Here is a 114,720-nt window from a genome sequence, read left to right on the forward strand (position 1 = left end):
GCCGGTCTCGACCGTCGCGCGGGTGCCCGCCTGACGCACGCCGAGCTTGTCGAGGCGCCTCGACAAGCTCGGCGTGCGGACACCCGGAACCGATCGGCGGGGGCCGCACGTCAGAGGCCCATGACTCCCCGAACCTCAGCGGCCGCCATCGCCGTCTTCCTCTCCACCGCGCTCCTGACCTCGTGCTCCGACGACCCCGATCCCGACAGCAGGCGGGGGATCGACGCCCGGGCCTACTACGAGGACTACGAGTCCGTCATCGAGGACGACGGCGCGGTGAACTACTCGGCCCAGCCGACGACGGAAGCCGAGGACGCCAGCGGTGAACCGCCGCTTCCGCCGGCTCCGAACGAGGACAACTTCTTCCGCGACCACGGCACCAGCGGGTTCGTGGAGACGGCGACCGACGCGCGCTCGACGTTCGCTCTCGACGTGGACACCGGCTCCTACGGCGTCGCGCGCAACCTGCTCGGCCAGGGCTTCCGGGTGCCGCCGGCCGGGATCCGCGTGGAGGAGTGGGTCAACGCCTTCGAGTACGACGACCCCGCCCCCACCGACGCCGACCTCGGGCTGACGACCGAGACCGGCCGGGCCCCGACCCTCGAGGACGGCACCCAGCTGGTGCGGGTCGGCATCTCCGCCCGCGAGGTCAGCACCGCAGACCGTCCCCGGGTCAACATCACGCTGGTCGTCGACCGCTCCGGCAGCATGGACATCCGCGAGCGGCTGGGCCTGGTGCAGTCGTCGCTGGCGCTCCTGGCCGACCGGCTCGACCCCGACGACACGGTCTCGGTCGTCTCGTTCGAGGACCAGGCCCGGCCGCTGCTCCCGCCGACGCCGGTCAAGGACACCGAGGCCATCCTCGCCGCGATCGAGGAGCTGGAGCCGGGTGGCAGCACCAACCTCGAAGCAGGCCTCCGGCTCGGGTATGACATCGCCCGGGAGACGGCGTCATCGGGCGACCCCGAGGCGGTCAACCTGGTCGTGCTCGCCTCCGACGGCGTCGCCAACGTCGGCCACACCGGACCGGGCTCGATCGTCGAGACCATCCAGGAGGAGGGCGCCGACGGCATCCACCTGGTCACCGTCGGCTACGGGCTGGGCAACTACAACGACCACCTGATGGAGCAGCTCGCCGACCTCGGTGATGGCTTCTACGCCTACGTCGACACCTACGCCGAGGCCGAGCAGCTCTTCGGCGAGGACCTGGTCACGACGCTGACGCCCGTCGCCGGGGAGGCTCGCACCCAGGTGGCGTTCGACCCCGAGCTGGTGACGTCGTACCGGCTGGTCGGCTACGACAACCGCGCGATCGCCGACGAGGACTTCACCGACCCCGGCACCGACGCGGGCGAGCTGGGCGCCGGCCACCACGCCACCGCTCTCTACGAGGTGCGGCTCGCCCCCGGTGTCGAGCCGGGCGCGGTCATCGGCACCGCGGCGGTCCGGTGGAACCAGGTCGGCACCGGCAGCACTGAGCGGCAGCAGGAGGCGGTGATCGACCTGGTCGCCGCGGACGAGGAGTCCGCGCCGTCGTACCGGCTCGAGCTCGCGGCGACCGTGGCCGACCTGGCCCAGGTGCTCAAGCACGCGGCACCGTACGCCGACCGGACGGTCACGCTCGACGGCATCCTCGACCGGGCCCGGGCGCTCGCGGAGGTCGACGTGGCGGGCGCCGACGATCTGGTCACCGTCGTGGAACAGGCGATCGCGGTGGAGTGAGCCTCGCCACCAACTTTACAACTCGGCAGGTCTTGTCAAGGACGTTTACAAACACTACCGTCTTGTCAAACGCGACGAGTTTGGAGAGAGATCGATGGAGACCTCTGGGATGAATCCCGAGCAGCTCGGCAAGACCGTTCCTGACGGCACCACCGAGGTGTGGAAGGACAAGAAGCGGTACCTCTGGCTGCTGGGCCTGATGGTGCCCGGCTTCGGGCTCATCGCCGTGGCCACCTACTTCTACCTCGACTGGTGGTGGCTGCTGCTCGCCGGCCCGCTCCTCATCAACGTGATCATCCCGGTGCTGGACCTCGCGCTCGGGCTCGACCCGTCCAACCCGCCCGACGACGTCATCGAGCAGCTCGAGAGCGACAAGTACTACCGGTGGGTCGTCTACATGTACCTGCCCATGCAGTTCGCCATCCTGATCGGGGGCGCGGCCATGCTCGGCGACATCAATCCCGTGCGCTGGCTGGCCGACCTGTTCGGCACGACCGGTGGCATCGCCGACGTGCTGGGCTCGGGCCTCGTGCGCGACCTGGCCGACGACCCGCTGACCTGGTGGGAGAAGGTCCTGCTCGTCATCTCGCTCGCCGGCGTGCAGGGCATCGGCATCAACACGGCGCACGAGCTCGGCCACAAGAAGGAGTCGGTCGAGCGCTGGCTCTCCAAGATCGCGCTCGCGCCGACGTTCTACGGCCACTTCTACATCGAGCACAACCGCGGCCACCACGTCCGGGTGGCCACCCCGGAGGACCCCGCGTCGTCGCGGCTCGGCGAGTCGTTCTGGATGTTCTGGCCGCGCACCGTCTCCGGCTCGCTCAAGAGCGCCTGGGAGCTCGAGGCCAAGCGCTACCGGCGCAAGGGCACCCACCCGTTCCACATCGGCAACGACGTCCTCAACGCCTGGCTGATGTCGCTCGCCCTGTACGGAGCGATCACCCTGATGTTCGGCTGGCAGGTCCTGCCGTACCTCGCGATCACCGTCGTGTTCGGGTTCTCGCTGCTCGAGATCGTCAACTACCTCGAGCACTACGGCATGAAGCGCCAGAAGGTCGGCGAGAAGCAGCGCTACGAGCGGGTGCTGCCGATGCACAGCTGGAACAGCAACAACATCGTCACCAACATCTTCCTCTACCACCTGCAGCGGCACAGCGACCACCACGCCAACCCGACCCGGCGCTACCAGACCTTGCGCGACTTCAAGGAGTCGCCCGCGCTGCCCACCGGCTACGCCGGGATGCTGACCCTGGCGCTGTTCCCGCCGCTGTGGCGCAAGGTGATGGACCCGCGCGTCGTCGACCACCTCGACGGCGACGTCACCCTCGCCAACATCCACCCGCGCAAGGTCGACAAGTACCTGAGGAAGTTCCCGCCGCCGGCCGAGCACGACGTGCACGCCGAGGACCACTTCGCCCAGCAGTTCGAGGGCGAGGTCTTGGCGGCCCGGTGCCCCGGCTGCGGCTACGTGTACGAGGTCGCCGCGGGCGACGAGCACGAGGGCTTCCCTGCCGGCACGGCGTGGGCCGACATCCCCGAGGAGTGGTGCTGCCCCGACTGCGGCGTCCGCGACAAGATCGACTTCGCGCCGTTCGACCCGGAAAGGGTGGACGCGTCATGAGGATCCACGCCGACCTCGAGAAGTGCGAGGGCCTCGGCATGTGCGAGGCGATGGCCAACGACTACTTCGAGGTCGACGAGGACCCTGTCCGCGGAGACCAGGTCAACGTCCTCGACGACTCGCCGCCGGAGTCCGACCGGGCGCACGTGTACGCCGCGGTCCAGGCCTGCCCGGTCCTCGCGCTGACGCTCGCCGACTGATCGAGGGGACTGAGGGCCGGATGTCTATCCTCGCTCGTGTGAGCACTACGCCGTCGGCACCCACGCAACCGGTCGCCGTCGGAAGGCTGCGCGACCGGCTCTGCGACGCCGCCGTCGTGGTGATCACGAGCGAGGGCTGGGCGCGCGTCACGATGGCGCGGCTCGCCGACGAGGTGGGCGTCAGCCGGCAGACGGTCTACAACGAGATCGGCACCAAGGCCGACCTCGCCGAGGCGGTGGTGCTCCGCGAGCTCGACCGGTTCCTGGCCGGCGTCATCCGCTCGTTCGACGAGAACCCCACCGACCTGATCCAGGCGATCCGCGACTCGGCCCGCCGGGTCCTCAAGTACGCCCAGAACAACGCCCTGCTGCACGCCGTCGTCTCGGCCACCCACGGCGCCGACACCGAGCTGCTGCCCCTGCTGACCACCCACGCCGAGTCGCTGCTCGTGGGAGCCAAGATGGTGGTCGGCGAGCGGGTCGCCGGCTACCGGATCGACCTCGAGCCGGACCGGCTCGACGCCGTCATCGACATGGTGGTCCGGCTGGTGCTCAGTCACGTCATGCAGCCCTCGGCCGACCCGGCCACCACGGCGGACGACATCGCGTGGGTCGCCGAGCGCGTCCTGGGCTGATCGCCCCTCGTCCCGGCTCGGGATGCGAGAGACTCGACGCCGAGATTTCGGTTTCCCAACTACCCTCGGTGGGGGAGGGAAGTTCCATGGGGGTTGCGCAGCACCGTGCGCGACGCGCGCTCGTCTGCGCCGTCGCGTTGGTCGGTGCTGCCTGCGCGGCGCCCGCCGACGAGCCCGAGGACGAGACCAGCAACGCCGCTTCCTCGACGAGCACGGAGCCGAGCAGCACCACGTCGGGACCGGTGCAGATCATGTACGAGCGTCCGACCGTCGACCCGCCTGGTGAGCTGGACGCGAGCATCGTCGGCGACGACCTGCTCGTCATCGGGTCGGAGACACTGCCCGAGGAGCTGGTCGAGCAGATCGGCCGGATCCAGGTCCGGGGCGAGCCCGGAGTCGTCGCGATGCACCAGTTCTCACTGACCCAGATCCCGGTCGAGAACAAGGTCCTCGACGTCGCTGCGGTGGACCCGGCGGAGTATCGACGCTTCACGGTGTCCGACAGCGCGCAGCTCCAGGACCAGTGGGACCGGGTGGCCGGAGGTGAGGTGGCGGTAGCGCTCGAGCTCAAGGGCCGAGTCCCGCTCGACGAGGAGGAGTACCTCGCGTTCGCCACCGGCGGGACGACCCACAAGCTGCACGTCGGCGCCTACGGTCAACAGGTCGGCACCATCGATGCCGTCGTCAACGAGGGCTGGGCAGAAGAGCTGGGCATGGTTCGCGGCAACGCCCTCGTCATCAGCACGGGCGGCGTTTCTCCGCAGGCGGTCAACGAGCGGCTGACGAAGCTGATCGACGAGCGGACCACGGTCTACGGACTGGACGCGGTCGCCGAGTACGGCCTCGACACCGACGCTGTCCAGGTCGCCAACACGGTCGGAACTTTCGCCGAAGCAGTCGGCGTCTTCAGGTACACCGTGATCGGCGGCGGGCGCATCGCCCCGGAGCCGGCCTGGGTCCGCGAGCACATCGTCACGGAGACGCTGCCGCTGCTCGGCAAGATCACCTGCAACAAGTACATGATGCCGCAGCTCCGCCATGCAATGGAGGAGATCGCGTTCTCGGGCCTGGGGCCCGAGATCAAGTACCACGTCGGTTGCTTCTACCCGCGCTTCATCGCAGGCTCCACCACGCTCTCCAACCACTCGTTCGGGCTCGCCATCGACATCAACTCCCTCGAGAACCAGCGCGGCACCGTCGGCGAGATGCACCCGCAGGTGGTCGACATCATGAAGAGGTGGGGCTTCGCCTGGGGCGGCGACTGGAATTACACCGACCCCATGCACTTCGAGCTCGAGCGGATCGTCGAAGCCCGCTGACGGACGCCCGCCAACCGTGACAGTCGTTGTGTCATGATCGGCCGCATGACGGGCGAGAGCTTCGAATTGGGTCAGGGCACCGGCCCGCTGCGCGGGATCAAGGTCGTCGAGATCGCGGGCATCGGGCCCGGCCCGCACGCCTGCACCATCCTGGCCGACCTCGGCGCCGACGTGATCCGGGTTGAGCGGCCGGGTGGCCAGATGCTCAGCGGCGGCAGCCACGACCTGCTCACCCGGGGCCGGCCGAGCGTCGCGCTCAACCTCAAGGACCCCGCCGCAGCTGGAGTGGTCCTCGACCTGGTCGCCGACGCCGACGTGCTCGTCGAGGGCATGCGCCCCGGGGTCGCCGAGCGGCTCGGCATCGGACCCGACGCCTGCCTCGAGCGCAACCCGCGGCTGGTCTACGGCCGGATGACGGGGTGGGGCCAGCACGGCCCGTGGAGCCAGGCGGCCGGCCACGACATGAACTACATCGCGATCACCGGCACCCTGCACGGCCTCGGTCAGGTCAAGGAGAAGCCGCAGTTCCCGGCCAACCTGGTGGGGGACTTCGGCGGCGGCTCGACATACCTCGTCATCGGCGTCCTGGCCGCGCTGCTCGAGGCGAAGGTCTCCGGCGAGGGACAGGTCGTCGACGCCGCGATCGTCGACGGCACCGCGCACCTCAACACGATGCTCGCCGCGTTCCTCGCCGCGGGGACGTTCAAGGAGGAGCGGGTAAGCAACCTGCTCGACGGCGGGGCGCCGTACTACAGCATCTACGAGACCGCGGACGGCGAGCACATGTCGGTCGGCTCGCTGGAGCCGCAGTTCTACGCCCTGTTCGTCGAGCTGCTCGGCATCAAGGACCAGGCGCCCGGCCAGTTCGAGTTCGACCGGTTCGACGAGATGCGGGACCTCATCGCGGCCCGGTTCAAGGAGAAGACCCGCGACGAGTGGTGCGCGATCTTCGACGGCACGGACGCCTGCGTCGCGCCGATCCTCAAGTTCAGCGAGGCCGTCGACCACCCGCACATCAAGGCCCGCGAGATCCTCGTCGAGAAGGACGGGATCGTGCAGCCGCAGCCGGCGCCGCGGTTCTCGCGCACCGAGGCGAAGCTCGGGATGCCGCCGGCACCCAGGACCGGCGCCCACACCCGCGCCGCGCTCACCGCATGGGGCATCGACGACGTCGACGGCCTGATCGACCGCGGGATCGCCGTCCAGGCGGACGACTAGCCAGTTCCGACCCTGGTCGGAGGACGGCATCGCCGAACCCGTGGAAACTAGGCGCATGGAGCACGAGCACGTCGACGTCCTCATCATCGGCGCCGGTCTGTCCGGCGTCGGCGCCGCCGCCCAGGTCCGCGAGCGGCTGCCGAAGAAGACGGTCGCGGTGCTCGAGTCCCGCGCCGCCAAGGGAGGCACCTGGGACCTCTTCCGCTACCCCGGCATCCGCTCGGACAGCGACATGTTCACCTTCGGCTACACCTGGCGTCCCTGGCAGAGCGACGTCGCGCTCGCCGACGGACCGCTGATCCGCGAGTACATCGACACCGTCGCCGAGGAGTACGACGTCGACCGGCTGATCCGCTACCAGCACCGGATCACCCGCGCGGAGTGGGACACCGACCGGGCGCGCTGGACGGTGACGGCCGTCGTCGGTGACCCTGCGGCCGGCGAGACGGTCACGTTGACCGCGAGCTTCCTGTGGTCGTGCGCGGGCTACTACCAGTACGAGAAGGGCTTCCAGCCGACCTGGCCGGGGATGGCCGACTTCCAGGGCGAGATCGTGCACCCGCAGCACTGGCCCGACGACCTCGACTACGCCGGCAAGCGGGTGGTCGTGATCGGCAGCGGGGCGACCGCGGTGACGCTGGTGCCGGCGATGGCCACTGGTCCGGGGGCGGCCGAGCACGTGACGATGCTGCAGCGGACTCCGACGTACGTCCTCACCCGGGCCCGGCACGACCCCGTCGCCCGGCTGCTCAATCGGCTGCGGATGCCCGACCGGGTGATCTACCGCGCCGCGCGCTGGGCCAACATCCTCCAGGCCGTGGGGTTCTACAAGTTCAGCATGCGCTGGCCGCACCGGGCCAAGGCGCTGATCCGTAAGGGTGTCGCCCGCCAGCTCCCCGAAGGCGTGGATGTCGACGAGCACTTCTCGCCGCCGTACAACCCGTGGCAGCAGCGGCTGTGCTTCGTCCCCAACAACGACCTGTTCAAGGTGCTGCGGAGCGGCGACGCGTCGATCGTGACCGACACCATCAACACGTTCACGCCCGACGGCGTGCGGCTGGTGTCCGGCAAGGAGCTGCCGGCGGACCTCGTGGTGACCGCGACCGGCTTCCAGATGCAGCTGCCGTTCGGCGGCATCGAGTTCGTCATCGACGGCGAGCCGCTGGACCTGCCGTCGAAGATGGCCTACAAGGCGCTGATGCTGAGCGACGTCCCGAACTTCTTCTTCACGCTCGGCTACACCAACGCGTCGTGGACCCTCAAGGCCGACCTGGTGATCGACTACGTGTGCCGGTTGCTCGCCCACCTCGACCAGCACGGCTTCCGCACGGCGGTGCCGGTGCCCGACGCCGCTGTCGAGCGGCGGCCGCTGATGCTGTTGAGCTCGGGCTACATCCAGCGCTCGGCGCACCTGCTGCCCAGTGAGGGCGACCGTGCACCGTGGCGGCTCGACCAGAACTACCTGGTCGACCGGCGCGTCATCAACCGCGCCAGGATCGACGACGGAGTGCTGCGCTTCGGCTAGGAGCGGGCTCTTAGCCGGTCGGCGGCGACGTCGTATCGGCCCCGGTTGGCCACGATCCGAGCGGCGTGCTGCTCCGCCCAGATGCGGATCGCGTCGATCGGCGCGAGGAGGTCGCGGCCGAGCTCGGTGAGCTCGTACTCCACCCGCGGCGGGACCTCGGCGAAGACCGTGCGGGTCACCACGCCGTCGCGTTCGAGAGCCCGCAGCGTCTGCGTGAGGACCTTCGGCGTGATGCCTTCGATCCGCGAGCGCAGCTGGGAGAACCGAATCGCTCCGTCGGCCAGGGCGACCACGATCAGGACCGTCCAGCGGTCACCGATCCGGTCGAGAACGACGCGCGACGCGCACTCTCGTGCGAACGCGTCGGGCGGGAGATCCATGGTTTCCACCAGGTATCTATAGCACGTTGAAGTACTCAGTATCCAATGGATACCGTCACGCCGATCACACCAATCGAAGGAGAAGCACATGAAGATCGCCGTGTACGGCGCCACCGGCGCGATCGGCAGCGCCGTCGTTGACGAGGCCAGGTCGAGGGGACATGAGGTCACCGGCATCAGCCGCCGGGGCAGCGGAGAGCCATCGCACCTGGCTGGAGACGCCCTCGACACCGAGCTCGCCACGGCGGTCGCCGAGAAGCACGACGTCATCGTGTCCGCGATCGGTCCGAGCCGCGTGAGCGACGACGGCACCCGCTTCGTCGACAGCATCGACAACCTGGTGGCGACGCTGGGCGACCGTCGGCTCGTGGTGGTCGGCGGAGCAGGCAGCCTTGAGGTGGACGGCGTTCGACTGGTCGACTCCCCCCACTTCCCGGAGGCCTACAAGGGCGAGGCGCTCAAGGGTGCGGCGAGCCTCGCGCTCCTGCGGGACGCGTCGGAGGACGTCGACTGGACCTATCTCTCCCCGGCGCCCGTGATCCTCCCCGGCGAGCGCACCGGCAGCTACCAGGTCGCGATCGACACCCCCGCCGGGGAGCAGATCAGCGTTCCCGACTACGCGGTGGCCCTCCTCGACGAGATCGAGCACCCCCAGCACGTGAGGCGGCGGTTCACCGTCGCGAACTGACGTCGACGAGCGGTGGGCCCGGGACAGGACACGCGAGGATTCCTGTTCGGAGACGGATGACCACTAGGCTGGACCCATCGGTCCGGCAGGTCTTGCCCCGGGCCCCGCGCAGGCTCACGCAGCCCGCGCTCCTCGAAACCGAGGCCGCTTCCCTTCCCGCCGCCGGCGGGACAGCACGGCGAGACGCCCGAACAGGGAGTCCGCCGCAGACTGGCGCGTGCTCCGGAGAGACCTCTCGTGACTTTGACCTTCGCCGACCTCGGCGTGCCCGCCGCCCTCGACGCGGTGCTGGCTGCCGACGGCATCACCACTCCCACCCCGATCCAGGCCGCGACGCTGCCCGACTCGCTCGCCGGCAAGGACCTGCTCGGCCGCGGCCGCACCGGTTCCGGCAAGACCTACGCGTTCGCGCTGCCGGTCGTCGCCCGGCTCTCCGCCAAGGGCGGCCGCGCGAACCCCCGCCGGCCCCGCGCGCTGATCCTCGCGCCGACCCGCGAGCTGGTCAGCCAGATCGAGGCCGCCCTCCGCCCGCTCGCCGACGTGGCCGGACTGCGTACCGCCACCGTCTTCGGCGGCGTCGGCCAGGGCCCGCAGGTCTCGGCGCTCAAGCGCGGCGTCGACGTCCTCATCGCCTGCCCCGGCCGGCTCGAGGACCTGATCGGCCAGGGCCACTGCGACCTCGGCAACGTCGACATCACCGTGCTCGACGAGGCCGACCACATGGCCGACCTGGGCTTCCTCCCCGCCGTCCGCCGCCTGCTCGGCCAGACCCCGCGCGGTGGCCAGCGGATGCTCTTCTCCGCGACCCTCGACAACGCGATCGACGTGCTGGTCAAGCGGTTCCTCGAGCAGCCGGTCGTGCACCAGGCCGACTCCGTCCAGTCGCCGATCTCGGCGATGGACCACCACGTCCTGCACGTGTCGCGCGACCTGCGGATCGCGGTGCTCGTCGACCTGGCGAGCGCGCCGGGCCGCACCGTCGTCTTCACCCGCACCAAGCACGGCGCGAAGGCGCTGGCCCGCCAGCTCAACAAGAGCGGCGTCCCCTCCGTCGACCTGCACGGCAACCTCAGCCAGGGTGCGCGGACCCGCAACCTCGACGCGTTCCACAGCGGTACGGCGACCACGCTGGTCGCGACCGACATCGCGGCCCGGGGCATCCACGTCGACGACGTGGCGCTGGTCGTCCACGCCGACCCGCCGGCCGAGCACAAGGCCTACCTGCACCGGTCCGGCCGCACGGCGCGTGCCGGTGCCGCGGGCACCGTCGTCACGCTGATGACCGACGACCAGGTCCGCGACGTCCGTGCGCTGACCCGCGCCGCCGGCGTGAAGCCGACCACGACCAAGCTCGCCAACGTCACGCACCCCGTCCTGCAGACCCTCGCGCCGGGCGATCGCAGCCTCCCGGGCGGCATCGTCCCCGCAGCCGGCACGGCGCCCTCACGCCCCCGCGGGAGCGGCGGCGGTGGCACCGGCAACCGTTCGCGCAAGCCTTCCGGCCAGCGCGGCGGCAACCGCGGCGGCGCGCCCAAGACGGGCGGATCCGGCGGCCGGTCGAGGGGCAACGGCTCCTCACGTCGTACCGGCTCCGGCGGCGGGCACAGCGCCTCGTCGTTCTCCGGGCGCCGCTGAGCCGGTAGCGCGTCAGGCCCGCGGGTTGCGGGCGGTGCGCGCGACGGCCGCCTCGTAGGCGGTCACCAGACCGCCGACGGAGAGCGGCTTGAGCCGCTCCATGACCTCGCGGAAGCGGTCGGACTGCGCGTCGTCGTAGAGCGGCGCGAGCTTGTCGCGGATCACCTCGTAGAGCTCCTTGGCCATCTGCTCGCCGTGCTCCTGGTAGACCGCGGCGGCAGCGACGGCCACCTCGCGCGGGAAGCCGAGCTCGAGCAGCCGCAGGCCGATGGCGAGCTGGTTGCCGGCGACGAGGTACGTCGTGCCGCGGCGACGCAGCACACCCAGCGCCTGGAGCGTCGCGACGTCATCGTCGCTCAGGGTGCGGCCGGCCTTGGTCTCGAGCCGGCGGTGGTCCATCTCCACCGGGAGGTCGGACTGCCACGGCGCGAGCATGGTGCGCGCCAGCGCGATGTCCTCGGGGCTCGCGTCGGCGGGGATCCCGGCGACGTACCGCTCGATCGCCGCCAACGTGAAGCCGTGGCTCTGGAGCTCCTGCACCAGCTCGAGCCGCGCGACGTGCTCGGGCGTGTAGTAGCCGGACCGACCGCGCCGGACCGGCGGCGGCAGCAGCCCCTTGGTCGTGTAGAACCGAAGCGTCCGGACGCTGATCCCGACCCGCGCCGTCAGCTCGTCGAGCGTCAGCAGCTCGGGTGTGACCCGTGTCGCACTACCGTTCGGCTTGACCATGACAGTAATAGTGTCACAATCGGGAGCAGCCACACTTGATCGCGCCCTTCGCGCGTCTCCCGAATCCCAAGGACGGTCATGGCAGAAGCATTCGTGTACGACCACCTGCGCACCCCGCGCGGCAAGGGCAAGGCCACCGGCACCCTCCACGAGGTGAAGCCGGTCGACCTCGCCGTCGGTCTCCTCAACGAGCTCGAGGTCCGCAACCCCGGCCTCGACACCAACCGGGTCGACGACGTCATCCTCGGCGTGGTCTCGCCGATCGGGGACCAGGGCGGCGACATCGCCAAGACCGCCGCGCTGACCGCCGGCTACCCCGAGACCGTCGCCGGCGTGCAGCTCAACCGCTTCTGCGCCTCCGGCCTCGAGGCCGTCAACCAGGCGGCCGGCCGCGTGCGTGGGGGCTTCGAGGACCTGATCGTCGCCGGTGGCGTCGAGTCGATGAGCCGGGTGCCCATGGGCTCCGACGGCGGCGCCTGGGCGATGGACCCGGCCACCGCGCTCAAGACGAGCTTCGTGCCGCAGGGCATCGGCGCCGACCTGATCGCCACGATCGAGGGCTGGGACCGCGACGACGTCGACGCCTACGCCGCCGAGTCCCACCACCGCGCCGCCAAGGCCTGGGCCAACGGCTACTTCGAGGGCGCCGTCGTACCCGTCAAGGACCGCAACGGCATCACCGTCCTCGACCGCGACGAGACGGTCCGCCCGGACACCTCGGTCGAAGGCCTCGCCGGCCTCAAGCCGAGCTTCGCCCAGATCGGCGCCGACGCCGGCTTCGACAACGTCGCCCTCGAGAAGTACCACTGGATCGAGAAGATCAACCACGTCCACCACGCCGGCAACAGCTCCGGCATCGTCGACGGCGCGGCCCTGACGCTGGTCGGCAATGAGCAGGTCGGCCAGGACCTCGGCCTCACCCCGCGCGCGCGGATCCTCGCGACCGCGGTCTCGGGTGCCGACCCGGTGATCATGCTGACCGGCCCCGCACCGGCCGCCCGCAAGGCGCTGGCCAAGGCAGGCCTCGAGGTCGGCGACATCGACCTGTTCGAGATCAACGAGGCGTTCGCTGCCGTGGCGATGCGGTTCATGCGCGACATGGGCATCAGCCACGACATCACCAACGTCAACGGCGGCGCGATCGCGATGGGTCACCCGCTGGGTGCGACCGGCGCGATGATCCTCGGCACGCTCATCGACGAGCTCCAGCGGCGCGACCAGCGCCGCGGCCTCGCCACGCTCTGCGTCGGCGGCGGCATGGGCATCGCCACGATCATCGAACTCGTCTGAGACGGCTCTGAAGGAGAACTGGACCAATCATGAGCACTGACACCCAGACCGCCGTGCGCTACGAGCGCGATGCCGACGGCATCGTCACGCTGACGCTCGACGACCCCAACCAGAGCGCCAACACGATGAACGAGCTCTACCGCTCCTCGATGGAGGCCGCGGTCGAGCGCCTGTACAACGAACACGGCGACGACGACAGCGCTATCAGGGGCGTCGTCATCGCCAGCGCGAAGAAGACCTTCTTCGCCGGCGGCGACCTCAAGCTGATGACCCAGACGACCAAGGAGAACGCCCCCGAGGTGTTCGCGCTGGCCGAGAACATCAAGGCCGCGCTGCGCCGCCTCGAGCTGTTCCCCAAGCCGGTCGTCGCCGCGATCAACGGCGCCGCCCTCGGCGGCGGCCTCGAGATCTGCCTGGCCGCGAACCACCGGATCGCCGTCGACGACCGCAGCGTCAAGGTCGGCCTTCCGGAGGCCAGCCTCGGCCTGCTCCCGGGTGGCGGCGGCGTCACCCGCACCGTCCGGATGTTCGGCATCCAGTCGGCACTGATGGACTTCCTCCTCCAGGGCACGCAGTTCGACCCGCAGAAGGCCAAGGACAAGGGCCTCGTCAACGAGCTGGTCGCGAGCCGCGAGGAGCTGGTCCCTGCCGCCAAGGCGTGGATCAAGGCCAACCCCGAGGCGTCGGCGCAGCCGTGGGACGCCCCCGGCTACAAGATGCCCGGCGGCAACCCGAAGTCCCCGGCTCTCGCCGCCTTCCTGCCCGCGTTCCCGGCGCTCCTCCGCCAGCAGCTCAAGGGCGCGGACTACCCCGCGCAGAAGGCGATCCTGTCGGCTGCCATCGAGGGCGCGAACGTCGACTTCGACACCGCTTCGCGGATCGAGTCGCGCTACCTCACCAACCTGGTGGTCAACCAGAACTCGAAGAACATGATCCAGGCGTTCTTCTTCGACCTCCAGGCGATCAACTCCGGCTCGCTCCGTCCGCAGGGCATCGAGCCCTGGAAGGCCACCAAGGTCGGGGTGCTCGGCGCCGGGATGATGGGTGCCGGCATCGCATACGTCTGCGCCAAGGCCGGCATGGAGGTCGTCCTCAAGGACGTCGCCGTCGAGAACGCCGAGAAGGGCAAGGCCTACTCCGAGGGCATCCTCGACAAGGCCATCTCGCGCGGCAGGTCGACCGAGGAGAAGAAGGCCGAGCTGCTCGGGCGGATCAAGCCGACCGCCGACCCCGCCGACCTCACCGGCTGCGACCTCGTGATCGAGGCCGTCTTCGAGGACCCGGCGCTGAAGGCCAAGGTGTTCGCCGAGGTCGCGCCGTTCGTCAACAAGGACGCCCTGCTCTGCTCCAACACCTCCACGCTGCCGATCACGCAGCTCGCCGAGGGTGTCGACCGGCCGACCGACTTCATCGGGCTGCACTTCTTCTCTCCCGTGGACAAGATGCCGCTGGTCGAGATCATCACCGGCAAGGAGACCAACGAGGTAGCGCTGGCCAAGGCGTACGACGTCGTCCAGCAGATCCGCAAGACGCCGATCGTCGTCAACGACAGCCGCGGCTTCTACACCTCGCGGGTCATCGGCTACATGGTCAACGAGGGCATGGCGATGCTCGCCGAGGGCGTGGCGCCGTACAGCATCGAGCGCGCCACCCTGATGGCCGGCTACCCTGCCGCCGTGCTCCAGCTGTCTGACGAGCTCAACCTCGAGCTGATGGCGAAGATCGCCAAGGCCACGAAGGAGGGCGAGCTCGCCGCGGGCAACGACTACGTCGAGCACCCCGGCATCGCCGTCGTCCACAAGATGCTCGAGGCCGACCGTCCCGGTCGCCTCCGCGGCGCAGGCTTCTACGACTACGAGGACGGCAAGCGCGGCTCGATCTGGGCCGGTCTCGCAGAGCTGTTCCCCGTCGCCGAGCAGCAGCCGCCTCTCGAGGACATCAAGGACCGGATGCTGTTCGCCGAGGCACTCGAGACGGCGAAGTGCTTCGAGGAGGGCGTCATCACCTCGGCGGCCGCCGCGAACATCGGCTCGATCATGGGCATCGGCTTCCCGCCGATGACCGGTGGCGCCGCGCAGTTCATGACCGGCTATGAGGACAAGCAGACCGGCGAGATCGGTCTCGACGCGTTCCTCACGCGGGCCGACGACCTGGCCGCCAAGTACGGCGACCGGTTCCAGGCCACCCCGTGGCTGCGTGACCTCGCCGCCTCGGGCGGGTCCTTCCCCGCCTGATCCTGCTTCACCACGTCGACCCGGCTCGTTTGAACGAGCCGGGTCGACGCGATTTCGCTGACGCTCGGCGGTGATCAGGCGTCGGCAGGCGTGGCCAGGTCCGGTGAGCCGTCGCGGCGGCGGAGGCGACGAACCAGCAGCAGTATCGGCGCCCCGATGATCAGGAGGACAGCCGCCCAGGGGAGCAACGCACCGGCCACGGTGGCGGTGCCGGTGCCGAAGGACTTCAATGCGTCCCAGCCGTTCTCGAGGCCGGCGAGGAACCCTGCTTCCTCCGGCTCCTCCTTCGTGTCCTTCTTCTCCTTCGGCGGGAGCGAGATGTTGACGGAGATCGTGGACATCGACGTCTGGTCGTTGAGGTAGGTCAGCCGCCGCTCGAGCGACTCGAGGTCGGCCTGGCGGTGCGACAGCTGCGCCTCGATCCGGATGATGTCACTGATCGACTGCGCCCTGTCGAGCAGCTCCTCGACCCTGGCCAGGCTCCGGCGCTGGGCGCGGATCCGGACCTGGGTGTCGATCACCTTGGTGGTGACGTCCTCCTTGCCGGTGTTGGAGGACTGCAGGTCGCCGGCCTCCTCGAGATCGGTGAAGGCCTCGTCGAAGTCCGCGACGGGGATCCGCAGCAGCAGCCGCGCCGTGCTGATCTCGCCGTCGTCGTTGGTCGTCGTCTCTCGCTCGGTGACCTCGCCGCCGTGCTCGTCGGCGATCCGGGTGACGTCGAAGGCGGCGACGCCGACATCGTCGGCCTCGAGCGACACGTTGCCCTTCGCGATGATCTTCTGCGCGGGATCGTCGGGATCGGGCGGGCCCTGCTCGCTCATGGCCGACGCGTCGTCGACCTCCATGCTGTCGGCGGCATCCCGCCTTGCGACTCCCTGATCGAGAGGTGCCTCGGCAGGCGCGTCGGCGTCCTTGAACTCCCTCGCGCCGGCCGAGTCCGAATCGCCGCCGTCTTCACCCCCCGACGAGGAGCACGCTGCGATCGCGAGGAGGACGGCGACAAGTGCGAGCAGCAGCGGGATACGACGCGTGACAGGCCTCATGAAGGTACGACGGCGCGAGCTGCCGGTCGGTTCCGTCGCCACCGCCAGCCATTCCCTTCTGCCGGCAAGAGGCCTATGGTCGGCCAGTCGGGCGCCTTCGGGTGGCGCCCCGGGCTCGGGAGTGACTTGTGAGATCGACTCGGCGGATCTCCGCCATGCTGGCAGCCTTCGCAATCGTCCTGGTCGGCCTGGTCGCCGCCACCGGACCGGTCGAGGCCAAGGACAAGGACAAGGACAACAGGTGCAACCGGACCAACGACTCGGTCCGCAAGCTGCTCGAGTGCGTGACGCTCGAAGGCGTCCTCGAGCACCAGGAGGCGTTCGCGGCGATCGCCGACGCCCACGGCGGCAACCGCTCGGCGGGCACGCCCGGCTACGACGCGTCCGCCGACTACGTCGAGGACCGGCTCACCGCGGCCGGTTACGACGTCACCCGGCAGACCTTCGACGTCTACAGCTTCGAGGACCACGGCGGCTCCGAGCTGGAGCAGACCAACCCCGACGACGTCAGCTACGTCGAGGGCACCGACTTCGGAGCGACGCCGCACTCCGAGCCAGGTGACGTGACCGCCGCCGTGACCCCGGTCGACATCCAGCTCGGTCTCGGCAACACGTCGTCCAGCGGGTGCGAGGACGCCGACTTCGCCGGGTTCCCGGTCGGCAACATCGCCCTCATCCAGCGCGGCACCTGCACGTTCGAGATCAAGGGTGAGAACGCCGCCGAGGCGGGCGCCTCCGGCATCCTGTTCTTCAACCAGGGCAACACCGCGGGCGCCGACCGTCAGGGCATCCCCGCGGTCACGCTCGGCAACGACTACACCGCGGATCTCCCGGCACTGAACCTGACCTACACGCTGGGTGCACAGCTGGCTGGCATCCCGGACCTGGAGATGCGGCTGTTCGCCGACGTCACCCGGACGCCCACGACCACGCAGAACGTCATCGCGGAGTCGCGGCGCGGCGACCCCGACAACGTGATCATGGCGGGCGCCCACCTCGACTCGGTGCCCGAGGGCCCCGGCATCAACGACAACGGCTCCGGCTCCAGCGCGCTGATCGAGGTCGCGGAGCAGATCGCCAAGGTGAAGCTGCCCAACAAGGTCCGCTTCGCCTGGTGGGGTGCCGAGGAGGCAGGACTCGTCGGTTCGAACTACTACGTCAACACCCTGCCGGACCCGGACCTCGCCGACATCGAGATGTACCTCAACTTCGACATGGTCGGCTCACCCAACTACGGCCTCTTCATCTACGACGGGGACGGCTCGGGCTTCGACCTGGTCGGCCCCGACGGGTCCGACGAGATCGAGGCGTTGTTCGAGCGCTACTACGCCGAGCGCGGCATCCCGTCCGAGCCGACCGCGTTCTCCGGCCGGTCCGACTACCAGGCCTTCATCAACAACGGCGTGCCGTCCGGAGGCCTGTTCACCGGGGCCGAGGGCGTCAAGACGCCTGCTCAGGCCGAGAAGTGGGGCGGCACCGCCGGTCTCGCCTACGACCCGTGCTACCACTCGCCGTGCGACACGATCGACAACCTCAGCCACGAGGCGCTCGCCATCAACGCAGACGCGATCGCCTACGTGCTCTACCTCTACGCGTCCGACCGGGAGGCCATCAACGCCGGGTGACCTAGCGGTCACTCGGCAACACTGGCGGCGGCGAGCGCGGCCGCGACCTCGGCCGCGTCGTCGGGCGACACCAGCCCGGACGTCACCCGGAGGTACGGCGCGCCGTCGGCCGCCACGAACACCGACCCGCCGGCGACCCGGATCCCCGACGCCGACAGGTGCACCACGGCCGCGCGCTCGTCGTGGACGGGGAGCCACATGTTGATCCCGTCCGGCACCGCGACGACGATGCCGAGTGCCTCCAGCTCGGCGACGATCGTGCGCTGCCGCGCCATGTACTGCCGCCGCGCCTCGCTCACCTCGTCGAGCGACTGCGACGAGGTGAGCAGGTCGAGCAGGATCGTCTGCACCATCCGCGAGGTCCACGCCGGGCCCAGCATCCTGCGTGACACGATCCGGTCGACGATGGAGGACGGTCCGCCGAGGGCAGCGATCCGCAGGTCGGGGCCGTGGGACTTCGAGAACGACCGCACGTGCACCACCTGGTCCGGCAGCCAGACCCCGAGGCTGACGTCGGGCGCGACCGAGATGCCGGAGGAGTGGTCGTCCTCGATGATCCACGGCATCTCGCCCCGTCGTTGGCGCAGCACGCGCACCAGCTGCTCCGCCCGTGCGGCCGTCGTCGACACACCGGTGGGGTTGTGCGCCCGCGGCTGCAGCACCACGGCCACCGGACGCGCGTCGAGCGCCCGCCGCAGCGAGTCGGCGGTGACGCCCGATCCGTCGAGCGCGATCGGCACCACCTCGGCGCCGAGCGCCTCGATCAGGTCGAAGAACGGCGGGAAGCCGGGCGACTCGAGCACCACGCGGTCGCCGTACGAGACGACCTGCTCGAGCATCCGGGCGACGCCGTCGGTCGCGCCGTCGACGACGGTGATCGCCTCGGTCGGGTAGGGCCAGGTCGCGGCCAGCACCTCGCCCAGCTCCGGCAGCACCGGCTCCTCCTGGTAGGCGAGGACGGCGGCGCGCTGGGAGACCCGGTGCAGCGCCGGCCCGAGGTCGGGCAGCAGGGTCGGGTCGGGCGTGCCGCGGGAGAGGTCGAGCCGCAACCCGTCGGGACCGGCGCCGACCAGGCCGCGCTGCCGCGGCGACAGCCAGGGCGTCGGGGTGTCGCGGACGAAGGTGCCGGCCCGCCCGCGCGAGACGACCAGCCCGGTACGACGCAGCGCCTGCCACGCGGCCGACACCGTCGCCGGTGACACCCCGAGGTCAGAGGCGACGTCGCGGACCGTCGGCAACCGGTCGCCGGGGGCTAGCTCGCCCGCCCGGATGGCGCGACTGAACGCACCCGCGATCCCCTGCGGCGTGCTGTCGCTGATGGCCGCCAGATCCATGCCCAACCCTTGACAAGAGGGAAATCGAAGCGAAATGTTCAACCCAGAAGATAACAGAACTTCGGGGTAGCGAGGCCGGGTCACGGGCGGCCTCGCACCTCAACCACCGACTGCCCCCATTCGGAGGACCCGATGACGATCGTGCGCGCCGCCATCAGCCAGACCACCTGGACCGGCGACAAGGAGTCCATGCTCGACAAGCACGAGCAGTTCGCTCGCGACGCCGCGGCCCAGGACGCCCAGATCATTTGCTTCCAGGAGCTGTTCTACGGCCCCTACTTCGGCATCACCCAGGACCAGAAGTACTACCGCTACGCCGAGCCCGCCGACGGCCCGATCGTCCAGCGCTTCGCCGCGGTGGCGAAGGAGCTCGGCATGGTGATGGTGCTCCCGATCTACGAGGAGGAGCAGGCCGGCGTCTACTACAACACCGCTGTCGTGGTCGACGCCGACGGCACCATCCTCGGCAAGTACCGCAAGCACCACATCCCGCAGCTGGAGAAGTTCTTCGAGAAGTTCTACTTCCGCCCCGGCAACCTCGGCTACCCGGTGTTCGACACCGCAGTCGGCAAGGTCGGCACCTACATCTGCTACGACCGCCACTTCCCCGAGGGCTGGCGGGAGCTCGGCCTCAACGGCGCGCACATGGTCTTCAACCCCAACGCCACCAAGCCCGGCCTGAGCAACCGGCTGTGGGAGGTCGAGGGCCCGTGCGCCGCCGTCGCCAACGGCTACTTCGTGCTCCAGCCCAACCGGGTCGGTCTCGAGGACAACGAGTACGGCGCCGAGGCGGTCGACTTCTACGGCACCAGCCAGGTCATCGACCCGCGCGGCAACTTCGTCGGCGAGCGGGGCTCCTCGGAGAAGGAGGAGCTCCTCGTCCGTGACCTCGACATGGGCATGGTCCAGCAGATGCGCGACGACTGGCAGTTCTACCGCGACCGCCGGCCCGACTCCTACACCGCCATCGCGCGACCCTGAATCTCGACAAGCTCGATCACCGGAGAATGAGATGACCATCCTGATCAAGGGCGGCACGGTCGTGAACGCGACCGGCACCGTCGAGGCGGACGTGCTGGTCGACGGCGAGCAGATCGTGGCGGTGCTGGCGCCCGGCAGCCAGACGCTGGGAAGCATCGAGGCCGACGAAGTCGTCGACGCCACCGGGAAGTACGTCATCCCGGGCGGCATCGACGCCCACACCCACATGCAGCTGCCGTTCGGCGGCACCCAGGCCAGCGACACGTTCGAGACCGGGACGACAGCCGCAGCGTGGGGCGGCACGACGTCGATCATCGACTTCGCAGTGCAGAAGTACGGCGAGCGCGTCGAGGACGGGCTCGCGCACTGGCACGAGCTGGCCGACGGCAACTGTGCGATCGACTACGGGTTCCACCAGATCATCGGTGGCGTCGACGACGAGTCGCTGAAGGCGATGGAGGGGCTGATCGACGAGGGTGTCACGTCGTACAAGCTGTTCATGGCCTACCCGGGCGTGTTCTACAGCGACGACGCCCAGATCCTGCGAGCGATGCAGAAGGCCCGCGAGATGGGCCTCCTGACGATGATGCACGCGGAGAACGGTCCCGCGATCGACGTGCTCGCGGCGCAGCTCGCCGAGTCCGGCAAGACGACCCCCTACTACCACGGCATCGCGCGGGCGTGGCAGATGGAGGAGGAGGCCACCCACCGCGCGATCATGCTCGCCGACGTCACCGACGCGCCGCTCTACGTCGTCCACATGAGCGCGAAGCAGGCGGTCGCCCAGGTGGCGTGGGCGCGGGACAACGGCAAGAACGTCTTCGGCGAGACCTGCCCGCAGTACCTCTACCTGTCCCTCGAGAAGCAGCTCGGCGCCCGCAGCGACGAGTGGGGCGACTTCGAGGGCGCCAAGTGGGTCTGCTCCACGCCGCTGCGGTCCGAGGAGGAGGGCCACCTCGAGGCGATGTGGCAGGGGCTGCGCACCAACGACCTGCAGATGGTGTCGACCGACCACTGCCCGTTCTGCATGAAGGACCAGAAGGAGCTCGGCAAGGACGACTTCCGGGCGATCCCCAACGGCATCGGCTCGATCGAGCACCGCGTCGACCTGCTCTACCAGGGTGTCGTCGACGGCCGGATCTCGCTGCCGCGCTGGGTCGAGCTGATCTCGACCACGCCGGCCCGGATGTTCGGGCTCTACGGCAAGAAGGGCGTGATCCAGCCCGGCGCCGACGCCGACATCGTCGTCTACGACCCCAACGGTCACACGTCGATCGGCTACGGCGAGGGCAAGAAGCACCACATGAACATGGACCACTCCGCGTGGGAGGGCTTCGAGATCGACGGCCACGTCGACGTGACCATCTCCCGCGGCACCGTCCTGGTCGCTGACGGTGAGTTCAAGGGGACCAAGGGTCACGGTCAGTACCTCAAGCGCGACCTGACGCAGTACCTGACCTGAGGCGTCTCGATACGCCCTCGCCCAGGGGCTCGGGCTACTCGACGACCGAGAGGAAGCAGACAAGATGGACTTCGGTGTGGTGATCCAGACCAACCCGCCTGCCTGGCGCACGGTCGGGCTCGCGAAGCAGGCGGAGGAGCACGGGTTCGACTACGTGTGGACCTTCGACTCCCACCTGCTGTGGCAGGAGCCCTACGTCATCTACAGCCAGATCCTCGCGGAGACGCGGCGGATCGTCGTCGGGCCGATGGTCACCAACCCGGCGACCCGGGACTGGACGGTCACGGCATCGGTGTTCGCGACCCTCAACGAGATGTACGGCAACCGCACCGTGGTCGGCATCGGCCGCGGCGACTCCGCGGTACGCGTCCTCAACGGCAAGCCGACCACCCTCAAGGAGGTGCGCGACGCGACCCACGTGATCCGGGAGCTCGGCAACTGCCGGCCGGTGGAGCACAACGGCTCGACGCTGCAGTTCCCGTGGGCGCGCACCTCGGAGCTCGAGGTGTGGATCGCCGCCTACGGTCCGCTGGCGCTGAAGACCGCAGGCGAGGCCGGCGACGGCTTCATCCTCCAGCTCGCCGACGTCGACGTCGCGAAGTGGATGATCACCCGGGTCCGGGAGGCCGCCGAGAACGCCGGCCGCGATCCCGACGCGCTGACGTTCTGCGTCGCCGCTCCGGCGTACGTCGGCAGCGAGGACCAGATCGACCACATGCGCTCGCAGACCCGGTGGTTCGGTGGGATGGTCGGCAACCACATCGCCGACATCGTCTCCAAGTACGGCGAGGCGACGGCGGACAACGAGGGGTTCCCCCAGGTCCTCGTCGACTACATCAAGGGCCGCACCGGCTACGACTACAACACCCACGGCAAGGCCGACAACGACCACGTCGACTTCGTGCCGGACGAGATCGTCGACCGGTTCTGCATCCTGGGCACCCCGGAGCAGCACGTCGCGAAGCTCGAGGAGCTGAGGGCGATCGGCGTCGACCAGTTCGCGGTCTACCTCCAGCACGACAACAAGGAGGAGACGATGCGGGTCTACGGCGAGTCGATCATGCCCCATCTCCGCGACCACATCACCGCCAAGGCTTGACCCCGTTGACTCAGATCTGGAACCGCTTCCGCGCGGTCTTCTTCGGCGTCCTCGGCGTGGCCGCCGTGGTCGCGACCTGGGACCTCTACAAGGCGTTCGGCCCGGAGCAGGGCGTCCTGGTCGGCGACACCCGCGTGCTGCCGCGCACGACCGAGCTCGCGATGCCGCACTCCTGGGAGATGGTGCAGCGCTTCGGTGAGCCGGTCACCGGTCTGGCCGGGGCGCCCGACGCGTTCGAGGCGGTCTTCGAGGCCAGCATGTTCTCGCTCGGCCTGGCCGCCCGCGGCTGGGTGATCGGTGTCGTCGTCGGGATGCTGCTGGCGCTGCTGATGAGCCGGCTGCGGATCGTCGAGTCCGCGCTGCTGCCGTGGGTCATCCTCAGCCAGACCGTCCCCCTGATCGCGATCGCCCCGCTGGTCCGCCGCTGGGGCTCCGAGATCGAGATCGGCGGCTACCTGTGGAGCAGCGAGGACTCGGTCGCGGTGATCGCGGCGTACCTCGCGTTCTTCCCCGTCGCCGTCGGAGCCCTGCGCGGCCTCAAGTCGCCGGACAAGACGCACCTCGACCTGATGCGGTCCTACGGCGTCGGCTGGTGGCGCACGCTGCTGACCCTCCGGCTGCCGTCGTCGATCCCCTACCTGCTGCCGGCGCTCCGGCTCGCCGCCGCCAGCGCGGTCATCGGCGCCGTCGTCGCCGAGGTCTCGATCGGCCTCAAGGGCGGCCTCGGCCGGATGGTCATCGACTACGCCGTCGCCGCCTCCGGCGACCCGGCCAAGCCCTGGGCGCCGATCTTCGGCGCGGTCGCGGTCGGCCTGGTCGCCGCCGGCGCGATCGGCCTGCTCGGCCTCGCTCTCCGCCCGTTCCGACTCACAGGAGTGCCCTCCCGATGACCGAAGCCGCCATCACCGTCACCGGCGTCGACCGGATCTTCGGCAAGGGCCGCAAGGAGGTCGTCGCGCTGAGGGACGTCGACCTCACCGTGGCCGACGGCGAGTTCGTGTCGCTGATCGGGCCGAGCGGCTGTGGCAAGAGCACGCTGCTTCGACTGGTCGCCGACCTCGACACCGCAACGTCGGGGGACATCAGGGTCTTCGGCAAGGTCGCCCGCCAGGCCCGGCTCGACCAGGACTACGGCATCGCCTTCCAGCAGGCGGGCCTGCTCCCGTGGCGCACGGTCACCGGCAACATCGAGCTCCCGCTCAAGCTCCACGGCGCCGACGCGTCGTTGCGCAAGGCGCGGGTCGCCGAGCTGATCGAGCTGGTGGGCCTCACCGAGTTCGCCAAGAGCCACCCCGACCAGCTCTCGGGCGGCATGCAGCAGCGGGTCGCCATCGCCCGCGCGCTGGCGGAGAGCCCGCGGCTGCTGCTCATGGACGAGCCGTTCGGCGCGCTCGACGAGATCACCCGTGAGCGGATGCAGAACGAGCTGGTGCGGATCTGTGCCGAGACCGGCGCCGCCGTGCTGTTCGTCACCCACTCCATCCCCGAGGCGGTCTTCCTCTCCGACCGGGTGGTCGTGATGTCGCCACGACCGGGGCGGATCACCGGGGTGGTCGATGTCCGCGCCGACGGGCTGACCGGCGCGCACGACCGCACCGAGCGGGCGCGGGACGAGGAAGGGTTCTTCCGCGCGGTGGCCGACGTCCGAGCCCTTCTGCACGGCGGGGAAGGCGCACTGGCAGAGACCGGGCCGGCTGGTGTGGACTCGGTGGACGTGCGATGACGACCGCTGTCGACCCCGTCGCCGCGGGCCGCGTCACCCGCCCCCGACTCCCGATCACCGAGGTCCGGTGGAGCACGATCGTCGCGCCCCTGGTGCTGGGCGCACTCGTGATCCTCGCGTGGGAGGTGCTGGTGGAGCAGGCCGACATCGAGCCGTTCATCCTCCCGGCGCCGAGCGCGATCTGGGAGCAGGTCACCGCGAACACCGAGAACATCGTCGACGGCTCCATCGTCACCGGTCGCAACGCGTTGATCGGGATGCTCGCCGGCGCCGTGATCGGGGTCATCGGCGCCGCAGTGGCAGGGTCGTTCCGGTTCGTCGACCAGATGGCGGCCCCCGTCGTCGCCGCCCTCGCGGTGATCCCGATCGTCGCTCTCGCGCCGGTCCTCTACTCGATGTTCGGCGCCGCGGTGAACACCGGCCGGATCATCGTGGCCGGCGTCTCCGTCGCGGTCCCGGTCTACCTCAACACCCTGCGCGGCATCCGGCAGGTCAGTGCCGTCCACCGTGACCTGATGACGGCGTACGCCGCCCGTCCGTTCCAGGTCATCCGCACGGTGACGCTGCCCACCGCGACGCCCTACGTGTTCACCGGCCTGCGGGTCGCGTCGTCCCTCGCCGTGATCGCCGCCCTGATCGCGGAGTACTTCGGCGGCCCCATCGGCGGGCTCGGCAAGTCGATCACGTCCTCGGCCGCGAGCAGCAACTACCCGCTCGCGTGGGCCTACGTGTTCGGGTCGATCGTCCTCGGCCTGCTGTTCTACGTCGTCACCCTGCTGGTCGAGCTGTGGTTCTCACGCCACCACAGGCCCGCATGAACCCCCACGATTCTCGAGATCTGCACAGAAACAGGAGAAGCAAATGAGGAGAAGCCTGAAGCTGGGCGCGGCCACCGTCGCGCTCGCCCTGGTCATGACCGGCTGTGGTGACGACGACGACGGCGGCTCGTCGTCCGAGGTCGAGGTCCAGCAGAGCGAGGACTGCGCGACGCGCACCAAGGAGGCCCGGGACGCCGGTGAGCTCCAGGAGGTCTCCCTCCAGCTCCAGTGGGTGTCGCAGGCGCAGTTCGCCGGCTACTACGCCGCCGTCGCCGAGTGCTACTACGTCGACGAGGGTCTCGACGTCAACATCATCGAGGGCGGCGTCGACATCGTGCCGCAGGACGTGCTCGCGTCCGGCGACGTCGACTACGCGATCTCGTGGGTGCCGAAGGTGCTCGGCTCGATCGAGCAGGGCGCCGGCATCACCAACGTCGCGCAGATCTTCGAGCGCAGCGCCACGACCCAGATCTCCTTCAAGAACAAGGACATCGCCGAACCGGCCGACCTCAAGGGCAAGAACGTCGGCAGCTGGGGCTTCGGCAACGAGTGGGAGCTGTTCGCCGGGATGCAGTCCGCCGGCGTCACCGTCGAGGACATCAACCTGGTCCAGCAGGCGTTCGACATGAACGCCTTCCTGGCCGGCGACATCGACGCCGCACAGGCGATGACCTACAACGAGTACGCGCAGGTCCTCGAGACGAAGAACCCCGACACCGGCGAGCTCTACACGCCCGAGGACCTCAACGTCATCAACTGGAACGACGTCGGCACCGCGATGCTCCAGGACGCGATCTGGGCAACGACGGAGAAGCTCTCCGACCCCGACTACGAGGAGCAGACGGTCTCCTTCATCAAGGCCTCGATCAAGGGCTGGGCGTTCGTGCGGGACAACCCGGAGGACGCCGCCGACATCGTCGCCGCGTCCGGCTCCGAGCTCGGCCAGAGTCACCAGCTCTGGATGGCCAACGAGATCAACAAGCTGATCTGGCCCTCGACGAACGGCGTCGGGATCATCGACGAAGCTGCCTGGGCGCAGACCGTCGACATCGCCCTCAACACGGAGAACGAGACCGGCGCGACCATCATCACCGAGCAGCCGCCGGAGTCGGCCTACACCAACGAGTACGTCGAACAGGCGCTCGCCGAGCTCGAGGAGGAGGACGTCGACACCATCGGCGCCGACTATGAGCCGATCGAAGTGACGCTGAAAGAGGGTGGCCGGTGACTGTGACGGCCGATCTCAACGCCCGCACCACGGAGCTCGACCAGGGGCACGTGTTCCACTCGTGGTCGGCGCAGGGCGGTCTCGCCCTGCTGCCGATCGCGGGTGGGCAGGGCAGCCGGGTCTGGGACCACTCCGGGCGCAGCTACCTGGACTTCTCCAGCCAGCTGGTCAACGTCAACATCGGGCACCAGCACCCGGCCGTGGTGGCGGCCATCCAGGAGCAGGCCGCGACCCTCGCCACCATCGGGCCGGCCACCGCCAACCTCACCCGCGGGGTCGCCGCGCAGCGGATCGCCGCCCGGGCACCCGAGGGCTTCAACAAGGTGTTCTTCACCAACGGCGGCGCCGACGCGATCGAGAACGCCATCCGGATGGCACGTCTGCACACCGGCCGCGACAAGGTCGTGTCGACGTACCGCTCCTACCACGGCAACACCGGCGGCGCGATCGTCGCGACCGGAGACTGGAGGCGGATCCCCAACGAGTACGCGCGGGCGCACGTCCACGTGTTCGGGCCCTACCTCTACCGCTCCGAGTTCTGGGCGACCACGCCGGAGCAGGAGAGCGAGCGGGCTCTGCAGCACCTGCGGCGGGTGATCGAGAGCGAGGGTCCGGCCAGTGTCGCCGCGATCCTGCTCGAGACCATCCCCGGCACCGCCGGGGTCCTGATGCCCCCGCCGGGCTACCTGGCGGGAGCGCGGGCGCTGGCGGACGAGTTCGGGATCATGTTGATCCTCGACGAGGTGATGGCCGGGTTCGGGCGCACGGGCGAGTGGCTGGCGCTCGATGCGTTCGGCGTCGTGCCCGACCTGATCGCCTTCGCCAAGGGGGTCAACTCCGGCTACGTCCCGGTGGGCGGCGTGATCATCAGCGACCCGATCGCGCGCACCTTCGACGACCGGGTGTTCCCGGGCGGCCTCACCTACAGCGGCCACCCGCTGGCGGCCGCCTCCATCGTGGCGTCGATGGACGCGATGGAGAGCGAGGGCATCGTCACTCACGCGAAGCAGGTCGGCGCCGATGTCATCGGTCCGGGCCTCGCGACGCTGGCCGACAAGCACCCGGTTGTCGGAGAGGTCCGCGGCACCGGCGTGTTCTGGGCGATCGAGCTGGTCGCCGACCCCACGACCCGCGAGCCGTTGTCCGCGGCGCTGATGGGCCGGGCGAAGGGCGAGCTCGTCAGCCGTGGCGTGCTGCCGTTCATCGCCGACAACCGCATCCATGTCGTACCCCCGTGCGTGGTCACCGAAGACGAGGTGGCCGAGGCGATGGTGGCGTACGACGAAGTCCTGACCCTGCTCGACGAGGAGCTATGAGATGACCGAAGTACTCGACCACTGGATCGCCGGTAGCACCGACCCCGGCGAGGGGACCCGCACCGGCCCCGTCTACGACCCCGCCCTCGGCGTGGTGTCCAAGGAGGTGCGCTACGGCTCCGCCGCCGACATCGACCGCGCGGTCGGCGTCGCCAAGGAGGCCTTCGCCAGCTGGGGGCAGGTGTCGATCACCAAGCGGCAGAACGTCATGTTCGGCTTCCGCGAGCTGCTCAACCAGCGCAAGGACGAGCTCGCCGCGATCCTCACGTCCGAGCACGGCAAGGTGCTCTCCGACGCCGCCGGCGAGGTGGCGCGCGGGCTGGAGGTCGTCGAGTTCGCGTGCTCGATGCCGCACCTGACCAAGGGTGCGTTCTCGCAGAACGTCTCCACCGACGTCGACGTCTACTCGGTGAAGGAGCCGCTGGGAGTTGTCGGCATCATCAGCCCGTTCAACTTCCCCGCGATGGTGCCGATGTGGTTCTTCCCGATCGCGATCGCGACCGGCAACACGGTCGTCCTGAAGCCGAGCGAGAAGGACCCCAGCGTCGCCAACTGGATCGGCGCGCTGCTCAAGGAGGCCGGCCTGCCCGACGGCGTGTTCAACGTCGTGCACGGCGACAAGGAGGCGGTCGACGCGCTGCTCACCCACCCCGACGTCGCGTCCATCTCGTTCGTCGGGTCGACCCCGATCGCGAAGTACGTCTACGAGACCGCGACCTCCCACGGCAAGCGGGTGCAGGCGCTCGGCGGCGCCAAGAACCACATGCTGGTGCTGCCCGACGCCGACCTCGACCTGGTGGCCGACGCGGCGGTCAACGCAGGGTTCGGTTCCGCCGGCGAGCGGTGCATGGCGGTCTCGGTCGTGCTCGCGGTCGAGCCGATCGCCGACGAGATGATCGAGAAGATCCGCGACCGGATGGGCAAGCTGGTCGTCGGCGACGGCCGCAAGGGCTGCGACATGGGGCCGCTCATCACCCGGGAGCACCGCGACAAGGTCGCCGGCTACCTCGACGTCGCGACGACCGACGGGGCGACCGTCGTCGTCGATGGCCGGGAAGCGGAGTACGACGGGCCTGCCGAGGGCTTCTGGCTAGGTCCCACCCTGATCGACAAGGTGCCGACCAGCTCGACGGTCTACCGGGACGAGATCTTCGGTCCGGTGCTGTCCGTCGTCCGGGTCTCGTCGTACGCCGACGGTGTCGACCTCATCAACTCGAGCCCCTACGGCAACGGCACCGCGATCTTCACCAACGACGGCGGCGCCGCACGTCGGTTCGAGCGCGAGGTCGAGGTCGGCATGGTCGGCATCAACGTGCCGATCCCGGTGCCGGTCGCCTACCACTCGTTCGGTGGCTTCAAGGCGTCGATCTTCGGCGACGCGAAGGCCTACGGCCCCCAGGGGATCGAGTTCTTCACGCGTGAGAAGGCGATCACCAGCCGCTGGCTCGACCCGTCACACGGCGGGATCAACCTCGGCTTCCCCCAGCACGATTGACGTAGGCGCAGGCGCGAACCGCCCCGCCATCAGCAGCAGCACCGGGGTCAGCAGCAGCGGAAGGAGGAACATGGCGCGGTGGCCGACCTGCTCGGCGACGACCGCGATGGTGACTGCCGCGACCAGGTAGCCGACGTAGTTGGAGACGTTGACCCGCGCGAGTGCCTGGCCGCCGCCCTCGGGGTCGAGATGACCCGCCGCCACCATCGACAGCGGCGGGATCATCGCGAGGCCGGCGCCGAGCAGGGCGAAGCCCGCGATCGTGACCGGCACCGACGGTGCGGCGGCGACGAGGGCGACCGCGAGGAACGCGACCGCACCGCTCGCGCGCACGGTTGCCACCGCGCCGATCCGGCGGACCACCGCGTCGCCGACCAGCCGGGTCAGCAGGAGGACGGCCTGCTAGGCGGTGAACGCGAGGGCCGCGGCACTCTCCGACGCCGAGAGCCCGTCGGTCAGGTAGATGCCGCCCCACGCCGAGGTCGCGGAGTCCAGGAACCACATCACGAACGTCGGGATCGCGAGCAGGAGCACCGGCCACCACGGGACGCGCGGCCGGCCCTCGCCGCCGGCGGCCGTCGTACCGTCGATCGGGTCGTGGGCCAGCAGGTCGCGGCACAGCAGACCGTTGAGCAGCAACCCGACGGCGCTGACGGCGAGGAGGGTCGGCAGCAGTGACCAGTCGAGCTCCAGGCTGATCGTCGCGTAGACGCCGCCGACGACGGCTCCGAGGCTCCACATGCCGTGGAAGCCGACCATGATGCTCCGGCCGTACTGGTCCTGGATGCCCACGCCCTGCATGTTCATGGTCGCGTCGACGGCGCCGACACAGAGACCGTACGAGCACGTCGTCACCAGCAGGCCACCGAGGCTGTGGGGCACCGCGATCAGGGCGATGCACACCGAGGCGGCGGCCAGCGCGAGGCGGAGCACGACGGCGCTGCCCCATCGCGCGGCGGCGTATCCCGCGAGCACGCTGCCGATGCCGGACAGCACGGCGACGGTGCCGAGCACCGCCAGCACCTCGTAGTCGCTGAGGTCGAACCGGTCCTTGATCGTCGGGAGCCGGGTGATCAGCGAGGCGAACCCGAACCCCTGGATCCCGAAGGCCGCGAAGCACGAGCGCCGGGCTCGACTCACAGGCTGGTCCATCACAAGAAGGCCTTGCCCTCACCACGGTAGGTGGGCGCGGTGCCGACCACCTCACCATCGGCGACCAGGTGCAGTGCGTCGACGTGCTCGCACACCTCGCCGGCCTTGGTGTGCCGGAACCAGACCCGGTCGCCGATCCGCAGCTGCGCTGCTGCCGCGCCCGTCAGCGGGGTCTGCACCTCGCCGGCTCCCTCGGCCGGCACCAGCTCCAGGCCTCGCGGCCACACCGGCGTGGGCAGCCGGTCGGGGCCGATCGCGCCGGACGCGACCCAGCCCCCGCCGAGCACGGTCGCGTGCCGTGGCGAGGGACGGCGTACGACGGACAGCGCGAAGTGGACGGCCGGCTGCGGCCGGAACCGCCGGTAGTGGTCGAACAGGTGGGGCCCGAACAGCCCGGACCCTGCGGCGATCTCGGTGACCGCGGCCTCGGCCGCGGTGCTCTCGATGCTGCCGGTGCCGCCGCCGTTGACGAACTCGAGCGGTGCCACCTCCCGCACCGCGGCGACGGCGGCCGCCCGCCGCCCGGCCAGCTCGCGCGCGGACAGCCGCTGCATCGCCCGCACGGCGTGCTTCCTCAGGCCGGGCTGGTTGTCGCCCACTCCAGCGATCTGGCCCTCGTAGGCCATCAACCCGACCAGCGTGAACCGGGGGTGGTCGACGACCGACTGTGCGAGCGCCGCCGCCTCCGCGGGTGTGTGCGTGGGCGAGCGCCGGGCGCCGAGGTGCACCCTGCCGCCGACCAGCCGCAGCGACGCGTCGAGCTCGACGCAGACGCGGATCGGCGGCCCGCCGGGACCGATCGCCGCCGCCGTGAGCTCGAGCTGCTCGATGCTGTCGATCATCAGGGTGACCCGTGACGCGAGCAGCTCGTCGCCCGCCAGCAGGGCCAGCGCGGCGCGGTCGACGCTCGGATAGCCGACCACCACGTCGTCGATGTCGCGGGCCAGCCACAGCGCCTCCGGCAGCGTGAAGGCGAGGACGCCGGCATAGCCCGGCAGCGCAAGGGTGCGGCTGATCACCTCACGGCACCGCACCGACTTGCTGGCGACCCGGATCGGCGTGCCGGCTGCGCGGCGGACCAGGTCCTCGGCGTTGGCGTGGAACGCACCGAGGTCGAGGACGGCGTACGGCGTCTCCAGGTCGGCCGTGGCGCGGGCGAGGTCGTCGTACGACGTGGGTCCGGTCGCTGTGGTCTGCAGGGTCACGCTCCCAGCACCCGCTCCAGGTAGGGGTTGGCGAAGACCCGGGTTGGGTCCAGCTCGTCGCGCAGGGCGACGAAGTCGTCGAACCTCGGGAGCCGCTCGCGCAGACCCTCGGCGTCGAGCCGGTGCAGCTTGGCCCAGTGCGGTCGCCCGCCGACGGCGCCGAGGACGTCCTCACAGATGCCGAACCACCGCTCGTGCGGCATCCGGTGGTACTGGTGGAACGCGACCACGGCCGAGTCGCGGTCATAGGCCGGCGACAGCCAGATGTCGTCGTGGCGGACGAACCGCACCTCGAACGGGAACGACACCGGCTCGTCGTGCGTGTCGACCCAGTGCTTGAGCTCTCGGAGCGCCGGCACCAGCGCCGCCCGCGGGATGAAGTACTCACCCTCCCGGAACCGGACGTTGCGCTGCGAGGCGAAGACATTGGGGGCGAGGTCGGTGAAGTCGCGCGCGGTCACGGCCCTGGTCACGAGCCGGGTGATGCCGGGGACCAGCCGGGGGAATCGGGTGCCGGCCCGCAGCATCGCCTCGAAGCCGACGTTGGTGACGATCCGGTCGTCCACCGTCCGGGCGAACGCGCTCATCGGGCGCAGCTCGGTGTCGCCGGGCAGCCGCTCGAACCGGCGGGTCAGCGCGGTCGTGGTGTGCGGGAACCAGAAGAACTCGAAGTGGTCGTTCTCGTCGACGAGGTCGTCGACCCGCTCGAGCACGTCGTCGAGCGGCACCGGCGCGTCCACGGCGCGGAGGGCGTAGAGCGGGACGCACTGGAGCGTCACCTTGGTGATGACGCCGAGCGCGCCGATCGACACCCGCGCCGCCTCGAAGAGGTCGGGGCGCTCGGCCGCCGAGCACTGCACGACGGAGCCGTCGGCCAGCACCAGCTCCAGTCCTCGCACCTGCGTGGAGATGCTGCCGAACCCAGCGCCGCTGCCGTGCGTGGCGGTCGACACCGCGCCGGCGATCGTCTGCCGGTCTATATCGCCGAGGATCTCCATCGCCAGGCCGTGCTGCGCGAGCAGTGGGTTGAGCCGGTGCAGAGGGATGCCTGCGTCGACCGTGACCAGCCCGGTCACGTTGTCGACCGACTGCAGGCCGGCGAGCCGGTCCGGGAGCAGCTGGACCCCGGGCGCCACGGCCACGCCGGTGAAGGAGTGGCCCGACCCGACCGCCTTGACCGGGAGGCCGTCGCGGGCCGCCAGCTTCACCTCGGCCGCCACCTCCTCGGCCGAGCCGGGCGCAACGGTGCGCGCAGGGTTCACCTGCTCCGTGCGCGCCCAGTTCTGCCAGGTCATGGATCCAGCATGACCGCCGCCCCCAGATCAGGTCAACTGACCTACTCTTGTCGACCCTCGAACCCCCAGCGGAGGCCGAACACGCCCGGCCCGAAGCTGCGGCGGAACACGTGGGCCGTGCTGCCGGGCCCGACCGTACGGCGGGGGACCGGTGCGACGTCGGCGTCGGTGAACTCCCCCCACCACGTGGGTAGGCGATCGGGGTGGAACCGCACCCACATCAGGAGGTCGCCGCCCGGCCGCGACCGCCCGTGCATGCACTCGGGGGTCGGTACGTCGTCGTACGGGTAGTCGGTGACCCACTCCAGCACCGCGGTGTCCGGCGCGGTCACCGGTCGCTCGAGCTCGAGCACCACGCCGTACGCCGTGCCGCTCGGGTGGTCGTAGGTGCGGGTCAGCCGAGCCCCGGCCGCATCGGAGAACACCGGCGGGCCGTCGTACCCCTCGACGATCTCGACCCAGGGGTACTCGCCGACAGTCCCGGACGTGACCTGGAGGACCATGCGGATCCACCGACGTCGCAGCACGCCGCTCTCGTCCACGTCGGCGACGACCTGGGTGGTGAGCTCGCGGAAGACACCCGTAGGTGCGCGCAACGCTGCGGTGGTCTCCTCGGCCGCTTCGCTCACCGGTCTCGCTTCGAACGGGGGCACGGGTGCGGCCAGTGGGCCGACTCGTCGGGTCGGACCGATCAGGGAGGCGAGCGCATCCTCCGGCAGGCCGAGGAGCTCCTCGATCTCGCGGATCGCGGCGTGCGAGCCGGCGCCCTCGGGGTGGCGATGTCCCGACCGCCAGTAGCTGAGGGTGGTCAGGGACACCGGGTTGCCGCGGTCGGTGAGCCGGTCCCGGAGCCAGACCAGACTGACCTGCCGCGCGGCGATCGCCGCACGGAGCGCGACGGCGAAGTCGTCGGACTCCCCGGGTTCCGGGGTTTTCACATCTGACTCCCTGTATGTGAAGGGAAGGCTTCTACCGTAGGTCTGAGTGGCCGACTACTGCGGGATTCGTGAGCAGTCGCGAGTCCGGGGGACCGGTGGGCTGCTAGGGGGGTAGGTCGCGTACCGCTGGAGGGTCGCGATCCTGCGCGAGGCTCGCGAGCGCACGTGGTGGGGAGGGCTCCAATCCCATCGGCTCGCGGGCCTCGCCTATGCGTTGAGGAAAGTAACAGTCAGGCTTGACTGTTTGTTTGGTCGGGCGCCATGCTGAGCGGGTGACCGTTCGAGCCGCCTCCCGCGTCCCGCAGGAGGAGCGCACCCGGGCGATGCGGGCGCGACTGATGGACGCCACGGTCGAGCTGCTGGTCGAGAGAGGCTTCAGCGGTACGACGACGACGCTCGTCTCGGAGCGCGCCGGCGTCAGCCGCGGCGCCCAGCTGCATCACTTCCCGACCAAGAACGACCTCGTGGTCGCCGCAGTGGCCCACCTGACCGAGCGCCGCGGCGAGGAGCTCGCGGCTGCCGCCACGCGGCTGCCCGACGGCAACCAGCGCACGCGGGCGGTGATCCAGATGCTCGGCGACCACTTCGCCGGTCCGGTGTTCACCGCCGCGCTGGAGCTCTGGGTGGCCGCGCGCACCGACGACACCCTCCTGGAGGCGGTCGCGCCGCTCGAGCAGCTGGTCGGCCGCGAGACCCACAAGATGACCGTCCAGCTGCTGGGTGCCGACGAGTCGCAGCCCGGCGTACGCGAGCTGATCCAAGCCACCCTCGACCTGGTCCGAGGCCTCGGCCTCGCCAACACCCTCGGCGACGACACCCCACGTCGGCGCCGGATCCTCGACCATTGGGCGGCGACGCTCGACACCGCACTGCACACCGACGGAGGCAAGAAGTGAGCCTGTTCGACGACGTCCTCGCCGACCTCACCGCCGAGGGTGACCAGCTCCGTGCTGCTGTCGCCGGACTGGATGCGAGTGGCTGGACCATCCCGGTGCCCGCCGAGGGCTGGACCATCGCGACCACGGTGGCGCACCTGCTGTGGACCGACGAGGTCGCCGTCCTCGCGACCGACGCGCACACGCCGGAAGGGAAGGAGGCCTGGGACGAGGTCGTCCTCCAGGCCATCGCCGACCCGACCGGGTTCGTCGACGCGGGCGCCCACGAGCTCGCCGGGCTCGATCCCGCGGACCTGCTGGTCCGCTGGGACGCCGGACGCGCGGCGCTCGCCAAGGCACTCCGCGAGGTGCCCGACGGCCAGAAGATGCCGTGGTTCGGCCCGCCGATGTCGGCCACCTCGATGGCGACCGCCCGCTTCATGGAGACCTGGGCGCACGCGCTCGACGTCCACGACGCCTTGATCTCGACAGGATCGATCAGCAACAGGCCCGCGCCGACGGACCGGATCAAGCACGTTGCCCACCTCGGCGTCCGCACCCGCAACTACTCGTTCGTCCAGCAGGGCCTCGAGGCGCCGGCCGACGAGTTCCGGATCGAGCTGACTTCCCCCAGTGGGGACCTTTGGTCGTGGGGCCCCCCTGAAGCGAAGCAGACAGTGCGTGGCACGTCGTACGACTTCTGCCAGCTGGTCACCCAGCGCATCCACCGCGACGACACCGACCTGGTCGCCGTCGGTGCCGACGCCGAGAAGTGGCTGACCATCGCGCAGGCGTTCGCCGGTCCCGCCGGCGGCGGTCGGCAGGCGACGGCATGACCATCAGGATCGGCAACTGCTCCGGCTTCTACGGGGACCGCCTCTCGGCGTTCCGCGAGATGCTCGAGGGCGGCCCGCTCGACTACCTCACCGGCGACTACCTCGCCGAGCTGACCATGCTGATCCTCGGCAAGGACACGGTCAAGGACCCCGGCCTCGGCTACGCCCGCACCTTCGTGAAGCAGGCGGAGGACGCCCTCGGCCTCGCCCTCGAGCGGGACGTCAAGGTGGTCGTCAACGCCGGCGGCCTCAACCCGCGGGGCCTCGCCGACAAGCTGCGCGAGGTCGCGACCGGGCTCGGGCTGGACCCGAAGATCGCCCACGTCGAGGGCGACGACCTCCGCGACCAGGTCGCCGACCTCGGTCTGCTGCACGAGACCTACGGCAACCCGATGACGGCCAACGCCTACCTCGGCGCGTTCGGCATCGCCTCCGCGCTCGAGCGCGGCGCCGACCTGGTGGTCACCGGCCGCGTCACCGACGCCTCGGTCGTCGTGGGACCGGCCATCGCCCACTTCGGCTGGACGCCCGAGTCGTACGACGCCCTCGCCGGCGCCGTGGTCGCCGGCCACATCATCGAGTGCGGCACCCAGGCCACCGGTGGCAACTTCAGCGGCTTCGTCGACCTGATGTCGACCGGCGCGATCAGCGGAGGACAGCCGCTCGGCTTCCCCATCGCCGAGCTGTCCGAGGACGGCTCGATGGTGATCACCAAGCATGACGGTACCGGTGGTGCGGTCACGGTGGACACCGTCACCGCCCAGCTGGTCTACGAGATCCAGTCGACGAGGTACCTCAACCCCGACGTCACCGTCGACCTCACCTCGCTGCGACTCGAGCAGGCCGGACCCGACCGGGTGGCGGTCACCGGCGTCACCGGATCCCCGCCGCCGGAGCAGCTCAAGGTGTGCCTCAACTACTTCGCCGGCTTCCGCAACTCCGCCGAGTTCGTCGTCACCGGGCTCGACTGCGAAGCCAAGGTCGAGTGGGTCAAGGCCCAGGTCGAGTCCGCGCTCGGGTCCGACCGGCCGGCCAAGGTGGTGTGGTCCGGCATCGGACCGGTCCAGGAGGACGCCGATACCGAGGAAGGCGCGTCGCTCCTGCTCCGGGTCACCGCGTTCGACCCGAGCGCCGACAAGGTCGGCAAGGCCCTCACCGCTCCGATCATCGAGCTCGCGCTCGGGTCCTACCCGGGCTTCAGCGTCACCCGGATGCCCGGCCCCGGCACGGCGTACGGCGTCTACCGCCCCGCGTACGTCCCGCGTGGTGCGGTCCGGCACACCGTCGTCCACCACGACGGCACGACCGAGGTGATCGACGATCCGGTGTCGGCCAGTGCTCCCGTCGACCCGGCAGCCGGCCAGCGGCCGTCGCCGTACCCCGCGCCCACGGACACGCTCACCCGCCGGCTGCCGCTCGGCACGTTCGTGCACGGACGGTCCGGCGACAAGGGCGGCGATGCCAACATCGGGCTCTGGGTCAAGAACGACGGCCACCCAAGGTACGCCGAGCGGGTGACCTGGCTGACCAAGTTCATGTCGCAGCGTCGGGTGCGGGAGCTGATCCCCGAGGCGGCCGACCTCGACATCGAGGTCTACGTCCTGCCCAACCTCGGAGGCGTCAACGTGCTGATCCATGGCCTGCTCGACGAGGGCGTGGCCGCCACCGCTCGTTTCGACCCGCAGGCGAAGGGCCTTGCCGAGTGGATCCGCTCCCGTCTCGTCAACATCGAAGGGAACGTCCTGTGAGCACCACGTTCAACCACGGCTTCACCGAGGAGCAGATCGCCCTCAAGGAGTCGGCGCTCGAGTTCACGAGGCGCGAGGTGACGCCCTACCTCGACCAGTGGGAGAGGGACGGCGAGGTCCCGCGGGAGTTCCAGAAGAAGCTCGCGCACGCCGGCTTCCTCGGCGTCGGCGTCCCGGAAGAGGTCGGCGGTGACGGCGGCACCCTGATCGACGCCTGCGCGATGCAGCAGGGCTTCATGGAGGGCGGCTGGTCCGGCGGTCTGATGGCGTCGGCGTTCACCCACGGCATCGCGATCCCGCACATCATCCAGAACGGCTCACCGGAGCTGATCGACACCTACGTCCGACCGGTGCTGACCGGCGACCTGATCGGGTCGCTGGCCGTGACCGAGCCTGGTGCCGGGTCCGACGTCGCCAACATCGCCACCCGGGCCGTGCGCGACGGCGACGACTACGTCATCAACGGCGCCAAGACGTTCATCACGTCCTCGGTGCGCGGCGACTTCGTCACCACGGCGGTGCGCACCGGCGAGCCCGGGGCGCACGGCATCTCGATGATCGTCGTACCCAAGGGCACGCCCGGGTTCACCGTCTCCCGCAAGCTCGACAAGATGGGCTGGCTCGCGTCCGACACCGGCGAGCTGTCCTACGAGGACGTGCGGGTCCCGGCCACCCACCTGATCGGCCAGGAGAACCACGGCTTCTACTACATCGCACAGAACTTCGTCTCCGAGCGGATCTGGCTGGCGCTGATGGGCTACGGCCACGCCCTGCGCTGCCTCAACCTCGCCGCGCAGCACTGCAAGGACCGCGACGCCTTCGGCAAGCCGCTGGTCGCCAACCAGGTGGTCCGCGCCAAGCTGACCGAGATGCACCGCCAGGTGGCGGTCGCCCGCAGCTACACGCTCGAGGTGGCGCGGCGGTACGACGCCGGCGAGGACTGCATCGCCGAGGCCTGCCTGGCGAAGCAGACCGCTGTCGACACCGCGGTCTGGGTCGCCGACCAGGCCGTGCAGCTGCACGGAGGGATGGGTTACATGCGCGAGTCCGAGGTCGAGCGACACTACCGCGACGTCCGCCTGCTGCCGATCGGCGGTGGCTCGACCGAAGTGCTCACCGACCTGGCCGCCCGACTGCTGGGCTACGCGGGATGACCGGCCTGGGCGGAGAGGTCGACCTCTTCATGCGCGCTGCGCCGGAGAAGGTCTGGGACCTGGTCAGCGACGTCACCCGGATCGGGGAGTTCTCACCCGAGACGTTCGAGGCCGAGTGGACGCACGGTGCGACCGGGCCGGCCGTCGGCGCCCGGTTCAAGGGCCACGTGAAGCGCAACGGCGTCGGACCGACGTACTGGGCGCCGTGCACGGTCACCACCTGCGTCGAGAACGAGGTGTTCGAGTTCGCCGTGGGGCTCGACGGCAACCCGCTCAACACCTGGGGCTACCGACTGACGCCGGAGGGTGACGGCACCCGGGTCACCGAGTACTTCCGGCTCACGCCGAAGTGGTACCTCCGCGGCTACTGGCTGGTGCTCGGTAGCCTGCGCGGCCGCACCAACGAGCGCGGCATGCGCACGACGCTGGCGAGGATGAAGGAGGTCGTGGAGTCATGACCGCCACGACGGAAGAGACCCGACGAGCGGCCATGCTCGAGAAGATCGAGTCGCTCCACGCGGAGCAGGCCAAGGCCGTCGAGGCCGGCGGCAAGTACATCGCCCGCCATCTGGAGCGCGGGAAGCTCACCGCACGGATGAGGATCGAGCTGCTCGTCGACGAGGGCTCGGCGTTCCTCGAGCTGATGCCGCTGGCCGGCTGGGGCAGCGACTTCGCGGTCGGTGCCAGCGTCGTCACCGGGATCGGCGTGGTCGAGGGCGTGGAGTGCATGATCATCGCGAACGACCCGACGGTGAAGGGCGGTGCCCTCAACCCGTGGTCGCTGAGGAAGACGTTCCGGGCGGCGGAGATCGCCGAGCGCAACTACCTGCCGAGCATCAACCTCACCGAGTCCGGTGGTGCCGACCTCCCGACCCAGAAGGAGATCTTCATCCCCGGCGGCCGCGGCTTCCGCGACCTCACCCGGTCCTCGGCCCGCAAGCAGCCGACGATCTCGGTCGTCTTCGGCAACTCCACGGCCGGCGGCGCCTACGTCCCGGGCATGAGCGACTACGTGATCATGGTCAAGGAGCGGGCCAAGGTCTTCCTCGCCGGGCCGCCGCTGGTGAAGATGGCGACGGGTGAGGAGACCGACGACGAGTCGCTCGGTGGGGCCGAGATGCACTCCCGGGTCTCCGGCTCTTCGGACTACCTCGCGGTCGACGAGCACGACGCCGTCCGGCAGGCGCGCCGCGTCGTCGCCCGGCTCAACTGGCGCAAGAGGGGCACCACCCCGGACCCGTCGTCGTACGCCGAGCCCGACCTCGACCCCGAGGACCTGCTCGACCTGATCCCCACCGACCTCAAGGAGCCGTTCGACCCCCGGGAGGCGATCCTGCGGATCGTCGACGGCTCCGGGCCGGGCAACGCGGTGCCGTTCGACGAGTTCAAGCCGTTGTACGGCGCCTCGCTGTGCGTCGGCTGGGCCAGGCTGCACGGCCACGAGATCGGCATCCTCGCCAACGCGCGCGGCGTGCTGTTCTCCGAGGAGGCACAGAAGGCCGCGCAGTTCATCCAGCTGGCCAACCAGAAGGACACGCCGCTGCTGTTCCTGCACAACACCACCGGCTACATGGTCGGCACGGAGTACGAGCAGGGCGGCATCATCAAGCACGGCGCGATGATGATCAACGCCGTCTCCAACTCGAAGGTGCCGCACCTGACGGTGATCATGGGCGCGTCGTACGGCGCCGGCAACTACGGCATGAACGGCCGCGCCTACGACCCGCGCTTCCTCTTCACCTGGCCGTCGGCGAAGTCCGCCGTCATGGGACCGCAGCAGCTCGCCGGCGTGCTCGAGATCGTGGCGCGCGAGTCGGCGGAGAAGAAGGGCGAGCCTTTCGACGCCGAGGGCTTCAAGGGCATCAAGGACATGGTCGAGGGGATGGTCGAGGAGCAGTCGCTGCCCTACTTCCTCTCCGGCCTGGTCTACGACGACGGCGTCATCGACCCGCGCGACACCCGCACCGTTCTCGGCATCTGCCTGTCCGTCATCGACAACCAGCCGATCGAGGGCGCCATGAATTTCGGCGTCTTTCGCATGTAAGGGACTGCCTGCAGATGACCATTCAAAGACTTCTGGTCGCCAACCGTGGCGAGATCGCCCGGCGGGTCTTCCGCACCTGTCGTGACCTCGGCATCGAGACCGTCGCCGTCCACTCCGACGCCGACGCGGGTATGCCGTTCGTGGCCGACGCCGATGCCGCCGTACGGCTGCCGGGGAACGCTCCGGCCGAGACCTACCTCCGCGGGGACCTGGTGATCGAGGCCGCGCGGAAGGCCGGTGCCGACGCGATCCACCCGGGCTACGGGTTCCTGTCCGAGAACGCCGCGTTCGCACAACAGGTGCTCGACGCCGGACTGACGTGGGTCGGCCCCACGCCCGACTCCATCGAGCGGATGGGCTCCAAGATCGAGTCCAAGAAGCTGATGGAGGCCGCCGGGGTACCGGTGCTCGGCGAGCTCACCCCTGAGACGGCCACCGCCGAGGACCTCCCGGTCCTGGTGAAGGCGTCGGCGGGGGGCGGCGGCCGCGGCATGCGGATCGTCCGCGAGCTCGACCAGCTGCGCGGCGAGATCGAGGCCGCGCAGTCGGAGGCGGCGTCCTCGTTCGGCGACGGCACCGTCTTCGTCGAGCCCTACATCCAGTCCGGTCGGCACATCGAGGTCCAGGTGCTCGGCACGGCCGACGGCGCCGTCGTCCTCGGTGAGCGGGACTGCTCGGTGCAGCGGCGTCACCAGAAGGTGATCGAGGAGGCGCCGGCCCCCGCGCTGCCGGACGCGACCCGCAAGGCGCTGCACGAGGCGGCGAAGGCCGCCGCGGAGGCGATCGACTACCGCGGCGCCGGGACCGTCGAGTTCCTCTACGACGTCTCCAAGGACCGCTTCTACTTCCTGGAGATGAACACGCGCCTCCAGGTCGAGCACCCGGTCACCGAGGCGGTCTACGGCGTCGACCTGGTCGCCCTCCAGATCGCCGTGGCGGAGGGAGCACCGCTGCTCGAGGACGTGCCGTCGGTTCCGCAGGGTCACGCGATCGAGGTCCGGCTCTACGCCGAGGACCCGGTCGCCGGCTACCAGCCGCAGTCGGGCACCATCACCCGGTTCGAGGTGCCGGGTGTGGTCAGCGAGTTCCGGACCACGGGCTACGGCATCCGGCTCGACTCGGGCGTCGGGTCCGGCGACGAGATCGGCACCTTCTACGACGCGATGATCGCCAAGGTCATCGTCTGGGCGCCGTCGCGGGACCGGGCGCTCCGGCAGCTCGCCGGCGCGCTGGCGCGCGCCGAGATCCACGGGCTGCGCACCAACCGCGACCTCCTCGTCAACCTGCTGCGTGACCCCGTGGTCGTCGACGCGACCATGGACACGACGTGGCTCGACGGCGCGGACCTGGCCCTGCTCGGCGCCGCCCCCGGCGGCGAGCAGACGGTGCCGCTGTCGGGCTTCGCCGCCGCGATCGCCCTGGCCGAGCGGGCCCGGCGGGGCGCCCGGGTGCAGAGCCGGATCCCGGCCGGCTTCCGCAACGTCGTCGCGCAGCCGCAGGAGACCGTGTTCCTGCTGGGTGACGGCGGTGGCGAGCTCCCCGTGCGTTGGTACGGCGGCCGCACCTTCTCGTCCGCCGACCTCGACGACGTGGTCGTCGTCTCGGCCGGTCCGGACCAGGTCGTCCTCGAGACGGGCGGCGTCCGCCGTACCTTCGCGGTGCGGGTCGCCGGGGACCAGGTCGACGTCGAGTCGCCGCTCGGCCACGTCCCACTCCGGCGCAAGCCGCGGTTCGTCGACCCCGCGACCGCGGTGGCCGCCGGCTCGCTGCTCGCGCCCATGCCCGGCAGCGTGATCGCGGTCCACGCCCAGGTCGGCGACGCGGTCGCCGAGGGCGCACCCATCCTCGTGATGGAGGCCATGAAGATGCAGCACACCATCGCCGCGCCGTACTCCGGCACGGTCACCGAGCTCGCCGCCACCACCGGCCAGCAGGTCGAGGCGGGCACCGTGCTCGCCGTCGTCACCCCTGATCCCGACAACGCGGAGAACCCCGACGCAGAGGAAGACAACTGATGACGATCAACTTCACCGAGCCCGAGGAGCGGGTGGCGCTGCGCGAGGCGGTCAAGAAGCTCGCCAGCAAGTACGGCCGCGAGTACATCGAGCGGCAGGCGCGCGAGGGCGGCAAGACCACCGACCTCTGGCTGGAGATGGGCGCCAACGGCTTCCTGGGCGTCAACATCCCCGAGGAGTACGGCGGCGGGGGCGGCGGCATGGCCGACCTGGCCGCGGTCCTCGAGGAAGCCGCCGCCGCCGGTGCGCCGCTGCTGATGATGGTCGTGTCGCCGGCCATCTGCGGGTCGATCATCAGCCGGTGCGGCACCGACGAGCAGAAGCAGAGGTGGCTGCCCGGCATCGCCGACGGCACCCTGCTGATGGCCTTCGGGATCACCGAGGCCGACGCCGGCTCCAACGCGCACAACATCACCACCACCGCGACCCGTGACGGCGACCAGTGGGTGCTCAACGGCCAGAAGACGTTCATCTCGGGTGTCGACGAGGCCCAGTCGGTGCTGATCGTGGCGCGCACCGAGGACGCCAAGACCGGCAAGCTCAAGCCGGCGCTGTTCGTCGTACCGACCGATGCCGAAGGCTTCACCAAGCAGCCGATCGAGATGGCGTGGTCGGCGCCGGAGAAGCAGTTCACCCTGTTCCTCGACGACGTCCGGCTGCCCGCCGACGCGCTGGTGGGCGACGAGGACGGCGGCCTCTGGCAGCTGTTCGCCGGCCTCAACCCCGAGCGGATCATGGGCGGGGCCCTGTCGTGCGGCATGGCGCGCTACGTGCTCGACGTCACCGTCGACTACGCCAAGACCCGCAGCGTCTGGAAGGACACCCCCATCGGCGCCCACCAGGGCATCCAGCACCCGCTCGCCAAGGTCAAGATCGAGCTCGAGCAGGCCCGGATGCTGTGGCAGAAGGCCGCCGCGCTCTACGACGCGGGCGACGACTTCACCGCGGGCGAGTACGCCAACATGGCGAAGTACGCCGGCGGCGAGGTCTCCTGCAACGCCGCCGACGTCGCGGTCCACACCCACGGCGGCAACGGCCTCACCGTCGAGTACGGCCTCGCCAACATGCTGGTCGCCTCCCGGCTCGGCCGGATCGCCCCTGTCAGCCGGGAGATGATCCTCAACTTCGTCGCCATGCACACGCTGGGGTTGCCCAAGAGCTACTGATGTCGGCGTCCTCGATGGTCGAGGAGGGCCGTCACGGGATCCACGCCGGCTGGGAGTCGACGGCGGAAATCTTGTCGACGCCGTCGGGATTCGTTGTCGCACCGACGGCGGTGGTGCGACGATAGGTCGTGTTGCCGCAGCCGCCGACGAGCTTCGTCGGCCGGGAGCGTGAACTGGCCGAGGCGCAGAGCCTGCTGGCCGGTTCCCGGCTGCTCACGCTGACTGGCCCTGGCGGGGCAGGCAAGACCCGGCTCGCGATTGAGTTGGCGCGCAGGTCGGCAGCCGATTTCTCGGGCGGCACGAGTTTCGTGCGGCTCGCTGCCGTCCGAGACCCTGCACTGGTGCCAGTCGAGGTCGCAGGTTCGCTCGGCCTGCAGGACTCCCGCGGCACGGCGCTGCTGGATCACCTGTCGGCGAACCTGTCCGGGCGCGAGTTGCTGCTCGTCCTCGACAACATGGAGCAGGTCTTGGAGGCAGGCGGTTTCGTGGCCGACCTGCTCGCCGCCACGGACGCGGTACGCATTGTCGTGACGAGCCGCGCGCCGCTACACGTTGCGTGGGAGCAGGAGCTGCCCGTCCCGCCGTTGTCGGAGGCCGTGCAGCTCTTCGCGGCACGGGCGGCTGCCTCGGTTCCCGGCTTCTCCCTCACTGCCGGGCACGCGGCCACGGTCGGGAAGATCGCCGAGCGGCTTGACGGTCTGCCGCTCGCGATCGAGCTTGCAGCCGCGCGCGTCAGGGTGCTGCCTCCGGAGGCGATTCTCGAACGGCTTCATGACTCACTGGCGTTCTTGGTGAGCAACAGCCGTGACGTCCGCGGCCGGCAGCGAACGCTGCGCGCCACCATCGCGTGGAGTCATGAGCTGTTGAGTGAGCCGGCACGGCGGCTGTTCTTGGTCTGTTCGGTGTTTCGGGGCGGTATCGATCTCACCGCCCTCGAGGAGGTGTGCTCCGCGTCCGGAGCCGGCAGCTCGCTCCTCGACCCGGTGACGGAGCTCGTCGACCACAGTCTGCTTCGCCGCGCCGACCGTGGGAAGGCGCCGAGGTTCGCGATGCTTGAGACAGTCCGGGAGTTCGCGGCCGAGTTGCTCGCAGACGGTCAAGAGGAACTGGTCACCCGCGGTGCGCACGCCCAGGTGTTCTGGCGATTGGTCGAGCACCTGCCGCGGCCGCCAGCCGCTCCGAACCGTGCTGGGCTCGACCTGCTTGAGCTCGAGCACGACAACATCCGGGCGGCCCTCGACCACCTTTCCGCGACGGACCCCGGCACCGCACTGCGGATGGCGAACCGGCTCTCGGGCTTCTGGTCGATCCGGGGCTACTTCTCCGAGGGACGCCGGCGTCTGGCTGCACTGCGTGACCTCGTGCCAGACCTCGACCACGAGTGGCTCGACGCGCTCACGTGCGAAGCCTGGCTGGCCACCGACCAGGGTGACAGGACGGCCGCGCTTCCGTTGCTCGAGCGCGCCGTCGAGCGCGCCAGAGCGGCCGGCGACCAGGCGCGCGAGGCTGAGGCCCTGCTGTGCCGCGGCCGCATCCGGGGGATCACCGGCGACCCGGCGGGCTTCGGCGATGACATCGAGCGGTCGCTCGCGCTCCGCGAGGCGTCCGGTGACCCCGCAGGTTTGGCTGGCGCGCTCTGGTTGGCCGGAGCCGCTGCGCACTATCAAGGCGACGGGTTGCTGGCCATGCAGCGACTGGAACGCAGCGTGGCTCTGAGTGCAGAAGTCGGCCTGTCGGTGATCCGGGCACGTGCCCTGCAGTTGCTTGGCGTCGTACGGCTCGACAATGACGACATCAGCGGCGCCAAGGTGGCGCTCGCGGAGGCCCTCCCGGAGGTCCTCGATCTAGGCGATCGCTTCGCCGTGCCGATCGGTCTGAGCGGGCTCGCCGGGCTCGCGGCTCGGCACGGGCGGCCTCGGTCGGCGCTTCGGCTGTCCGGTGCCGCCGCGGCCTACGAGCAGGTGAACCAGACCAACAGACCGCAGTTCATGCGATCCACGTTGGACCGCTGGCTCGCCCCCGTGGTCGCCCAGGTCGGCCCAGCGGCGGGGCGGCTGCAGGACGAGGGACGCGAGATGCCGCTCGACGAGGCCATCGCCGCCGGCCTCGATCCGCGGCCCGAGGACCCGTGGCATGTGGGCACGTCACCGGGGCTCACGGATCGGGAGCGCGAGATCGCCGTGCTGGTGGCCCGGGGCATGGCGAACCGCGAGATCGCCGAGCAGTTGGTCTTGTCGGTCCGCACCGTGGAAACACACGTAGGCCGGGTGCTCACCAAGCTCGGCCTCAGAACCAGGGGTCAGCTCACCGCCTGGGCCCACCAGGAGGGGCTGATGGCCGACGTACGTGGCGACGTTACGTAGTTCCACTGACTCCAGGGACGTCGCGCCAGCCGCACCCTAGGCACATGAGCACCCCAGACTGCGACGTACTCGTCGTCGGCGCCGGGCCGACCGGCCTGACCCTCGCCATCCAGCTCCTCTCACGCGGTGTGCGCACACGCCTCATCGATCAGGACCCCGGGCTGCCGAAGCTCAGCCGTGCGATCGGCATCCAGCCGCGCACCATGGAGACCTTCGACATGATGGGCTTGGCCGACCGACTGCTGGAGATCGGCCATCGGGGCCTGCGGACCAGCGTGTACGTGGGCGGCCGACGCCGGGCTGGCATCGACCTGACCTACGCCGACTCCGAGTACGCGTTCATCCTGCACCTCCCCCAGAACCGGACCGAGGAGGTGCTGCGGTCGCGGCTCGACGAGCTTGGTGGGAAGGTCGAGTCGGGGATCGAGCTCCTCGGCTTCATCCAGGACGCGGACGCGGTCACCGCAACGCTGAGTGATGCAGAGGGTCGCGAGGTGCAGGTCACCGCATCGTTCCTCGTCGGCTGCGACGGATCACACAGCAAGGTGCGCCGCGTGCTGGACGTGCCGTTCGAGGGACAGCCCTATCCCTTCGACTGGCTGCTCGCAGACACCGAGCTCGACGGCGTCGGGAGAAACGACGAAGTGCACGTCTACTGGGGTCCGGGCGGGCAGCCGCTCGGACTGATCCCGATCGACGGCCGCCTCTGGCGAGTGTCGGCCCCGATGCCGGCCGACCGCGGTGGTGCAGCGCCCACGCTGGAGGAGATCCAAGGACTCGTTGACGCGCGCGGGCCGGGCGGGATCGCCGTCCATGACCCCGAAACGCTCACCTGCTTCCGCTGCCAGATCCGGTCCACCGACACGTACCGACGCGACCGGGTCTTCCTGGCCGGAGACGCCGTCCACATCCACGCCCCCACTGGCGCGCAGGGCATGAACCTCGGGATCAACGACACCGCCAATTTGGGCTGGAAGCTGGCGTACGTGGTCGCAGGCCGGGCGCCGGACACGCTCCTCGACACCTACGCCGCCGAGCGCCGACCCGCGGCACAGCAGGTGATGGCCTTCACCGACACCATGGTGCGCTTCGTCCTCGAGACCTCTCCTCTCAAGCGGACCCTGAGGAGGGCGATGATGCCCTTGCTGCGGACGCCGCGAATGAAGCGGCGCCTCGCGAACCGCATGGCGCAGCTGGCGATCGCCTACCCGGACAGCCCGATCTCGCAGCCCGGGCGGGTGCGCGGCCTGCCGACGCCGGGCGCGAGGATGCCCAACATCCGCCTGCACGACGGCCGCACGATGAACGAGGCGCTCCGGGACGGCGAGCACGTGCTCGCTGGCCCGGAGGACGGCCTGCCAGGTCGGGTGGTGGTCCGACCTGACGGTTATGTCGCGGCCATCGGGCGCGACGGTCACCGCTCGGCGATCGACGATTACCTGCAGACTGCGCGGGCCCTCGCGCACAGCGGCAGATAGTGGCCACCCTTTCCACAGGAATCATTTCGGCTACCAGTGTCAGTGGTCCTCGCCCCAGTTGGCGATGACCACGGCGATCGGTGGGAGCACAGCAGCGACGACCGACATCACCACGGCTGCCGTCGTGGACCACAACCGGACCACGTTCCAGGCCAGCAGAATCAGCACCAGGCACACGCCCATCAGCGCGAAGTACCACCGCTGACGCCGGCGCAGCCGCTCGCTCTGCGGCCAGCGCACCCCGCTGGCTGTGACGCGATGGTGGCGTCGTCTCACTGCTCCACCATTCCACGTGGCTGCCGTGACCAGGGAGTCCGCGTGCGTACCCTTGCTGTTACGTAACACATAGGGTACATTCAGTGCCGATGGACACCGTGTTGCAAGCGCTGGCGGACCCGAGTCGACGGGCCCTGCTCGAGATCCTTCGCGACCATCCGGCCTCGGCCGGCGAGTTGGCGGAGGCGTTGCCGATCGCTCGTCCCGGGGTCTCCCGGCACCTACGGGTGATGCGCGACGCGGGTCTGGTCGAGGTGCGGCGGGACGCCCAGCGGCGGATCTACAGCTTGCGACCGGAGGGGTTCGTGGAGGTTGACGAGTGGCTCGCCTCCTACCGGGCGCTGTGGAGCAACCGGCTTGATGCCCTGCACACCGAGATCGCACGAGGAAAGAGGACCAAACGATGACGACGACCGAGACCATCGGCACGATGCGGGCACTAGACGCCGAGCGCGGTGCCATCCGGGTGGAAGAACTCTATGACACCGACATCGACGACCTCTGGGAGGCGTGCACGGATCCGGAACGGCTGGCCCGGTGGATCGCAGAGGTGTCTGGCGACCTCCGTGTCGGCGGTTTGATCCATGCCACCTTCACCAGCTCGTGGACGGGGCCCGCGCGCATCGAGGTGTGCGAGGCTCCGCGTCACCTGCTGCTCACCACGGAGCCCGGGACGCAGGACGAGGCGCAGATCGAGGCGTGGCTCAGCGACGCTGGCGCACGGACCCGCCTCGTGGTCGAGGAGCGCGGTCTGCCCCTGTACCACCTTCCCTTCCACGCAGCCGGCTGGCAGGCCCACCTGGAGGACCTGGCTCGATCGATCAAGGACGAGCCGTCGGCTTGGCGCGAACGCTGGACCGAGCTCACACCGGTCTACCAGGCTCAGCGGGTCGGCTGATGTCGGACGAGATCAGCCTCGCTGCGACTACTGTCAACGCCCCCGACGCTCTGGCGTTGGCGGGGTTCTACGCCGAGATCACCCGCGGAGTCGCGAAAGGCAGCGCTCACTGGGCGGTCGTCCACGGCCCGAACGGCTCATTGGGGTTTCAGCAGGTCGACGACTTCCGCCCCCCGGTGTGGCCCCAAGGCGACCCACCCATGCAGATGCACCTCGAGTTCTTCGTTGACGACCTCGACGCCACGCAGGCACGCGTCCTCGCGGCAGGCGCCAGGCCCTTCGACTTCCAGCCGAACTCCGATCACTGCCTCGTCTACGCCGACCCGGTCGGACACCCCTTCTGCCTATCCACCTGGAAAGCCCCGGTCCTCGCCGACGACATCTCCACGACGGACGGATGAGACAGCCACAGCCGACACGCGGAAGGACGCAGGGGGCGGACCGATCTCGCCCACCGCAACGCTCCGCTGACGCAGAGCCATATCAGTCGGACGTGCACCGGCCATTCGCGTGACCCTTGGCGCTCATGCGCCGGTCTCGTCGAATCCGCGCTTGATCACCTCGATCACTCGCGGCCTGAGCCGGGCAACCGAGATCACCTCGTCCACAGAGCCCACCCGCACCGCCCGGTGTATGTCGTGGATGCTGTCGAACTCGGCTGCTACCTCGCCGATCTTCTCCGGTCGCACCGCCGCCCTCAGGTCGGCGAGCTCGACGACCAAGCGGCTCCGGTCCGGTCCTGCGGCGTCGGTGATCCTGCCCTCGACCTCTCGGACGCGAGGGTCGGCCGACGTACGCTTCTCGACCTCGCCGGCGAACACGACTGCCGCCGCCGGGGCACCGCCGATGACCGAGGCGTACGACCCCTCGAGGGCGAGCACTGTCATGTTCGGGTTCAGGGCCTTGGAGAAGACCACGAACGCACCGCCGTGGTAGCGCGAGATGACGCAGAAGACGATCGGGCCCTCGAAGTTGACGATCGCACGGCCGATCTCCGCGCCGTACTCCAATTGGAGGTTGCGCATCGAGTCCGGCGACCCGTCGAAGCCCGACAAATTGGCCAGTACGACGAGAGGCCGGTTCCCGCTGGCGGCGTTGATCGCCCGAGCGGCCTTCTTCGACGAGCGCGGGAAGAGCGTGCCAGCGGTGTAGATGTCCGGTCCGTCGGTTGGCGGGAAACCTCGTCGGCGAACCGGTCGCGACTCGATCCCCAGCAGGCACACGGGATAGCCGCCCAGGTGAGCGTCCTGGACCACCGCCGTGTCCGCGTCGGCCATTCCGGCCCAGCGCTCCAGGATCTCGTGGTCCTGGTCGGCCAGAGCCCGCATCACGGTGCGGATGTCGAAGGCCTTCTTGCGGTCCGGGTTGCGGGTCGCGGAGAAGATCTCGCCGACCGTCGTGAAGTCGCTCTCGACGGACACGTGCGGGAACGACGAGATGTCGCGGTCTTCCGGGTCCATGGTGGCGGCCTTGCGCGGCCGCGACTCACCGGGCACCACGTAGGTGTGGTCGTAGTGGGCCATCAGTACGGCGAACGCGCCGGCCAGGTCGGGAGCCCAATACTGCGCCTGCCCGTTGGGGCCCATCACCCGGTCGTAGCCGCCGATGCCGAAGTTGTCCTCCGCGGACACGCCGCCGGAGAAGTCGAGCGACTGCTTACCGGTCAGGACCATCGCGCTGTCCGGGGTCATCACCAAGATGCCCTTGGTGTGCATGAGCATCGTCGCCTCGGCGTTCCAGTAGGGCTGCGCACCGACGTTGATGCCCGCGACGACCACGTTGATCTCGCCACCGGCCTGCGTGAACTCGATGATCCGCTTCAGCGCGGCGGCCACCCAGTCCATGTTCTCGGTGCCCGAGTCCATCGAGATCCGGGCGCCCGCGGACAGCGCGAACCACTCCACCGGCACCTGCATCCGCTCGGCAAGATCGATCGCGGCGATCACTCGTGAGCACTCCGGCTCCGAGACGGCACCGAGCGCTCTGGTCGGGTCGCCGCACAGAACGACGCGGGTGACACCTTCCGGGTGCAAGTCGGTCGGTGTGGTGACAACGGCGACGAGGATGCCAGCCTTGTTGAGGCCGGGCGGACGGCTGACGGGGGCGAGGGCACCTGAGTCGTCGAAGTCGTACTCAATGAAGCCCCCGCCGGGACCGGTGAGGACGCCCGCGAGCTCGTAGGGATAGACCAGGCCGCGACGGCGTGCCCGGGCGACGTTGCCGTGGTACTCGTCGAGCGGCTGGAGCGGCTCGGTCGGCGGCGCCTCGATAGAGGCAGTTACCCCGGCACCCGGTCGCGCATGGAACCTGATCGCGATGGGGACGGCCACACCGTCGGATCCGACCACCCGGCCCTGCGCGACGACCTCCGAGATCCCCGCACCGTCCGTCAGCGGGGTGATCTTGTCCTGCAACGCGGTCAGCTGGTCGGGGTCGGCCTCGACGTCCGGCCAGACCTGGACCCACACGTGGTTCGAGTCGAGCTTGCTCCCGGCTGCGCCCCGCGCCGTGCGCACCCGCCTGATCGCCTCGAGACAGTTCTCCACTGCGCGCTCGGCGTGGGGCACTGCGATGACCGTGCCCTCGTCGTCGCGTACGACGGCGAGCTGGCGCACCTGCGCGAGGGCGACGAGCCGGCGGTCCGCGGGGTTCTCCCTGGCGACGCACTCGAAGAGGAGCACGTCCTCGGGCGCTTCGACGCGGTTGACGTGGAACTCGCGCAGCCGCCACAGGTCGAGCCGGCGGCCGACCATCGGGTGCACTCCGCGAACCAGGTCGTCTTCCCTGACGCCACCGTCCACGACGGGCCGGTAGGTGAAGTAGTTGACCGGCTGGTCACCGCCGGGGCACACCGCGACTGCGACTCGGCGTACGTCGTGGGCGAAGGGCAGCGCTCCGACGATCCGGGCGAGCTCCTCGGTGGCGAGCTCCGGTGACTCAGGGGCGTCGGGCCAGTGGATGTAGAGGTCGACGACCGCGCCGTCACCGGGATTGCGCGCGGCGACCTCCTCACCCAAGGCAGCCGTCAGCTCGCTGGCGGGGTCGGACAGCTCGGCGATGGTGCCCTCGGTGGAGACCAGCCGGGTCGGACGCCCGTCGACGGTGTACTCGGCCACCGCGAAGGTCCGCCCCGTTCGCACCAGCGAGCGAAGGTCACGGAGGTCGTACTCGCGGTAGTGACGTCGCACCAGGACCTCGAGCATCGGCTCCTGCACAGGTACGCCGTTCTCGAGCCGCTCGGCGAGGAACCGCACGATCTGCTCGGGGATCGCCGCCAGCGCATCAATACGCTGGGCGCGGTCCGCTGCGTCGGGATCGGCGGCGAGGGCCTCGACCTCGTTGCGAACGCCGGCCAGGACGCTGGACCGCTCCGCATCGACCAGGGGCTGGTCGAACCAGCGGAAGCGAGTGCTCCGGGCCAGGTCGCCCACCACGGGGAAGCGCAGCTGGGTGGCCCTGACGAGACGCTCGAGGAGGTCACGCGCCGGACCGGCCAGCGCCTCGGTGGGAGGAGGCTCGGCGATCCAACGCTGGAGAAGCCCCGTGGCCAGTCGTACGTCGGGAGCGGAGCGCTGCTGAGCGAGGAAGATCCGGAACACCGCCTCCTCCAGCTGCGGAGTCCGATCCCAGTCAGTCACGCCGTAGTGGGCGAGCACCCGGGCCAGGCGGTCCCGGAACTGGTCGGGCAGCCCACCGCGCTCGGCGTCGAGGCTCTGCAGGAAGGCGTGGAAGTGCTCCCTCGAGCTGTGCACCCGGAGCTCGGTGTGGAGGTCCTCGCCGGCCGGCCGGTTTCGGCTCAGCTCGGCGAAGTCGGCGATCAGGTCGAGCAGGGCGATCTCGTCGGGCACGACCTCTTCCCCCGCCGCGATCAGCTCGTCGCGAACAGCGAGGTAGTCGGCGATGACGCCGCCCTCCTCGCGCGGGTCGGCGTCGTACCCCATCAGCAGCGCGGCGACGTCCGCCCGGCACCGAGCAGCGCGTCGCTGCGCGGTCGCACCGTTCGAGCCCGGCGGCAGGTCGAGGGCCGGACCCGTGGCCTCCGGCGCTGCCTGCTCGCCTGCGTCGTCCTCGACGGGCTCGAGACGGACCAGCGGAGCCCCGGTCTCGACCTGGCTCCCGGTCATCACCAGGAGCTCCCTGACCTTGGCTGCGAACGGCGATCGCAGCACGGTCTCCATCTTCATGCTTTCCAGAACCAGAACCGGGCCTCCGGCAGCCACCAGGTCACCGACTGCCACGGGGGACGCCACCACCAGGGCCGGCGCGGGCGAGCGAAGCACGCCGCCCTCGTCGCGCGTGACGCGGTGGGCCACGCCGTTGACTTCAATCATGTGGACCGGACCGTGGGTGGCGGTGACCAGGCGGTAGAGCCGATCGCCGACGGTCATCCGGGTGTGGAACTCGTCGAGACGTTCGACGTCGGCGACCACCACGTGCTCGACGCCCGCGGAGTCGAAGCCCACGCGGAACCGCTGCGGGCCGATCTGGATGACGGTGACCTTGTACGCCGTGCCCCGCAGCTTGAAGTCGACGGCGCGGCCGACGTTGTGCTGGACCTGCGGACGGCCGCCGTGGGCGCTCTCCAGGAGCCGGGTGATCTCGACCTGGGCCTCGTCCTCGTAGGCCTCGACGCCGGCCGCCACGACGGCGATGCCGGAATGCTCGTGGACGACGAGCCGGCCTTCCGCGCGGACCCGGTCGATCCAGCTGGTGTCTGCCCAGCCCGCCTTGCCGTCGATCACCTCGGACTGGTCGAGGAGATCGAGGATGAAGCTCTTGTTGGTGGCCCCACCCTCGATCACGACGGTGGTCTCCGCCATCGCCCGGCGCAGCCTGGCCAGCGCCTCGTCGCGGGTGCGGCCGTAGGCGATGATCTTGGCAATCATCGAGTCGAAGTCGGCGGGGATGGTGTCGCCCTCACCGACACCGGTGTCCACGCGGATCCCGGGACCCGACGGCAGGTCGAGCAGCGCGATCCGACCGGGCGCCGGGGCGAAGTCCCGGTCGGGATCCTCGGCGTTGAGCCGGGCCTCGACCGCGTGGCCCTTCTCGGGCGGCTTCGCCCCTTCGAGACGACCTCCGGCAGCGACGTGCAGCTGCGCCTTGACCAGGTCGACGTCCGTCGTCATCTCGGTGATCGGGTGCTCGACCTGGAGCCTGGTGTTGACCTCGAGGAACGCGAACGTCCGCTCCTCGGGGTGGTAGAGGAACTCGACCGTGCCGGCGCCGACGTACCCCACAGCGATCGCCAGCCGCTCGGCCGACGCCTTGACCTCATCGGTCTGGTCCTTGTCCAACAAGGGTGAGGCGGACTCCTCGATTACCTTCTGGTTGCGCCGTTGAATGGTGCAGTCGCGAACGCCGAGCGCCCAGGCAGTGCCGTGGCCGTCAGCGATGAGCTGGACCTCGACATGCCGTGCCCCGGTCACCAGACGCTCCAGGAAAACCACGCCGCTTCCGAACGCGCGCTCGGCCTCGTCGCGGGTGCGCTGGTAGGCGTCCTCGAGCTCTGCTGCCGTGTCGACCCTGCGAATACCGCGGCCGCCTCCGCCGGCGGTCGCCTTGAGCATCAACGGGTAGCCGATCTTTGCCGCCGCGGCGAGCGCTGCCTCGAGCGTGTCGACGCCGCCTCTGCTCCACGGCGCGACGGCGACGCCGACCTCCTCGGCGATCAGCTTGGACCCGATCTTGTCGCCGAGCTTGCGCATGGCGTCGGCGCTCGGGCCGATGAAGGTCACACCGAGGCGCTTGCACAGGTCCGCGAACGCGGGATCCTCCGCGACGAATCCCCACCCGACCCAGACCGCGTCTGCCGCGCACTCGACCAGCACCCGCTCGAGGACGGCCAGGTCGATGTAAGGGCGTGCCGAGGCGGCACCCAGCGAGTACGCCTCGTCGGCCTCCCGCGCGAACATCGCCGTACGTTCCTCGTCGGTGTAGAGCGCGATCGTGCGGATCGGCGCCCCACCACCCTGCGCATTCAGGTCGCGGACGGCGTGGACCAGTCGCATCGCAGCCTCGCCGCGGTTCACGATCGCTACTCGAGAGAACACCCGTGACCCTCCAGACCCGACGGCTCGCCCTCGGAACCGTCGTGGCGAGACTGTCACGTCGTTCAGGTTACGAGCGAGTCACATCAGCAGCGTCGCCGCGGAAGCGGTTGACGGTCCAGCGATGCGCTGACGCGGCGAAGTGACGCGTCTCCCTCGGAAGCGGCCCTGCAGAGGGGCGCCCTGCGGCGGGTGGTGATAGACCGGTGTCATGCGCCGTTTGCTGATCACGGAGAACATCACCGCCGACGGACGGATCGAGATGCTCGACGAGTGGTTCAACCCGGCTCCTGACGGCGGCATCCAGGACTGGCTGGAAGGGATGGAGTGCGCGGGCGCGTCCTCCAACGCGGTGGTGCTGGGTCGGCAGACCTTCGAGGACTTCCGGGGGTACTGGCCTCAGCACACCGACGAGCCGGCGGGTGCGTATCTCGAACAGGTGCAGAAGTACATCGTCTCCTCTTCGATGACCGATCCGGAGTGGCGCAACTCGGCGATCCTCTCCGGTGACCCGGTCGAAGAGGTGCGTCGGCTCAAGGACTCCGACGGCGGCGACCTGACGCTGTCCGGGAGTATCACCTTGGCGCACGCGGTGCTCGCGGCCGGGCTCGTCGACGAGATCCGTATGCTCATGTTCCCCGTCGTCCAAGGCCGTGGAAAGGGCCTGGCCGCCGAGGGCACCTCGATTCCCCATCTCGAGCTGATCGAGTCGCGTCCGTTGCGGTCCGGCGTGGTGCTGCTCCGATATGCCGTGACCAACGGCTGAGTTGCCCGAGGCGACACAGCGGTGCCGCATGGGGTGCGACGCCGATCAGCGACACGGACGGTAGGCGGCCGCCGGGCCGAGTTCTCGAGACGATCATCGGCGTCGCGACCACCGGGTGTCGCTCCCGGCCGTGGAAGGTGAACCAGGCTCACGCCACGGCCCAAGTCCGGGACGGGTCGCCGCTCGCCGACAGGCGGCGCTATGACGTAACCGGCGATCTCACTCCTGCGCACACCCGACGTGCGCCCGTGCTGCAGGCGCGGCCTGGTCGAGGAGGTGTGGCGGCACCTTTTGACTCCGGCTGCGAGGTGTGGTGACAACCGACACAACTCCCATGCGCGCAGGAGGACATGGACCGCGTCAGGGCCGTCGGAGACCGCATCAGCGAAGCCTTGCTAACCGTCAGCGTCCCCGACACAGTGGGCAGACCGACTCCGGAAGGTCACGGCTATGGGCAAATTGCTGGTTCACATCACGTCCGGCCCCGAGGCGCCAACCCGGGCCGCGCTTGGCCTGTTGGTGGCACGGACGGGTATCGACGAAGGCCATGACGTCACCGTCTTCCTTGCCGGTGACGCCGTGCAACTGATCCGCGATGCGGTCCTCGATTCGCTGACCGGGTTGGGGACGGGGGCCCTACGGGAGTCCTTTGATGCGATCGCCGGCGGTGGTGGGCGCTTCTACGTTTCTGGCCTGTCCAGCAAGGCGCGCGGGGTCACCGAGGACGACCTGAAGGGAAAGCCAGCCGAGCTCGCGATGCCCAACCGGTTGGTGCAGCTCGCGTTCGAGGCTGATCGGAACTTCACGTACTAACGGCGGCTCTCTCCACGGCCTCTAACCGACACGCGCTGACGTGCCGAACCCACCTCTGCCGTTGCAAGGAGGTCCGCTCGCGGCGTAAAGACGCGCGTCCTGATCGGTTGGCCGATACGCCGGACTCGTCTTTGATGCTCGCGAGACGGCACGAGGGGGCCAGCAGACATCTTGAGCCCCCTCGCGGGACGTACGCGCCAGCAGCGCGTGTGCGGTGGATCAGCTGATGGATCCCATGAACTCCAGTGCCTCGGTCGAGATGGCCGCCAGATCGCCGATTTCGATGACCGGAGTGACCTCCATGTCGAACCAGGTCCCGAAGATGGCCATGTCATGAACGATGGTGTTGATGTCGTCCGTCGTGACGACCGCAAATCCGCCCTTGGCGTCGGCACGGCCAAGGAACTGCTCGAAGGTGGCCTTCTCCGATGGCGACCACTTGCTGAAAACCTGAAGGGAACGGGCCGCCTCGGCCTCCCCCACGGTGGGCTTCGCTACCCAAGAGATGACGTACTTCATGCTGACCTCCCTGAAGAAATGAACCGTCGAGTGAAGGCGAGCGTCGGGCCTCCGGCCCGAGGCGGATGACGACGAACCCGCTCACACGGACCCTACGCCGGTCCCGCGCGCCGGGCGACCGGGCCAAACGGCCTCTGTTCTATCGGAACGCCCGGATCTGATACCCAAAAACCCACCGGTGCACGAGGCCGGCCAGTTCGCGGGGGCGATGGGCCTTGCGGCCTGGCAATTCACATTCGCCGTCTGCGGGGCGCCGCTGCTCGGCCGGCGGTGTGACGTGGCCACTTCGCGGCGAAGTGACGCAGTCCTCAGGAGCGGCCGCATCACGGCATCGGCGGGGTCGGGTGAGTGAATCGCGGGTGCCCAAGCCTCTCCGCAACTATTGGCTGACGAACAGCAAGTCGCGGGAGACAAGTGCTTGGTAGGCAAAGTGGATGGCGGCACCCTCGGCCGGCCGCGAGGTCACCACGACCACGGAGCCCTCGGTCTCGACGCCCTCAACCTCGAGGTAGTCGCTGAACGGTCGCTGGGACTGCGCGCTGGTGCTCGACTCGTAGAGCTCGCGCAACGCGTCGACGCTGTCCTTGGCGGCATCTTCGGAGTCGAAGTGGTACGCCGTCGCTACCAGGGGGGCGTCGTCGTCCGTCGTCCACCCGATGCCGACGGTGTCGTACGACGCCTCCGGGAGCTGGTCCTCGAGCTGCTCGATGAGCGCTTCGAGCTCCTCTGCCGAAACCTGGCCGCCCAGGATCAATGCCGCCGCGTCGATGCCGAGTTGCACGGCAGAGAGTACGGCGGCGTACACATCGTGCTCGTCGAGCGCCCGTGCGACGTCGCCGTAACCGGCATCGTCGGCCAGCGATTCATCGCCGTTCAACCAGTCGCGGACGGCGCCGGTGGTCGACGACGCCGCGATCCGACCGTCGTCCTCGGCGAGCCGGGTCGGGGCCCCGATCCGGCTGAACGCGGTCGGTTCTTCGACGTTCAGTTCGTGGTCCTCGCCGACGACGTCCGTGACGATGTCGTCGTCGACCTCGGAGAGGTCCTCGTCCAGTGTGTCCTCGTCGAAGGCACCGGACACGACCAGGAAGTCCTCGGGTGGCTGAGTGAGGGCCGCGAACGAATCGACGTCGACAACTGACCAGCCAACCTGGGCGTCCATTTCTGATGGCGAAGCATCGAACGGGACAAGAGCGTCGGGAAGCGGCACGAATGCCCTGGCCGTGTCGTCGTCTGGCGCGGCCGCGCCGGACAGGTCACCCACCCACTCGTTGACCTCGTCGCTGTCGGCATCGGACGGACGGTCCAATCCCGCCACCTCGCTGGCCTTGCTCAAGTCGCCCGTGAGTATCAACTGAGCGTCACCCTCGATCGACGCCGGCAGCTCGCCCACCGCGCCAAGCACCGAGTAGTCGTCGCCGCTTTCCAGCGGGTCCGCATCCTCACCGCACCCGGTTACCAGCGCGCTCAAGGCCAGCAGGCCGGTGGCAAGCAGCGCAAGCGTTGAAATGTGCACGTCAGGCACGTGCCCTCCGACTGGCTCGCTGAAACGGAGTCCCGCGTCCCTTCTGCGCCACCCGTGCTTGGGACCATCCGTCCGTCTCGCAGCAGAGTGTTCTCGAAGCCGCCCCGTTCGAAGGCAACCGCTCGCCGCGGATTGGCGCAAAGATCAGGCTCCCGACAGGCGGCGGATTGACGCGGGTGCGAGGCGCTTGGCGGCAGTCTTCCTCCGCATGGCCCTCCACCCCTCTTCGGGTGCGTCCGGATGCCCGCTGGACTACGGCGGCGCTGCGCATTCCGCTAAACGCGGCGCTGCGCATTCCACTGAACCGTGAACACGCTGCCCCCGCAGGGTGCATCGTGGATTCCTTGACATTTCGTTCAAGGGGGAATTGGGGGGAGCATGAACGTGAACGAAGAGCAGGTGAAGAGCAAGCGGTTCGCCACCGTTCGGCACGACGGGTACGACCCGGCTGCCGTCGACCGCGTCATCGACGGTCTTGAGCAGGCCCTGGACGACCTAGCGGCCAAGTACGCGGGTCTGGAGCAAGCCGACATGGCGATGCGCGCCATGCTCCAGACCGCCAACGAGCGGGCCCGGCTCCAGGAGGAGGAACTCGCTCACGCGCTGGACGCGGCCCGCGAGGCCCCTGTGCCAGCGTGCGTCGTCGAGGACCCCGTGCGGACGACGTCCGAGTGGGCCGCCCGACTCCTCGAGATCTCCACCCGCGACGCGGAAACCATCGTCACGGAGGCGCGCGATGAGGCCGAGCGGGTCGTCGCACACGCCCGCGCCGAGGCCGCCCGGACAATCCAGGCCAAGCTGTCCAAGCTGCACGTCCGTGAGGAGGCGCTGGACGCGATGGCCGAGGAGCAGCGCGAGCAACTGGACTGGATGCGCCAGGAGATCGTGCTCGAGCTCGAGAGCCGTCGGGACAAGCTCGACGCCGAGGAACGCCGGCTGAGCGAGTTCGAGGGCCAGGTTCGCACGCAGCTCGTCTCCTACTTCCACGAGCAACTGGACCTCCTCGAGCGGCCACGCCTCGTCGGGACCAACGTCGGCGCGCACGTCGGCGGGTCCCGGGCGAGCTGATCTGCAGGCCTCTCGAAGCGGCCCAACGGACGGCACTGGCCTTAGGCGTTGCGAACGTCGCGGCGTCGGACGGCTCCGATCGCGAGTTGGAGCGGCGGCAGCGCGAGAAACGTCAAGGATTGAGACGGCCTCGCCCTCAACGAGCCGTTGGCTGCCTTGGGCACTGTCATTCTGGGTGCTGTGATGCGCCCATAGTGGGCGATGTGCAGCGGGTGCCGTGAAGCGCGAAGGGTAGGACGGGCCTGGCTCGCCAGCACCCCGGCTCCCGGGTCCAACGGCGGCGAAGCCTGCCGGACGGCGGGCATGCTCCGGGCGATCGCAACGACGCTCGCCGGCTGTCCACAGGTGGCCGGGCTGCGCGGGGCTCGCCGTCGGATGTGTCGGAGGTGAGTGTTCGAATCTGAGGTATGGAACTTGGGGACCTGGACGCAAAGGCGACCTTGGCTGTTGCGGAAGGTGAGGTGCCCGAGCGCCGGCGGCAGGGAGTAGAGCGGCTGCTGCTGCTGCAGCACTGGGCCGACCTGCATGCGGAGGACCCGCAGGCACGGCCGGGTGCGGTGCCGGTGAGCAGAGGCGGTGACCGGCTGGTCCGGCTGGGCGGGGAGGGCACGCCGTTGGCGGCCGAGCTGTGCTGGGCCGAGCTCGCGATCGCGTTCGAGACCGGTGCGATAGCGCTGCGGAATCAGGCCGGGCAGGCGTTGGACCTGCGGCACCGGCTCCCTTTGTTGTGGGCATTGGTCCAGGAGCTGCGGGTCGAGCCGTGGGTGGGCCAGAAGGTCGCGGCGATGACCCGTGAGCTGACCCGGGAGCAGGCAGCGATCGTCGACGCAGCGGTCGCCGACGCCGCAGCGGAGTCGCCGGGGCGGCTGTTGGCGATCGCGGAGGCCAAGACCATCGAGGCCGACATCGAGGGCTACCGGACCCGGCTGGCCGAGGAGGCGAAGCGGACCGGTGTGTGGGTCTCCCGGCCCAAGGCGGGGGACCTGGTGGACGCCGAGGAGGGTGAGCCGGGCACCGGTCGGATGTCGGCGAAGCTTCCCCTCACCGAGGTGGTCGAGGGCGCTGCGATGGTCGACGACGTGGCCGAGGTCCTCGCCGTGCACGGCGACCACGACCCCCACGATCCGCCGACCAGGGACCAGCTCCGCGCCCAGGCGTTCGCGTTGCTGGTCACCGACCCACACGCCGCGGCCGCCCTGCTCGACCAGGCCGACGCCCCACCCTCCCCGGAGACCGAGGACCGCGAACCCGCACCGGTGCCGAAGAGGAAGCGTCGCCCGGCCACCTTGTTGGTGCACCTCACCGACCAGGTTCTCCGCGTCCAGGTTGGCGGTGTTGCTCGCGTCGAGGGCTTGGGCCCGGTGCTGCTGGAGCAGGTCGCAGACCTCCTCAAGCATCGGCAGGTCACCGTGCAGCCGGTGATCGACCTCAACAGCGGTCACAGCGTCAACGGCTACGAACACCCGACCGCGGTCAAGCTCCGCACCCGGCTGCGCACCGTCTACGACGTCTTCCCGCACAGCACCAGCCGCGCCACCGCCCGGCTCGACCACGACCACCCCACGCCCTATGACCCCGACGGGCCGCCCGGCCAGACCGGCGACCACAACGACGCACCCCTGACCCGGTTCCACCACCGCGCCAAGACCCACGACCGCTACACCGTCGACCAGCTCGGCCTCGGCGCCTACCGCTGGGTCACCCGCCACGGCCTCGCCCGGGTGGTGACACCGCGGGGCACGAAGAAGGTCCAGCTCATCCGAGCACGCGACGGCACCATCACCGGCGAGATCTACCGAGACGCCCGCATCGACATCGACTACCCGCGACGGACGTGATCATCGGCGAGGATGCGTCCATGACCTCGTGGACCCCCGGCTGGGGTGCGTACCCGCCCCTCTTGCTCGACTTCTGGACCGAGCGACACCTCTGCGCCTTCACCAGCGTGCGCGAGGACGGAGCACCGCACGTGGTTCCGGTGGGGGTGGCGCTCGACCACGAGCAGCAGTGCGCCTGGGTGATCACCGACGGCGGCTCTCGCAAGGTCCGCACCATCGCCGCCGGGGCGGGGACCGGTGTGGCCGTAGCCGCCTGTCAGGTCGACGGCAGACGATGGTCCACGCTCGAGGGCCATGCGGTGATCCGCACCGAGCCCGAAGCCGTCCGCCGGGCCGAGGAGGTCTATGCCGGCCGGTACCGGGTCCCTCGTCCGAACCCGGACCGCGTCGCGGTCAGGATCGAGGTCGATCGGTTCCTCGTCTCGAGCACGCTCGTACCCTGACTGCTCGAGCCGTCCATCGCGGCGGCGAAGCCCGGATCTCGTTGCCTTCGTGATGGGATCGCCGAGTGGGTGGTGTGCTCGGCGGCTTCGCGACGATCGCGGCGGTGGTCGGGCTCGGGATCCTGGTGGGACACGTCAAGCTCGTCGACGCGAAGGGCCAGCGCACCCTCTCCCTGCTCGCGTTCTACGTCGCGAGCCCGGCGCTGCTGGTGACCGTCCTCGCCGACAGCGACCCGGCCGAGGTGTTCTCGACGCACCTGGTCGCGACCGTCGTCGGTGTCGGCGCCGCGGTGCTGGTGGTCGCCGCGGTCGCGGTCCGGCGCGGCTGGGACCTCGGTTCGTCGGTCGTGGCCAGCCTGTGCTCGGCGTACGTCAACGCCGGCAACCTCGGCATCCCCGTGGCGGCGTACGCCCTCGGCGACGCGGCGCTGGTCGCGCCGACGCTCCTGCTGCAACTGCTGGTCCTGCAGCCGCTCGCGCTGACCCTCCTCGACGTCGACCGCAGCCCCGGCCGGCTGCCGATCGCCAAGGTGCTGACCCGGCCGCTCACCAACCCGCTGACGATCGGCACCGGCGCCGGCGTGCTGCTGGCGGTCGCCGACGTCCGCCTGCCCCAGCCGATCCACGACCCGCTCGCACTCGTCGGCGGGATGGCGGTGCCCGCCATGCTGATCGCGTACGGCGTCGCACTGCGCCTCGGACCCCTGCCCGGACGCGGGGTCCGGCCGCGAGCGCTGGTCGCCGTGGTCGGGCTCAAGATGCTGCTCCAGCCCCTGGCGGCCTACACCGCTGGGCGGTTTCTGCTCGACATGGACGGTCACGACCTGTTCGCCGTGACCCTGCTGTCGGCGCTGCCGACCGCGCAGAACGTGTTCGTCGTCGCGACCCGCTACGACCGGGCGGTGCTGTTGGCGCGCGACGCGATCTTCGTGTCGACGGTCCTTGCTGCGCCCGCGGCCGTCGTCATCGCGGCGCTCCTGTCCTGACCCGCGCACCCGAGAGCGCGGTTCAGGCGACCGGACGCGCCGATCCGCGGAGCTGGCCGGGCACCACGAACCCGGTCTCGTAGGCGGCCACCACGAGCTGCACCCGGTCGCGCGCCCCGAGCTTCGCGAGCAGGCTGGCCACGTGGGACTTCACGGTGGGGAGCGAGATGTAGAGCTCGCCGCCGATCTCGGCGTTGGAGAGGCCGCGCGCGAGGAGTCGCAGGACCTCTGCCTCCCGCTGGGAGACGCGGCTCGGGCGCTCCGGCGGAGGCATCGGCACCGACCGCAGCTCGACCCGCCGGCCGGGCGTCGGTGCGGGCGGGGGCTCGAGCCGGGTCCGGCGGGGGTACGGCGTCGGCATGGTGCTCATCGGTGGTGTTCCTCTCGGGTGCGCAGCCCCTGTGGGTGGGCTGTCCGGGAGAGCGTCTCCACCAGTGCTCAAATTTCGCTCAATTCTGTTCTTTACTGATGCAGACTCCGTGGGTGCACTGCCTGCGCATCGCCGTACTCGGGCCGCTCGAGGCCACGATCGACGGCGCTCCGATCGACCTGGGCTCGCGCAAGCAGCGCGCCGTCCTCGGCGTGCTCACCGCGCTCGCCCCCGCCGCCGTGCCCGTCGAGCGCCTGGTCGACGAGATCTGGGGCGACGCCGGCCCGGCCAACCCGCTGCGCAGCCTGCAGGTCTACGTGTCGGCGCTCCGCAGCGCGCTCGGGGAGTACGGCGACCGGCTGGCCACCGAGGGCCGGGCCTACCGACTGATCGCCGACGGGGTCGAGATCGACGCCGAGCGGTTCAGCCGGCTCGTGCGCCAAGCCGCGGCCGAGCCGGACCCGGACGCCGCGGTCGCGCTGGTCGACGAGGCGCTCGCCCTCTGGCGCGGTGAGCCCTGGCAGGACCTCCGTGACCTGCCGCTCGTCGCGCCGGTCGTCGTGGCGCTCGAGGCGGAGCGGTTGACGGCTGCGGCCGTCCGCGCCCGCGCACTGCTGTCCCTCGGTCGGCATCGTGAGCTGGTGCCGTGGCTGGAGCCGCTGGTCGAGCAGCACCCCCTCAACGAAGAGCTCCGCGGCCACCTGATGCTCGCGCTGCACCGCAGTGACCGCCAGGCCGACGCGCTCGAGGTCTACGCGGCCGGCCGGGAGACCAAGGCCGACGAGACGGGTCTCGACCCGGGCGAGGACCTCCAGCGGCTGCAGGCGGCGATTCTCACCGACGACCCGGCGCTCCGGGTGGAGGACGTCGAGCTCCGGTCCCGGCGGCACCTGCCCGCCCCCGTGACGTCGCTGGTCGGACGGGAGACCGAGATCGCGTCGGTCGTGGCGCTGTTGCGGGAGCCGGACAACCGGCTGGTCACGATCACCGGACCCGGGGGCATCGGCAAGACTCGGCTCAGCATCGCGGTCGCCCGTGGGCTGGCCGCCGACCACCCCGACGGCGTCTGGTTCGTCGCGCTGGACGCGGTGCACGACCACCGGCTGGTGGCCGGGGCAGTCGCCGACGCGTTGGAGGTCGAGACCAGCGGAGGTGACGTGCCCGCGGCGCTGAAGGCGCACCTGCGCGACCTCCGGATGCTGCTGGTCCTCGACAACTTCGAGCAGGTCGACGACGCGGCGCCGTTGGTCTCCGACCTGCTGGCGGCAGCAGCCGGGCTGCGGGTCCTGGTGACCAGCCGGGTCCGGCTCCGGCTGTACGGCGAGCGGGTGGTCCCCCTCGACCCGCTGGCGACGATCGACGCCGGTCCGCTGTTCGTCGAGCGGGCCCGGGGGGTGGACCCGGGGTTCGACGCCCCACCGGACACCGTCGCCCAGCTATGCGACCAGCTCGACGGCATCCCGCTCGCGATCGAGCTGGTCGCCGCCCGCGTCGACGAGATCCCCTTCGAGACGCTCCACAAGCAGCTGGCGGAGCGACAGGCGCTCGATCTCGCCACCCACGGCCCTCGCGACCGCAGCTCGCGCCAGCGCACCCTGCGCGACGCGATCGCGTGGAGCGTCGCTCTGCTGCCCGAGGAGCTCGCCGGGAGGTTCGCGCGGCTCGCCGTGTTCGACGGCGGCTTCACCGCGGGGGCGGCGGCCGCGGTCACCGGGGTCACGTCGGCCGACCTCACCGCGCTGGTGCGGGCCAGCCTGGTCGTCGACGCCGGTGGGGGTCGGTTCCGGTTGCTCGAGACGCTGCGGGAGTACGCCGGCGAGCTGCTCGGCGACGCCCACGACCAGGTCGCCGACGCTCACGCCGAGTGGTACCGGAGGTTCGTCCTCGACGCCGACGGGAGGATCTCGATCCCCGCGTGGATCAAGCTGATCGACCCGGACCGGGCCAACCTGCGCGCCGCGCTGGAACGGCTCTACGTGACGGCCCACGACGACACACCGGTCGGCGTGCGGCTGCTGGAGCTGACCTCGGCGCTCGGGCGGTACTGGTACCACGTCGGCCCGGCCAGCGCCGACACCGAGTGGCTGCCGCGAGCGCTCGCCCTGGCCACCGACGCAGATCCCACGCTCCGGGGCAGCGCCGCCTACGCGCTCGCAATCTGTCGTGGCGAGCAGGGTCTGGTGGAGGAGGCGATCGAGCACTGCCGGACGGCGTACGACCTGCTCCGCGACGGGCCGGACCCGCTGTGGGCCGCGCGCGCGCTGAACTCGCTCGCCAGTCTCACCCACGACATCGGCCACAGCGAGGAGGCCGCACCACTCCTCGACGAGAGCATCGCGCTCAGACGCACCCTCGGCGGTGCACTGCCGCTCGCGATCCCGCTGTCGAACCGCGCCTCCGTCGCCGTCCAGCTCGGGGACGCCGCAACCGCGCGGTCCTGCCTCGAGGAGATCCTCAGGGTCGAGGGTGACGACGAGCTCGAGGCTGCCTTCGCGATGATGGGCATGGCCGACGTCGAGCTCCTCGCAGGAGACCCGGACGCGGCCGCGGTCTGCCTGCGGACCGCGGTCGAGACCGTGATGGCCGAGGACTACCAGGACTACCGGTTGATGGAGTGCCTCGAGACGTTCGCGGCGCTCGCCGTGGTGCGCGGTCGGGCCGACCTCGCCGCGACCCTGCTTGCCGCCGTGGACCGGGCGTACGCCGACGAGGGGTCGGTGATGGTGCCCGCCGACATCCGGCTGCGCGAGCGCCGTACGGGCGCTGCGCTGGCGGCGCTGGGTCCCGAGGCACGCCGTGCGGCCGAGGACCGGGGGACCGCTCTCGACCTGCAGGCGGCGGTCCGGCTGGCGCGGCAGGAGCTGCTCTGACCAGCCGGGGTACCGGGGGTGCCCGGTTATCGTGACGGCATGGTGGATGTTGCGAGGTGGGTCGACTCGACCGTCGCGCGCCGGATCCGCAAGGTGGGCGACGATCCGGGTCGTCGCAGCGAGCTGATCGCCGCGGCCGCCGCGGCGATCGACGAGGAGGGTCCCGGGGTCGGGATGGCCCAGATCGCCGAGCGGGCCGGCATCCCGCGGCCGCACGCCTACCGCTACGTCGCCAGCAAGAAGCAGCTCGACCTCGACGTCGCGCGGAAGGCCTCGGCCGACCTGCTGGAGCAGGTCCGCCCGCACCTGACCAGGCGCGGTACGACGTACGAGGTCGTGCACGGCATCGTCGCCGTCATCGCCGAGTGGGCGGCGCAGCACCCCAACCTCTACCGGTTCGTCGCCGCGCAGAAGCAGACCAAGAAGCTGCACCAGGCGCGGATGGGACGCAGCCGCTTCCTGGACGAGCTGTTCGTCGCCCTGAGCGCCTACCTGCGGCCGACCGAGGTGGTGCCGTCAGCCCCCGACGGCGTCCTCGCCGGCCTGATCGGCATGGTCGACGCCAGCATCATCTGGTGGCTCGACCACAAGGACGAGACGCAGGACGAGGTCGTCGACCGGTTGACCCGGCAGGTGACGCTGGTGCTCACCGACATGCTGTCCCAGCTCGGGTTCGACGTGCCCGACGACATGGTGTTCGATCCCGGTGCCGACGAGTAGGTCCGGGGGCTGACCGCCCCTCCCGGGTAGGTTGACAACGTGGGGGTCGCGTCCAGCATCGACCGCACCCAGCGCCGGGTCCCGATCCTCGGGGTCCCGCTGGCGGTCATCTACAAGTACTTCGACGACCAGGGGAACTTCCTGGCCGCGGTGCTGACCTTCTATGCCTTCATCGCGATCTTCCCGCTGCTGCTGCTGGGATCGTCGATCCTCGGGTTCGTCCTCCAGGGCTATCCGGAGCTCGAGAAGCAAGCCCTGGACTCGGCGCTCGCCCAGTTCCCCATCATCGGTAGCGAGCTCGGGCGACCGGGTGGCCTGCAGGGTTCGATCAGCGCGATCGTCATCGGTGGCCTCGGCGCGCTCTACGGTGCGCTCGGCCTCGGTCTGGCGCTGCAGAACGTCCAGGCCACGGCGTGGGCGGTGCCGCGCAACATCCGGACGCACCCGGTGCTGACCCGGGTCAACAGCGTGGTCCTGATGGCCGTCGCGGGAACGGTCATCCTGGGCGTCGCCGTCCTGTCGGCGGTGGTGACCGAGACCGAGGTGCTCGGTTCGGTCTCGTCGGCCGGCTGGTTCCACTGGCTCGTCCGTCTGGTCACCGTGCTGATCCTCGGCACCGTGATGACGGTCCTGCTGCGGATGGCGGCCGCCAAGGCCATCGAGCACGACATCGCCCGCGCCGCGCCGGGAGGCTTCACCATCGCGGTCATGTGGGGGCTTCTCCAGTGGCTGGGCGCCGCTTACGTCGCCCGCGTCGTGAACACGGCCGAGAACAACGAGATGAACGCGACCTTCGCCCTGGTCCTGGGGCTGATGCTGCTGCTCTACGTGGGCGCGATCATGGGCGTGCTCGGCATCGAGGTCAACGTCGTGCTTGCCGAGAAGCTGTGGCCGCGGGCGCTGATGACGCCGTTCACCGACCAGGTCGACCTCACCGAGGCCGACCGCAAGGCCTACGCGATGTATGTCCAGAGCCAGCGGCACAAGGGATTCGAGACGGTGTCGGTGCGCTTCGACGGCCGGGACGGCGACAGTCACGAGATCGTGCTCGACCCGCGCACCGAGGAGATCATCCAGCAGCGGATCCCCGCCGCTCCGCCGCCGCCGGAGCGCGGAGCGCCCGACCCGACGGAGCCGATCCGGCAGCCGCAGAACCCGGCGCACTAGGCCGGCTCGTCCTCCCTGAGCAGGTCGCGCAGCGCGGTGACGACGTCGTCGTCGAGGCCGAGGCCCTCGCGCAGGTACGCCGCGCGGTCGCCGTACCTCGCCTGGACGGCGTCGTAGCCGGAGCGGAGGTACTCGATGTCTGCCACCAGCGTCGGCTCGAACACGGAGACGTGGTCGCCGCCGAGCACCGTGACGATCTCCGCCTCGACCCGGGCGCGGCTGCTGCCGGTGAGGGCGTTGGTCAGCAGGTAGTCGCTCTCGATGGTCGGGTCGTCGACGCCGGCGATGTGCAGCAGCAGGGCAGCGACCCACCCGGTGCGGTCCTTGCCGGCGGTGCAGTGGAAGAGCTGGGGTCCGCCGGTCGCGAGCTGGCGTAACAGCCCTCCGAACTCCACCCGGGCGGCCTCGCTGTCCACGAAGCTGCGGTAGACGCGGTCCATCAGCTCGACCGCGCTGCGCCGGTCCCGCAGGGCGGCGACCTGCTCCATGGGGATGCCGGACACGTCGAAGTTGTGCCAGGTGGCGCCTGGCACCGCGGCGTCGGGGTGCCGCTCGATCTCCGGCTTCGACCGCAGGTCCAGGACCGCCCGGAGGCCGAGACCGGCGAGTGTGTCGTGGTCGGACTCGTTCAGTCGCAGCTCGTTGGAACGGAAGAAGACGCCGCGTCGTACCCGGCCCCCGTCGTGGGTCGCGTAGCCCGCTCCGGCGACGTCGCGGAAGTTGTCGGCCGACGCAAGCCGCAGGATCTCGTCGCTCGAGGAGGTCACGGGCCGAGCGTAGGGCTCAGGCGGTGATCTCGATGACGGCAACCACATCGGGACCGGGCTCGGCCGAGCCACCATCGGGTTCGATGGTGATGCCCACTGCCGTGGCCTCGCTGGCGTCGCCCTCGAGCAGCACGGTGGCGTCGTCCTGGTCCGGCATCAGGCCTGCCGGCACCATCGAGCCCGCCGGGTCCTGCAGCCACAGCTCATAGACCTTGCCGTCGGGTGCCGGCGCCATGTCGTCCGTGATGACGACGGCGCGTCCCTCGGACCGGGAGACCACGACGGTGGCGCTGGACCCGTCAGGGAACTGCTGCTCGAAGTCCTCGCGGTCGTCCGCCTGCAGGACCGCCTCGGTGGCGGACAGGTTGGTGTCGTCGTCGGAGGCCCACGGCTTCAGCCACACCGTGGTCAGCAGGGCAACGACCACCAGGGCCGCTGCGACGAGGAGCGGCCCGGTGGACGCGAACCACGGCCGGCGGCGGGTCCGGTCGTCCGTCGCCTCGCTTCCGCGCTCGATGTGCGGCGGCAGCGGGCGGATCGTCTCGATGCCGGCGAGCACCTCGGCGCGCAGCCTGGCGGGAGGCTCGACCGGGTCCACCGCGAGCGCCGCGGCGGTCTCGCGCAGCGTCTCCACCTCGATCCGGCAGTCGGGGCAGCTCCGTAGGTGCGCCTCGAAGCGGGCCCGCTCGACGTCGTCGAGCGCGTCGACGACGTACGCACCCGTGAGTGCGTGTGCGTTGTCCCAGTCCGGCCGGGTCTCGTCGAGATCGCTCATCGTCCTACTCCGATTGTGTCGCGAAGCCGGATCAGGCCGTCGCGAATCCTGGTTTTCGCCGTTCCGACCGGGAGGTCGAGCAGGACGGCCACCTCCGTGTGGGTGTAGCCGCCGAAGAACGCCAGCTCGATCGCCTCGCGCTGGACCTCGGTCAGGCCGCCGAGCGCGGCCCGCACCCGGCGTGCCTCGAGTGAGGCCTGGGCGGCGTCGGCCGTGACGTCGTGGGCGACCGTCTGGTTCCGGTGGTGGTACGTCGCGTCGCGCCGGGTCGCGGCCTCGGCGCTGCGCACCCTGTCGACGGCCTTGCGGTGCACGATCGTGAGCAGCCAGGACAGTGCGCTCCCGCGCTCGGGATCGAACCGGCTGGCGGTGCGCCAGATCTCGAGGAACGCCTCCTGGGTGACCTCCTCGGCCTGGGCCCGATCGCGGACGACCCTGACGGCGAGGCCGTGGACCCGGGCCGCGGTGGCGTCGTACAAGGAGGCGAACGCGTCGCGGTCGCCCTTCGCCGAGCGCTGGAGCAGGTGCGCGAGCTCCGCGCCGCCGCCGGCCGGCGCCCCCGGGTGGGGGTCGCCGGCCTGCGCGGGTACGCCGGGGTCCATGGGGTGATCCTTCCGTGTCCGGATCGATCGGGCGAGGGTCATTGGACCCCGGTCAGCACCTTGTCGATCACGTACACGGTGGCGTTGGCGGTCGGGATGTTGCCGCAGATCACGTTGGCGGTGACGGTGCCGTCGGAGACGGTCATGCCGCTCTCGGCGTCGCCCTCGATGGTGAGCGAGTCACCAGCGAGCGTGTCCTTGTCGCCGGGGACGGCGTCCGCGTCGGCGTTCTCGCCAAGGACGTGGTGCGCCAGGACCTTGTAGAGCGTGCTGTCCTGACCCTCCGCCATCCCGCCTTCGACGAGAGCGTTGAGGTCGGCCTCCGGGATCTCCGCGAACGCACCGTTGTACGGCGCGAACACGGTGAGCTCCTCGGCACCGTTGAGGGTGTCGCCGAGGCCGTCGACCGCGCCGACCGCGGTCACGAGCGTGGTCAGCAGCGGGTTGTTGCTCGCCGCGGTCGCGACCGGGTCGTTGACCATGCCGTCGAACGAGCCGGCGCCGTCGGTCGGGACCTCGGCACAACCGTCGCCGAAGGTCTGGGCCTCGGGGCTGTCGGCGGCGGCCTGGTCGCCGCCGCCGCTGGACTTGTCGTCCTCGCCGCACGCAGCGAGGGTCAGGGAGAGCGCGATGGCCGCTGCGGCGATGCCGGACCCGCGGCGCAGGTGGTGGAGCTTCATTGTGGTGGTGCCTTTCGTCTGGGGCGTTGCTGGAGGTGATGGAGGTGGTTCGGAGTGGTGCGGCGAACGGATGGGTGGGTCAGGCGATCTCGACGATGACCTCGTGCAGGCCACTCGCACCGTCGGGGAAGGGTTCGGCACGGGCAGCGGTCTGGGGCTCGCCGTCGCCCGACACCGCTCGCGCCGAGATCCGGTGCGAGCCGCTCGGCGCCTGCCAGCGGTAGAACCACTGGCGCCAGTAGTCGTCGCCGCCGGAGGGCCCGAGGTTCGCGTCCCGCCAGCCCCCTCCGTCGACCTGGACCTGGACCTTGGCGACGCCGCCGCGCTCCTGGGCCCACGCCACGCCGCCGATCACCACGTCGCCCGGGTCGAGCTCGGCCAGCGCCTTCGGGGTGTCGATCCGCGCCGAGATCTTGATCGGGGCGTCGGTCGCCCACCCGCGCTCGGTCCAGTAGGCGTCCTGCTCCGCATAGGTGGTCAGGGTCAGCCTGGTGAGCCACTTGGTCGCGCTGATGAACCCGTAGAGGCCGGGGACGATCATCCGCACAGGGAAGCCGTGCTCGCGCGGGAGCGGCTCGCCGTTCATGCCGACGCAGACCATCGCGTCGCGGCCGTCCGTGGCGAGCGCGAGCGGGGTGCTGATCGTCATGCCGTCGAAGTCGGTGGACAGGATCTGGTCGGCACGGTCGCCGACGCCGGCGAGGTCGAGCAGGTCGGTCAGCCGGACGCCCAGCCAGCGCGCGGCCCCGACGTACTCCCCGCCGACGCTGTTGGAGACGCAGGTGAGCGTGATGTCGCGTTCGATCATGGGCATCTCGAGCAGCTCGTCGAAGGTCAGCGTGACCTTGCGGTCGACGTCGCCGTCGATGGTCAGTGTCCAGTCGTCGCTGCTCACCACCGGGGTGTCGAGGCGGGTGTCGACCCGGTAGAAGTCCTCGTTGTCCGTCTGGAACGGGGTGATGCCCGGGACCTGCTGGTCCAGCCCTCGCGCCAGCGGCGCCGCCGGGTCCGCCGGGTCGGGGAGGGTGACGTCCTCCGGTCGCAGCCGCAGCCTGGTGACCAGCTGACCGCCCACGCCCCCGACGAGGGCGATGGCGCCGACCACGCCGGCAGCGATGAGGACGCCGCGACGCCCGCGTGCCGGAGCGCCGACCTGCTCGCGCGAGAGCCACGCCAGTGCGCCGACCGCGCCGATGGCCGCGACCAGACTCGGCCCCAGGTCGAGGACCGACGCCTCCGGTCGGGTCGCGACGGCGACGGCGGCGACTGCGACGAGCGCGACGAGCAGGCCGGCGCCGTACAGGAGGCGACGGCGGGCCAGCAGACCCGCCACCGCAGCGAGGGCGACGACGCCGGCGAAGACCGAGCCGACGAGGATCGGCTTGTCGGCGGTGCCGAACGTCCGGATCGCCCACTCCTTCAGGGGTGTGGGCGTGAGGTCGATGACCGCGGCGCCGACGGCGAGCACCGGTGAGGTGTCCGCGTCCGTCAGCGCGGCAACGACGTGCGCGAGCCCGAGGCCGGTCAGCGTGGCGAGCACGCCGTAGAGAGCCCAGGGCAGTCGCGTCCTCATGGCGGTGGTTCGGTGCGGCGGTGGTTGGCGGATGGGTCAGCGGGTCGACCAAGATGGGGCCATGGCCGACACCCCGCTCGAGCAGCCCGAGGAACTCGTCCACTACGAGGTCGCGGACCGGATCGCGACCATCACCCTGGACTCGCCGCACAACCGCAACGCGCTGTCGCGCCAGCTCATCGCCGAGCTGTTCGAGAGGCTGGATCGCGCGGACCAGGATCCTGACGTCCTCGCTGTGGTGCTGAAGTCGTCCGGCCGGGTCTTCTGCTCGGGCGCCGACCTCTCCGAGGCCGCGACCACCCCGATGGAGGAGGGTGCCCGCGCGATCGTCACCCTGCAGCGCACGATCGTCGGGCTGAGCAAGCCCGTCGTGACGGTGGTGGCCGGCGCCGCCCGCGCGGGCGGCATTGGCATCGTGGCGGCCTCCGACATCGTGCTCACCGCGGAGGACGCGACGTTCGCGCTGACCGAGGTGAAGCTCGGCCTCGCGCCCGCCGTCATCTCGCTCACGGTGCTGCCACGCCTCACCCAGCGCGCCGCCGCGCTGACCGCCCTCGGTGGCGAGGTCTTCACCGGCACCGAGGCGGTGGCGATGGGGCTGGTGACCAGGGCGGTCCCGGCCGACCAGCTCGACACCGCGGTCGCCGAGCTCTGCGGTCAGCTCACGACCGGCGCGGCCCAGGGTCTCCGGGAGACGAAGCGGCTGCTCGCCGCCGACCTGCTCGAGCGGATCGACGCCCGCGGCGAGGAGCTGGTCGCCCTCAGCGCCCGGCTCTTCGGCTCCGACGAGGCCCGCGAGGCCATGGTCGCCTTCCTCAACCGCAAGAAGGGCTGATCCGGCTGGGCTCCCGTCAGTTGTGCCGCACCCGCGGCCCCAGCCGGCAACGGTCGGAGCGGAACCCCGCGTCGATCCGGGCGTCGTCGATGAAGTGGACCTGCTCGGTCTCGCGGCCCATCGACGCTCCGAACCGGATCCACCTCGGCCGGCCGATACAGGCCCGTGGCACCGTCACGACCACGCGTTCCTGGCGCGGCAGTGCCTTGCCGCGGAGGCCGCTGCAGTCGAGCACCTCGGGTCCGTGGAAGAGGAAGAGCGAGGTGTAGACCGTCCCGGCCCGCCGGTCGTGGTGCAGCGCCCACCGGTGGTTCGGGGTCTTGACGTCCCACGTCGCTACGTAACCGGTGCGCGGGAGGCTCCGGACCTTCAACCACAGTGTCGAGGTCCGGCCGCGATGAACCGTCCCCGCGCGCACGATGTCGTGGTTCCGGTTCGCGGGCGCCAGCGCGGGCGTGCCGCTCGCGGGGACGCGGTAGACGTCGCGCGCGGCGTCCGTCGTGGTCTGTCGGCCCGCGTCGGCGGGCGCCGCTGTGAGCACGGCGGTGAGCAGCGCGGCGAGGAGCGCGGTGAGAGGTCGCATGACGCCTCCTTCTCGACCCGATCAGTTGTAGGCGATCCGGGGCCCGAACGCCGGACCCTGGCGCAGGATGTTCCCGTCGAGCCGGGCGTCGTCGACGAGGAGTGTGCCGTTGTTGAGCGCGCGAAACGCCGACCCGCCGGTGCGGATCCATTCCCGTGGACCGATGCAGCGGCGGGGGAACGTCATCACCACCCGCTCGGCGTCGTCGACCCGTCGGGCGCGGAGCCCGGCACAGTCCTGGCGGCCCTCGCCGTCGGTCCGCTCGAAGAAGGCCTCGGGCCTGCGTGACTCGTGGATGTAGCCCACCGACCAGGTAGCCGTCGCCGTGCGGACCCGCCAGAAGACCCAGAAGTCGCGGAGGGGGAGGTCGCGGACGGTCAGAGCGAGCCGCACCCGACCGCCGCCGTACCTCACCGCGATGCTGACGACGTCCTGCGCGTGGTTGCGAGGCCGCGGCTCTGTTGTCGGAGCTCCCGTGTTCCGGAAAACAGCGTGGACGACGTCCCGCCGGTCGTCGCGGGTTCGCTGCTGTTCGGCGGCCGCCGGAGATGTCGCGGTGAGGAGCAGGGCAACCGTCAGCAGCACGCCTACGGCCGCCGAGGGACGTCCGCGCCGGCCACGCGGTGAGATCGTCATGACGACAGTGTGGACCGAGTTCGCCGACCACGGTGTGTAGAGTTGGGAAGTTGTTGCTCCTGAGGGGCAACGTCTTGGACTCGGTAGCGAACACAGCGGGGGCATCGTCGGTGGCAGATCAGCTGGTCGATCGCGAGGTCGCGTCCGAGCAGGCGTTCGTGGATCGGGTCTACCAGCAGCTCGAGCGCGCCGGACTGGCCGCCCAGCAGCTCGCCAAGGAGGGCCACTCCCGGGGGCGGCTCGGCCACGAGGGTGGTCTCGTGGAGCGCGACGCCATGGTCTTCCAGGCCGCGAAGCGGATCGCGCAGCTCGACGCCGCCCACGAGGGCCTGGTCTTCGGGCGCCTCGACATGACCGCGGCGGTCGACGCGCAACCGCGGTACGTCGGCCGGATCGGCCTGCGTGACGAGGACCGCGACTCGCTCATCATCGACTGGCGCGCCCCGGCCGCCGCGGTCTTCTACCAGGCCACCGCTGCCGAGCCGCAGGACGTGATCCGGCGGCGGGTGCTGCGCTGCACCGGCCCGCGGGTGGTGGGCGTCGAGGACGAGCTGCTCGACGCCGAGGCCCTCTCCGAGGCGGAGGCGACCGGGCGCGAGCTGCCGATCGTCGGCGAGGGCGCGCTGATGGCGCAGCTGTCGCGCGCGCGGGACCGGTCGATGCACTCGATCGTCGCGACCATCCAGGCCGAGCAGGACAAGGCGATCCGCGCGCCGGGCAAGGGCGTCGTGTCGATCTCCGGAGGACCGGGCACCGGCAAGACGGTCGTGGCGCTGCACCGCGCGGCGTACCTCCTTTACAACGACCGCCGTCGCTACGAGTCCGGCGGCGTCCTCATCGTCGGTCCCTCGGGTGTCTTCATGCGCTACATCGAGCGGGTGCTGCCGTCTCTCGGCGAGACCGCGGTCGCGCTGCGCTCGCTCGGCGAGGTGGTCGACGGCTATCGCGCGACGCGCCACGACGAGCCCGCGGTGGCCGACGTCAAGGGCTCCGCGCGGATGGCCGAGCTGTTGCGGCGCGCCGCCCGACAGCAGGCCCCCGGTAGCCCCACCGAGTTCCGCGTCTTCTGGCGAGACGACCGGATCACCCTCGACCGGGGTGCGCTCGGCCGGGTCCGGCGGAGCCTGATGTCGCAGGGCCGCCGCAACAAGCAGTTGCCGCGGGTCTCCGCCGCGCTCCTCGACGCGATGTGGAAGCAGGTGCGCGGCGAGCGTGGGCGGGAGCAGGGTCGGGAGAAGTTCGACGACGACATGCTCTCCCGCGACGACTTCCTGGACTTCGCGCTCAACTGGTGGCCGCCGCTCGACGCGCCCACCGTGCTGGGCTGGCTGCGCGACCCGGAGTTCCTCGCCCGGGTGGCCGAGGGCGTGCTCTCGACGGAGGAGCAGCGGCTGCTGCTGAAGTCCTGGAGCGGCAGTACCCCGACACCGCAGACCGGGGACCTCTCGATCGAGGACGTCCCGTTGCTCGACGAGCTCCGCTACGCGCTCGGGGACGTGCCCCAGAAGGCGGACGACGAGCGTGACGACCCGATGGAGCTGATCGAGGGCGGCGTCGACATCCAGGAGCTGATGACGGCCGCCGACCGTGAGTACGCGCCGACCGGACGGGCGTGGGCCCCGCCGACCCACAGCATCGAGGACGACGGCTTCGCGCACGTGCTCATCGACGAGGCCCAGGACCTGACGCCGATGCAGTGGCAGATGGTCGGCCGCCGCGGCCGCGCCGCGTCGTGGACGATCGTCGGCGACCTTGCCCAGTCGTCGTGGCCGGCGCCCGACGAGGCGGCTGCCGCGCGTGCGTCGGTGCTCGAGGGCAAGCCGGTGCACGACTTCCACCTGTCGACGAACTACCGCAACTCTGCCGAGATCTACGACTTCGCCGCGGCGTACGCCGCGCGGGTCGGCCTCCGTGCCGACCTGCCGGACGCGGTCCGCCGTACCGGCGTCGCGCCGGAGGTCGTCACCGGTGTCGGCGACCTGGAAGCCGCGACCCGGGAGGCCGTGGTCGGCACCGCGAGCAAGGTGGCCGGCACCGTCGGCATCGTGGTCCCTGCCGCCCGTCGGTCGGAGGTCAACGCCTGGCTGGCATCGTGGCCCGAGCTCGCCGACGACGCGCGCGGCGCCCGCGCGGCCATCGACTCGTCGGTGCCGCCATCGGGTGACGACCGGGTCGTCGTGCTGACCGGCCTCGACACGAAGGGCCTCGAGTTCGACGGCATCGTCGTGGTCTCCCCGGACGAGATCGAGGCCGAGTCGGCGACCGGTCGATCGACGCTCTACGTCGTCCTCACGCGGGCGACGCAGCTGCTGACGACGATCGGCTGAGCGGACTTGCTCGTCTAGAGCGCGCCGTCCTCGCGCAGCAGCACGAGGACGGCAAGCACCCGCCGGTTGACGTGGTCGGACGGGTACAGGTCCAGCTTGCGGAAGATGCTCGAGCACACGGTCTCGACCGTCTTCCCGGCGAGGTAGAGCTCGGCTGCGATCGCCGCGTTCGAGAACCCGCGGGCGATCAGCCGGAGCACTTGGAGCTCCCGCCGGGAGAGACGGTCGAGCTGCCGCACGGGCACTTCGTGGTGCCGAGCTTCCGAGATGGTCAAGGTCACGAGAAGACCGGCCCGCCCCGGAACCGCCGGCTCTTGCGCGACGTCTGCGCCACCGGTGCGCCGGTGAGCGCGAGGACCTTGGCGCCGGCCTCGGTCTCGCTGGCCTTGCGGAGGATCGCGAGGATGCCCGCGTGGGTGCGACGGAGCTCGGCGAGGGTGTCGACGAAGGCGTCCTCGCCGGTGCTGCGCACGTCGAGCTGGGCCTCGCACATCCTGTTCCAGCGGGAGCGGAGCGCCGTGAGCAGGCCCTCCGGGCTGCCGAAGAACGGCGCCCACTCCTCGCGCCAGGGCAGCGCGCCGGTCATGTCGACGGCGGCGGCCGCCTCGACCTCGCGGATGATGCGGGTCCGGTTGTGGGTCTCTTGCCAGGTCATCTGAGGGTTCCTTCCGGGGAGTCGCGGTGGGGAGTCACCGCTGCGGTTCACGGAAGGAGGAGGAGCCGGCCGATCCTCCTGATACACGAAGTTCTGAACATTTACCCGGGTCGTGGATGTATCAGGAGGCTGTCCCGACACTCCTCCATGCGGGACGATGCACCCGACAGGCCATGCAGCCAGAGGAGGTCGGGTGTGGACACGACTGATCCGCTCGCGACTCTCGTCCACGCGGCGCGGGAGGGAGAGCAAGTTGCCTGGGATGCGATCGTCGACCGCTTTCTACCGCTGGTGGGAGCGATCATCCGTCGGCACCGGCTGTCCGACGCCGACGGCGACGACGTCAGCCAGACGGTGTGGCTGCGCCTCGTCGAGCACCTCGGCGCGCTGCGTGAGCCGGACGCCCTCCCCGGGTGGATCCGCACCACGGCGCGCAACGAGTGCCTCCGCGTGCTCGCCGCTCGCGGCCGCGTCCAGGTCGTCGATCCGCAGGAGGGTGGGAGCTTCCCGGACGCCGACTCCGCCGGGGCGGTGGACGACGAGATGCTCGCCGCCGAACGCCGGCAGGCGCTGCGCGAGGCTCTCGCCGAGCTGCCCGCCGGCCGCCGCGACCTGCTGCTGCTCCTGCTCACCGACCCACCCCTCGGCTACGAGGAGATCAGTGCCCGGCTCGGCATCCCGATCGGCAGCATCGGTCCGACCCGGGCGCGAGCGCTCGAGCAGCTGCGGAGGACCCGTGCCCTGCGCGGCCTCGGACCCGACCCGGTGGGAGGTGTCGTGTGATGTCTGAACGTGACGACGACGAGCTGATGGCCGAGCTGGCCGCTGCGGTCGAGGAGGAGGCCGCCGTCTCCGACCGACGTCGCGCCGCGGCCAAGGCCGCGTTCACCTGGCGCACCGTCGACGCCGAGCTCGCCGAGCTGCTGCACGACTCCGCCCTCGACGCCGGCGCCGCCGTCCGCTCCGGCGCCGACGGCCCCCGCATGCTCTCCTTCCGCCGCGCCGCGGTGACCCTCGAGGTCGAGATCGACGGCGAGTCCGTGCTCGGCGAGGTCATCGACGAGCACGAGGGTGACGCCGCCCCTGCCACGGTCACGCTGCAGCGCCCCGACGCCGACGACCGCACCGTGGAGGCCGACGCCTCCGGGTTCTTCCGGTTCGACGGTGTGCAGCCGGGGTCGGTGCGGTTCGTCGTGGCCCGGGCCGGGTGGTCGCTGACCACGCCCTGGGCGACGATCTGAACGGGGGTCAGAGCGGGCCGATGATCGGCTCGCCACCTGGCCCCGTCTGGGGGTTCTTGGTGAGGTCGGCGTACGCTGCCCGCGCGTCGACCTTGTTGCCGGTGGCGGTCATGTGCGCGGCGATGAGGCCACTGACGATCGGCGTGGAGAACGAGGTGCCGCTCCACCGAGCGATCCCCTTGAAATGCCGGATGTCCGGTCCGCTCACCTTGTCGATGTTCTCGGGGTAGTGGCAGGAGTAGGTGCCGTTGGGAAACGCGTTCACCAGGTCGCGGCCGCGAGCATAGATGTTGACCCAGTCCCCGTAGTTGGAGAAGTCGGAGCGCTTGCCGTCAGCGTCAACCGATCCGACTCCGACAACCCAGTCGAATGCGGCAGGATAGAACTCCTCGTCGCTGGAATCGTTGCCCGCTGCGGCGACGACGAGGATCGGCCGCTCGGGGTCGTCGAACTGGTGGATCCGGGCCAGCAGCTCGAAGCTCAGCAGCGGGATGCTCCACCTCGTATGGGTGCCGGCGGAGATGCTGATGACGTGCGGTCGGTCGCCGTCGGTCAGCGCCTGGTTGAGCTGCTTGAAGATGTCGGACTCGTAGATGGCGCCGCCCTGGGTCAGGAAACCCTCGACCTCGACTCGGGAGCCTGGCGCCATGCACCGGACGACCCCGGAGACGAAGGTGCCATGGCCGGCGTACTCGTGGATCGCCGCTTGGTTGACGATCTCCTCGTCGCTGGGGTCAGCGACGACTCCGGACAGCCATGGGGTCGCACTCCCCGGGTCGCCAGCAGCCTTCCACCATCCCGTGTCGACGACGGACACGTTGATCCCGCGCCCCGCCGCCGTGTCAGGCGAAAGCGGCGGGAACGGGTCCGTAGCTCGCGGTTCTTCAGGTTCGGTCGCGGGGCACGCCCTACCCCACAGCGTCACGTACAACACGTGGTCGGGAGTCGCGACGCCACGACCGAGGGTGTCGTCGATGTCGTCGAGCGTCGCCAGGACGACATCGTCGTCGTCTCGCCGCGCGGGCAGGGTCACCAGCGCGAGGCCGCCGACAGAATCGCGGGCACGACCGATGGTGCCCTCGTAGGTGTGTTGACGGTCGCCGAAGAACCTATCGAGCTCGTCGAATCTGTCGTCCGCAACGAGCGCATGGCCAGGTCGGAAGAGGAAGGCGGCGTCGCCGTCGTCCTTCGGTCGGCGAGGAGGTCGGCCGTTGTCGCCAGCCGCGACGTCGCCACTCTCGCGAAACGCCCGTCGGATGACGTCGATCTGGATCCGCAACCGCTCCCGATCGAGGTCGGCTGGGGTTGGGTCCGGGGCGGGCGACGGGATCCACGGCAGCCGCAACCGGAGTTGGAGGAGAACCCGGCGCATCATGCTGACCGAGAGGATCGGAGACTTCTTGCTGTCGCTCACGGTAACTCCTCGGACGGCGGGATCGAGGCGCACCAGTACCTCGGTGCGGGCGCTAACGTAGTGCCGCTCGAAGGTGGTCGTAAACAGGGATAACCCCCCAGATGCAACTCGAGGCGGCGATGCAGCACCTGTTGGAGCTGGCCTTCGATGATCCGGATGAGGCGAGCCGCCTCGCGGAGGCGCTCCTGGACACGTCCGACGACTCCATCACGCGATCGTGGGCCCTCCAGTGCCTGGGCATTGTCTTTCGCGAAGCTGGACGTCTCGACGAGTCCGTAGCGGTCCTGCGACGGGGGTTGGCCGAGGCCACGCGTGCTCGATCGCTCGATCGGATTTGTGACGTCCGTTCCACTCTCGGCATCACCCTGGTGTTCGGAGGGCGGACAAGATCAGGCTTGAGTCACCTCGCGAAAGCGGTCGGTGCCGAAGCTGCTTCTCATCGCGTAGCGGCCAAGGCCCTGATGCTGCAGGCGATGGGGCAGGGATACTCCGGAGGCTTTGCCGACGCCCGGACGAGCCTTCATCGATCCCTGGCCCGCGTTCGTGCGGCCGGTGATCCGGTGTGGGAGGCGCGGACCCTGGTCAACCTCGCGCATGTCGCGCTGCGTCTCGGGCTGGCGAGCGAGGCTGAGCACAGCATCGAGCTCGCAGAGCGCCTCTTTCGCGGTGAGGGTGCGGCAGTTGAAGCGCTCGACGCGGTGGGCAATCGAGGCGAGATCGCCGCATTCCGTGGCGACCTCGCCTCTGCGCTTCGGTGGTATGGGCTCGCTGTGGACGGCGCGACGCGCGCAGGTGTGCCCGTGCGACCCGAGCTCGCCGAGTTGCGGGTGTCGGCGATGCGTGCGGCTGGCCTCGCCGAGGAGGCGGTCGTGATGATGAGGGAGGCGCTGTCCGAAGACTCGCAGGCGCGAGCAAAGACGGCCGAGCTGCGTCTGACCCTGGCGGAGGCGTTGCTCGCCGCCGGCCATCCTGATGAGGCACTCGCGACCGCCCGCCGGGCCAGAGACGAATTCCGGGCGCAGCGGCGCGAGTGGCACAGGCTCCGCGCACGGTTGTTAGTGGCACGTGCGCTGGCTGCGCGGTCGGGTCGACCTGGTCACGACATAGCCGATATCGCCGACAAGCTCGACGCACAGGGAGCAGACGAGGCGCCACTCGCGCTGACGCTGGCTGGTCGGGTCGCGCAACGGGACGATCGCGTGCCGCTGTTGCGGCGGGCGATGTCATACCGAACCCGCGCGAACGGTCTCGTCCGGGCGAGCGCACATCTAGCCGGCGCGCTCGCGTGCGAGGAGTGCCAGGACCGGGCCGGCGTCCTCCGGGCCTGCGCCGCCGGCCTCGATGCGATCGACGAGCACCGACGCCTGATGGGCAGCTCCGAGCTTCGCGCACTTGCGACAACGCACGGCCGCGAGCTCACCGAGATCGCGCTCCGACATGCCGCCCACGACCCCCGCACCCTGCTTCGGTGGAGCGAGCGCACCAGAGCCACCGCGCTCGCCCAGCCGCCGGCGACCTCCGACGCGGCGACCATCCCGGCCTCCCTCGCGGCCCTCCGTGACAACGGACGGCGGCTGGCCGAGGCGCGGCAGGCGGGGGAGCCGACCGAGGAGCTCGAGAAGGAGCGGCTGCGCCTGGAAAGGGCGGTGCGCACCGAGCACCACACGCAGTCGGCGGCGGGCACCGATCCCCAGCGGCCCGCGGCGGTCGAGGACATCGTGGCGGGGGTCGGCGACGGGTGCCTGGTCGAGCTGGTCGATGTCGACGGCACGCTCCACGTCCTGGTCGTCCACAACGGCCGGGTACGGCGGAAGGTCGCGGGCTCCACGACTGAGGTCGCCGACCTGCTCGCTCCCGCCGCGATGCTGCTGCGGCGCGCCGCCCGCGGACGGCCGGCCGACACGGCCGACATCGGCCGCCGCCTGCAGGAGGCGATCCTCGGCGACGCGGTCCGCCTCATCCCGGACGGCCCGGTCACCCTGGCGCCCACCGCCCGCCTCCACGGCCTGGCCTGGTCGCTCCTCCCTGCGCTCCACGACCGGCCGTTCGCCATCGTGCCCTCAGCAGGTCAGTGGTTGCGCGCCACGAACGCGGAGCGGCCGGACCCGCAGCGCACCGTCCTCGTCGCCGGACCGGAGCTCGAGTCCGGCGGGGCGGAGGTGCCGGTCCTCGCGCAGCGCCACCCCGGCGCCGTGCTCCTCGACGGCCCGCACGCCACCCTCGGTGCGGTGCTCGACGCTCTCGACGGTGCCGACCTGGCGCACCTCGCGACCCACGGCCGGTTCCGCGCCGACAGCCCGCTCTTCTCCGCACTCGACCTGGCCGACGGTCCGCTGACCGTGCACGACCTCGAGCGGCTGCGAACGGCGCCCTACCGGGTCGTCCTCTCCGCCTGCGAGTCCGGCGTGCTCGCCCCGGTCGGCGCCCAGGAGCTGCTCGGCCTGGCCGCCGCGCTGTTCTCGATCGGCACCGCCGGCCTGGTCTCCAGCGTCGGCGAGGTCAACGACGCCGCGACCGCCGACCTGATGGTCGGCCTCCACGACGGGCTCGCTGCGGGAGCCGATCCGGCAGCCGCACTGCTCGCCGTACGGCGGGCCGCGGCCGACGATCCGGTCGCCGCCGGCACCGCGGCGGCGTTCGTCGCGCTGGGCGTGTGAGTCAGCGCCGCCGTCGCGTCACCGCGGTGGGGCCGGTCTCGTCGGCGTCACTTGTGGGCGTCTCCGATCCGCCCGGAGAGGTCGTTGAGCTCGAGCCAGAGCTCGTACTCCGGAGACCCCTCCGGCTGGTTGGAGAGCCAGCCCATGTACTGCGACGGCTCGAGCAGCGGGTCGTTGGCGGCAACGTTGGCCTGCTCCTTCCACCGCTCGTAGGAATCGGGAGCGCCGTTGCGCTGGAGGTAGAGCAGCCAGGCCATGGTCTGGTGGAGGTCCTCGTCCTTCCAGCCCTCCTCGAACTTCTTCCGGGCCGCGTCGTCCTTCCCGGCCTCCGCGACGATGGCGTCGAGCGCGGCGATCGCGACGTTGAGCACGGGGATCGTCTTGGCTGCGGTCGTGCCCCCCGTCTTGATCAGCTCGGCGAGCTGTCCCTGGAGCTCGGACCTGATCTGGCCCGCGATCGGCTTGACCAGCTCACCGACGTTGTAGTCGACGTGCGCGGCCTCGGCGAGGCCGAGGATGTAGCCGATGTGCTTGGCCGAGGCCTCGATGCCGCCCTCCCCTTGGAGGTCCCGCGCGATCATGTCCTTGAGGAGCTGGTTGACCTCCTTCTTCCCGACGTACTTCCCGAACAGCGACGCGATGTCGTCCTGGTAGTCGTCGAGCGACTCGGGATACTGCGCGAGCAGGTCGATCGTCTTCGGGTCGGTGAAGAACTTCCCCAGGTCGTACGTCGCGTCCGCCGGCGGCGGCCGGCTGTCGAGCTGGCCGAGCAGCGCCCCGAGCGCGCCCAGCGCCTCCTCGTCGCGGGCGGCGTCGAGCAGGCCGGGCAGGATCTCGTTCCAGTTCCTCGTGACCTGCTCGTCGTAGGGGTCGCCGCCGTCGCTGAGCAGCTCGGAGATCCACCGGTCCCGGGAGGCGGAGTCCATCTCGTTGACCAGGACGGCGAGGTCCTTCGGGTCGAGCATGTTGTCGCGGTAGCCCTGGATGATCTCGTCGACCGACTTCTCGCCGTTGGCGAGCTGGCTCATCCACCGGGTCATGTCCCACGTCGAGCCGCCGGGGATCTGGTCGCCGAGGTAGTGGGCGTAGGGCAGCACGGCGGAGTTGGTGCGCGGCCCGGCGTAGTCGGAGCCGGTGATCGCGGTCAGGATCCCGATGTACTTGGCCGATCCGAGGTCGGCGGTGATCTTCCCGAGGGTGGTCCCGTCCACTACCTCCAGGCCCGCGGCATAGACGTCGTTGAGCGCCTGCAGCGGTCCCTCCCAGTCCTCCTGGCTGAGGAGGCCGCCACCCTGGACCGCGAGGTCGTTGGCCGCGGCGTCGTAGGCGTCCTTGAGCAGCTTGCTGCCACCCGCTCTGACGAACGCAGCCGCGTAGTCGGGGTCGTCGGCGTGCTCGGCGATGCTCGCCATGAACTCGCGGAGCTCGTCGCTGTCGTACGCCTCGCGCCCATTCAGCAGCTCCTGGAGGTGCTCGGCGTCGCGCTTGCCCTCCTGCCGGCTCTGCTCCTGCTGCTGGAGCAGGTCGTGGCGCTGGTCGGTCAGGGTCAGGAGCGGCAACAGCGTGTCGGGGTTGGTCCCGTAGCTGAGGGTCGAGCCGTTGTAGCCGTAGTAGCTGATAGGCGACGACAGGGCGATGGTCTCACCGCACTCCTTCACCCGCTCGCGGCACCAGGTCTTGAGCTCCTCGAAGTCGGCGTCGGCCGAGCCTTGCAAGCGGTCGCGCCGCTCGCCGGCGGTCTCGCCTCCGCCGTCGGGGTCGTGGTCGCCGATGGGCGCGTCGTCGTAGTCCGACTGGGCGGTGCTCCAACGAGTGTTGAGCGCGGCGAGCTCCTCCTGCGCGGTGTCGAAGTGCCCGGCGAGGGTGGTCAGCGCCTGCTGCGCGTCCCCGAGGCCGACCGAGAAGCTGCCGTCGCCCCCGGTCATCACCCCACCGAGCGCACCCATCTCGGCCTTGATCGCGGTTGCGGCCTCCCCGGTCCACTGGCCGCCGATCTCGCCGGGTGTGCCGGCGACCTGCTGACCCTTGGAGCGCACATGGGCTTCGGCCTCGCCGAGGAACTTCGCGACGTTCCGCAGCTGCTGCGGGTCGAGGTTCAAGGTGTAGTGGTCGGCCACGGCGCGTCAGATCGTGATGGCGGTCTGGTGGGAGGCGTCGCGGTCGACCTTCTGCAGGTCCACCATGACCTGGTTGGTGTTGCCGGCGATGAGGCCGGCGCACTCGGACGCGATGTCGAACGTCTGGGACCAACCGGACTCGAAGGTCTGCGTGTAGCCCTGCATGTCGGAGGAGAAGTCACCGCATGCCCCGTCGAGCTGGTGGCGGGCGGTCACGACCAGGTCGCTGAGGTTGAAGAAGTCCTGCGCGAGGTTGTCGAAGCGGTCCTCCACCTGGGCTGCCACCTCGGGGCTCATTCGGATGACCACGCGTTGTTCCTCCGTCCCGATCCGGTCGGCCAACAATCTGACCGGGTTCACCTATCCCGCCGCGGGCCACCTCAAACGTCGGGCCGCGCCTCGTGGCCGGGTCGGTCGTGGGTACGACGGTCCTCCTTCAGCTCGGCCTCGTAGAGGTGGCGCCGGCCCTCGACGAGGGTGTCCCTCGCCACCTGCTCCAGTGACTTGAAGAGCGAGTAGTAGCCGTCGTCGTACTCCTCGACGATCTGGAAGGTCCAGCGTCCCTCCAGCACGTTGCGGCCGACCAGCTCCTTCTCGAACCGGTCCGCCAGCTCGTCGTGGCCGGCCTCGCGCAGCTGCTGCACGCCCTTGCCGAGCGTGAAGTCGGCAGTGCCGGACAGCCGGTGGAACGTGTAGAGGTGGCCGCGGGCGATCTCGACGGCTTCGAGCGCCTCGGAGATGTTGCCGAGCGCCTCGACCGTGAGGTCGTCGACGCCGTCCGGACGGGTGTGCTCGTCGTCGGGTCCCATCTCTTCCTCTCAGGTATGCCAGCAGGCGTTGGTGCGGACGACGAGGTCGTCGACGACGGCGGCGAGGTCGCCACCGCTGCGTTCGTACGCCGCGTGCTGGCGACTGGCGCCGCCTCCGGCGAGGACGCGTTCCAGTCCGTCGCTGACGAGGTCGACGTCCCCGCAGGCCTCGAGCTGGTCGCGCACGGTGGCGAAGAGCAGCGCCAGCACCTCGCGCGCCGGCACGGGTTCAGCGGTGATCGGGCTCAGGAGCCGGTTGGACAGGCCGTACCGGGCCGCCCGCCAGTGCGCGGCGCGCAGCAGCTCGGCGCGCCAGACCGGCTCGGACCCGTCCACGTCGCTGTCCGCGGCCCGCATCACCAGACCTCGCACCAGAGCAGCGATCAGGACCGCATCGTCGGGGTCGGTGCACACGTCGGAGGTGCGCACCTCCACCGTCGGGTTGGCTTCGGACAGCCGGGCGTCGAAGTAGATCATTCCGCGATCCAGGGCGGCGCCGGAAGCGATCAGCTGCCCGCTCACCTCGCGGTACGCCGCCAGCGAGCCGAACTGCTCCGCCGGGCCCGCGCTCGGCCACTGCGCCCACACCCGGGACCGCCAAGAGTGGTAGCCGGTGTCCCGTCCCTCGACGTACGGCGAGTTCGCGCTGATCGCGAGCACCACCGGCAGCCACGGTGAGAGCCGGTCGATCACGGCCACCCCCTGCTCCTCGGAGTCGACCTCGACGTGCACGTGCATGCCGCAGATGCCGGCCACGCGGGCGATCTCGCCGTAGGTCTCCAGCATCGTCAGGTAGCGGTCGACCCTGGTCACCCGGGGCTCACCACTCGCCACCGGGCTGGTCCCCGACGCGATCGTGGCGACGCCGGCCAGCTCTGCCGCCTCCCCGGCAGCGCGCCGTTGCCGCACCAGGTGCTCCCGCAGCTCTCCGAGGTCCTTGTCCGGCGGCGTGCGCGTCTCGAGCTGGTGGCGGAACAGCTCCTTGTCGAGGTCCTCGTCCGACGTGGCCGGCTGCTCGCCGTGGGCCCGTTGCAGCACGTGCTGGGAGACCGGCGACACCTTCCGGGTCGCAGGATCGACGAGCAGGAACTCCTCTTCGACTCCGATGGTCCGCGGCTTCACGACTACGGAGTACCCCCCGCGGCGACTTCTGAGCCGGGCGTCCGCGCCTCGTATTCCGACGGCGCTGCCGTCGCGCCGCCGCATAGGCTTCGGTCATGACGCAGTCGTCAGGTGGGCCCACCACCTCAGCCCGGGAAGCCATCGCGGCCATCCAGGGGCACGAGGCGTGGGCCATCATCCGGCGTTCCACTCGAGCGGGTGACCGCGACACCGTCGGCGTGCTCGGTGGTCGGCGCTGGGTCGCCGACTCGATCATGGACATCCCGCTCGAGGAGGGCCCGCCACCGCCGGGCCGGCAGTGCGACCGGCTGGTCGCCGTACCTTTCCGGCAGGTGGCCGAGCGGGGCTTCGACGCGCACGACGACGGCACGCCGCTCGTGGTGGTCGACGTCGAGACCGAGCGGGAGTTCTCCGTCGCCGACGTGATCGAGGCGATCGACGACGGCGGGATCGACTTCGCGGACCGGGGTGGGTTCGACGTCGACGACACCGACTACGCCAAGGTCGTCGAGAAGATCATCACGGACGAGATCGGGCAGGGCGAGGGCGCCAACCTGGTCGTCGGCCGCCACTACCGCGCGGTCGTCGCCGACTGGGGCGCCGACAAGGCGCTCGCCGTCTTCCGCCGGTTGCTCGCGCGTGAGCGCGGTGCCTACTGGACGTTCCTCTTCTTCACCGGCGACCGCTACCTGGTGGGCGCCAGCCCCGAGCGGCACGTCAGCGTGCACGGCGGCGACGTCCGGATGAACCCGATCTCCGGCACCTTCCGGGTGCGTCCGCCGGAGGGCGACGACCGGCGGATCGAGACCCGTCTCGCGGAGTTCCTGCGCGACGAGAAGGAGATCTACGAGCTCTTCATGGTGGTCGACGAAGAGCTCAAGATGATGTGCGACATCTGCCATGAGGGCGGCCAGGTGCTGGGTCCCTTCCTCAAGCCGATGACGCACCTGATCCACACCGAGTACCTCCTCGCCGGCCGCAGTCGGCGCGACGTACGCGAGATCCTGCGGGACACGATGTACGCCGCGACGGTCACCGGGTCTCCGGTGGAGAACGCGTGCCGGCTGATCAAGCAGTACGAGCCGGAGGGCCGCGGCTACTACGGCGCCGCGCTCGCGGTGATCGGTCGCGACGACGAGGGGCTGCCCGTGATCGACAGCCCGATCGTGATCCGCACCGCCGACGTCGACCTCGACGGTCGGCTCAAGGTGACCGCCGGTGCCACGCTGGTGCGCGACTCCGACCCGGCCTACGAGGTCGCCGAGACCCACGCCAAGGCGGGCGGCATCCTGTCCGCCTTCGGTCTGGTGCCGCCGGCGCCCGAGCACGGGGTCGGCGGCGTCGACTTGGCCGCGCTCGCCGCCGACGAGGACGTGCTGATCGCGCTCAACGCCCGCAACCGCCGGCTGAGCGGCTTCTGGCTGACCGACCAGGCCGGCACGCCGCCCGACCCGCGACTGGCCGGCAAGAGCGTCGTGATCCTCGACGGCGAGGACGCCTTCGTGAACATGCTGCGGCACCTGCTCGCGGTGATGGGCATGAGCTCGGCCGTCGTACGCCACGAGGACTACGCGCCGGGTTGCCTCGACGGGTACGACCTGGTCATCGTCGGGCCCGGCCCGGGCGACCCGCGCGACGGCCAGGACCCCAAGATGGCGTCGCTGCGGCACGCGGTGGCCTCGCTGCTGGAGACGAAGCGGCCGTTCCTCGCGGTCTGTCTCGGCCACCAGGCGCTGTGCCACCAGCTCGGCATCCCGCTGACCTACAAGGACATCGTCTTCCAGGGCACGCAGTCGGAGGTCGTCGTCAACGGGCGTCGGGAGCGGGTGGGCTTCTACAACACGTTCGTCGGGAGGGCCGCTGACGACACCGTGCTGCCAGCGGGCGTCTCCGTCGAGGGCGACAGCGACTCGGGCGACGTCAACGCCTTGACCGGACCCCACTACCGCGGCGTGCAGTTCCACGCGGAGTCGATCCTGACCGAGCGCGGCTGGGACATCGTCCACGACCTCGTCTCCGCTGTGCTGCTGCCTGATGGCTGAGAATGGCCAGGGCGCCTGACGTCGTCGTGGTCGACCACCACGACTCGTACACGCAGAACCTCGTCCACCTCGTCGCCGGCGTGACCGGCGTGCTGCCGACCGTCGTCCAGCACGACGAGTGCGGGCCGGAGGACGTGCTGCGGCACGAGTACGTCGTGCTCTCGCCGGGCCCCGGCCACCCTGCGGAGCAGCGGGACTTCTCGGTGGGCCGTGAGGTGCTGCTCGACGGGAGTCGCCCGGTGCTGGGGGTCTGCCTCGGGATGCAGGGGATGGTGACGACGTACGGCGGCATCGTGGACCGTGCCGTGCCGGCGCACGGCCAGGTGACGCGGATCCACCACGACGGCGCCGGCGTCTTCCGCGGCCTGCCGCAGGACTTCGCCGCCGTGCGCTACCACTCGCTCGCCGCGCGGAGGATGCCCGACGAGCTCACGGTGACCGCCACGACCGGTGCCGAGGTGATGGGCGTCCGGCACCTCGACCGGCCGCAAGAAGGTGTCCAGTTCCACCCCGAGTCGATCCTCACCGAGCACGGCGCCGCGATGATCGTGAACTTCCTGGGGACGTCGTGAGCTCCCGAGTCGGCGCTGTCGAGGCGTTCACCGAGATCGCGGCCGGGTACCCGCGCTGCGTCTGGCTCGACGGCGGCGGTGCCCGCCAGTGGTCGCGGCAGCGCTCGATCATCGGCTGGCTCGACGATGACGACGTCTCGTTGACCTACGACGCCGCCCGGCGTGAGGTCACCCGCCACGCCGGCGGCACCAGCGTCGTCGTCGGCGACGACCCGTTCGTCGTGCTCGAGGCGGAGCTGGACGCGGGGTCCGAGTCGGACCAGTGGTTCGGCTACTTCGGCTACGCCGCCCGCCCCGACCTCCCCGCTCGCCCCGACACCGACCTCCCCGATGCGATCTGGATGCGGCCGTCACACATCCGGATGTATGAACACGAGCCCCGCACCGATCTCCCGGTCACGCTCGCCGAGCTTGTCGAGGCGCCTCGACAGGCTCGGCGAGCGACGCGGCCCCCCGCCGACTACGAAGCCGCTTTCGCAGCCGTCCAGGAGCACCTGCATGCCGGCAACTCCTACGAGGTGAACCTGACCCACCGGCTCCGCGTCGCGAGTGACACCGACCCCGCGTCGGCGTACCTCCGGCTGCGCAGCCTCAACCCCGCTCCCTACGCGGGCTTCCTCCAGCACAGCGTGCCCGGCCGGCTGGACGCGAACGGCTGGCTGCTGAGCTCCTCGCCCGAGCGGTACGCGCTGGTGACCGCCGACCGGTTCCTCGAGACCAAGCCGATCAAGGGCACGACGGCCCGCGGCAGCACGCCCGCGGAGGACGAGGCCGCCCGCGAGCGGCTGGCGACGGACCCGAAGTTCCGTGCGGAGAACCTGATGATCGTCGACCTGCTCCGCAACGACCTGTCGCAGGTGTGCGAGGTCGGCACCGTGGAGGTGCCGGTCCTGATGGAGGTCGAGTCCTACACCTCGGTGCACCAACTGGTGTCGACGGTGCGCGGCCGAATGCGCGACGACGTGACCACGGTCGGCGCGCTGCGCGCACTCTTCCCCGCCGGCTCGATGACCGGCGCGCCCAAGCTGCGGACGATGGAGATCATCGACGCCGTCGAGGCGACGCCCCGCGGTGCGTACGCCGGCGCGTTCGGCTGGGTCTCCGGGGACGGCCGCGCCGACCTCGGGGTCGTGATCCGCTCTCTGCTCACCGCTGGAGACGGCTACCTGCTCGGCACCGGCGGCGGCATCACCGTCGACTCCGACGTCGCCGACGAGTACGCCGAGACGCGGTGGAAGGCGGAACGCTTGCTGCGCGCCCTGTCCCTCGACGAGTAGCCACCAACGGGGCGCCCTGTCAGGCGGGGTCCTCGACGCCGGACTCCACCGCGTGCTGCGAGAGAACGGTGAGGGTGGCGCGGACGCCGCGGATGATCTGCTGCTCGTCGTACGGCGCGGGGTCGACGACGTTCACGCTCTGGATCAGGTCGCCGTTCGCGACGAAGCCGGTGACGCCGATGTCCTTCCGGCCGGCGTTGACGACGATCCGGGCTTCGTCGGCACCCTCGATGTCGGGTGAGGTCGACTTGGCATCGGGCGAGATGTCCATCGTCTCCCATGCTTCGTCGAGCGTGCCGGAGAAGAGCAGGTAGTTGACGGTGACCGCCGGCTCGCCGTCCTCGGCCGGCACGAACCGGCACTCGGGCTGGGTCGGCTCGCCGTTGCTCTCCTCGGCGACGGTGCCGAAGTTCTTCTCGACGAAGCGCGCGTCGAGCACGTCGCACGGGTTCCAGAGGGCGGGGGTCTCGTCGGGCAGGTCGGGCTTCTCGCCGACGTCCTCGCCGTCGCCGCATCCCGCGAGCAGCACCAGTACGGCGACCGCGGCCAGCGGCTCACGCATCTACCTTCTCCGTTCCCGGCAGCTTGAGCACCAGCCGTGCGCCGCCGCCGACGTTCTCCGCCGCCTGCACCGAACCCGCATGACGCTCGGCCACCTGACGGACGATGGCCAGGCCGAGACCGGAGCCGGGAAGCGTGCGGGAGTCGGCGGACCGCCAGAACCTATCGAAGATCCGCGCCCGCTCCTCCGCGGGGATGCCCGGGCCCTGGTCGTCGACGGTGAGGACGCCGTCGCTGAGCCGGACGGTCACCAAGCCGCCGTCGGGACTCCACTTGGCCGCGTTGTCGAGCAGGTTGGTGACCGCGCGCTCGAGCGCGGGCGCCTCCCCGACCACCCACCAGGGGCGGGTGAACACCTCGAAGGTGACGTCGGGGGCGCGACGCCGTACCCGCTCGACGGCATGGTCGACCACGTCGGCGAGGTCGACCGGCTCGACGGTGGGCGGCACCGGCTCGTCGCGGGCGAGCTCGGTCAGGTCGCCGATGAGGGTGGTCAGCTCCTCGATCTGGGCGCGGATGTCCTCCATCAGCTCCTCCCTCGCCACGGGAGGCAGCGAGGGCGCGTCACCGCCGGACATGGTGAGCAGGTCGATGTTGGTCCGCAGCGAGGTGAGCGGGGTCCGCAGCTCGTGGCTGGCATCGGCGACCAGCTGCCGCTGGCGCACCCGCGACGCGTCGAGGGCGGTCAGCATCATGTTGAACGCGTTCGCCAGCCGGGCGACCTCGTCGTCGCCCTCGACCGGGAGGCGGCGGAGGTCCTCGGTACGGGCGATCCGCTCGACCGCGGTCGTCAGTCGTCGCACGGGCCGCAGGCCGTTGCTGGCGACCAGCCAGCCGGCGAGCCCGGCGGCGAGCACGCCGACGCCGCCGAACGCGATCGTCACCCAGCCCAGCCGGGCCAGGATCCGGTCCTGGTCCTCGAGCGGCTGGGCGATCACCAGGGCGAGGTCCGGCCGGTGCTCGGTCGGCACGGCGACGACCCGGTAGCGCTCGCCCTCGATCCGGATCGTGCGGATGCTGGACTCGCGCTTTCCCTGCGCGACCTCGAGCTCGGACCGGCCGAGCAGGATGTCGGGGCCGTCGTCGAGGACCCGGCCCTTGCCCTCGGCGGGAAGGAACGCGATCCGCACGTCGCCGGCTCCGAGCGCCCAGGACGGGACCTCCTCCCCGACGCCGATCTGGAGCAGCTCGTCCGCGCCCGCCGCGTCCTGCGCGCGCTCCAACAGAGACGCGTCGAGGCTCTGCTGCATCTGGAACCGCGCGGTGGCGTAGGCGGCGACGGCGACGAACGCGACCGCCAGGCCGACGGTCAGCATCGTCAGCAGGATCACCCGGCTGGCGAGCGAGCGCCGGTAGTGCCACCGTCCGTCCGGGCCCGGTCCGACCGCGAGGGCAGACCCCGCCCAGAACCCGCTCACGATTCCTTCAGCACGTATCCCACGCCGCGCACCGTGTGGATCAGCCGCGGCTCGTCGCCCGACTCGGTCTTGCGGCGCAGGTAGCCGACGTAGACCTCGAGTGAGTTGGCGGTGGTCGGGAAGTCGTAGCCCCAGACCTCCTCGAGGATGAAGCTGCGGTCCAGCACCCGTCGCGGCCGGCGCAGGAACATCTCGAGCAGGGTGAACTCGGTGCGGGTCAGCTCGATGGCGCGATCGCCGCGGGTGACCTCGCGGGTGGTCACGTTCATGGTGAGGTCGGAGAAGGAGAGCACCTCCTCCTCGTCACCCTCCGTGTGCGGCGCCACCCGGCGCAGCAGCGCGCGGAGCCGGGCGAGCAGCTCCTGCAGCGCGAACGGCTTGGTCAGGTAGTCGTCGGCACCGGCATCGAGACCCTCCACCCGGTCGCCGACGGCGTCGCGAGCGGTGAGCACCAGGATGGGTACGTCGTTGCCGGCCGCCCGCAGCGCCCGGGTCGCGTCGAGCCCGTCCAGCCGCGGCATCATCACGTCCATCACGACCACGTCGGGCGCGACCGCCCCGATGCCGGCGAGCGCCTCGGCGCCGTCACCGGCCAGGTGGACGTCGTACCCGTTGAACTCCAGCGAGCGCCGGAGCGACTCCCGCACCGCACGGTCGTCGTCGACGACGAGGACGCGGGGCAGGTGCGGGACACGCTGGGACACGCCCCCATGATGCCCAATCCGGCTGAGCGGTGGCTGAGAGGCCGCTTCCGGTGGCGTCAGAGATAGCGCGCGGCGATCTTGGCGGCGCGGGCGCCGTAGCCGCCGCCGAAGAGGCAGGCGTGCACGAGCAGCGGGAAGAGCTGGTGGATGCCGAGCCGTTCCTGCCAGTCGTCGCCGAGCGGCGCGACCTCGTCGTACGCCGCCATCACGTGCGGCAGCTGCGGCAGCCCGAAGAGGGTCAGCATCGCGAGATCGACCTCGCGGTGGCCGCCGTACGCCGCCGGGTCGATGACCACCACGCGGTCCTCCTGGCCCCACAGCACGTTGCCGTTCCAGAGGTCGCCGTGCAGCCGCGCCGCCGGCTCGTCGGGCACGACCTCGCCGACCCGCGCGGCGGCGCGTTCGATCAGGTCCGCATCGGCGGCAGCGACCAGGCCCTTGTCGCGGGCGACCCGCAGGTACGGCGTGATCCGCCGCTCCACGTAGAACTCCGCCCAGGTGGGCAGCGGCTGGTTGGCCAGCGGGAGCCGGCCGATGTAGCCGTCGGCGTCGGCACCCCACTCCGGTGCGCCGGCCAGATGGGTACGAGCGAGCGCCCGGCCGAAGGCCGACGCCGCATCCTGTCCTGGCCGGGTGGTCTCGACCCACCCGAGGATCAGGCAGTCGGAGTCGACCGCGAGGACGTCGGGGGTGGCGACGCCGTCGTCGACCTCGGCCAGCCAGCGCAGGCCGGCCGCCTCCCGCTCGAAGAACTGCGGCGGGGCCTGGGTCAGCGACTTGAGGAAGGCGGTCCGGCCGCTCGACAGCCGCAACTTCACCGCGCTGGAGACGTCGCCACCCGCCACCGGCGCGGTCGAGATGACCGACGAACTGAGCAGCTGCTCTGCTCGTCCGGCGACAGCCGGTTGCCGCGTCATCTCTCGTCCCCCTGGGCCTTACGACACAGTCATGACTGACCCTTGAGCGCGCGGGGGATCTCGCGTCCCTGCTCGATCGCGCGTTCGGGTGCCTTGACCTGCTTGAACTTCCTGATACCGATCCAGATGCAGAGGACTGCCACCAGCAGCCAGAAGCCGGCGACGATGAGGAACGCCCAGTGCAGCGACAGCCCCTCGCCGTTCCAGTTGATGAAGTAGGCGGCCGCGACCGACAAGATGATGACGAACAGCACCAGGAAGAAGGCCGCGGCGAGCAGCAGGACGCTGCCGAAGCCGCCGGCCGTGACGCTCACCTTCAGCTCGGACTTCACGAGCTGGATCTCCTTGCGCATCAGCGTGGAGAACTCGGTCTGGGCGTCCTTGACGAGACGTCCGATCGTGGGCTCTTCGCGGAGCGGTTCGACGGCCATGTGATCGACCCTACCGAAGCCGCTCAGGCGGCGGGCCTTCTGCTCAGAGGTAGCGCCACCAGAGGTACGGCGCGCACAGCGACAGCGTCACCGCGGTCACGACCAGGCCGTACTTCGTGAACTCCCAGAAGCTGATCGGATGCCCTTGTCGGGCCGCGATGCCGAGGGCGACCACATTGGCCGAGGCCCCGATCGCGGTGGCGTTGCCGCCGAGGTCGGCGCCGAGCGCCAGCGCCCACCACAGGACCTCGCCGTCCGCGCCGTGGCTGGCCGCCAGGTCGCCCACGATCGGGCTCATCGACGTGACGTAGGGGATGTTGTCGACGATCGCCGAGAGGACGCCGGAACCGAAGAGCAGGACCATGGTCGCGAGCGGCAGCTTGCCCTCGGTCTGCTCCGCCGTGTACTCCGAGATGTCCCCGATCACGCCGGTCTCGACCAGGCCGCCGACCATGATGAAGAGGCCGGCGAAGAACAGCAGGGTCGGCCACTCGACCTCCTCCAGCGCCTGCTCGGTGGTGACCGACGTGATCAGCAGCAGCAGGCCGGCGCCGAGCAGCGCGACGACGGCGGGGTCGTAGTGGAGCCACGGGTGCAGGACGAAGGCGGCGACGACGACCGCGAGCACGACCAACGCCTTGACGAGGAGCGCCGGCTCGGTGATCGCCTCCCGCTCGTTGAGCGCCAACACCGACTGCGCCTTCTCCGGGTCGAAGGTGAAGGCGGAACGGAAGAGGACGCGGCACAGGACGCAGTAGACAGCGAGCAGCACGACGATGATCGGCGCCATGTGGACGAGGAAGTCGTTGAACTCGAGATCCGCGTTCGCCGGGCTGGCGATGATGATGTTCGGGGGATCGCCGACGAGCGTCGCGGCTCCGCCGATGTTCGAGGCGAACACCTCGGCCATGATGTACGGCGCCGACCGCAGGCCCAGCCGGTCACAGACGAGGAAGGTCACCGGCGCTATGAGGAGCACGGTCGTGACGTTGTCGAGCAGGGCGGACGCGAACGCCGTGAGCAGCACGAGAAGGACCATCAGCAGGTAGGGGCGGCCGCGGCTTCGCTTGGCCGCCCAGATGGCGACGTACTCGAAGACGCCCGTCTGCCGCAGCACGGAGACGATGACCATCATCCCGAACAACAGGAAGATGACGTTCCACTCGATCCCGGTGTGGAGGTCGAAGAACGCCTTCTCGGCATCGGTGATGTGGAGCAGCAGCATCAACGCGGCGCCACCGAGCGCCACCTTGGTGCGGTGGACCTTCTCGGTCATCAAGAGGACGTAGGCGGCGACGAAGATGACGATGGCGGCGATCGCCACGGGGCCTCCCTCGGGCGCGGGACTGGGACACGCCGACCAGACTTCCCGGCACACCTGTCCGACGACCCTATCGGCCAGCATCGGCGGCGGGCGTTTCCGGGTAGCCTCGATGAGGTGAGAGCCCGCGACCTCGCGGCGCCGTACCCCACGGTGCACGCCGACGCCCCCGCCGTCGACGCGGCCCGCATCCTGACCGAGGCCGGACGGCCCGCCCTGGTCGTGGTTGACGACCACGACCACCCCACCGCGATCCTGCCCGCCTCCCAGGTGCTGCGGTTCGTCATCCCGCGCTACATCCAGGACGACCCTGCGCTGGCACGGGTGGTCGACGAGGAGTTCGCCGACCACATGTGCGACTCACTCGCCGGCAAGACCGTCGCCGAGCTCCTCCCGAGGGAGGGACCGAAGTTGGTCGTCGTCGAACCCGACGACAACGTGATCGAGATCGCCGCCCTGATGGCCGGCAACCGCAGTCCGTTGGTCGCGGTGGTCGACGGCAAGGGCTCGAAGGCGCCGATGATGGGAGCGATCACGGTCGCGAGCCTGCTCTCGGGGCTGCTGCCCGAGCGGATCACCGATCCCGGCTGACTTCGGTCACCCGTCCCGCGCCCGCGGCGCTCACTCGCTGCCGCGGTCCTCCAGGAACACGTCGGGCACCCCGTCGTGGTCGGAGTCCTGGGCCTCCAGCTCGCAGAGCCGGCGGTAGACCCGGTTGCGGGCCCGGAGCACGACCGCCGCGAGCAGGGCGGCGACCAAGGACCCGACGATCACGCCGACCTTGACCCGCTCGGCACGAGCGCCGTCGGTGTAGGCGAGCTCCCCGATCAGCAAGGACACGGTGAAGCCGATGCCGGCCAGCATCGCCATCCCGAGCACGTCGGCCCACGCCAGCTCGTCGTCGAGGTCCGCGTGGGTGAAGGTGTGGAGCAACCAGGTCGCCGCCAGGACGCCGATCGGCTTCCCGAGCACCAGGCCCGCGATGACACCGAGCGCGACCGGGTCCTGCAGCGCGTCGAACAGGCCGGACCAGCCACCGAGGCCGACCCCGGCGGCGAAGAACGCGAAGACCGGCACGGCGATGCCCGCGGAGAACGGGCGCACGAGGTGCTCGATGTGCTCGGCGAGGCCCCTTTCGTCCGGCCGGTGCTGGTGCAGCACGGGCACGGTGAAGGCGAGCAGCACCCCAGCCACGGTGGCGTGGACGCCCGAGGCGTGCACCAGCGCCCAGGCGACGGCCGCCAGCGGAAGCAGGAGCAGGGGATGGCTGATCCGGCGCTGGACCAGCAGACCGAACGCCGCGATCGGCACCAGCGCGAGCAGGAGGTACGACGCGTGCAGCTCATCGGTGTAGAACAGCGCGATCACCGTGATCGCGAGCAGGTCGTCGACGACCGCGAGGGTGAGCAGGAACGTCCGCAGCCCGCTCGGCAGGTGCGTGCTGATGACCGCGAGCACCGCCACCGCGAAGGCGATGTCGGTCGCGGTGGGGACTGCCCATCCCGCCATGTCGCCGGAGCCGGCCAGGTTGACGACCACGTAGCAGGCCGCGGGGGCCAGCATTCCGCCGAGCGCGGCTGCTACCGGCAGCGCCGCGCGCCGAGGGTCCCGCAGGTCGCCGGCGACGAACTCGCGCTTGAGCTCCAGGCCCGCGACGAAGAAGAACACGGCAAGGAGTCCGTCCGCGGCCCAGGCGCCGAGAGTGAGGTCGAGGTGGAGCGCGTGCGGGCCGATCCGGAGATCGCGGAACGAGTCGTACGTCGCCGCCCACGGGGTGTTGGCCCAGATGAACGCGACCAGCGCCGCGGCGATGACCAGCGCGCCGCCGATGCTCTCGGCGCGCAGGACCTCTGCCACGCGGGAGCTCTCCAGGAACGAGCCGCGCGCGAAGAGCGGCCGACGGGGGTCAGTCAAAGGAACTCCTCGGAGTCGACAAGATGACGCCGACCAGGCTTCCCGGCACTCCGGGCATCACCCTACCGATCGGGCAGCCCCCCGCCTCTCCCGCCGACGGCGACGTCCAAGGTGTGCGCGCCGCGCAGGGCCTTGGCGGCGAGGTAGCGGGCGTTGGCGTCGGAGAGGTGCACGGTGGTCGGCACCTGCTCCGCGATCACCAGTCCGGCTGCCTCCAGCTGCGCCGCCTTGTCGGGATTGTTGGTGAGCAGCCGGAGCCGGCGGATGCCGAGGGCATCGAGCATCTGGGCGGCCGGTGTGTAGTCGCGCTCGTCGGCTTCGTGGCCGAGCGCCAGGTTGGCCTGGTAGGTGTCCAGCCCGGTGTCCTGGAGCGTGTAGGCATCGAGCTTCTCGTAGAGTCCGATTCCGCGCCCCTCCTGGCGGAGGTAGAGCAGGTAACCGCCCTCGTCGGTGATCCGGGCGAGCGACTCGTGCAGCTGGGGCCCGCAGTCGCAACGCTCGCTGCCGAGGACGTCGCCGGTGAGGCACTCGCTGTGCAGGCGCACCAGGGGCGACTGCTCGGCCGCGGGCACTCCGCGCACCGCCGCCGAGCACGACCCGAGCCCGATCGCCAGGTGCTCGCGGCCGTCGAGCAGCCCGTCGAACGTGAACACCCGCCCGACCGTCGAGAACCCGTGCAGGCTCAACGGGATGGTGAGCTCGGTGCGGATGCGCGCGTCCATGGTCAGCCCGCGAACCGGTCGGAGAGCGCGTAGCGCAGGAGTACGACGTCGCCGATCGCGCGGGTCTCGACCAGCCGCGCCCGGTGGTCCGAGCACCACGGGAATCGCCCGTCGTCGACGAACCGGCGGGCGCGGGAGTCGCCCACGAAGAACGGCGCGACGACCAGCTGCAGCTCGTCGGCCAGGCCACCGGTCAGGAACTGGGTGTGGACGGTTCCTCCGCCCTCGACCATCAGCCGCCGGATGCCGCGGTCGTGCAGGTCCTCGCCCACCCGGCGCATCCGACGCGGGGCGTGGCCGGCGTCGATCACCGTCGCCACCGGACCGAGCCGACCCCGGGCGGTCGACACCGCGTCGCTGCTGCAGTAGACCAGCTTCTCGCTGTCGCCCGCGGTGAAGAAGTTGGCGCGCGGGTCGAGGTCGCCGCGCGCGGTGACCGTCACCTTCGCCGGGGAGCTGGGCAGGCCGGCGGCGGCCCGCGCGCTGCGGCGCCTGGCCTCGCGCACCAGCAGCCGGGGGTTGTCCTTCCGGACCGTGGCCGCGCCGACCAGGATCGCGTCGCAACCCGCCCGCACCTCGTCGATCCGGTCGAAGTCGGCGTCGTTGGAGAGCATCAGCCGCTCCTCGGTCGCGCCGCCGAGGTAGCCGTCCAGGGACATGCTGCAGCTCAGCAGGGTGTAGGGACGGTCAGCCATGGACGGCCTCCTCGGGTGTGGAATCCGGGGACCGGGTCGTGGGTGGAGTACCCCCGGCGAGGGTGAGCATGCCGGGCAGCGTGGCCACGAGCGACACCACGCCGAAGGCGACCGCCACGCTGACCCCCGTGTCGACGCCGAGACCGGCCGCACCGAAGAGCCACGCCGCCGCGCCCTCGCGCGGGCCCCACCCCGCGACCGACAGTGGCAGCGCGGACGCGACGAGCACGACCAGGCTGAGCGCGACCAGCTCGGGCAGCGGTGCGGTGACGCCGACCGAGCGGGCGACGACGACGAGCACCACCACGTGACCCACGGCTGCCAGCGCGGAGGCCAGCACCACGCGGGGGAGCACCGCGCGTGCGGCGACCACCGCGCGCAGCTCGGCGGCGACCGCGCGGCGTACCCGTGCGGGCAATGCGGCGGCGACCACGACGAGCACGGTCGCGACCGCGAGCAGCAGCCACCCGGCCTCCGCCCGGACCGCGGCGGGAAGCAGGAGCAGGGCGGCCAGCGCGAGGGCGACCTGGACCGCCTGGCCGGACGTCCGGTCCCACAGCACCGACCGGAGCCCCCGGCCGAGCGCGCCCGCCGAGCGGCCGTGGTCGATGCCGCGGTGGACGTCGCCGAGGACGCCGCCGGGAAGCGTCGCGTTGAGGAGCTGGGACCGGTAGTAACGGCGGTACGCCGTCCGCACCGGCACCGCGACGTCGAGCCGCGCGGCCAGCAGGCTCCACCGCCAGGCGCAGCACCACGTGGTGGCCGCGGTCACGGCGAGCGCGACCACGAGCGTGGTCGCGTCGGTGGAGCGGATGCCCTCGACGAAGGGCTCCGCGCCGAGCCGCACGGCGAGGACTCCCAGGATCAGCACGCCGCCCATCAGCCGCACGCGTGCCCAGCGGTTCATCGGGCGGCTCGCGTGGTGTCGCGAACCACGATCGGTTCCAGCGGGGTCGCGTCGACAACCGCGGCCAGCAGGCGCGCGGTGTCCTCCCAGGAGGCGAGGGTGGTGCGCCGGTCCCGTGCGGCCGCGCGCAGCCGCTCCCGGTGGTCTCGGTCGGTCAGCCAGCAGCGCAGGGCGGCGGCGAGGCGGTCGGGGTCGTCGGGCGGCACCAGCACGCCGGCCCGCTCGCCGGCCGTGGTCCCACCGACCGCCTCGCTGTGACCGCCGACGTCGGTCACCACGACCGGCACGCCGCGCGCGAGCGCCTCGGTCACCGCCATCCCGAAGGACTCCCGGCGCGAGGCCGAGACCAGCAGGTCCGCGTTGTCGAGGGCGAACCCGAGCGGGTCGCCGGTCAGGGGTCCGGTGAACTCGACGCGGTCGCCGATCCCGGCCCCCTGGGCGGTGTCGGCCAGCTCGGCCACGAAGTCCGGCTCCAGGTCGGTCGCGCCGACGCAGGTGAGGACCCAGTCGAGGTCCGCGATCTGGGCCAGGGCCGCGACCAGGGTGTCGTGGCCCTTGTCCTGGGTCACCGCCGCCAGGCACATCAGCCGCCCGCCGGGAGGGAACGCCCAGGAGACGGGAGCCGGGTCGACGCCGGGCTTGGCGACGCTGACCCGATCTGTCGGCAGCCCGTGGTGGCGGACCACCCACCCCCGGGCCCAGTCGCTGGTCGTGACGACGCCGGACGCGGCGGCGAGGGCGGCGCGCTCCGAGCGTCGTACCGACTCGTCGGTGGCGGCCTCGGCGAACGGCATGTGCAGGAGCACGACGACGCGGAGCCGCCCGGAGACCGGCTCGAGGGCGCCGGGTGCGGCCGACCCCAGCAGGCCGTCGAGAACCACCACCGCGCCGTCGGGAAGGCCGGCCAGCAGCGGGCCGAGGTCCGCCACGTCCCCGACCCGGTGCTCGTGGACCTCCCTGTCCATCGCGGTCAGCGACTCGATCACCCGACGGTCGTAGTGGTTGCCGCCGCTGGGGCGCGCCGGGTCGTCGATCCCCGCTGGTACGACGAACTCGATCGGCGCGCAGGTCACAACGGCCGCCGGTAGCTGGCCCACGCGACGTGGGACTCCCGCAAGGTGACCTCGACGCCCGACAGCTGGTCCGCCGGCCGGCCGAGCTGACCGGCCTGTGCGCGCTCCGCGAGCCGGTCGGCGACCAGCCGGGCGAGCACCTCGGTCGTGGTGGTGAGGCCTGCCAGCGCCTCGACGGCGTCGAGGTTGCGGTAGGTGAGGTCGGCGAGCACCGCCTTGAGCTGCTCGGCGGCCCTCCCGATGTCGACCACGATTCCCGAGCCGTCCAGGTCGTCCGCGACGAACGTCGCGTCGACGACGAACGTCGCGCCGTGCAGCTGCTGCGCGGGTCCGAAGACCTCGCCGCGCAGGCTGTGGGCGACCATCATGTGGTCGCGCACGGTCACCCGGAACTCAGGACTCGTCGTCATGCCCTAGCCCTCCTCGTAGTCGATGGTGTGGCACAGCGTGGTCCGGTCGCCATCGGCGAGTCGGGCGAGCACGGCAGGCAGGTCGGCGAGGGGCGAGCGACCCGTGAGCAGCGCGTCGAACGCCGGGTCCGCGAGCAGCTCCAGGGCCAGGGCGAGCCGGTCCGCAGGGCTGCGCCGACCGCTTCGGGCGGGAGCGACGGTGCCCACCTGGCTGGCCCGGATGGTCAGCCGCGAGGAGTGGAACGTGCCGCCGAGCGGCACGGTGACCGGGCGGTCGCCGTACCAGCTGACGTCGAGCACGGTGCCCTCCGGCGCCAGCAGCTCGAGGGAGCGCTGCAGTCCGGCGGAGGTCGCGCTGGCGTGGACGACGAGGTCGCAGCCGTCGGACGCGTCCGCCGGTGCGGCGAACCCGACGCCGAGGGCGGCGGCGACGTCCGCCCGGGACGGCTCGGTGTCGACCAGCGTCACCCGGGTGCCCGGGATCCGACCCAGCAGACGGGCGATGCAGCAGCCGACCATGCCCGCACCGACGACCGCGATCCGGTCGCCGAGGAGCGGTGCGGCGTCCCAGACGGCATTGACCGCCGTCTCGACCGTCCCGGCGAGCACCGCCCGGTCGGACGGCACCGGGTCCGGGACGGGCGTCACCGCCGTGGCCGGTACGACGTAGGCGGTCTGGTGGGGATGCAGGCAGAAGACGCGGCGGCCGGTCAGAGCGGCCGGCCCCTCCTCGACGACGCCGACGCTGAGGTAGCCGTACTTCACCGGTCCGGGGAAGTCGCCGTCCTGGAACGGCGCGCGCATCGCGCGGTGCTGGTCGGCCGGCACGCCGCCGCGGAACACGAGCGTCTCGGTGCCGCGGCTGATCCCCGAGCGCAGGGCGCGCACCAGCACCTCGTCGTCGCCGGGCGCGCGCAGCTGCTCGGTCCGGATCTCGCCGCGACCCGGTTCGGCCAGCCAGAACGCACGTGCCTCCCGCACCGTCCGCTGCCTCCTCACGTCCGGCTGCTTCCTGAACCGGATCGATTCCGGCACCGTATCCCTGATACCCCTAATCACGGAGGCGTTGTGGGTCGGGTTCAGCACGGGCGTGTCCCGGGGCCGGTGGCGGTTGCCGTCGGCGTGCCCGCACTCCTGGTGACCCTCGACGTCGCGGTCGGGCTCGGTCCGCCCGGGTGGGCGATAGGACTGCTGGGCGGCGCCGTCCTCGCGGCACTCCTCGACGGCGCGCTGGTCCGGCACCGCGCCGGGGGTCTCGGGCCCGCGGGACGGATCACCGCGACCCGCGCCGTTCTCGCCTGTGGGGTGGCGGCGCTGACTGCCGAGTCGTACGTCGCCGACGACCACGCAGCGCTGATCGTGGCGCTCGCCACGGTCGGCCTGGTGCTCGACGCCGTCGACGGCAGGGTGGCGCGTCGTACCCGGACCGAGTCGGCGCTCGGCGGCCGCTTCGACATGGAGGTGGACGCGTTCCTGATCGCGGTCCTCAGCGTGTACGTCGCACCAGCTGCCGGCTGGTGGGTGCTGGCGATCGGCGCGATCCGCTACGCCTACGTGGCCGTGAGCTGGGTGGTCCGCTGGCTCCGGCGTCCGCTGCCGCCGCGCTACTCCGCCAAGGTGGTGGCCGCTCTCCAGGGCATCGTGCTCACCGTCGCGGCGTCCGCGCTGGTGCCGCTGGTGGTGACCCAGGCGGTCCTGGTGGTCGCGCTGGGCCTGCTGGTCGAGTCCTTCGCCCGGGACGTCCGGACGCTGTGGCGGGAGCGTGTGGAGCCGCTCCCGCCACCACCCGACCCTGCTCCGGTCGGGTCGCTGGTGCGGCCGGCGGTCGTCACCGCCGCCGCCTTCGTCGGTCTCTGGGTCGCATTGGCGCTGCCGAACCCCGCGACCGGGCTGACGCCGGCGGACCTGCTGCGGATCCCGCTCGAGGGGCTGGTCCTGGTCGCGGTCGCCCTGGTGCTGCCGCACCGGCCACGGTTCTGGGCGGCCGTCGGGTTCGGCGCGGTCGCCGGTGCCCTGCTCGTCCTCCGGGTCGTCAACGCCGGCTTCGACCTGGTGCTGGACCGCCCGTTCGACCCGCTCGGTGACTGGGGCTACTTCGCGTCCGGGGTCGACGTGCTCGGTGACTCGATCGGCGACCTGGCGGCGCGGCTGGCCGCGGTGGGCGTGGTGGTGCTGATCGCTGTGGTGATCGTCGGGCTCGCCGGCGCGGCCGCCCGCGTGGTGCGGGTCGCGGCCGACCACCGGCCGCGGGCCACGCGCGGGGTGGTGGCGCTGGGCACGGCCTGGGCGGTCTGCGCGATCGCCGGCATCCACGTCGCGGGTGGGGCGCCGGTCGCGGCGGCCGGGGCTGCCGGGCTCGCCGTCGACACGGTCGACCAGGTGCGGGCGGGGCTCGCCGACAGCGACGACTTCGCCGAGGAGATCGAGGCGGACCCGTTCGCCGACGTCCCGGACGACCAGCTGCTGCGGGGGCTCCGGGGCAAGGACGTGCTGCTCGTCTTCGTCGAGAGCTACGGCCGGAGCGCGACCCGCGGGTCGTCGTACTCACCCGGCGTCGAGGAGGTGCTGGTCGACGGCACCCGGCGATTGACGGAGGCCGGCTACCTCACCCGCAGCGGCTACCTCACGTCGCCGACGTTCGGGGCGGCGAGCTGGCTGGCGCACGCGACCACCCAGTCCGGCCTGTGGGTGGACAGCGAGCGCCGCTACGGACAGCTGCTGGACAGCGACCGGCTCACCCTCGCGCGCGCGTTCGGGCGGGCCGGCTGGCGCACCGTCTTCGACGTGCCGGCCAACACCGAGGACTGGCCGGAGGGGGAGGCCTTCTACGGGTTCGACCACATCTACGACTCCCGCAACGTCGGGTACGCCGGGCCCGAGTTCGGCTACGCGCTCGTACCGGACCAGTACACGCTCGAGCACCTCCGTCGCGAGGAGCTCACCGGCGGGGACCGGCCGCCGCTCTTCGCGGAGGTCGACCTCGTCTCCAGCCACCACCCGTGGACACCGCCGCCGCCGCTCGTGGCGTGGGACGAGGTCGGGGACGGGTCGGTCTTCGAGGGCACGACGGAGGACGCCGAACCCGTCGACCAGGAAGCAGATCCCGCCAAGGCGCAGCAGCTCTACGGCCGGTCGATCGAGTACTCCTGGGAGACCCTGGTGTCCTTCCTCGAGACCTACCCCGACCCCGACCGGGTGGTGGTGGTGCTCGGCGACCACGAGCCGTGGTCCTTCGTGAGCGGTGACGACGCCGGGCGCGACGTGCCGATCACCGTGATCGCGCAGGACGGCGACGTCGTACGGCGGACCGCGGACTGGCAGTGGTCTCCCGGGCTGCTGCCGCCCGCCGATGCCCCGGTGTGGCCGATGTCGGAGCTGCGGGACCGGCTGCTCACTGCGTTCGCGGGAGGTTGAGCAGCAGGATCGGCCCGTAGGAGCCCTCGACCGCGACCTTCTCGATCTCGTCCACGTCGAACGAGGTCGTGCCGCTCTCCTCCACCTCCTCGCCCGAGGTGGCGGAGAACTCCCTGACCTGCTCGGCGCGACCGCCGTCCCCGGGGTAGACGACCACCGTGTAGGTGTGGGCCTGATCACCGCCGTACGAGCTGCGGTAGACGCAGGTCAGGTCGAGGCGGGTGCCACCCGACGCGAGCGGCGTCAGCGAGATCCAGCCCTCCGACTGGCTGTGCCCCACGGGGGTCATCAGCTGCGGTGGCGCGGTGGTCTCGACCACCGGCGGCGGGGAGGTGACGGTCTCGTCGTCGTCGCCGAGCGAGCCGGCGACGACTGCGGACCCGCCGGCGATGACAGTCACCGCCGCCGCGGCGAGCAGGGCCGCACGGATGGTCCGGCGTCGCTGCTGCCGCTCGGCGGCAGCGACCAGGGCGGGGAGCAGTGTCCCGGGCACTGGCTCACGGTCGAGATCCGGTGCGAGCACCTCGGCGGGCACCCGAGCCAGCAACCCGGGCAGACCGGCGAGCTCGCGCACCGACCGCGCGCACTCGTCGCACCCGCTGAGGTGGCGCTCGAAGTCCGCGCGCTCCGCGGGCGCGAGCGAGCCCAGCACGTAGGCCGCGTCGAGCGTGGAAAACCGGCAGCTCACTGGCTCACCCCCAGCTCTTCGAGGGACAGCCGCAGCGCGCGCAACGCGTAGTGGGTGCGGGACTTGACGGTCCCCTCGGGGATCCCCAGCCGCCGGGCGGCCTCGGCCACGGACTGGCCGCGGTAGTAGCACTCCAGCAGTACGGCGCGGTGCTCGCGCGAGAGCTGCGTGAGCGCCTCGGCGACCACCCACGAGAGCAGCAGCTGGTCGGTGCGGTCCTCCGCGCCGGAGAGCTCCGCGAGGTCGTCGGTCGGGATCTCCTTGCGGCTGCGCTTCGTGCGCCACTCGTCGATCACGATGTTGCGCGCGACGGTGAACAGCCACGACCGCACCGAGCCCCGCGACTCCTCGAGCACCCTGGCGTTGCGCCACGCCCGCAACAGCGTCTCCTGCGTGACGTCCTCGGCGTGTGCCCGATCGTTGCCCGTGAGGTGCAGGCAGAACGCCCACAGCGACGCTGCATGCTCGTCGTGCAGCTGTCGCATCGCCGTGGCCAGGTCTTCCGGCATCACACCTCCCAACCAGTCCTACGCAGTCGGCCGGTCCCGGGTTCAGTCTGCCCTCGTCGCCACCGGGTGCTGCGCGGACTTGGATGGGGGTGCGGCGGGTCAGTCCTCCGAGCCGGAGCCCATCCCCTTCGAGATCAGGTCCATCACCGAGCTGTCGGCGAGCGTGGTGACGTCGCCGACCTCGCGGTGCTCGGCCACGTCGCGAAGCAGGCGGCGCATGATCTTGCCGGAGCGGGTCTTGGGCAGCTCGGGCACGATCATGATCTGTCGCGGCGTGGCGATCGGGCCGATCTCCTTGCGGACGTGGCCACGCAGCTCCTGGACGATGTCCTCCCCGCCGTCACCGGCCTCCTCGCGGAGGATGACGAAGGCGCAGACCGCCTGCCCGGTGTCCTCGTCGGTGGCGCCCACGACCGCGGCCTCGGCGACCTTCGGGTGCGAGACCAGCGCGGACTCGATCTCGGTGGTGGAGAGCCGGTGGCCGGAGACGTTCATGACGTCGTCGACGCGGCCGAGCACCCAGATGTCGCCGTCCTCGTCCTTCTTCGCGCCGTCGCCGGCGAAGTAGTAGCCCATGCCCCCAACTTTCGATGCTGGGAAGCGGGACCAGTAGGTGTCGACGTAGCGGTCGTCGTCGCCCCACAGCGTCCGCAGCATCGACGGCCAGGGTGCGGTGACGACGAGGTAGCCACCGGAGCCGTTGGGCACCGGGTTGCCCTCGTCGTCGACCACGTCGGCCGCCACGCCGGGGATGGCGGTCATCGCCGAGCCCGGCTTGCCGGCCGTCACGCCGGGCAGCGGGCTGATCATGATCGCGCCGGTCTCGGTCTGCCACCAGGTGTCGACCACCGGGGTGCGGTCGCCGCCGATGACCTTGCGGTACCAGATGTAGGCCTCGGGGTTGATCGGCTCACCGACCGAGCCCAGGATCCGCAGCGAGGACATGTCGGAGCGCTCCGGGATCTCGGCGCCCTGCTTCATGAAGGAGCGGATCGCGGTGGGCGCGGTGTAGAAGATCGTGACGCCGTACTGCTCGATGATCTGCCACCACCGCCCGCGCTCGGGGCTGTCCGGCGTGCCTTCGTAGAGCACCTGGGTCACGCCGTTGGCCAGCGGGCCGTAGACGATGTAGCTGTGGCCGGTGACCCAGCCGATGTCGGCGGTGCACCAGTAGACGTCGTCGTCCGCCTTGAGGTCGAACACCGCGTGGTGGGTGTACGACGCCCCCACGAGGTAGCCGCCGGTGGTGTGCAGGATGCCCTTCGGCTTGCCGGTGGACCCGGAGGTGTACATGACGTAGAGCGGGTGCTCGGCGTCGAACGCCTCGGGCGTGTGCTCGGTCGACGCGCTCCCGACGACGTCGTGCCACCACACGTCCACGTCGTCGTCCCAGCCGTCCTCGCCGAGGTCCTGGCCGGTGCGCCGGACGACGAGCACCTTCTCCACGCGGTCGGTCTTGGTGCGGGCCTCGTCGACCGCCGGCTTGAGGGCGGACGGCGTGCCGCGGCGGTAGCCGCCGTCGGAGGTGATGACGACCTTCGCCTGGCAGTCGTCGATCCGGGACGCGAGCGCGTCGGCGGAGAAGCCACCGAAGACCACCGTGTGCGGTGCGCCGATCCGCGCGCACGCCAGCATCGCGACGATCGCCTCGGGGATCATCGGCATGTAGATGGCGACCCGGTCCCCGGCTGCGACACCCAGCTCGGTCAGCGCGTTGGCGGCCTGGGACACCTCGTCCTTCAGCTGCGCGTAGGTGATGTCGCGGGTGTCTCCCTCCGGCTCACCCACCCAGTGCAGCGCGACCTTGTCGCCGCGCCCCGCCCCGACGTGCCGGTCGACGCAGTTGTACGCCGCGTTGAGCTTGCCGCCCGTGAACCACTTGAAGAACGGCGGCTTCGAGTCGTCGAGCACCGTGTCCCAGCGCTCGGCCCAGCTGAGCCGCTCGGCCTGCTCGGCCCAGAACGCGACCCGGTCCTTGGCGGCGTGCTCGTAGGCGTCGGCGGTGACGTTCGCGTTGGCAGCGAGATCGGCCGGCGGCTCGAACCGACGGTCCTCCCTGGACAGGTTGGCGAGGGTCTCTGAGGTGGACGATGGGTCGGTCGTCACGGGTCTCTCCTGAGGTCGTGGGTGCGTGCACCACATTAGGACGGCGATGGTGCCGGGTCACGGGTTGCATGCCTGTTGCAGCGCCGTTGTCGGGCCGTTCGTCGGGCAGTTGTCGGGCCGGCGCGCGCCACGCGCCGGCCCGGCAACCTCCGAGCTCCTAGTGGACGGTGGCCTTCTCGGCGCCCGCACCCGTCAGGGAACGGACCTCGAGCTCGCTGTAAGCCGCTTCGGCCTCGGGCTCACGCGAGGTGAGGGTGCCGATGATGCCGAACAGGACGCCTGCCGGGATCGAGACGATGCCCGGGTTGGCGAGCGGGAACCACGAGAAGTCGACCGAGGTCCAGAAGACACCGGTCGGGCCGGACACCGTGGGCGAGAAGAACACCAGGCCGACGCAGGTGACGAGTCCTCCGTAGATGGCCCAGGTGGCACCGCGGGTGTTGAACTTCTTCCAGAAGAGGTTCATCACCAGCGCCGGCAGGTTGGCCGAGGCAGCGACCGCGAAGGCGAGCGCCACCAGGAAGGCGATGTTCAACTCCTGCGCGAAGATCGACAGGACGATGGCGATGCCACCGATCACGAACGCGGCTATCCGTGCGACCTTCACCTCGTCCTTCTCGGTCGCCGTGCCCTTCTTCCACACGTTCGCGTAGAGGTCGTGGGCCACCGATGATGCCGAGGTCAACGTCAGCCCGGCCACCACGGCGAGGATGGTCGCGAACGCCACCGCCGCGATGAACGCCAGCAGGATCGCGCCCCCGTTGGAGCCCGGCCCACCGCCGACCTCCTCGGCGAGCAGTGGCGATGCCAGGTTGCCGCCGCTGGTCGCGACCTCGCTGTCGGGCGCGGTGCTGAGCAGCGCCGCGGCACCGAAGCCGAGCACCAGCGACATCAGGTAGAACGAGCCGATCAGCCCGATCGCCCAGTTCACCGACGTGCGCGCGTCCTTGGCGGTCGGCACCGTGTAGAACCGGATCAGGATGTGCGGCAGTCCCGCCGTGCCCAGCACCAGCGCCAGGCCGAGCGACACGAAGTCGATCTGGCTGGTCGTGTTGATGCCGTACTTGAGCCCGGGCTCGAGGAACGCGTCGCCCTTGCCGGTGTTGCTGGCTGCGGCGCCGAGCAGGTCGCTGAGGTTGAAGTTGAACTCCGCCAGCACCAGCACGGTGATCAGGATCGTGCCGGACATCAGCAGGACGGCCTTCACGATCTGCACCCAGGTGGTCCCCTTCATGCCGCCGACGACGACGTAGAAGATCATCAGCAGCCCGACCGCGAGGATCGTGAAGCGGATCGCCCACTCGCCGTCGATGCCGAGCAGCAGCGTGACCAGCGCGCCCGCACCCACCATCTGGGCGAGGAGGTAGAAGATCGACACCACGACGGTGGAGGTCGCGGCGGCGGTGCGCACCGGACGCTGACGCATCCGGTAGGCCAGCTGGTCTGCCATCGTGTAGCGACCGGAGTTCCGGAGCAGCTCCGCGACCAGCAGCAGGGCGATCAGCCAGGCGACCAGGAACCCGATCGAGTAGAGGAAGCCGTCGTAGCCGGTCAGCGCGATGGCTCCGGAGATGCCCAGGAACGATGCGGCGCTCATGTAGTCGCCGGAGATGGCCAGACCGTTCTGGAAGCCGCTGAAGTTGCGCCCGCCCGCGTAGTAGTCGGCAGCGCTCTTCGTGTTGCGACTGGCCCAGAACGTGATCCCGATGGTGATCGCGACGACGACGATGAAGAGGATCGTGGCGAGGGTCTCTGAGCTCATCACTGCACCTCGCCATCGATCCGGTCGTTGTAGCGCTCGTTGAGATCACGCGCTATCGGGTCGACCCGGTCGTTCATGTAGCGCCCGTACAGCCAGGCGATCAAGAACGTCGAGACGAACTGGAGGATCCCGAAGACGAGGGCGATGTTGATGTTCCCCACGACCTTCGTGCCCATGAAGTCGGTGGCCCAGTTCGACATCACGACGTACAGCAGGTACCAGGTCATGAACGCGACCGTGGCCGGGAAGACGAACCCCCGGAACCGTCTGCGCAACTCCTTGAACTCGGACGACTGCTGAAGCTCGACATAGACCGGATGGTCGGAACGTTGATGTACCCCGCCGTTCCCGTTGGTCGTGGACACGTGCCCTCCTGGAATCGATGTGATCGCCGTCACGGCTCTTGGGACGCTAGGAGCGGTCGATACCCAGTCGGCAGGGGTGCGGGCCGAACTCGCGCCCGACGGGGAACCGGGGTCGCCGAGCGGTCGGTGGAGCGCGACGAACGGTCGCGCTGTGACCGAGGGCACGTCGCCAGGGGAGTGACAGCGACGGATCAGGCGTGGCTAAGGTAAGGCTTACCTAATCTGTCTCGGAGGAACCCGCCGTGTACCCGCCCCCACTGCACCACGTCTTCCATCCCGCGAACGCCGACCACTACGCGGCGACGATCGGCGCCGGCCTCGAGCACCTGCTGGCCGCACTCGGCCGGGTGTCCGGCCCGGCCGCCGGCACCGGCGTCGTCGAGGCGGGAGCGCGGGTCGCCGCGGTCGACCTCGACGTCCCGCTGGGGACCACGGCGGAGGCGCTCGACGAGCTGTCGCGCGTCTGGCTCGACGACGCGGTGTGGTTCCACGAGCCCACCTACGCCGCGCACCTCAACTGCCCGGTCGTCGTACCGGCACTGCTCGCCGAGCTGTTCGTCGCCTCGGTGAACAGCTCGCTCGACACCTTCGACCAGAGCGTCGGCGGCACCTTCGTCGAGCGCCGCCTCGTCGAGTGGACGGCCGGCCGGATCGGCTTCGGCCCGGCGGCCGACGGCGTCTTCACCAGCGGTGGCTCGCAGTCGAACCTCCAGGCCCTGATGCTGGCCCGGGGCAGCCTCGACCGGGAGCCGCTGGGGCGGTTGCGGATCCTCGCCTCGGCCGACAGCCACTTCTCCGTCCGGAAGTCCGCGCGGCTGCTGGGTCTCGGCGAGGACAGCGTGGTGTGCGTGCCGACCGACTCCCGGCACCGGATGGACCCGGTCGCGCTCGACCGCTCGCTGGCGGCGTGCACCGCGCTCGGCCTCAGGCCGATGGCGATCGTCGCGACGGCAGGCACGACCGACTTCGGCGCGATCGACCCGCTGCCCGAGATCGCCGACCTGGCCCGCGCCTACGAGACCTGGCTGCACGTCGACGCGGCGTACGGCGGTGGCCTGCTGGTGTCGCCGCGCCGCCGGCACCGGCTGGCGGGCATCGACCGGGCGGACTCGGTGACCGTCGACTACCACAAGACGTTCTTCCAGCCGGTGTCCTCCAGCGCCCTGGTCGTGCGCGACCGGGCGCTGCTGGCGCCGGTCGCCTGGCACGCCGACTACCTCAACCCGCGCGATCCCGCCGGCGCGGCCGGCTCGCCCAACCAGGTCGACAAGAGCCTGCAGACGACCCGGCGGTTCGACGCCCTCAAGCTCTGGCTCACCCTGCGGATGATGGGTCCCGACACGATCGGGGAGTACGTCGACGCGGTGGTCGACCTCGCCCGCGACGTCTTCATCGCCGTGAGCAACGAGCCCGACCTCGAGCTCGCCGCGCGGCCGGAGCTCAGCACGCTGGTCTTCCGCTACGTCCCGCCCGGCCTCGACCGGCTCGACCAGCGCGAGCGCGAGGCCGCGATCGCGACCCTCAACAACGACATTCGGGCGGCCCTCTACCGGTCGGGTCGGGCGATGGTCGCCGCGACGAAGGTCGACGGGCGCCAGTTCCTCAAGCTCACGCTGCTCAACCCGCTGGCGACCGTCGGCGACATCGTCGGCGTGATCGACCTGGTGCGGGAGACCGGTGCTTCGTTGGTCGAGCCTGTCGGGACCCTGGAGGCGGTCCGGTGAAGGTCCACGACTTCGTCGCCGTCGGGCTGGGTCCGTTCAACCTCGGCCTGGCCTGCCTGACCGATCCACTGCGAACCACGGACGGTATGTCCGGGGTGTTCCTGGAGGCCCGGGACCGCTTCGACTGGCACCCGGGCATGCTGCTGGACGACGCGACCCTGCAGGTCCCGTTCCTCGCGGACCTGGTGACGATGGCCGACCCGACGTCACGCTGGTCGTTCCTCAACTACCTCAAGCGGTCCGGCAACCTCTATCCGTTCTACATCCGGGAGAGCTTCTACCCCCTCCGCCGGGAGTACGACGACTACTGCCGGTGGGCGGCCGAGCGGCTCGACAACGTGCGGTTCGGGCAGCGGGTCACCGCGGTCGAGCACGACGGCTCGGCGTACGTCGTCCGCAGCGCGACCGGGGAGACCTGGCGCAGCAAGCGCCTGGTGCTCGGGATCGGTTCCTCGCCGCGCATCCCGACGGCGCTCGGGCCGCTGCTCGGCGCACCGGACGTCACGCACTCGTCGGACTACCTCGAGCGCAAGCCCGCCCTCCAGCAGCTGCGCACGATCACGATCGTCGGCAGCGGCCAGAGCGCCGCGGAGATCTACCACGACCTGCTGGCCGACGCGCCTGCGCACGGCTACGAGCTGGTCTGGCTGACCCGGAGCCCGCGGTTCTTCCCGATGGAGTACACCAAGCTCACGCTCGAGATGACGTCGCCGGAGTACGGCGCCTACCACCGGGCGTTGCCGCTCGAGACCCGCGACCGGCTGAGCCGCGAGCAGCGGCACCTGTTCAAGGGCATCAGCGGCGACCTGGTCGACGCGATCTTCGACCTGCACTACCAGCAGCGCGTCACCGGCGACGGCCCGCGGACGACGCTGCTCACCAACACCGAGGTGCGTGCCGCGCGCACCTTGGGAGCGAGCCACGAGCTCGACCTGCTGCACGTCGAGACGGGTGAGGAGTTCGGGCTGAGCACGGACGGGCTGGTGCTGGCGACGGGTTACGCCCCGACGACCCCGGCCTTCCTCGACGGCGTGCGCGACCGGATCCGTTTCGACGAGCGGGGACGCTACGACGTCGCCGCCGACTACTCCGTCGACGTCTGCGGCGGCGAGATCTTCGTCCAGAACGCCGAGGAGCACACGCACTCGCTGCTGGCGCCGGACCTGGGCATGGGCGCCTACCGCAACTCGGTGATCATCGCGGCGATGCTCGGCCGCGAGGTCTACCCCGTCGAGAAGCGGATCGCCGTGCAGACCTTCGGGGTACCAGACCACCTGCGCCGCTCGCCCGTGCCCGCCGGAGCCGGCCGATGAAGTTGACCATCGAGCCGCTCGACTTCGAGCGCGACTGCCGGCTGCTGCACGCATGGGTGACCCATCCGCGCTCCGCGTTCTGGATGATGCAGGACGCGACGCTGGACGACGTACGACGCGAGTACGGCGCCATCGTCGCCGACCCGCACCACGACGTGTTCCTCGGCCGCGCCGACGGCCGTCCGGCCTTCCTCGTCGAGACCTACGACCCCGGTCGCTCCCCGCTCGCCGATCTCCCGGAGTTCCGGCCCGGTGACCTCGGCATGCACGTGCTGGTCGGTCCGCCGGAAGGCGGGCCGCTCCCGGGCTTCACCACGCAGGTCTTCGCGGCTGTGCTCGAGCACTGCTTCGCCGACCCCGCCGTCCGCCGGGTCGTGGTCGAGCCCGACGTCGACAACGCGGCGATCCGGGTCAAGAACGTCGCCGCCGGCTTCGTCGAGCTGCGCGAGGTGGCGGTGCCGGGCAAGACCGCGATGCTCTCGGTGTGCACGCGCGAGGCCTACGAGCTGGCGACCGGCGCCACCGCACCTCACCTGACGCCGGCGCTGATGGAGCGGGCGCACCGGCACCTGGTGGCCAAGGCCATCGGCGAGTACGCCCACGAGCGGCTGGTCACGCCCGAGCCCGACGAGTCGCGACCGGGCTGGTGGTCCCTGACGGCGGGGACGTCGTCGTACTCCTTCAGCGCGCGGGTGCACCCTCTCGAGCACTGGGTCGTCGACGCGGACTCGATCGATCCGGCACCGGACGCCCAGGCGTTCGTCGCCGAGCTGGCGCCGGCGCTGGGGATCCCCGACCAGCTGCTGCCGACCTACCTCGAGGAGATCGCCTCGACGCTCGCCGCGGCGGCGTGGAAGCTGCGGCACCGCCGGATCCCGGTTGCCGAGCTGGTCGACGCCGACTACCAGACCATCGAGGCGGCAATGACCGAGGGCCACCCGGCCTTCGTCGCCAACAACGGCCGGATCGGGTTCGGTCTCGACGACTACCAGGCCTTCGCGCCCGAGACCGGCGAGCCGGTGCGGCTGCACTGGCTGGCGGCCCGGCGCGCCGTCACCCGGCTGACCCTGGGCGCCGGCCGGACCGAGGAGGAGCTGTACGACGGCGAGCTCGCCCGGTCGACCCGCGAGCGGTTCCATGCCCGGCTGCGCGGTCTCGGGCTCGACCCGGCCGACTACCTGTTC

Annotated in this window: 104 protein-coding genes (2 of these 104 running past the window's edge); 57 read left to right on the forward strand and 47 right to left on the reverse strand. The window is 70.6% G+C overall.

The window, feature by feature from the left end:
- The 8 genes from SHK19_RS00305 to SHK19_RS00340 form a co-directional block, all read left to right on the forward strand.
- On the forward strand, positions 1-34 hold the 3' end of the coding sequence (locus tag SHK19_RS00305) for a cytochrome P450 (protein ID WP_322937518.1). Its footprint begins 1,268 nt before the window's first position; only the last 34 of its 1,302 coding nucleotides appear in the window; its start codon lies off the left edge, out of view; it ends in the stop codon at positions 32-34.
- Between the two features lie 86 nt (positions 35-120).
- Positions 121-1,722, forward strand: a complete 1,602-nt coding sequence (locus SHK19_RS00310; RefSeq protein WP_322937519.1) for a vWA domain-containing protein — start codon at positions 121-123, stop codon at positions 1,720-1,722.
- 94 nt (positions 1,723-1,816) lie between these two features.
- Positions 1,817-3,343 carry a fatty acid desaturase gene (locus SHK19_RS00315; protein WP_322937520.1) on the forward strand — a complete coding sequence of 509 codons (1,527 nt, stop codon included), beginning with the start codon at positions 1,817-1,819 and terminating at the stop codon, positions 3,341-3,343.
- Entirely contained in the window at positions 3,340-3,543 is a 204-nt protein-coding gene (locus tag SHK19_RS00320) for a ferredoxin (RefSeq protein ID WP_322454178.1), read from the forward strand. The genes SHK19_RS00315 and SHK19_RS00320 overlap by 4 nt, the downstream gene beginning before the upstream one ends.
- A 38-nt stretch (positions 3,544-3,581) precedes the next feature.
- Entirely contained in the window at positions 3,582-4,178 is a 597-nt protein-coding gene (locus tag SHK19_RS00325; protein ID WP_322454177.1) for a TetR family transcriptional regulator, read from the forward strand.
- Positions 4,179-4,264: 86 nt separating this feature from the next.
- The gene (locus SHK19_RS00330) at positions 4,265-5,497 is read left to right on the forward strand and encodes a M15 family metallopeptidase (protein WP_322454176.1); all 1,233 of its coding nucleotides are present in this window, start codon (positions 4,265-4,267) and stop codon (positions 5,495-5,497) included.
- 45 nt (positions 5,498-5,542) lie between these two features.
- A complete protein-coding gene (locus tag SHK19_RS00335) occupies positions 5,543-6,715 on the forward strand; it encodes a CaiB/BaiF CoA transferase family protein (RefSeq protein WP_322937521.1) in 1,173 nt (390 codons plus the stop codon).
- Positions 6,716-6,770: 55 nt separating this feature from the next.
- Positions 6,771-8,240: a flavin-containing monooxygenase gene (locus tag SHK19_RS00340; RefSeq protein ID WP_322937522.1), complete on the forward strand. Its 1,470-nt coding sequence runs from the start codon at positions 6,771-6,773 to the stop codon at positions 8,238-8,240.
- Here SHK19_RS00340 and SHK19_RS00345 read toward each other — a convergent pair.
- A complete protein-coding gene (locus SHK19_RS00345; protein ID WP_322938722.1) occupies positions 8,237-8,620 on the reverse strand; it encodes a winged helix-turn-helix transcriptional regulator in 384 nt (127 codons plus the stop codon). The genes SHK19_RS00340 and SHK19_RS00345 overlap by 4 nt on opposite strands.
- Before the next feature lie 88 nt (positions 8,621-8,708).
- Between SHK19_RS00345 and SHK19_RS00350 the strand changes: the two genes are divergently transcribed.
- Together SHK19_RS00350 and SHK19_RS00355 are read left to right on the forward strand one after the other, a co-directional pair.
- Positions 8,709-9,308, forward strand: a complete 600-nt coding sequence (locus tag SHK19_RS00350) for an NAD(P)-dependent oxidoreductase (RefSeq protein ID WP_322937523.1) — start codon at positions 8,709-8,711, stop codon at positions 9,306-9,308.
- 237 nt (positions 9,309-9,545) lie between these two features.
- Positions 9,546-10,943: a DEAD/DEAH box helicase gene (locus SHK19_RS00355; protein WP_322937524.1), complete on the forward strand. Its 1,398-nt coding sequence runs from the start codon at positions 9,546-9,548 to the stop codon at positions 10,941-10,943.
- Between the two features lie 12 nt (positions 10,944-10,955).
- Here SHK19_RS00355 and SHK19_RS00360 read toward each other — a convergent pair whose 3' ends face one another.
- Positions 10,956-11,672 (reverse strand): MerR family transcriptional regulator, encoded by a 717-nt coding sequence (locus tag SHK19_RS00360; protein WP_322454170.1) that lies wholly within the window; start codon positions 11,670-11,672, stop codon positions 10,956-10,958.
- A 78-nt stretch (positions 11,673-11,750) separates the two neighbouring features.
- On the opposite strand from SHK19_RS00360, the gene SHK19_RS00365 reads away from it, so the two are divergent.
- Both SHK19_RS00365 and SHK19_RS00370 read left to right on the forward strand, forming a co-directional pair.
- Positions 11,751-12,962, forward strand: coding sequence for an acetyl-CoA C-acetyltransferase (locus tag SHK19_RS00365; protein WP_322937525.1), 1,212 nt, complete (start codon positions 11,751-11,753; stop codon positions 12,960-12,962).
- A 29-nt stretch (positions 12,963-12,991) separates the two neighbouring features.
- Positions 12,992-15,196 carry a 3-hydroxyacyl-CoA dehydrogenase NAD-binding domain-containing protein gene (locus tag SHK19_RS00370; RefSeq protein ID WP_322937526.1) on the forward strand — a complete coding sequence of 735 codons (2,205 nt, stop codon included), beginning with the start codon at positions 12,992-12,994 and terminating at the stop codon, positions 15,194-15,196.
- Between the two features lie 74 nt (positions 15,197-15,270).
- Here SHK19_RS00370 and SHK19_RS00375 read toward each other — a convergent pair whose 3' ends face one another.
- Positions 15,271-16,239 (reverse strand): DUF4349 domain-containing protein, encoded by a 969-nt coding sequence (locus tag SHK19_RS00375; protein WP_322937527.1) that lies wholly within the window; start codon positions 16,237-16,239, stop codon positions 15,271-15,273.
- Positions 16,240-16,394: 155 nt separating this feature from the next.
- Between SHK19_RS00375 and SHK19_RS00380 the strand changes: the two genes are divergently transcribed.
- Positions 16,395-17,864, forward strand: a complete 1,470-nt coding sequence (locus SHK19_RS00380) for a M28 family metallopeptidase (protein ID WP_322937528.1) — start codon at positions 16,395-16,397, stop codon at positions 17,862-17,864.
- A gap of 8 nt (positions 17,865-17,872) precedes the next feature.
- Here the strand turns inward: SHK19_RS00380 and SHK19_RS00385 are convergent, their stop codons facing one another.
- The gene (locus SHK19_RS00385; RefSeq protein ID WP_322454165.1) at positions 17,873-19,198 is read right to left on the reverse strand and encodes an aminotransferase class I/II-fold pyridoxal phosphate-dependent enzyme; all 1,326 of its coding nucleotides are present in this window, start codon (positions 19,196-19,198) and stop codon (positions 17,873-17,875) included.
- Between the two features lie 132 nt (positions 19,199-19,330).
- Between SHK19_RS00385 and SHK19_RS00390 the strand changes: the two genes are divergently transcribed.
- From SHK19_RS00390 to SHK19_RS00430, 9 genes are all read left to right on the forward strand, one after another.
- The gene (locus SHK19_RS00390; protein WP_322937529.1) at positions 19,331-20,179 is read left to right on the forward strand and encodes a nitrilase-related carbon-nitrogen hydrolase; all 849 of its coding nucleotides are present in this window, start codon (positions 19,331-19,333) and stop codon (positions 20,177-20,179) included.
- A 31-nt stretch (positions 20,180-20,210) separates the two neighbouring features.
- On the forward strand, positions 20,211-21,641 hold the full coding sequence (hydA, locus tag SHK19_RS00395; protein WP_322454163.1) for a dihydropyrimidinase: 1,431 nt from the start codon (positions 20,211-20,213) through the stop codon (positions 21,639-21,641).
- A gap of 64 nt (positions 21,642-21,705) precedes the next feature.
- Positions 21,706-22,740: a TIGR03842 family LLM class F420-dependent oxidoreductase gene (locus SHK19_RS00400; protein WP_322454162.1), complete on the forward strand. Its 1,035-nt coding sequence runs from the start codon at positions 21,706-21,708 to the stop codon at positions 22,738-22,740.
- A gap of 5 nt (positions 22,741-22,745) precedes the next feature.
- On the forward strand, positions 22,746-23,630 hold the full coding sequence (locus SHK19_RS00405) for an ABC transporter permease (protein WP_322937530.1): 885 nt from the start codon (positions 22,746-22,748) through the stop codon (positions 23,628-23,630).
- Positions 23,627-24,463 (forward strand): ABC transporter ATP-binding protein, encoded by an 837-nt coding sequence (locus SHK19_RS00410; protein WP_322454160.1) that lies wholly within the window; start codon positions 23,627-23,629, stop codon positions 24,461-24,463. Before SHK19_RS00405 ends, SHK19_RS00410 begins: the two co-directional genes overlap by 4 nt.
- A complete protein-coding gene (locus tag SHK19_RS00415; RefSeq protein ID WP_322454159.1) occupies positions 24,460-25,281 on the forward strand; it encodes an ABC transporter permease in 822 nt (273 codons plus the stop codon). Before SHK19_RS00410 ends, SHK19_RS00415 begins: the two co-directional genes overlap by 4 nt.
- 43 nt (positions 25,282-25,324) lie before the next feature.
- Positions 25,325-26,509, forward strand: a complete 1,185-nt coding sequence (locus SHK19_RS00420; protein ID WP_322937531.1) for an ABC transporter substrate-binding protein — start codon at positions 25,325-25,327, stop codon at positions 26,507-26,509.
- The gene (locus tag SHK19_RS00425) at positions 26,506-27,825 is read left to right on the forward strand and encodes an aspartate aminotransferase family protein (protein WP_322454157.1); all 1,320 of its coding nucleotides are present in this window, start codon (positions 26,506-26,508) and stop codon (positions 27,823-27,825) included. Before SHK19_RS00420 ends, SHK19_RS00425 begins: the two co-directional genes overlap by 4 nt.
- Position 27,826: 1 nt before the next feature.
- Positions 27,827-29,320 carry a CoA-acylating methylmalonate-semialdehyde dehydrogenase gene (locus tag SHK19_RS00430; protein WP_322454156.1) on the forward strand — a complete coding sequence of 498 codons (1,494 nt, stop codon included), beginning with the start codon at positions 27,827-27,829 and terminating at the stop codon, positions 29,318-29,320.
- On the opposite strand, the gene SHK19_RS00435 is transcribed toward SHK19_RS00430, so the two are convergent.
- From SHK19_RS00435 to SHK19_RS00455, 5 genes are read right to left on the reverse strand one after another with little or no spacing between them, the layout of a single operon-like run.
- Positions 29,279-29,662, reverse strand: a complete 384-nt coding sequence (locus SHK19_RS00435; RefSeq protein WP_405030447.1) for a hypothetical protein — start codon at positions 29,660-29,662, stop codon at positions 29,279-29,281. The two genes, SHK19_RS00430 and SHK19_RS00435, sit on opposite strands and share 42 nt — an antisense overlap.
- 60 nt (positions 29,663-29,722) lie before the next feature.
- Complete coding sequence (locus SHK19_RS00440) at positions 29,723-30,472, reverse strand: MFS transporter (protein WP_322937532.1); 750 nt, start codon at positions 30,470-30,472, stop codon at positions 29,723-29,725.
- The gene (locus SHK19_RS00445; RefSeq protein WP_322454154.1) at positions 30,472-31,677 is read right to left on the reverse strand and encodes an amino acid deaminase/aldolase; all 1,206 of its coding nucleotides are present in this window, start codon (positions 31,675-31,677) and stop codon (positions 30,472-30,474) included. Before SHK19_RS00445 ends, SHK19_RS00440 begins: the two co-directional genes overlap by 1 nt.
- Positions 31,674-32,972, reverse strand: coding sequence for a D-arabinono-1,4-lactone oxidase (locus SHK19_RS00450; RefSeq protein WP_322937533.1), 1,299 nt, complete (start codon positions 32,970-32,972; stop codon positions 31,674-31,676). Before SHK19_RS00450 ends, SHK19_RS00445 begins: the two co-directional genes overlap by 4 nt.
- Positions 32,973-33,013: 41 nt before the next feature.
- The gene (locus SHK19_RS00455; RefSeq protein WP_322937534.1) at positions 33,014-33,910 is read right to left on the reverse strand and encodes a hypothetical protein; all 897 of its coding nucleotides are present in this window, start codon (positions 33,908-33,910) and stop codon (positions 33,014-33,016) included.
- A 272-nt stretch (positions 33,911-34,182) separates the two neighbouring features.
- Between SHK19_RS00455 and SHK19_RS00460 the strand changes: the two genes are divergently transcribed.
- The 10 genes from SHK19_RS00460 (at position 34,183) to SHK19_RS00505 (ending at position 47,589) form a co-directional block, all read left to right on the forward strand.
- Positions 34,183-34,806: a TetR/AcrR family transcriptional regulator gene (locus SHK19_RS00460; RefSeq protein WP_322937535.1), complete on the forward strand. Its 624-nt coding sequence runs from the start codon at positions 34,183-34,185 to the stop codon at positions 34,804-34,806.
- Positions 34,803-35,621 (forward strand): TIGR03084 family metal-binding protein, encoded by an 819-nt coding sequence (locus SHK19_RS00465; RefSeq protein WP_322454150.1) that lies wholly within the window; start codon positions 34,803-34,805, stop codon positions 35,619-35,621. The genes SHK19_RS00460 and SHK19_RS00465 overlap by 4 nt, the downstream gene beginning before the upstream one ends.
- A complete protein-coding gene (locus tag SHK19_RS00470; RefSeq protein ID WP_322454149.1) occupies positions 35,618-37,369 on the forward strand; it encodes an acyclic terpene utilization AtuA family protein in 1,752 nt (583 codons plus the stop codon). The genes SHK19_RS00465 and SHK19_RS00470 overlap by 4 nt, the downstream gene beginning before the upstream one ends.
- Positions 37,366-38,523 (forward strand): acyl-CoA dehydrogenase family protein, encoded by a 1,158-nt coding sequence (locus SHK19_RS00475; protein ID WP_322937536.1) that lies wholly within the window; start codon positions 37,366-37,368, stop codon positions 38,521-38,523. The genes SHK19_RS00470 and SHK19_RS00475 overlap by 4 nt, the downstream gene beginning before the upstream one ends.
- The gene (locus SHK19_RS00480; protein ID WP_322937537.1) at positions 38,520-38,981 is read left to right on the forward strand and encodes an SRPBCC family protein; all 462 of its coding nucleotides are present in this window, start codon (positions 38,520-38,522) and stop codon (positions 38,979-38,981) included. Before SHK19_RS00475 ends, SHK19_RS00480 begins: the two co-directional genes overlap by 4 nt.
- A complete protein-coding gene (locus SHK19_RS00485; protein WP_322937538.1) occupies positions 38,978-40,567 on the forward strand; it encodes an acyl-CoA carboxylase subunit beta in 1,590 nt (529 codons plus the stop codon). The genes SHK19_RS00480 and SHK19_RS00485 overlap by 4 nt, the downstream gene beginning before the upstream one ends.
- 14 nt (positions 40,568-40,581) lie before the next feature.
- Positions 40,582-42,582: an acetyl/propionyl/methylcrotonyl-CoA carboxylase subunit alpha gene (locus SHK19_RS00490; protein WP_322937539.1), complete on the forward strand. Its 2,001-nt coding sequence runs from the start codon at positions 40,582-40,584 to the stop codon at positions 42,580-42,582.
- On the forward strand, positions 42,582-43,748 hold the full coding sequence (locus tag SHK19_RS00495; protein WP_322454144.1) for an acyl-CoA dehydrogenase family protein: 1,167 nt from the start codon (positions 42,582-42,584) through the stop codon (positions 43,746-43,748). The genes SHK19_RS00490 and SHK19_RS00495 overlap by 1 nt, the downstream gene beginning before the upstream one ends.
- Before the next feature lie 128 nt (positions 43,749-43,876).
- Complete coding sequence (locus SHK19_RS00500) at positions 43,877-46,111, forward strand: ATP-binding protein (RefSeq protein WP_322937540.1); 2,235 nt, start codon at positions 43,877-43,879, stop codon at positions 46,109-46,111.
- A gap of 44 nt (positions 46,112-46,155) precedes the next feature.
- Complete coding sequence (locus tag SHK19_RS00505) at positions 46,156-47,589, forward strand: FAD-dependent monooxygenase (RefSeq protein ID WP_322937541.1); 1,434 nt, start codon at positions 46,156-46,158, stop codon at positions 47,587-47,589.
- 39 nt (positions 47,590-47,628) lie between these two features.
- On the opposite strand, the gene SHK19_RS00510 is transcribed toward SHK19_RS00505, so the two are convergent.
- Complete coding sequence (locus SHK19_RS00510) at positions 47,629-47,865, reverse strand: DUF3099 domain-containing protein (protein ID WP_322937542.1); 237 nt, start codon at positions 47,863-47,865, stop codon at positions 47,629-47,631.
- An 89-nt stretch (positions 47,866-47,954) separates the two neighbouring features.
- Between SHK19_RS00510 and SHK19_RS00515 the strand changes: the two genes are divergently transcribed.
- The 3 genes from SHK19_RS00515 to SHK19_RS00525 are packed head-to-tail and all read left to right on the forward strand — an operon-like array spanning position 47,955 to position 49,164.
- A complete protein-coding gene (locus tag SHK19_RS00515) occupies positions 47,955-48,272 on the forward strand; it encodes an ArsR/SmtB family transcription factor (protein WP_322454140.1) in 318 nt (105 codons plus the stop codon).
- Positions 48,269-48,763: an SRPBCC domain-containing protein gene (locus SHK19_RS00520; RefSeq protein ID WP_322937543.1), complete on the forward strand. Its 495-nt coding sequence runs from the start codon at positions 48,269-48,271 to the stop codon at positions 48,761-48,763. The genes SHK19_RS00515 and SHK19_RS00520 overlap by 4 nt, the downstream gene beginning before the upstream one ends.
- Entirely contained in the window at positions 48,763-49,164 is a 402-nt protein-coding gene (locus SHK19_RS00525) for a VOC family protein (protein WP_322937544.1), read from the forward strand. The genes SHK19_RS00520 and SHK19_RS00525 overlap by 1 nt, the downstream gene beginning before the upstream one ends.
- Positions 49,165-49,287: 123 nt before the next feature.
- On the opposite strand, the gene SHK19_RS00530 is transcribed toward SHK19_RS00525, so the two are convergent.
- A complete protein-coding gene (locus tag SHK19_RS00530; RefSeq protein ID WP_322937545.1) occupies positions 49,288-54,816 on the reverse strand; it encodes an ATP-binding protein in 5,529 nt (1,842 codons plus the stop codon).
- 208 nt (positions 54,817-55,024) lie between these two features.
- Here SHK19_RS00530 and SHK19_RS00535 point away from each other — a divergent pair, with 208 nt between their 5' ends.
- On the forward strand, positions 55,025-55,579 hold the full coding sequence (locus SHK19_RS00535) for a dihydrofolate reductase family protein (RefSeq protein WP_322937546.1): 555 nt from the start codon (positions 55,025-55,027) through the stop codon (positions 55,577-55,579).
- 450 nt (positions 55,580-56,029) lie between these two features.
- A complete protein-coding gene (locus SHK19_RS00540; RefSeq protein ID WP_322937547.1) occupies positions 56,030-56,392 on the forward strand; it encodes a DsrE family protein in 363 nt (120 codons plus the stop codon).
- A 219-nt stretch (positions 56,393-56,611) separates the two neighbouring features.
- Here the strand turns inward: SHK19_RS00540 and SHK19_RS00545 are convergent, their stop codons facing one another.
- The gene (locus tag SHK19_RS00545; RefSeq protein ID WP_322454134.1) at positions 56,612-56,911 is read right to left on the reverse strand and encodes a DUF3303 domain-containing protein; all 300 of its coding nucleotides are present in this window, start codon (positions 56,909-56,911) and stop codon (positions 56,612-56,614) included.
- A 379-nt stretch (positions 56,912-57,290) separates the two neighbouring features.
- The gene (locus tag SHK19_RS00550) at positions 57,291-58,577 is read right to left on the reverse strand and encodes a hypothetical protein (protein ID WP_322937548.1); all 1,287 of its coding nucleotides are present in this window, start codon (positions 58,575-58,577) and stop codon (positions 57,291-57,293) included.
- Positions 58,578-58,820: 243 nt separating this feature from the next.
- Between SHK19_RS00550 and SHK19_RS00555 the strand changes: the two genes are divergently transcribed.
- The 4 genes from SHK19_RS00555 (at position 58,821) to SHK19_RS00570 (ending at position 62,771) form a co-directional block, all read left to right on the forward strand.
- Positions 58,821-59,504, forward strand: a complete 684-nt coding sequence (locus SHK19_RS00555) for a hypothetical protein (RefSeq protein ID WP_322454132.1) — start codon at positions 58,821-58,823, stop codon at positions 59,502-59,504.
- Between the two features lie 407 nt (positions 59,505-59,911).
- Positions 59,912-61,342, forward strand: coding sequence for a hypothetical protein (locus tag SHK19_RS00560; RefSeq protein ID WP_322937549.1), 1,431 nt, complete (start codon positions 59,912-59,914; stop codon positions 61,340-61,342).
- A 20-nt stretch (positions 61,343-61,362) separates the two neighbouring features.
- Positions 61,363-61,785: a pyridoxamine 5'-phosphate oxidase family protein gene (locus tag SHK19_RS00565; protein WP_322454130.1), complete on the forward strand. Its 423-nt coding sequence runs from the start codon at positions 61,363-61,365 to the stop codon at positions 61,783-61,785.
- Between the two features lie 65 nt (positions 61,786-61,850).
- Positions 61,851-62,771, forward strand: coding sequence for an AEC family transporter (locus SHK19_RS00570; protein ID WP_322937550.1), 921 nt, complete (start codon positions 61,851-61,853; stop codon positions 62,769-62,771).
- A 22-nt stretch (positions 62,772-62,793) separates the two neighbouring features.
- Here the strand turns inward: SHK19_RS00570 and SHK19_RS00575 are convergent, their stop codons facing one another.
- Positions 62,794-63,141 carry a response regulator transcription factor gene (locus tag SHK19_RS00575; protein ID WP_322454128.1) on the reverse strand — a complete coding sequence of 116 codons (348 nt, stop codon included), beginning with the start codon at positions 63,139-63,141 and terminating at the stop codon, positions 62,794-62,796.
- 113 nt (positions 63,142-63,254) lie between these two features.
- On the opposite strand from SHK19_RS00575, the gene SHK19_RS00580 reads away from it, so the two are divergent.
- The 3 genes from SHK19_RS00580 to SHK19_RS00590 are packed head-to-tail and all read left to right on the forward strand — an operon-like array spanning position 63,255 to position 67,898.
- Positions 63,255-66,011 carry a BTAD domain-containing putative transcriptional regulator gene (locus SHK19_RS00580; protein ID WP_322937551.1) on the forward strand — a complete coding sequence of 919 codons (2,757 nt, stop codon included), beginning with the start codon at positions 63,255-63,257 and terminating at the stop codon, positions 66,009-66,011.
- Between the two features lie 39 nt (positions 66,012-66,050).
- Positions 66,051-66,731 carry a TetR/AcrR family transcriptional regulator gene (locus SHK19_RS00585; protein WP_322937552.1) on the forward strand — a complete coding sequence of 227 codons (681 nt, stop codon included), beginning with the start codon at positions 66,051-66,053 and terminating at the stop codon, positions 66,729-66,731.
- Positions 66,732-66,770: 39 nt separating this feature from the next.
- The gene (locus tag SHK19_RS00590) at positions 66,771-67,898 is read left to right on the forward strand and encodes a YihY/virulence factor BrkB family protein (RefSeq protein ID WP_322454125.1); all 1,128 of its coding nucleotides are present in this window, start codon (positions 66,771-66,773) and stop codon (positions 67,896-67,898) included.
- Here SHK19_RS00590 and SHK19_RS00595 read toward each other — a convergent pair.
- The 5 genes from SHK19_RS00595 to SHK19_RS00615 form a co-directional block, all read right to left on the reverse strand.
- Positions 67,895-68,665, reverse strand: a complete 771-nt coding sequence (locus SHK19_RS00595; RefSeq protein ID WP_322937553.1) for a tyrosine-protein phosphatase — start codon at positions 68,663-68,665, stop codon at positions 67,895-67,897. The two genes, SHK19_RS00590 and SHK19_RS00595, sit on opposite strands and share 4 nt — an antisense overlap.
- A gap of 16 nt (positions 68,666-68,681) precedes the next feature.
- On the reverse strand, positions 68,682-69,440 hold the full coding sequence (locus SHK19_RS00600; RefSeq protein WP_322454123.1) for an anti-sigma factor: 759 nt from the start codon (positions 69,438-69,440) through the stop codon (positions 68,682-68,684).
- On the reverse strand, positions 69,437-70,042 hold the full coding sequence (gene sigK, locus SHK19_RS00605) for an ECF RNA polymerase sigma factor SigK (RefSeq protein WP_322937554.1): 606 nt from the start codon (positions 70,040-70,042) through the stop codon (positions 69,437-69,439). Before sigK ends, SHK19_RS00600 begins: the two co-directional genes overlap by 4 nt.
- A 38-nt stretch (positions 70,043-70,080) precedes the next feature.
- On the reverse strand, positions 70,081-70,722 hold the full coding sequence (locus tag SHK19_RS00610; protein ID WP_322454121.1) for a fasciclin domain-containing protein: 642 nt from the start codon (positions 70,720-70,722) through the stop codon (positions 70,081-70,083).
- Positions 70,723-70,801: 79 nt separating this feature from the next.
- Positions 70,802-72,295, reverse strand: a complete 1,494-nt coding sequence (locus tag SHK19_RS00615) for a molybdopterin-dependent oxidoreductase (protein ID WP_322937555.1) — start codon at positions 72,293-72,295, stop codon at positions 70,802-70,804.
- Positions 72,296-72,356: 61 nt separating this feature from the next.
- Here SHK19_RS00615 and SHK19_RS00620 point away from each other — a divergent pair, with 61 nt between their 5' ends.
- A complete protein-coding gene (locus SHK19_RS00620; protein WP_322937556.1) occupies positions 72,357-73,130 on the forward strand; it encodes an enoyl-CoA hydratase-related protein in 774 nt (257 codons plus the stop codon).
- Positions 73,131-73,146: 16 nt separating this feature from the next.
- Here SHK19_RS00620 and SHK19_RS00625 read toward each other — a convergent pair whose 3' ends face one another.
- Positions 73,147-73,713: a hypothetical protein gene (locus SHK19_RS00625; protein WP_322937557.1), complete on the reverse strand. Its 567-nt coding sequence runs from the start codon at positions 73,711-73,713 to the stop codon at positions 73,147-73,149.
- Positions 73,714-73,734: 21 nt separating this feature from the next.
- Entirely contained in the window at positions 73,735-74,349 is a 615-nt protein-coding gene (locus SHK19_RS00630) for a hypothetical protein (protein ID WP_322454117.1), read from the reverse strand.
- Positions 74,350-74,459: 110 nt separating this feature from the next.
- Here SHK19_RS00630 and SHK19_RS00635 point away from each other — a divergent pair, with 110 nt between their 5' ends.
- Positions 74,460-76,676: a HelD family protein gene (locus SHK19_RS00635; RefSeq protein WP_322937558.1), complete on the forward strand. Its 2,217-nt coding sequence runs from the start codon at positions 74,460-74,462 to the stop codon at positions 76,674-76,676.
- A 14-nt stretch (positions 76,677-76,690) separates the two neighbouring features.
- Here the strand turns inward: SHK19_RS00635 and SHK19_RS00640 are convergent, their stop codons facing one another.
- Both SHK19_RS00640 and SHK19_RS00645 read right to left on the reverse strand, forming a co-directional pair.
- Positions 76,691-76,915 (reverse strand): response regulator transcription factor, encoded by a 225-nt coding sequence (locus tag SHK19_RS00640; RefSeq protein WP_322937559.1) that lies wholly within the window; start codon positions 76,913-76,915, stop codon positions 76,691-76,693.
- A gap of 38 nt (positions 76,916-76,953) precedes the next feature.
- The gene (locus tag SHK19_RS00645; protein WP_322937560.1) at positions 76,954-77,331 is read right to left on the reverse strand and encodes a hypothetical protein; all 378 of its coding nucleotides are present in this window, start codon (positions 77,329-77,331) and stop codon (positions 76,954-76,956) included.
- Positions 77,332-77,526: 195 nt separating this feature from the next.
- Here SHK19_RS00645 and SHK19_RS00650 point away from each other — a divergent pair, with 195 nt between their 5' ends.
- Positions 77,527-78,114, forward strand: coding sequence for an RNA polymerase sigma factor (locus tag SHK19_RS00650; RefSeq protein WP_322937561.1), 588 nt, complete (start codon positions 77,527-77,529; stop codon positions 78,112-78,114).
- Complete coding sequence (locus SHK19_RS00655) at positions 78,114-78,572, forward strand: carboxypeptidase-like regulatory domain-containing protein (RefSeq protein ID WP_322937562.1); 459 nt, start codon at positions 78,114-78,116, stop codon at positions 78,570-78,572. Before SHK19_RS00650 ends, SHK19_RS00655 begins: the two co-directional genes overlap by 1 nt.
- Before the next feature lie 7 nt (positions 78,573-78,579).
- On the opposite strand, the gene SHK19_RS00660 is transcribed toward SHK19_RS00655, so the two are convergent.
- A complete protein-coding gene (locus tag SHK19_RS00660; RefSeq protein ID WP_322937563.1) occupies positions 78,580-80,019 on the reverse strand; it encodes a S8 family peptidase in 1,440 nt (479 codons plus the stop codon).
- Positions 80,020-80,375: 356 nt separating this feature from the next.
- Positions 80,376-80,954, reverse strand: a complete 579-nt coding sequence (locus SHK19_RS00665) for a hypothetical protein (RefSeq protein WP_322937564.1) — start codon at positions 80,952-80,954, stop codon at positions 80,376-80,378.
- On the opposite strand from SHK19_RS00665, the gene SHK19_RS00670 reads away from it, so the two are divergent.
- A complete protein-coding gene (locus SHK19_RS00670; RefSeq protein ID WP_405030522.1) occupies positions 80,862-82,643 on the forward strand; it encodes a CHAT domain-containing protein in 1,782 nt (593 codons plus the stop codon). The two genes, SHK19_RS00665 and SHK19_RS00670, sit on opposite strands and share 93 nt — an antisense overlap.
- A gap of 47 nt (positions 82,644-82,690) precedes the next feature.
- Here SHK19_RS00670 and SHK19_RS00675 read toward each other — a convergent pair whose 3' ends face one another.
- The 4 genes from SHK19_RS00675 to SHK19_RS00690 all read right to left on the reverse strand — a co-directional run bounded on the left by SHK19_RS00675 (position 82,691) and on the right by SHK19_RS00690 (position 86,691).
- A complete protein-coding gene (locus tag SHK19_RS00675) occupies positions 82,691-84,760 on the reverse strand; it encodes a WXG100 family type VII secretion target (protein WP_322937566.1) in 2,070 nt (689 codons plus the stop codon).
- Positions 84,761-84,766: 6 nt separating this feature from the next.
- Entirely contained in the window at positions 84,767-85,069 is a 303-nt protein-coding gene (locus SHK19_RS00680; protein WP_322454107.1) for a hypothetical protein, read from the reverse strand.
- 71 nt (positions 85,070-85,140) lie between these two features.
- Positions 85,141-85,569, reverse strand: a complete 429-nt coding sequence (locus SHK19_RS00685; protein WP_322937567.1) for a hypothetical protein — start codon at positions 85,567-85,569, stop codon at positions 85,141-85,143.
- Between the two features lie 9 nt (positions 85,570-85,578).
- On the reverse strand, positions 85,579-86,691 hold the full coding sequence (locus SHK19_RS00690; RefSeq protein WP_322937568.1) for a carboxylate-amine ligase: 1,113 nt from the start codon (positions 86,689-86,691) through the stop codon (positions 85,579-85,581).
- 95 nt (positions 86,692-86,786) lie between these two features.
- On the opposite strand from SHK19_RS00690, the gene SHK19_RS00695 reads away from it, so the two are divergent.
- From SHK19_RS00695 to SHK19_RS00705, 3 genes are read left to right on the forward strand one after another with little or no spacing between them, the layout of a single operon-like run.
- Complete coding sequence (locus SHK19_RS00695) at positions 86,787-88,733, forward strand: anthranilate synthase family protein (protein WP_322937569.1); 1,947 nt, start codon at positions 86,787-86,789, stop codon at positions 88,731-88,733.
- Positions 88,734-88,735: 2 nt separating this feature from the next.
- Complete coding sequence (locus SHK19_RS00700; RefSeq protein ID WP_322454103.1) at positions 88,736-89,305, forward strand: anthranilate synthase component II; 570 nt, start codon at positions 88,736-88,738, stop codon at positions 89,303-89,305.
- On the forward strand, positions 89,302-90,582 hold the full coding sequence (locus SHK19_RS00705; protein ID WP_322937570.1) for an anthranilate synthase component I family protein: 1,281 nt from the start codon (positions 89,302-89,304) through the stop codon (positions 90,580-90,582). Before SHK19_RS00700 ends, SHK19_RS00705 begins: the two co-directional genes overlap by 4 nt.
- A gap of 19 nt (positions 90,583-90,601) precedes the next feature.
- Here SHK19_RS00705 and SHK19_RS00710 read toward each other — a convergent pair whose 3' ends face one another.
- The 6 genes from SHK19_RS00710 to SHK19_RS00735 are packed head-to-tail and all read right to left on the reverse strand — an operon-like array spanning position 90,602 to position 95,937.
- Complete coding sequence (locus SHK19_RS00710; protein ID WP_322454101.1) at positions 90,602-91,144, reverse strand: hypothetical protein; 543 nt, start codon at positions 91,142-91,144, stop codon at positions 90,602-90,604.
- The gene (locus SHK19_RS00715) at positions 91,137-92,561 is read right to left on the reverse strand and encodes a sensor histidine kinase (protein WP_322937571.1); all 1,425 of its coding nucleotides are present in this window, start codon (positions 92,559-92,561) and stop codon (positions 91,137-91,139) included. Before SHK19_RS00715 ends, SHK19_RS00710 begins: the two co-directional genes overlap by 8 nt.
- The gene (locus SHK19_RS00720) at positions 92,558-93,265 is read right to left on the reverse strand and encodes a response regulator transcription factor (protein ID WP_322454099.1); all 708 of its coding nucleotides are present in this window, start codon (positions 93,263-93,265) and stop codon (positions 92,558-92,560) included. Before SHK19_RS00720 ends, SHK19_RS00715 begins: the two co-directional genes overlap by 4 nt.
- Positions 93,266-93,321: 56 nt before the next feature.
- Positions 93,322-94,182: a fructosamine kinase family protein gene (locus tag SHK19_RS00725; protein WP_322937572.1), complete on the reverse strand. Its 861-nt coding sequence runs from the start codon at positions 94,180-94,182 to the stop codon at positions 93,322-93,324.
- A 29-nt stretch (positions 94,183-94,211) separates the two neighbouring features.
- On the reverse strand, positions 94,212-94,613 hold the full coding sequence (locus SHK19_RS00730) for a phage holin family protein (RefSeq protein WP_322454097.1): 402 nt from the start codon (positions 94,611-94,613) through the stop codon (positions 94,212-94,214).
- A gap of 43 nt (positions 94,614-94,656) precedes the next feature.
- On the reverse strand, positions 94,657-95,937 hold the full coding sequence (locus SHK19_RS00735) for an ArsB/NhaD family transporter (protein WP_322454096.1): 1,281 nt from the start codon (positions 95,935-95,937) through the stop codon (positions 94,657-94,659).
- A gap of 114 nt (positions 95,938-96,051) precedes the next feature.
- Here SHK19_RS00735 and SHK19_RS00740 point away from each other — a divergent pair, with 114 nt between their 5' ends.
- Positions 96,052-96,525 carry a CBS domain-containing protein gene (locus SHK19_RS00740; RefSeq protein ID WP_322454095.1) on the forward strand — a complete coding sequence of 158 codons (474 nt, stop codon included), beginning with the start codon at positions 96,052-96,054 and terminating at the stop codon, positions 96,523-96,525.
- A gap of 30 nt (positions 96,526-96,555) precedes the next feature.
- Here SHK19_RS00740 and nhaA read toward each other — a convergent pair whose 3' ends face one another.
- The 7 genes from nhaA to SHK19_RS00775 form a co-directional block, all read right to left on the reverse strand.
- On the reverse strand, positions 96,556-97,848 hold the full coding sequence (gene nhaA / locus SHK19_RS00745) for a Na+/H+ antiporter NhaA (RefSeq protein ID WP_322454094.1): 1,293 nt from the start codon (positions 97,846-97,848) through the stop codon (positions 96,556-96,558).
- Between the two features lie 62 nt (positions 97,849-97,910).
- Positions 97,911-98,570: a GTP cyclohydrolase II gene (locus tag SHK19_RS00750; protein ID WP_322454093.1), complete on the reverse strand. Its 660-nt coding sequence runs from the start codon at positions 98,568-98,570 to the stop codon at positions 97,911-97,913.
- A 2-nt stretch (positions 98,571-98,572) separates the two neighbouring features.
- On the reverse strand, positions 98,573-99,265 hold the full coding sequence (locus SHK19_RS00755) for a RibD family protein (RefSeq protein ID WP_322454092.1): 693 nt from the start codon (positions 99,263-99,265) through the stop codon (positions 98,573-98,575).
- Complete coding sequence (locus SHK19_RS00760; protein WP_322937573.1) at positions 99,258-100,172, reverse strand: lysylphosphatidylglycerol synthase transmembrane domain-containing protein; 915 nt, start codon at positions 100,170-100,172, stop codon at positions 99,258-99,260. The genes SHK19_RS00755 and SHK19_RS00760 overlap by 8 nt, the downstream gene beginning before the upstream one ends.
- On the reverse strand, positions 100,169-101,245 hold the full coding sequence (locus SHK19_RS00765; protein ID WP_322937574.1) for a glycosyltransferase family 4 protein: 1,077 nt from the start codon (positions 101,243-101,245) through the stop codon (positions 100,169-100,171). The genes SHK19_RS00760 and SHK19_RS00765 overlap by 4 nt, the downstream gene beginning before the upstream one ends.
- Complete coding sequence (locus SHK19_RS00770) at positions 101,242-101,655, reverse strand: 6-pyruvoyl trahydropterin synthase family protein (RefSeq protein WP_322454089.1); 414 nt, start codon at positions 101,653-101,655, stop codon at positions 101,242-101,244. Before SHK19_RS00770 ends, SHK19_RS00765 begins: the two co-directional genes overlap by 4 nt.
- A 3-nt stretch (positions 101,656-101,658) precedes the next feature.
- Positions 101,659-102,654 carry a zinc-dependent alcohol dehydrogenase gene (locus SHK19_RS00775; RefSeq protein WP_322454088.1) on the reverse strand — a complete coding sequence of 332 codons (996 nt, stop codon included), beginning with the start codon at positions 102,652-102,654 and terminating at the stop codon, positions 101,659-101,661.
- Positions 102,655-102,777: 123 nt separating this feature from the next.
- On the opposite strand from SHK19_RS00775, the gene SHK19_RS00780 reads away from it, so the two are divergent.
- Entirely contained in the window at positions 102,778-105,069 is a 2,292-nt protein-coding gene (locus SHK19_RS00780) for a CDP-alcohol phosphatidyltransferase family protein (protein ID WP_322937575.1), read from the forward strand.
- Here SHK19_RS00780 and SHK19_RS00785 read toward each other — a convergent pair.
- The 5 genes from SHK19_RS00785 to SHK19_RS00805 all read right to left on the reverse strand — a co-directional run bounded on the left by SHK19_RS00785 (position 105,047) and on the right by SHK19_RS00805 (position 110,499).
- Positions 105,047-105,757: an anti-sigma factor family protein gene (locus SHK19_RS00785; protein ID WP_322937576.1), complete on the reverse strand. Its 711-nt coding sequence runs from the start codon at positions 105,755-105,757 to the stop codon at positions 105,047-105,049. The genes SHK19_RS00780 and SHK19_RS00785 overlap by 23 nt on opposite strands.
- Positions 105,754-106,266 carry a sigma-70 family RNA polymerase sigma factor gene (locus SHK19_RS00790; RefSeq protein WP_322937577.1) on the reverse strand — a complete coding sequence of 171 codons (513 nt, stop codon included), beginning with the start codon at positions 106,264-106,266 and terminating at the stop codon, positions 105,754-105,756. Before SHK19_RS00790 ends, SHK19_RS00785 begins: the two co-directional genes overlap by 4 nt.
- Before the next feature lie 99 nt (positions 106,267-106,365).
- On the reverse strand, positions 106,366-108,372 hold the full coding sequence (gene acs, locus SHK19_RS00795; RefSeq protein WP_322937578.1) for an acetate--CoA ligase: 2,007 nt from the start codon (positions 108,370-108,372) through the stop codon (positions 106,366-106,368).
- Positions 108,373-108,529: 157 nt separating this feature from the next.
- Positions 108,530-110,134 (reverse strand): solute symporter family protein, encoded by a 1,605-nt coding sequence (locus tag SHK19_RS00800; RefSeq protein WP_322937579.1) that lies wholly within the window; start codon positions 110,132-110,134, stop codon positions 108,530-108,532.
- Positions 110,134-110,499, reverse strand: coding sequence for a DUF485 domain-containing protein (locus SHK19_RS00805; RefSeq protein WP_322937580.1), 366 nt, complete (start codon positions 110,497-110,499; stop codon positions 110,134-110,136). Before SHK19_RS00805 ends, SHK19_RS00800 begins: the two co-directional genes overlap by 1 nt.
- A 242-nt stretch (positions 110,500-110,741) precedes the next feature.
- Here SHK19_RS00805 and SHK19_RS00810 point away from each other — a divergent pair, with 242 nt between their 5' ends.
- The 3 genes in view from SHK19_RS00810 to SHK19_RS00820 are tightly spaced (each overlapping or abutting the next) and all read left to right on the forward strand, a layout consistent with a single transcriptional unit that may run on beyond the window.
- Positions 110,742-112,223 (forward strand): pyridoxal phosphate-dependent decarboxylase family protein, encoded by a 1,482-nt coding sequence (locus SHK19_RS00810; RefSeq protein ID WP_322454081.1) that lies wholly within the window; start codon positions 110,742-110,744, stop codon positions 112,221-112,223.
- Entirely contained in the window at positions 112,220-113,536 is a 1,317-nt protein-coding gene (locus tag SHK19_RS00815; RefSeq protein WP_322454080.1) for a lysine N(6)-hydroxylase/L-ornithine N(5)-oxygenase family protein, read from the forward strand. The genes SHK19_RS00810 and SHK19_RS00815 overlap by 4 nt, the downstream gene beginning before the upstream one ends.
- Positions 113,533-114,720: the 5' portion of a GNAT family N-acetyltransferase gene (locus SHK19_RS00820; protein ID WP_322454079.1), read on the forward strand. The gene runs 1,068 nt beyond the window's last position; the window shows 1,188 of its 2,256 coding nt (coding positions 1-1,188); the start codon lies at positions 113,533-113,535; its stop codon lies off the right edge, out of view. Before SHK19_RS00815 ends, SHK19_RS00820 begins: the two co-directional genes overlap by 4 nt.

The sequence above is a fragment of the Nocardioides bizhenqiangii genome (assembly GCF_034661235.1).
GTDB lineage: Bacteria > Actinomycetota > Actinomycetes > Propionibacteriales > Nocardioidaceae > Nocardioides > Nocardioides bizhenqiangii.

What these genes read in the sequence shown, in the direction of transcription:
- SHK19_RS00310 (WP_322937519.1), top strand. Translation starts at nt 121, where the DNA reads ATGACTCCCCGAACCTCAGCGGCCGCCATCGCCGTCTTCCTCTCCACC.
- SHK19_RS00315 (WP_322937520.1), top strand. Translation starts at nt 1,817, where the DNA reads ATGGAGACCTCTGGGATGAATCCCGAGCAGCTCGGCAAGACCGTTCCT.
- SHK19_RS00320 (WP_322454178.1), top strand. Translation starts at nt 3,340, where the DNA reads ATGAGGATCCACGCCGACCTCGAGAAGTGCGAGGGCCTCGGCATGTGC.
- SHK19_RS00330 (WP_322454176.1), top strand. Translation starts at nt 4,265, where the DNA reads ATGGGGGTTGCGCAGCACCGTGCGCGACGCGCGCTCGTCTGCGCCGTC.
- SHK19_RS00335 (WP_322937521.1), top strand. Translation starts at nt 5,543, where the DNA reads ATGACGGGCGAGAGCTTCGAATTGGGTCAGGGCACCGGCCCGCTGCGC.
- SHK19_RS00340 (WP_322937522.1), top strand. Translation starts at nt 6,771, where the DNA reads ATGGAGCACGAGCACGTCGACGTCCTCATCATCGGCGCCGGTCTGTCC.
- SHK19_RS00345 (WP_322938722.1), bottom strand. Translation starts at nt 8,620, where the DNA reads ATGGATCTCCCGCCCGACGCGTTCGCACGAGAGTGCGCGTCGCGCGTC.
- SHK19_RS00350 (WP_322937523.1), top strand. Translation starts at nt 8,709, where the DNA reads ATGAAGATCGCCGTGTACGGCGCCACCGGCGCGATCGGCAGCGCCGTC.
- SHK19_RS00360 (WP_322454170.1), bottom strand. Translation starts at nt 11,672, where the DNA reads ATGGTCAAGCCGAACGGTAGTGCGACACGGGTCACACCCGAGCTGCTG.
- SHK19_RS00365 (WP_322937525.1), top strand. Translation starts at nt 11,751, where the DNA reads ATGGCAGAAGCATTCGTGTACGACCACCTGCGCACCCCGCGCGGCAAG.
- SHK19_RS00370 (WP_322937526.1), top strand. Translation starts at nt 12,992, where the DNA reads ATGAGCACTGACACCCAGACCGCCGTGCGCTACGAGCGCGATGCCGAC.
- SHK19_RS00375 (WP_322937527.1), bottom strand. Translation starts at nt 16,239, where the DNA reads ATGAGGCCTGTCACGCGTCGTATCCCGCTGCTGCTCGCACTTGTCGCC.
- SHK19_RS00380 (WP_322937528.1), top strand. Translation starts at nt 16,395, where the DNA reads ATGCTGGCAGCCTTCGCAATCGTCCTGGTCGGCCTGGTCGCCGCCACC.
- SHK19_RS00385 (WP_322454165.1), bottom strand. Translation starts at nt 19,198, where the DNA reads ATGGATCTGGCGGCCATCAGCGACAGCACGCCGCAGGGGATCGCGGGT.
- SHK19_RS00390 (WP_322937529.1), top strand. Translation starts at nt 19,331, where the DNA reads ATGACGATCGTGCGCGCCGCCATCAGCCAGACCACCTGGACCGGCGAC.
- hydA (WP_322454163.1), top strand. Translation starts at nt 20,211, where the DNA reads ATGACCATCCTGATCAAGGGCGGCACGGTCGTGAACGCGACCGGCACC.
- SHK19_RS00400 (WP_322454162.1), top strand. Translation starts at nt 21,706, where the DNA reads ATGGACTTCGGTGTGGTGATCCAGACCAACCCGCCTGCCTGGCGCACG.
- SHK19_RS00410 (WP_322454160.1), top strand. Translation starts at nt 23,627, where the DNA reads ATGACCGAAGCCGCCATCACCGTCACCGGCGTCGACCGGATCTTCGGC.
- SHK19_RS00415 (WP_322454159.1), top strand. Translation starts at nt 24,460, where the DNA reads ATGACGACCGCTGTCGACCCCGTCGCCGCGGGCCGCGTCACCCGCCCC.
- SHK19_RS00420 (WP_322937531.1), top strand. Translation starts at nt 25,325, where the DNA reads ATGAGGAGAAGCCTGAAGCTGGGCGCGGCCACCGTCGCGCTCGCCCTG.
- SHK19_RS00430 (WP_322454156.1), top strand. Translation starts at nt 27,827, where the DNA reads ATGACCGAAGTACTCGACCACTGGATCGCCGGTAGCACCGACCCCGGC.
- SHK19_RS00440 (WP_322937532.1), bottom strand. Translation starts at nt 30,472, where the DNA reads ATGGACCAGCCTGTGAGTCGAGCCCGGCGCTCGTGCTTCGCGGCCTTC.
- SHK19_RS00450 (WP_322937533.1), bottom strand. Translation starts at nt 32,972, where the DNA reads ATGACCTGGCAGAACTGGGCGCGCACGGAGCAGGTGAACCCTGCGCGC.
- SHK19_RS00470 (WP_322454149.1), top strand. Translation starts at nt 35,618, where the DNA reads ATGACCATCAGGATCGGCAACTGCTCCGGCTTCTACGGGGACCGCCTC.
- SHK19_RS00480 (WP_322937537.1), top strand. Translation starts at nt 38,520, where the DNA reads ATGACCGGCCTGGGCGGAGAGGTCGACCTCTTCATGCGCGCTGCGCCG.
- SHK19_RS00485 (WP_322937538.1), top strand. Translation starts at nt 38,978, where the DNA reads ATGACCGCCACGACGGAAGAGACCCGACGAGCGGCCATGCTCGAGAAG.
- SHK19_RS00490 (WP_322937539.1), top strand. Translation starts at nt 40,582, where the DNA reads ATGACCATTCAAAGACTTCTGGTCGCCAACCGTGGCGAGATCGCCCGG.
- SHK19_RS00495 (WP_322454144.1), top strand. Translation starts at nt 42,582, where the DNA reads ATGACGATCAACTTCACCGAGCCCGAGGAGCGGGTGGCGCTGCGCGAG.
- SHK19_RS00505 (WP_322937541.1), top strand. Translation starts at nt 46,156, where the DNA reads ATGAGCACCCCAGACTGCGACGTACTCGTCGTCGGCGCCGGGCCGACC.
- SHK19_RS00515 (WP_322454140.1), top strand. Translation starts at nt 47,955, where the DNA reads ATGGACACCGTGTTGCAAGCGCTGGCGGACCCGAGTCGACGGGCCCTG.
- SHK19_RS00520 (WP_322937543.1), top strand. Translation starts at nt 48,269, where the DNA reads ATGACGACGACCGAGACCATCGGCACGATGCGGGCACTAGACGCCGAG.
- SHK19_RS00525 (WP_322937544.1), top strand. Translation starts at nt 48,763, where the DNA reads ATGTCGGACGAGATCAGCCTCGCTGCGACTACTGTCAACGCCCCCGAC.
- SHK19_RS00535 (WP_322937546.1), top strand. Translation starts at nt 55,025, where the DNA reads ATGCGCCGTTTGCTGATCACGGAGAACATCACCGCCGACGGACGGATC.
- SHK19_RS00540 (WP_322937547.1), top strand. Translation starts at nt 56,030, where the DNA reads ATGGGCAAATTGCTGGTTCACATCACGTCCGGCCCCGAGGCGCCAACC.
- SHK19_RS00545 (WP_322454134.1), bottom strand. Translation starts at nt 56,911, where the DNA reads ATGAAGTACGTCATCTCTTGGGTAGCGAAGCCCACCGTGGGGGAGGCC.
- SHK19_RS00560 (WP_322937549.1), top strand. Translation starts at nt 59,912, where the DNA reads ATGGAACTTGGGGACCTGGACGCAAAGGCGACCTTGGCTGTTGCGGAA.
- SHK19_RS00565 (WP_322454130.1), top strand. Translation starts at nt 61,363, where the DNA reads ATGACCTCGTGGACCCCCGGCTGGGGTGCGTACCCGCCCCTCTTGCTC.
- SHK19_RS00575 (WP_322454128.1), bottom strand. Translation starts at nt 63,141, where the DNA reads ATGAGCACCATGCCGACGCCGTACCCCCGCCGGACCCGGCTCGAGCCC.
- SHK19_RS00585 (WP_322937552.1), top strand. Translation starts at nt 66,051, where the DNA reads ATGGTGGATGTTGCGAGGTGGGTCGACTCGACCGTCGCGCGCCGGATC.
- SHK19_RS00600 (WP_322454123.1), bottom strand. Translation starts at nt 69,440, where the DNA reads ATGAGCGATCTCGACGAGACCCGGCCGGACTGGGACAACGCACACGCA.
- sigK (WP_322937554.1), bottom strand. Translation starts at nt 70,042, where the DNA reads ATGGACCCCGGCGTACCCGCGCAGGCCGGCGACCCCCACCCGGGGGCG.
- SHK19_RS00610 (WP_322454121.1), bottom strand. Translation starts at nt 70,722, where the DNA reads ATGAAGCTCCACCACCTGCGCCGCGGGTCCGGCATCGCCGCAGCGGCC.
- SHK19_RS00615 (WP_322937555.1), bottom strand. Translation starts at nt 72,295, where the DNA reads ATGAGGACGCGACTGCCCTGGGCTCTCTACGGCGTGCTCGCCACGCTG.
- SHK19_RS00620 (WP_322937556.1), top strand. Translation starts at nt 72,357, where the DNA reads ATGGCCGACACCCCGCTCGAGCAGCCCGAGGAACTCGTCCACTACGAG.
- SHK19_RS00625 (WP_322937557.1), bottom strand. Translation starts at nt 73,713, where the DNA reads ATGCGACCTCTCACCGCGCTCCTCGCCGCGCTGCTCACCGCCGTGCTC.
- SHK19_RS00630 (WP_322454117.1), bottom strand. Translation starts at nt 74,349, where the DNA reads ATGACGATCTCACCGCGTGGCCGGCGCGGACGTCCCTCGGCGGCCGTA.
- SHK19_RS00645 (WP_322937560.1), bottom strand. Translation starts at nt 77,331, where the DNA reads ATGACCTGGCAAGAGACCCACAACCGGACCCGCATCATCCGCGAGGTC.
- SHK19_RS00655 (WP_322937562.1), top strand. Translation starts at nt 78,114, where the DNA reads ATGTCTGAACGTGACGACGACGAGCTGATGGCCGAGCTGGCCGCTGCG.
- SHK19_RS00670 (WP_405030522.1), top strand. Translation starts at nt 80,862, where the DNA reads ATGAGGGAGGCGCTGTCCGAAGACTCGCAGGCGCGAGCAAAGACGGCC.
- SHK19_RS00665 (WP_322937564.1), bottom strand. Translation starts at nt 80,954, where the DNA reads ATGGCCGGCGGCGAGCAACGCCTCCGCCAGGGTCAGACGCAGCTCGGC.
- SHK19_RS00685 (WP_322937567.1), bottom strand. Translation starts at nt 85,569, where the DNA reads ATGGGACCCGACGACGAGCACACCCGTCCGGACGGCGTCGACGACCTC.
- SHK19_RS00695 (WP_322937569.1), top strand. Translation starts at nt 86,787, where the DNA reads ATGACGCAGTCGTCAGGTGGGCCCACCACCTCAGCCCGGGAAGCCATC.
- SHK19_RS00700 (WP_322454103.1), top strand. Translation starts at nt 88,736, where the DNA reads ATGGCCAGGGCGCCTGACGTCGTCGTGGTCGACCACCACGACTCGTAC.
- SHK19_RS00710 (WP_322454101.1), bottom strand. Translation starts at nt 91,144, where the DNA reads ATGCGTGAGCCGCTGGCCGCGGTCGCCGTACTGGTGCTGCTCGCGGGA.
- SHK19_RS00725 (WP_322937572.1), bottom strand. Translation starts at nt 94,182, where the DNA reads ATGACGCGGCAACCGGCTGTCGCCGGACGAGCAGAGCAGCTGCTCAGT.
- SHK19_RS00730 (WP_322454097.1), bottom strand. Translation starts at nt 94,613, where the DNA reads ATGGCCGTCGAACCGCTCCGCGAAGAGCCCACGATCGGACGTCTCGTC.
- SHK19_RS00750 (WP_322454093.1), bottom strand. Translation starts at nt 98,570, where the DNA reads ATGGACGCGCGCATCCGCACCGAGCTCACCATCCCGTTGAGCCTGCAC.
- SHK19_RS00755 (WP_322454092.1), bottom strand. Translation starts at nt 99,265, where the DNA reads ATGGCTGACCGTCCCTACACCCTGCTGAGCTGCAGCATGTCCCTGGAC.
- SHK19_RS00760 (WP_322937573.1), bottom strand. Translation starts at nt 100,172, where the DNA reads ATGAACCGCTGGGCACGCGTGCGGCTGATGGGCGGCGTGCTGATCCTG.
- SHK19_RS00770 (WP_322454089.1), bottom strand. Translation starts at nt 101,655, where the DNA reads ATGACGACGAGTCCTGAGTTCCGGGTGACCGTGCGCGACCACATGATG.
- SHK19_RS00790 (WP_322937577.1), bottom strand. Translation starts at nt 106,266, where the DNA reads ATGCCGGAAGACCTGGCCACGGCGATGCGACAGCTGCACGACGAGCAT.
- SHK19_RS00800 (WP_322937579.1), bottom strand. Translation starts at nt 110,134, where the DNA reads ATGAGCTCAGAGACCCTCGCCACGATCCTCTTCATCGTCGTCGTCGCG.